Origin of the sequence: Pseudomonas sp. 2995-3 (genome assembly GCF_002742565.1) — a bacterium.
Taxonomy (GTDB): domain Bacteria; phylum Pseudomonadota; class Gammaproteobacteria; order Pseudomonadales; family Pseudomonadaceae; genus Aquipseudomonas; species Aquipseudomonas edaphica.
Window position 1 is genome coordinate 1 of record NZ_LJSB01000135.1, and the last position, 99,032, is coordinate 99,032.

Consider the following 99,032-nt stretch of genomic DNA (forward strand, 5'->3'; position numbering starts at 1 on the left):
CACCGCGGACTCACAGCTTGCCATCCACCCCTCTCACCTCAGAGTTTATTCCCAGATCAAGACACAAGCGGGCCTGCCCGCGATGGCGGGGTGTCAGCAGAAGATGTACTAGCTGGCGCACCGCCATCGCAGGCAAGCCAGCTCCCACATTTTTATTTGTGTTTAGTCAGTCAGCAATGCGTCGACTTCGGCACTGCCAGGCGACGTCGCCGGTCCCCAGCGTGTAACCGCCAGCGCCGCCGCCGCATTGGCTCGACGCGCCGCCACTGAAGGGGTTAAACCCTTGGCCAACCCGGCCAGAAACACACCGGCATGGGCATCGCCCGCGCCGTTGCTGTCCACCGCCTGCACCTTGAAACCCGGCACATGCTCGGCCTTGCCGTGGCGACTCACCCAGCAGCCATTCGGCCCGTCGCGCACCACCAGCAGCGCTTCGGCGGGCAAGTGACGGTTGAGTTCGCGCAGCGCTTCGGCCAGCGTACTGGCGCCGCTAAACGCTAGGGCTTCCGGGCCATTGCTGGTCCAGATATCGATGCGCGGCAGCAAGGCAACCATCAAGGCCGAGTCCGGCGCCTTGACCAACGGCCCCGGGTCGAACACCACGGTGATCTCCCGCGGCAGCGCCAGCAGCCAATCGAGCAATGCCTGGGCCTTGCCTTCGAGCAACAGGCTGTAGCCGCTGACGTACACATAGTCGTCCGCGCGCGGCACCACGCCCGCCAGGTCCTCTGCGCTCAAATCCCCTTCAGCGCCGATATGCGAAATAAAGGTGCGTTCGGTGCTGGCCTCGGTCAGCGACACACACAAACCGGTGTCCTTGCCCTCGCTGGCCGGCTGGGCCATTTCCACGCCCTCGGCCTGCATCGCGGCGCGCGCCAGGTCACCGAAGCGCCCGTGGCCATGGCGGCCGAGGTAAACCACCGGCAAACCATTGCGCCGGGCGGCAGCCATCACGTTGAAGCCGCCGCCGGCTTCGAAACTGGCCGATTGCGCCAGCACATCGCCGCCGGTTGCAGGCAGTGTGTCGAGGGCCATGACCAGGTCGACGATGACCTGGCCGGTGTGCAGCAATCTAGACATTAGCGCGCTCTACCAAAGCCGGGCGACGGTCAGCTGCGCCGCCCAGTACTGCATAAATCCCACCAGCCACCAGGAAGGTGACGATCCAGCCCAGGCCGTTGTGGCCCAGCCAGGAGTCGGACAAAGGCCCGGCGAACCAGATATTTTCGGCGGTGGTGCCGATGGTGGTGAAGCTGAAACCCAGCACAATCGCCACAGCCCAGGCGCCGAATGCACGCCATTCCACGCCGCCGCGATACCAGTAGGCGCTGCTTGGGCTTACGTCCAGCAGGTCTTTGGGGCTGTAGTAGTGACGGTGAATCAGGTCGACCACAAAGATCCCGACCCAGGCGGTGATGGGCACGGCCAGCAGCGAGATGAAGGTGATGAACGGGCCATAGAAACTGTCGGCGATCAGCATGAAGTAAATGGAGCCGGCGAAGATCGCCACGATATCGACGATCACCGCGTGCACGCGCTTGACCTTAAGACCCAAGGTCAAGGTGGTGAGACCGGCCGAGTACACCGAGAGGTTATTGGAGAGCAACAGCCCGCCGAACGCGGTGATCAAGTACGGCACGGCCATCCAGGTCGGCAGCATGTCGCGGATCGCGATGATCGGGTCGGTAGCCGACGCCAGGTCGTTGTTGCCCACCGACAGCAGGCCGCCGAGGGTGATCAACAGCACCAGCGGAATGCCCGCACCAAATGCGGCAGACGCCACCAGACGCACGGCCTTGACGCTGCGGTGCTGGTAGCGCGACATGTCGGCACCGGCGTTGGCCCAGCCGATACCGGTGCCGGCGGCCATAGTGCCGACGCCAATGATCATGGCGCTCAGCGGCGCCGGGGTGGCGTTGAACACCGCGCTCCAGTCGATGGTGGCGCAGAGGAAGCCGCCCACCAGGATATTCAACGCGCCGAACACGTAGGTGGCCCACTTCTGGATCACCAGCAAGGTGGCGTGGCCGAGGCCGGATACCGACAGGGTCAGCAGCACGAAAATCGCGATGAAGATCAGTGTGAGTACCGGCGCACTTTTGGCTTCGACCGGCGAGCCGAACAGGATCGAACACAACGACAGCAGCACAAAGGCGGCCGTGGTGGTGTTGACGGTTTCCCAACCCAGGCGCGACATCAGCGAGACCAGCGTGGGACCGATATTGCCGCGCACACCGAAGATGGCGCGCGACAGCGTCAGGCTCGGCGCGCGGCCGCGACGGCCGGCAATCGAGATGATGCCGACCACTGCGAAAGAGCCGGCGGCGCCGAGGATCGCCACAATGATCGCCTGCCAGATCGCCAGGCCACGAAACGCCACCAGGGTCGCGCCGAGCGGCAAGCCGAGGATGCTGATGTTAGCCGCGAACCACACCCAGAACAGTTGCAGCGGATGGCCATTGCACTCGCCTTCGGGGACCGGTTCGATGCCGCGTGTTTCCAATTGCCCGACACTTTGGCCGGAAGAAGTGCTGCTCATGAGGGGTGCTCCTGGTGCCTGTATTGTTGTGGTTGTGGCAGATAGTCAAAGCTTTAAGCGGTCGTCCTGACTCAAACACGATTTAAGGTGGGGGCTGGCTTGCCTGCGATAGCGGTCTTTCAGTGAGTGCATCAGTGGCTGGCACACCGTTATCGCAGGCAAGCCAGCTCCCACATTTTTTGATCGGTGATGATCAGCGCAATTGCAGCAGCCCCTGCACCAGTGGCTGCAAATCCAAACCATTGACCTGCTTGACCTGCTCAATCATCGCCTCAGGCCAGCACTGCATCCCAAGACACGCGCCCAACATCGCGCCCAACATGGCGGCAATGGTGTCGGTATCGCCGCCAAGGCTGGCCGCCAGGCACAGCGCTTCGACGGCATTCATGTCGCCCACCGCCACTTGCTGGGCGAGGGCAAACGACACCACCACCGATTCCTGGGAAGCGACCGAGGTGCCGATCAGTTCGTAAAGCAGATCGGCAAACAGGGCTTTGTCGCCGCTGCCGACGCTCAAGGTGCGTGCCCAACTGATGCGCGTGGAAATCCGCCCACCGGCGATCCAGTGGCCATGGCCTTCGGCCTGCTGCGCGAGCTGGGTGCCAATGTTCAGGGCTTCACCCAAATCCACACCGTTGATACCTGCCGAAACCACTGCCGCCACCGCCGCCGCGCTGGAAATGCCCAGGTTGGTGTTATGGGTGACCTGGCAGGCCTGGATCACCGCCTGGATAAACTGCGCCGGGTCGCTGACGTCGGCGGCAATGCCGACCGGCGTGATGCGCATCGCGGCGCCATTGGTGGTGCCGTAGCGCCCGGATTCTTCCGGGGTGTGCCCGGCGAGGATCATGTCGATGGCGCGTTTGGTCGATGGCCCCAGCAAGTCCTGGGAGCCTTTGGCGCGCATCGCCGCTTCCCACTCGATCAGGCGCTGGGCGAGTACCGTGGGTTCGATTTTGCCCTGCCCTTGCACCAGCAACTCACCGACCAGGATCGCCTGCTCGGTGTCGTCGGTGATGGAGCCTGCCGGCATGTTCGGCGCGATGGGTTGGTCGGCACCAGCATCTTGCAGAGCGGTGATGGCCCCGAAGCGCTGCTGCACCTGCTCGCGGCTCAACGACTGGGTGGGCATGCCCAATGCATCGCCCAGGGCCAGGCCGTAGAAGGCACCGAGGGCGCGATTTTGCGCGGTCATTTCGAAGCTCCAAACTGCAGGTGCAGGCGAAAGTGCAAAGGGTCGAGCAAGCTTTCGACATACTCCATGAGACGCTCGCGGCGGTCGTAGGTAGTGCGCGAGGCTTTGAGAAACACCGTACCGGCTGGGCGGCCGAGCAACTCAGCGTCTTCATCGCTCAAGGGCTCGGCACCGATCCACTGGTCCCCTTCGGCGCCCACGTAGCCGTAAGCGGCCAGCGTGATGGTGAGGGAGTTGTCGATCAGGCCGACACGGGGCAGGCTTTCCAGGCCACCGGTAGCAGGCATCAACGAACGCTCCAGAGAAACGGCGGTGCCATCGGTGGTGCGCCGACGGCGGTCGAGGGCGATAAATTGGTCGCTGCCAAAACGGCTGAGCAGGTCCGGTCGAGTCACGGCTTCCAGCCGCAGGATGTCGGTGGTGACCAGTGCGCCGGTATCGGCCAGCGCCTGTGCCCAGCCACTGCGTTGGTCGAGCACCATGCCATCAAAGGTGACGATGGAGCCGACGCCGCTTTGCGTGGCGATGTAGTTGCGCCGTTTGAGCTCAGCCAGGGCTTCGCGCAAGGTGCCACGGCTGACCGCAAACTCCTCGGCCAGTTGATGCTCGCCCGGCAGCAGGAAACCGTCGGCCATCACTCCACCTTCGATACGGCGGATGAGTTCGTCGACGACGCGTTTTTTCTTATCAAATCGGACATGTCTAATCATGTACAAATTGATAACCGAAAGCGCCCGACAACAGCAAGCGAATTATTTCAGGGTGATGAAAAAGCCAGTCTCAGGGTTCGAGGCCAATGCGGAAAAATTCCCCGCCGCTCCAGACACCAAGCCAGTTCTGACCGTTGATCGGACGGCTGACCGCCAGTTCGACCAACTGGTAAAACACGTTGCGATGCACAAGGGCTTCAAGGTTGGTGCGCACTCGCAGGTAGGGCGCGGGTTCTTGGGTGATCGGGTCGATTACCACGCGCAAGGGGTGTTCAAGGCCCGCTTCAATGTCCTCGTCGACATTGGTGGTGAAGCGCAGCACCTGGCTTTCGCCCTGCCCTTCGACTTCCAGCGTTACCGCGACAAAGGGCGCATCATCGACGCTGATACCGACCTTTTCCACGGGAGTGACCAGGAAATACTCATCGCCATCGCGGCGAATGATGTTGGAGAACAACTTGACCATCGGCTTACGCCCGATCGGCGTGCCTTGGTAAAACCAAGTGCCGTCACGGGCGATGCGCATGTCGATGTTGCCGCAAAAATCCGGGTTCCACAGGTGTACCGGCGCCGGCCCCTTGCCCTTGGGCAGTTGGGCCAATAGATCATTGGCCTTGGCGGAATCGGTCATAGGGTTCTCCTCTGGATTTTTATTGATCACCCATCCCCAACAGGCCACGGGCGTATTGGGCCAGCGGGCGGGCAATCAAGTCTTCTGGCTTGTTGTCGTGGAACGTCAGTAAACCGCCACGACTGCGAATGCGTGCAGTATCAATCAAATACTGGGTGCTGGTCTCGATCAACATGATCTGGATCACGCCGCTGTCCAGGCCGACACGGTCCAACGCTTGCTGGTCGGTCCACTCATCGGCATTGCCAATACGGTCATCGGCTGCCGCAAAGCGGCAATAGAGCAGGTAGTGAGCGCCTGCCGCACGGGCTTCGGCCATGGCTTGTTCGAGGCCTTCCGGCTTGCGGGCGCGGCGCACCATCGGGAAATATTCGACGAAGCCGTTGAAGGCTTCTTCGGCCACCACGTTAGGTCGCGGATAGGCACTGCCCGGCGGTACAAAAGCGCCTTGGGCAATAAACACAAAGGAGTCCGGCTGTATGCGCACCGACGCGGTACGGCGGGTATCACTGTGGTCCAGCAGCCCGGCGTCGCTCATTTGATAGCGGGTGCCTTCGGCCATATCGCTGACGGTCATGCAGCCACTCAGCGCCACTGACGCCAGCAACAAAACCAGACTACGCATCCTAATCCTCCAGAAGCCGGTGACGGAAAACCGGCGAATGGGCACTTAATGCAGAATCCGCGCCATTCAAGAACGATGCATAACCAAATGTGGGAGCTGGCTTGCCTGCGATGCAGACACCCAGGTACATCAAGTACACCGAGGTGATGCAATCGCAGGCAAGCCAGCTCCCACAAAAAGCCTGCTCCTACATTCGATTGTGTGCGGTGTTAGCCGCCGATGATCTTCATGACCGTCGCGCCGCCAGAGAAGGCCACTTCCTGCTTGTCGCCCAGCGCTTTCATCAGCAACCCTTGCAATGCCGGCAGCGCCTGATGACGTGGCTGGTCCAGCAGGTCGCCCACGTAATGGCGGTTACTCGACGACAAACAGCCATGCAACCAACCGGTAGACGACAAGCGCAAGCGCGAGCAGGTGCGGCAGAACGGCACGCTTTCATTTGCGATCACGCCAAAGAAGCCCTTGCCCGGCACTTCATAGCGCACCGCCGTGGCATCAATCGGCGCGTTGGCTTGCAGGTATTCGTGATGTTCGCCGATCAGGCTGAGCAGTTGCTGCAAGCTGACGAACTGCTGCAGGAACGCATTGGAATCCTTGGCCAGGTGGCCCATGCGCATCAATTCGATAAAGCGCAGCTCGTAGCCGCGCTCCAGGCAGTAGTCGAGCAGCGGCATCACCTGGTCCAGGTTCTGCCCGCGCAACGGCACCATATTGACCTTGATCTTGATGCCGGCGGCGCGGGCCTGGTCCATGCCATCGAGCACGGTGGCCAGGTCGCCGCCACGGGCGATACTGCGGAAAGCGTCCGCATCCAGGGTATCAAGGGACACGTTGATGCGCCGAATACCGGCGTCGACCAGCAGTGGCAACTTGCGCGCCAGCAGTTGGCCGTTAGTGGTCAGGCTGATATCACTGAGGCCCATGCCGCCCACGGCGCCCATGAAGGCTTCCAGCTTGGGGCTGACCAGCGGTTCACCGCCGGTGATGCGCAAACGCTCGATGCCGGCAGCTTCGATCAGATAGGCAACGCCACGCGCCATGGCCTCCGCCGAGAGTTCGTCCTGGGCAGCCACCAGCCGCTTGCCGTTTGGCACGCAGTAGGTACACGCGTAATTGCAGGCTGAGGTCAGGCTGATCCGCAAATTGCGAAATCGCCTGCCTTGACGATCAACGATCATGGAACACTCCGGCAGAGGATGGTTCAGGCGCGCTAAAAGCTGACTGAAAAATCAGCTTTTAGCAAGCGTCCTTGCCTGAGTATATTCCTGGGGTACTGCAAGCGGCAGCAAATCATTGCGCCATCACTGTCGGGAATAGCTTAAACAGCGGGAGCGTCGCCGCTCTTGGGCTCAGCGCTCGGCAGCTCAGTGCTGTGCTTGCGCTTGTTGCCCATGCGTACGCCAATGTCCATCAGGAACTGGAAGAAACCTTCCTGATCTTCCAGCACATTGCTCCAGAACGGCGAGTGGTACAGCGCAACGGCGCCATGTACCAATGCCCAGGCGGCGCAGTAGTGGAAATACGGCGGTACGTCTTCCAGCTTGCCTTCGCTGATGCGGCCCTTGATCAGCAGGGTGAGGCGCTCGAAGTTCGAGGCGCGGATCTTGTGCAGCTCCTCGACCATTTCCGGCACCTGATGCCCCTTGACCACCTTTTCTTCCAGGCGGTCAAACAGGCGGTAGCGCTGCGGGTCACGCATGCGGAACTCGAAATAGGCGCGTGACAGCGCCTCCTTGTCCTTGTCCACATCAGCCGAATGCAACAGCTCGTTCAAATCGCGCTCGTAGTCGAGCATCAGCCGCAGGTAGATCTCGGCCTTGGATTTGAAGTGTTTGTAGATCGTGCCTTTGCCGATACCCACGGCATCCGCAATCATCTCGACGGTGACGCTGTCTTCACCTTGTTCGAGGAACAACTTGAGCGCGGTGTCGAGAATTTCCTGCTCACGGCGGCGAAACTCACGGACCTTACGGGGTTCTTTGTGCATGAGGAAGAGGTCTGCAGAGGTCGGAATTAGGGAGGGTTACGCAGGGCCACGGATACGTGGCGATACGATTTACCCGATGCGAGGGATTATCCCGACTGAACGGTCGTTGGGCAACGCCTATGTGAACCCACCGCGCACTTTAGTTTCAGCGCGCCAACGAATGGCCGGGTATCAGTCAGAAATAATACGCAACAACTGCAGCCGTGCATCCGTTCAATGAGAACTCAAGCGAAGCGCGCGTATTCCAAATCTGTTTAAAAAACGACCAATCGCGACTGGACTGAATCGGATACTGATCAATACTTGAACTGTCGGCGTGACATCTCCCCCAAGTGACGCGTCGACCTGGGTACCGACGGACTGTGTGCCCTTGTTTTACTCCTAATGGTCTTAGCCCGGATTCACCCCCCAGAACCCGGGTTTTTTTTGCCTGCGATTTGGTCGCCTCAACCGGCCACGTGCGCCAGCGGAAACAGACGCTTGAAGTTCTCGGTGGTCTGCTCGGCAAAGCGCTCAACGGATTCGCCGCGCAGCATCGCCAGGTAATCGGCTACATCACGCACGTATTCCGGCAGGTTTGGCTTGCCGCGATGGGGAATCGGCGCAAGATAAGGCGAATCCGTTTCCACCAGCAGGCGGTCGGCCGGCACCTGACGCGCCACGTCACGCAAGGCGTCGGCGTTGCGGAAGGTGACGATGCCCGACAGGGAGATATAGAAACCCAGGTCCAGCGCGGCCTTGGCCATGTCCCAGTCTTCGGTAAAGCAATGCAGCACGCCGGCCTGGGGCAAGGCAGCTTCGCGCAACAGCGTGAGGGTGTCAGCGCGAGCGCCTCGGGTGTGGACGATCACGGGTTTGCCAGTCTGCCGGGCCGCTTGCAGGTGCAGGCGGAAGGAGGCTTGCTGCAGCTCGGCGGCTTCAGGCTCGTAGTGGTAATCCAGGCCGGTTTCGCCAATCGCCACCACGCGTGGGTGGTTGAGCTCGTTCAAGAGCCAACCCAGGGCCGGCGCTTCACCCGGCTTGAGGTCCAGCGGGTGGATACCGACCGAACAATCGACATCAGCATATCGATCAGCCAAGGCTTTGACGTCGGCGGCATTCTCCGCGCTCACGCCGATGCACAGGAAGTGCCCTACCCCACGCTGGCGTGCCGCTTCCAGGGCAGCGTCGAGGGAGCCGCCGTGTTGGGCGAGGTCGAGGCGATCAAGGTGGCAGTGGGAATCTACGAGCATAGGAAAGTACGACTTAATTCATGGAAAGTGTCTGGCCAACGATACACCCGTCGGCCACGGAAATTAACGCCGGCCGAGCAAACCCACCCACTGCACCAGCAGTGCTTCGAGCAACAGCACGCGGTTGAGGTTGGCCTTGCCGAGGACTTTCTGGCGTTGGGCCAAAATCCAGTCCTGGATGTTCAGCACCTTGTCCTGGGCGCTTTTTTGCGCCAGATACTGCACCACTTTGCGCATGTCTGGCAGGCCGAGGCCATTTTCGTCCTGGGTTAACTGGTAGCGCAGGATCAGACTCGACCAGTCACAGAACCAGTCGAACAGCAACAGCAACGGGATATCCTTCCAGGCGCCTTCGGCCAGTTGCGTGGCGGACTGTTCCTGCTTGAGCAGCTTCTTGACGCCATCCACCACGAGTGCGCGTTGCTCACGCACGCCTTGGGCCTGCAGCTTAACCGCCGCCAAGGGTGAACCGGCAGCCAGGGTCAGCAACTCGACACGCTCGTCGGCAGAGCATTCCGGCAGCGCCTGCGCCAGCCATTGCAAGCTCATGGCCTCGCTCGGCAGCGGGCAGGCCTGCTGCACGCAACGGCTGCGGATGGTTGGCAACAGGCGGCTGGACTGGTGGCTCACCAGCAGCAGCACAGTGTCGCCCGACGGTTCTTCCAGGCTCTTGAGCAAAGCGTTGGCGGCGTTGATGTTCATCGCCTCCACCGGTTCGATCAGTACTACTTTGCGCCCGCCCATTTGTGCGGTCTGCACCACAAAGCTGACAAGGTCACGCACCTGGTCGACCTTGATCGCCTTATCGGCCTCTTCAGGTTCGAGCAGGTAGTTGTCGGGGTGGCTACCGGCCTTGAGCAACAGACAGGATTTGCACTCGCCGCAGGCTTCCAGGTTGATCGGTTGCTTGCACAGCAGGCTGGCCATCAGGCGCTCGGCCAGGGCGCGCTTGCCGATGCCGATGGGGCCGTGCAGCAAATAGGCATGGGCATGCTGGGCGCGCCCGGCCAATTGCTGCCAGAGGCTGTCCTGCCACGGGTAGGCTTCAGCCACGGGCGCGCTCCAGAAGTTCGGGCAGCAGAGCATCGATGGCCTGCTGTACCTGCGCCAGTGGCTGGGCTGCGTCCAGTAAGGAGTAACGCGCAGGCTCAGCCTTGGCGCGCTGCAGGAACGCGCTACGGACCGCATTGAAGAATGTCGAACCTTCCAGCTCGAACCGATCCAAGCGCCCACGGGCACTGGCGCGAGCCATGCCGACTTCGATCGGCAGGTCGAACAGCAGGGTCAGGTCGGGGCGCAAGTCGCCTTGGACGAAAGCCTCCAGACTGGCGATGCGCTCAAGGGACAAGCCGCGCCCGCCGCCCTGGTAAGCATAAGTGGAATCGGTAAAACGGTCGCAAATCACCACAGCACCCCGTGCCAGGGCCGGGCGAATCACTTCGGCCAAATGCTGGGCGCGGGCGGCAAACACCAACAGCAGCTCAGTGTCCGGGTTCATCTGTTCTTCACCCGTTGCCAGCAACACTTCACGAATGCGCTCGGCCAGCGGCGTACCGCCGGGCTCACGGGTCAACAGCACCTCGATGCCTTCAGCGCGCAAACGCTCGGCCAGGTAATCGCGGTTGGTGCTTTTGCCGGCGCCTTCCGGGCCTTCCAGGGTAATAAACAAGCCAGTCACAGGCAGTCCTTAGTCAGAGTCATTGCGGGCTTTGCGGCGCAGCGGCGTCCGGCGCTGGCTCGGCGGTTTTTTCAACCGGCGCGGCATCGGCCGGTGGTGTCGCGTCTTCCGGCGGTTTTACCGCCGGTGCCGGGCTGGAGCGATAATCGGCGCGGCGCTTGAGCTGGAACTCACGCACGGCGGCATTATGCGCATCCAGGTCATCGGAGAAAATATGGCTGCCATCGCCCCGGGCCACGAAGTACAGGCTGCTGCCGGCCACCGGGTTCAAGGCGGCATGGATCGCCTCGCGGCCGACCATGGCGATCGGCGTCGGCGGCAGGCCGGCAATCATGTAGGTGTTATAGGGATTGGCTTCCTTGAGGTGCGCGCGGGTCAGCTTGCCGGTGTAGCGCTCGCCCAGGCCGTAGATCACCGTAGGGTCGGTCTGCAGCAGCATGCCGATTTTCAGGCGGCGCACGAACACCCCGGCGATCTGGCCGCGCTCTTGCGGCACACCGGTTTCCTTTTCTACCAGGGAGGCCATGATCAGCGCCTGGTAAGGGTCGGTATACGGTGCATCGGCGGCGCGTTGGCTCCATTCCTGGGCCAGTACATCATCCAGGCGGTTGTAGGCTTTTTTCAGGAATTCGACATCGGTCATGCCGCGCACGAAGCGGTAGGTGTCAGGAAAGAATCGCCCTTCGGGAAACACGCCAGGGTGGCCGAGCTTGTCCATCACTTCGTTGTCGCTAAGCCCCGACAGGGTCTGCACGATCTTTTCGTGTTTGGCCAACGCTGAACGCACCTGGCGGAAGTTCCAGCCTTCCACCAATGTCAGGCTGTATTGCACCACTTCACCACGCTGCCACAAGCCGATCAGGCCTTCGGCCGTCAGGCCTGGGGTCATGCGGTATTCGCCGCTGTGCAGCGGCTGGCCTTCGAGGTTGAAGCGCCAGTACAGGCGCAACCAGAAGGCGCCATCCAGCACGCCTTCGGTTTCAAGGCGATTGAAGGTGCCCGTCGGGGTTGCCCCGGCGGGTACATCCAGCAATTGTTCCTGGGTCAGATTCAGGGGCTGCTTCAGCGCAGAGTCGAGCTTCCAGGCCGAGAAGCCCAGCAGCAAGCCTGCCGAGACCAGGCTGATCTGCAGCAGTAAAACCAGTTTTCGTATCAACTCAAATTTCCAATAGCGCGCGAACAATGCCCTGCAGTTTACGGGTGAGCGGCCCAACCGACCAGCTCATCCCGGCGCAACCACGTACGGGCCAAATGCCATAAACGCTGTTGCACACGAAAACTTCGTCGGCCTGTTGCAACTGGTCCATGCTGATGTCGGCCACGGCCACCGGGATGCCCAGGGTTTGCGCCTGGGCCAGAATCTCGGCACGCATGACGCCGGCAACCCCGCAACGATTCAGATCAGCGGTTAGTAACAAGCCATTGCGCACCAGGAACAGGTTGCTGAACACGCCTTCGATGACGCGGCCGGACATATCCAGCATCAAACCCTCGGCATGTTCGGCGTCCTGCCATTCGGCGCGGGCGATCACCTGTTCAAGACGATTAAGGTGCTTGAGACCGGCCAGCAACGGCTGCTCGGCCAAGCGAGTGGCGCACGCAAACAGGCGGATGCCATCGGCTGCATGGGCCAGAGGATAAGCAGCGGGCGGATTGCCCTGCAAGATACGGCGCACGGGGACGCCAGGGTTGATGCCATAGCCGCGCAGGCTATCGCCACGGGTGAGGATCAATTTGAGTACACCATTGCCCAAGGCTGCAGCATAGGCCAGCACTTCGCTGCGGATCAGCGTGTGGTCCGCAACCAGGGCCAGGCGCCTGCAACCCGCCTCCAGGCGTTGCAGGTGGCGGTCGAGCAGCACCGGCTGCCCGGCCTTGACGGCGATGGTCTCGAACAGGCCATCGCCGTACGCCAGGCCACGATCTTTCAGGGGCACGCTGTCCGCTGGCTGACCGTCGACCCAGCTGTGCATCACTCGGCGAACCGGCGGAACACCAGGGAACCGTTGGTGCCACCGAAACCGAACGAGTTGGAGATCACCACATCGATCGGCATCGGTTGCGCTTCGTGAGGCACGAAGTTGAGGTCGCAGCCTTCGTCCGGCTCATCAAGGTTGATGGTCGGCGGAGCGACCTGATCCTTGATGGCCATGACGCTGAAGATCGCCTCGACCGCGCCCGCCGCACCCAACAGGTGGCCGGTCATGGACTTGGTGGAGCTGACCGCCAGCTTGTAGGCGTGCTCACCGAACACCGACTTGATGGCTTCGGCTTCCGCCAGGTCGCCCGTCGGGGTCGAAGTGCCGTGGGCATTGATGTACTGCACCTGGTTGGCGTTGACCTTCGCATCGCGCAAGGCGTTGGTGATGCAACGTGCAGCACCGGCACCGTCGGACGGCGGCGAGGTCATGTGGTAGGCGTCACCGCTCATGCCGAAGCCAATCAACTCGGCGTAAATGGTGGCACCGCGCGCCTTGGCGTGCTCCAGCTCTTCGAGTACCAGCGCACCGGCACCGTCGGACAGTACGAAGCCATCACGGCCCTTGTCCCACGGACGGCTGGCGCGAGTAGGCTCGTCATTGCGCGTCGACAGCGCACGGGACGCGCCGAAGCCACCCATGCCGAGGCCGCAGGCAGCCATTTCGGCGCCACCGGCGATCATCACGTCGGCTTCGTCATAGGCAATGTTACGCGCCGCCATGCCGATGCAGTGCGTGCCGGTGGTGCACGCCGTGGCAATGGCGTAGTTAGGTCCCTGGGCACCCAAGTGGATGGACAGGAAACCGGAAATCATATTAATGATCGAGCCCGGCACGAAGAACGGTGAAATTCGACGGGGGCCGGAATCGTGCAGCGTGCGGCTGGTTTCTTCGATATTGGTCAAACCGCCAATACCCGAACCCATGGCCACGCCGATGCGCTCACGGTTGGCGTCGGTGACTTCCAGGCCGGCATTACGCACCGCCTGAAAACCGGCTGCCAGGCCGTATTGAATGAACAGGTCGAGCTTGCGGGATTCTTTGATCGAGAGATATTCCTCGACATTGAAGCCCTTTACCGAGCCGCCAAAACGGGTGGAATAGGCTGAAAGGTCCGTGTGTTCGATCAGACCGATACCACTGTGGCCAGCCAGAATGCCCTGCCAACTGCTCGGCACATCCGTACCCAGTGGCGACAACATACCCATACCGGTGACTACGACGCGTCTACGCGACACAGCACTCTCCTTTTTCTAATGACGACACTTTGCTTCGCAGCTTACTTTTCATCACCGCTTAAAGAAAAAACCGCACGCCGTTACAGCAGTGCGGTTTTTCCCTGACAGCAAGCGACGACTACAAACTATTACGCCTGGTGGGCAGTAACGTAGTCGATAGCAGCTTGAACAGTAGTGATTTTTTCAGCTTCTTCGTCCGGGATTTCGGTCTCGAATTCCTCTTCCAGAGCCATCACCAGCTCAACGGTGTCAAGGGAATCGGCACCCAGGTCTTCAACGAAGGAAGCGGAGTTGGTCACTTCTTCTTCTTTAACGCCCAGTTGCTCGGCAACGATTTTCTTGACGCGCTCTTCGATGGTGCTCATACCTTGTTTAACTCCTAATGGACAAATTCAGGCAGCTGGCCAGTGGGTAAGTGTATAGAAAGCCTTTTCAGCTTTTCAACTGAAAGCTTCACCCTCGTACCCGACCGACCACCTGCCTATAAATTAAGTTGCAGCTTTATAACGGATTTTAGACAGCTCGTATGACATTTTTTTGAAGCGATCCGTCACAATTTAACTCATGTACATCCCGCCGTTCACCGGGATTGTAGCCCCAGTCACGTATGCCGCACCGTCGGATGCCAGGAAAGTGACCACATTTGCGATCTCTTGAGCCTGGCCCAGACGGCCCAGCGGAATCTGGGTCAGCAAAGCTTCACGCTGAGCTTCCGGCAGTTCGCGGGTCATATCGGTGTCGATGAACCCTGGGGCCACCGAGTTGACCGTAATCGAACGCGAACCGACTTCACGGGCCAATGCACGGCTGAAACCTTCCAGACCGGCCTTGGCCGCGGCATAGTTTACTTGGCCTGCGTTGCCCATGGCACCCACTACGGAGCCAATATTGATAATTCGGCCCCAACGCGCCTTGGTCATGCCGCGCAAAACGCCCTTGGACAGGCGAAACAGACTGTTCAAGTTGGTATCGACCACGTCGTACCACTCGTCGTCTTTCATGCGCATCATCAGGTTGTCACGGGTGATACCGGCGTTGTTCACCAGAATAGCTGGTGCGCCGAACTGTGCAGTGATTTCAGCCAGCACAGCAGCAACAGACTCGTCGCTGGTCACATTCAGCTCAAGACCGGTGCCCTGTACGCCGTTTTCCTTCAAGGTGGCAGCAATACGCTCAGCGCCCGAAGCGGAAGTGGCGGTGCCGATCACAACGGCGCCTTGACGGCCCAGTTCCAGGGCGATCGCCTGGCCAATGCCACGGCTTGCGCCAGTAACCAGTGCAACTTTACCTTGCAGACTCATGCAGGCTTCTCCTAAAGGGTTTCAGGCCAGTGCCGCGCGCGCGGCAGCGAAGGCATCCGGGGTATTGAGGTTGGCAGTCGACACGCCATCGGCGCAGCGCTTGTTCAGGCCGGCCAGGACTTTGCCCGGGCCGCACTCGACCAACTCAGTGGCACCATTGGCAGCCAGGGTCTGTACCGACTCAACCCAGCGTACCGGCTTGTAAAGCTGCTCCAGCAGGTCGCGCTTGAGGGTGTCGAGGTCGGCGGCAACGGCCGCACTGACGTTCTGCACCAGCGGGATCTGCGGCGCTTGCCAATTGATGGCGGCGATGGACTCGGCAAAACGCTCGGCAGCCGGGCGCATCAGCTCGCAGTGGGACGGCACGCTCACCGGCAACGGCAAGGCGCGCTTGGCACCACGGGCCTTGCAGCCTTCAATGGCGCGCTCGACAGCGGCCTTGGCGCCAGCGATGACCACCTGGCCAGGGGAGTTGAAGTTCACCGCGCTGACCACTTCGCCCTGGGCCGCTTCGGCACAGGCTTCGATCACCACAGCGTCGTCCAGGCCGAGGATAGCGGCCATGCCGCCCTGCCCGGCCGGAACAGCTTCTTGCATCAGCTGACCACGACGCTCGACCAGCTTGACCGCTTCAGAGAGGGTCAGGCTGCCGGCGGCCACCAAGGCGCTGTACTCGCCCAGGCTGTGACCGGCGACGTAGGCCGGGCGCGCGCCGCCTTCGGCCAGCCACAAGCGCCACAGGGCGATCGAGGCGGTCAGGATCGCAGGCTGGGTTTTATCGGTTTGATTGAGTTGCTCTTCCGGCCCTTGCTGGGTCAGTGCCCACAGGTCGTAACCCAGGGCATCGGAAGCTTCCTTGAAAGTTTCCAGGATCAGTGGATGTTGCGCGCCCAGCTCGGCCAACATACCGAGGGACTGCGAACCCTGCCCTGGAAAGACGAATGCGAGGGATGTAGACATGTAACAAGCCCCTAATGATCTGGTCGTCAAAAATGCTCGCACCGAAGGTGGGCGCGAACGAAACTGACAGATTGGATGGTCAATTGAACTGGCCGGTCACATTTAAGCACTCCCGGGCCGATTCGCCTAAGGCAACAGATCCTCAAGACGCCCGTGCAAGCGTTGCGGCAGGTTTTCCTGGATCTCGATCAATGCCCGCGCAATCGCACTTTGAAAGCCCTGCACACCTGCAGAGCCGTGGCTTTTTACCACAATGCCCTGCAGCCCCAGAAAACTCGCGCCATTATGCCGTGCCGGTGCCAGATCGGCCTGCAGGCGGCGCATCAACGGTAACGCCAGCGCGCCGACCATGCGTGAGGCCAGGTTCTGCTTGAACAAGGCCTCGATACGCGTGGCAATCATGGTCGCCAGGCCTTCGCTGGACTTAAGCAGGATATTGCCGACAAAACCGTCACACACCACTACATCCGCCTCGCCTCGGTACAAGCCGTCACCTTCGACAAAACCGATATAGTTCAAGCCCCGTGCGCCCTGCAACAAAGTCGCAGCCAGCTTGACCTGCTGATTACCCTTGATGTCCTCGGTGCCGATATTGAGTAACGCCACACGTGGCCGGACCACACCCAACGCCTCAGCGGCCACCGAGCCCATCACCGCGAACTGGAGCAGGTGCTCGGCACTGCAATCGACGTTTGCACCCAGGTCCAGCAGCTGGCAATAGCCTTTCTGCGTCGGAATCGCCGCCACCATCGCTGGCCGATCAATCCCCGGCAGCGTCTTGAGCACATGCCGCGACAACGCCATCAACGCCCCGGTATTGCCGGCACTGACACAGGCTTGCACCTTGCCATCACGCAACAACTCAAGGGCCACCCGCATTGAAGAGTCGGGCTTGCCACGCAAGGCCGCCGCGGGCTTTTCATCCATGCTGATGGTTTCGCTGGCCGCAGTAACTGTCAGGCGCGCGCGATCCACCGCCGGATGGCTGGCAATCAGTTCTTCAAGTAGGGAATGTTGACCGACGAGGGTCAGGTGCAGCGAGGGCGTAGCGGACAGGCTGGCAATGCAGGCCTGAACAATGCTGCGGGGACCGAAGTCCCCGCCCATTGCGTCAATCGCGATGACTTGAGCAGACAAGTGATTACTCGTCAGCGCCCTTGTCGATCACTTTACGGCCACGGTATACGCCTTCTGGCGATACGTGGTGACGCAGGTGAACTTCACCGGTGGTTTTTTCTACGGACAGAGTGCTTGCCGTCAGGGCATCGTGCGAACGACGCATGTCACGGGCAGAGCGGGATTTTTTGTTCTGCTGAACAGCCATAATTGATTAACTCCTAAACGTTTGGGTCACGCTTTAACTGCGCCAATACACTGAACGGGTTGGACCGCGTTACCTCGTCCTCGCTCGGCTCGGCCTCGTCATCAAGGCCCTCCGGCTGCTGGCATTCTTCCGGATGATGAGCAGGCACAATGGGCAAGGCGAGCAAAAGCTCCTCCTCGATCAGTGCATGCAGATCCAAAGGATCTTCGCCCAGTTCCAGCACGTCATAACCTTTCGGCAACGACTGGGTATTCGCACCCTCTTTCACCACAGCATAACTGCATTCGCTGTGGATCGGCAGGGTGACCAGCTCAAGACAACGCTGGCAAACCATTTTGACTTCGGTGTCGATAAAGCTGTGGATTACCACAGACTTACGTTCATCTCGTTCAAAAACGAATTTAGCCTGCACCGTACCGACAGTGTCGGAAAGCGGGTCGCAGAGTCTCTCCAAATCGGCCAGCAGCACTTCACCTTGAAGGGTGGTGCCACGATCAGCCAATTTGCGCGGGTCAACGTGAGGTGGAATCGGGTCATTCAACATAGGCGCAGCATTATAGGGATGCACCCAGCCATGTCAAAGGAAATTCAGCCCTGTGCGTCAGCTGGTCGCCCCGCTAGAATCGGCGGATGCCTCGAGGAGACACCCATGCTGCCTTTATTACTCGCTTCCAGCTCGGTTTATCGCCGGGAATTGCTAGCCCGCCTGCACCTACCGTTCATCTGCAGCTCGCCGGATATCGACGAAAGCCATCGCGCAAATGAATCGGCCATTGAGCTGGTCAAGCGCCTGGCGCAAGAGAAAGCCCGCGCCCTCGCCGCCAGTCATCCAGGGCACCTGATTATCGGCTCGGATCAGGTGGCCGCGCTCGATGGCCGCATTATCGGCAAACCTCATACCTTTGAAAACGCCCGCGAGCAATTGCTGGCAGCCAGCGGCAAACGCGTGAGTTTTTTAACTGGCCTGGCGCTGCTCAACAGTGAGACGGGCCACTGCCAGGTAGATTGCGTGCCGTTTACCGTGCAGATGCGCGAACTGGATGTAGAACGCATCGAGCGTTATTTGCGTGTGGAACAGCCTTATGACTGCGCAGGCAGCTTCAAGGCCGAAGGGCTGGGTGTGAGCCTGTTTCAGAGTACCGAAGGGCCGGACGCGACCAGCCTGATCGGCCTGCCGCTGATTCGACTGGTGGACATGCTCCTGGCTGAAGGCGTGCAAATCCCCTAGGCCCACCCCAAAACCACTGTGGGAGCTGGCTTGCCTGCGATAGCGGTGGGCCAGTCACTTTCAATGTCGACTGACCCGGCGCTATCGCGGGCAAGCCCACACATTTTGAACTACGACGAAGCTGATATTTCAGCGCAGCGTCGGGCCCTGGAAGCCCATGTAGTAGGCCAGCTTCTGCGCCACACTGGCGCCGAGTTTCTTGGAGAAGCGATCAAACGGCGACTCCTGAACAGTGAAGTCCACCAGCTCCTTCTCACCAATCACATCGCGCGCCACCGAACTGGCACTGCCCAAGCCATCGATCAAACCCAATGGCAACGCTTGCTCACCGGACCACACCAGGCCGGAGAACAGCTCCGGATGGTCTTTGTCTTTCAGACGATCGCCGCGCCCCCGCTTCACGCTGGCAATGAACTGACGATGAGTGGTGTCGAGCACGCCCTGCCAGAACTGGGTTTCATCGGCCTTTTGTGGCTGGAACGGATCCAGGAAAGACTTGTGCTCACCCGAGGTGTAGGTGCGACGCTCCACCCCCAACTTCTCCATGGTGCCGACAAAGCCGTAACCGGCCGCTGTCACACCAATGGAACCGACGAGGCTGGCCTTGTCGGCATAGATCTGGTCAGCGGCGCTGGCGATGTAATAGGCACCCGAGGCGCCCAGATCGGAAATCACCGCGTACAGCTTGATATCCGGGTGCAGCCCGCGCAGGCGGCGAATCTCGTCATACACATAGCCAGACTGCACAGGGCTGCCGCCTGGGCTGTTGATGCGCAGGATCACGCCCTTGACCTTGGGATCTTCGAAGGCTGCACGCAGGCCGCCGACGATATTATCGGCGCTGGCGGACTCCTTATCGGCAATCACCCCGTTCACGTCGATTAAGGCGGTGTAGTTGTTGCCACGGGTGGCGCTTTTTTCCATGTCCATCAGCGGGCTGAACAACGCCAGCATGGCGATAAGCCAGATAAACGTCAGCAGCTTAAAGAAAATCCCCCAACGCCGTGCACGGCGCTGTTCCTGAACACTGGCCAGCAGGGTCTTCTCCAACAACTTCCAGCTTTTATCATCACCGCTTTCGGCCTTTTCGGGCGCTTTCCACTCGTCACTCATGCCATTCACCCCAGCAAAGACTTATCAGGCCCGGCTGAGCCAGGCTTGCAGTTCAGAAAAATGATCAATCGTCAGCCTGGGCTCGTATGCCTGCAAGGCTTCGGCTGCCTGAGCACCGTAGCTGACCGCCACGCTGTCCATGCCAGCATTGCGTGCCATCATCAGGTCGAAGGAAGCGTCACCCACCATCAACGCCTGACGCGGCGCTACGCCGCAATGCGCCAGGATCTGCTCCAGCATCAGAGGGTGAGGTTTGCTGGCGGTTTCATCCGCTGCACGGGTGATACTGAAATAATCTTCAAACCCGTGGGCCTTGAGCACCCGATCCAACCCGCGACGGGCCTTGCCGGTGGCCACGGCCAAGTGATAACCCTCGGCGCGAAACGCTTCCAGGGATTGCCTTACGCCGTCAAACAGCGGCGAAGGCGTGGCCTCCAGCGCGATGTAGTGATCAGCGTAATGATCACGAAAGGTCACCAGTTGCGCATCGCTGATCCGGGGGTACAAGGTACGGATCGCCTCGGGCAGGCCCAGGCCGATAATGCCTTTTACCGCCAGATCAGTGCATAACTCGAAACCCGAACGGGTCGACGCCGCGTGCATTGAGTCGACGATGCGCCCAATGGAATTGCACAGCGTGCCGTCCCAATCAAAAATCAGCAGCTTGTAGTCAGGGTGCGACACTCAAACGCTCCACGGTCTTGGCCCACATCTCATCGACCGGCGCCTGCAACTTCAGCTCGCCGCCATCGGGCAGCGGTACGGTGAGCATGTAGGCGTGCAGGAACAGGCGCTTGCCGCCCAGGTCACGAATTTCCCTGGAGAAATCCTCATCGCCGTACTTGGTGTCACCGGCGATGCAGTGGCCCGCGTGCAGGGTGTGCACGCGAATCTGGTGGGTACGCCCGGTCACCGGCTTGGCCTCGACCATAGTGGCGAAGTCACCGAAGCGGCGCAGTACCTTGAACAGGGTCAGGGCTTCTTTGCCCTCCTCGTCCACTTCGACCATGCGCTCGCCGGAGCGCAGGTTGCTCTTCTGCAGCGGCGCACGCACGCTCTTGATGGAGCTGGCCCAGTTACCACGCACCAATGCCATGTAGCGCTTGTCCACGCCATCGCCACGCAAGGCGGTGTGCAGGTGACGCAACATGCTGCGTTTTTTGGCGATCATCAGCAGGCCGGAGGTGTCGCGGTCCAGGCGGTGGACCAGTTCCAGCTCCTTGGCATCGGGTCGCAACTGACGAAAGGCTTCGATCACCCCGAACGTCAGGCCACTGCCGCCGTGAACCGCAATGCCGCAAGGCTTGTTGATCACGATCAGCTTGTTGTCTTCGAAGACAATCGACGCTTCCAGGCGCTGCAACAGGCCCTGGGCCAATGGCACCGGTTCGTCACGCTCAGGCACGCGCACCGGCGGCACACGGACGATATCGCCCGCCTGCAGCTTGTACTCGGGCTTGATCCGGCCTTTGTTCACGCGCACTTCACCTTTACGCAAGATGCGGTAAATCAAGGTCTTGGGCACGCCTTTGAGCCTGGCCAGGAGGAAATTGTCGATGCGTTGGCCGGCATATTCCGGCGAGACCTCGAGCAGCTGGACGCTGGGGGTCTGGGGGGCGGTAGTCGTCATGGCGGCGATGATAACAATTTTTTATGGAATTGAAGCACTTAATCATTGCTGCTATAGTCGCGAACGCCGCCAAAAGCGGCCTGGACAGAGGACTTGCGGCAAACTGCCGGCCCTGACCATCGCAATTCATCAGGACGCGAGGCCGTCCTACGGGGCTTTTGCCACCCTGGAAGGCTCAGGATTGTAACAAGCGCAGGTGACATGAGGCCTGAAGCGAGTGCAGAAAGCAGAGTGAATACTCGCGTTCTGCGCCGATATTTACGGCCAGTTCACAAAGTGCAGTCAGTCTTGAGCCAGACCACGGCGAATGCTTCGGAAACAACGCCTGTTAAGAGCTGAGTGAGAGCGCAGTCGCCCACACCTAGTCTTGTTTAGCCATGAGCGTGGACTCCCCATTGGAGTACACGGTAAATGCCAACCCGCTGCGGATTCTGCGCGCGGCAGCACCCGAATTATCAGGGATACGTGTAGGGTGGAGATGCACAACCGTCGGACCGTGTAGCATTAGGCTTATAAGACGCTTCATCTCGTCCACAGTCGCCGGTTGATTCCTCCTCCTGACCTTAGCTTTTGTTGAAGTGGTGCCTTTGTCACCACCGCTAACAAGCAGGACGCGTCCGTCGCGATACCGGCCCAATTGGCTCGTTATTGCTGGACACTGGAGTGGCCAACCACTCTTGACGCACCTGACACCGACCGTGAGAAGTCGTGTGTGCCGAACGCCGTTTCCGGCAGCCCGGAAACCGACGGTACAACATGAAAAGAATGCTGATTAACGCAACTCAACCCGAAGAGTTGCGTGTTGCACTGGTAGATGGCCAACGCCTCTATGACCTGGACATCGAATCCGGTGCACGCGAGCAAAAGAAGGCCAACATCTATAAAGGCCGTATTACTCGCATCGAACCAAGCCTTGAGGCTGCCTTTGTCGATTTCGGCTCCGAGCGCCACGGCTTCCTGCCCCTCAAAGAAATCTCCCGCGAATACTTCAAGAAAGCCCCCGAAGGCCGCGTGAACATCAAGGACGTCCTGAGCGAAGGCCAGGAAGTCATCGTTCAGGTCGAAAAAGAAGAACGTGGCAACAAGGGCGCTGCCCTGACCACCTTCATCTCCCTGGCCGGCCGTTACCTGGTGCTGATGCCGAACAACCCACGTGCCGGCGGCATTTCCCGTCGCATCGAAGGCGAAGAACGCAACGAACTGCGTGAAGCGCTGAACGGCTTGATTGCTCCTGCCGACATGGGCCTGATCGTGCGCACTGCAGGCCTGGGCCGCAGCAGCGAAGAAATGCAGTGGGACCTCGACTACCTGCTGCAACTCTGGACCGCCATCAAAGAAGCCTCCCTGGATCGTTCCGCGCCGTTCCTGATCTACCAGGAAAGCAACGTGATCATCCGCGCCATCCGCGATTACCTGCGCCAGGACATCGGCGAAGTGCTGATCGACAGCGTTGAAGCCCAGGACGAAGCCCTGACCTTCATTCGCCAGGTGATGCCGCAGTACGCCAGCAAGATCAAGCTGTACGAAGACAGCGTTCCGCTGTTCAACCGTTTCCAGATCGAAAGCCAGATCGAGACCGCCTTCCAGCGCGTGGTCGAACTGCCTTCCGGCGGCTCCATCGTGATCGACCCGACCGAAGCCCTGGTGTCCATCGACATCAACTCGGCGCGCGCCACCAAAGGCAGCGACATCGAAGAAACCGCCCTGCAGACCAACCTGGAAGCGGCTGAAGAAATCGCCCGCCAGTTGCGCCTGCGTGACATCGGCGGCCTGATCGTGATCGACTTCATCGACATGACCCCAGCCAAGAACCAGCGCGCCGTGGAAGAAAAAGTCCGCGAATGCCTGGAAGCTGACCGTGCCCGCGTACAGGTCGGCCGTATCTCGCGCTTCGGCCTGCTGGAAATGTCCCGTCAGCGCCTGCGTCCCTCCCTGGGCGAGAGCAGCGGCATCGTCTGCCCGCGTTGCAACGGCACCGGCATCATCCGTGACGTTGAATCGCTGTCGCTGGCGATCCTGCGCCTGATCGAAGAAGAAGCCCTGAAAGACCGCACCGCCGAAGTTCGCGCGCAAGTGCCGATCCCGGTGGCCGCTTTCCTGCTTAACGAAAAACGCAACTCGATCACCAAGATCGAACTGCGCACCCGTGCCCGCATCGTCATCCTGCCGAACGATCACCTCGAGACGCCGCACTTCGAAGTGCAACGCCTGCGTGATGACAGCCCGGAAGCCCACAGCGGCCAGTCCAGCTACGAAATCGCTGCTGCCGCTGCCGAAGTGGAAGAAGTCCAGCCAGCCGCCGCGACCCGCACCCTGGTTCGCCAGGAAGCGGCCGTTAAGACAGCACCGGCACGTGCCAACGCTCCGGTACCGACCGAAGTGGCTGCACCGGTTGCCGCGCCGGCCGCCATGCCTGAGCCAAGCCTGTTCAAAGGCCTGGTGAAGTCACTGGTCAGCCTGTTCGCCAGTAAAGAAGAGCCTGCTGCGCCGGTTGTGGTTGAAAAACCGGCCACCGAGCGCCCGGCCCGCAACGAAGAACGTCGCAACGGCCGTCAACAGAGCCGTAACCGCAACGGTCGCCGTGACGAAGAGCGCAAGCCCCGCGAAGAACGTGCACCGCGTGAAGAACGCGCACCACGTGAAGAGCGTGCACCTCGCGAAGCCCGTGAAGAGACCCCGACTGTAGCCCGTGAAGAACGTGCACCGCGCGAAGAGCGCGCGCCACGTACTCCGCGCGCCCCACGTGAAGACCGCAAGCCACGTGGCGAGCGTGAAGAACGTGTGCGTGAACTGCGCGAGCCGCTGGACGCCGCACCAGCGGTAGCTGCCGTCGCTGCCGAAGCCGCCAGCGAAGAACGCCCGGCTCGCCAGCCGCGTGAAGAACGCGCCCCACGTGAAGAGCGCCAGCCGCGCCCACCGCGTGAAGAGCGTCAACCACGTGCCGAGCAAGCCGCTGCCACCAGCGAAGAAGAAGTGCTGACCGGTGAAGAGCAACTGCAGGAAGACGGTCAGGACAACGCCGAAGGCGATCGTCCACGCCGCCGCTCCCGTGGCCAGCGTCGCCGCAGCAACCGTCGTGAGCGTCAGCGTGATGCCAACGGCAATGTGATCGAAGGCTCGGAAGAGACCGGCGAGAACGGCGAAGCTGCAACCGCAGAACCGACGGGCGCCGAACTGGCTGCCGGCCTGGCTGTGACCGCCGCAGTTGCCAGCACCGTGATCAGCGCACCGGCTGAAGCCCAGGCGCATGAGCAAGCTGAACGCGCTACCGCTGCTGTTGAAGAAACGGCTGCTGCAGAAGCACCGGTTGCCGAGACCCCAGTGGTTGAAGCGCCGGTTGTTGAAGCGCCAGTCGTCGAAGCCACCGCCCCGATCGAGGCCCCAGTGGTTCCGGAAGTGGAAGTTGCCTCGCCAGTGCGCGACGCTCAACCAGAAGTCGAAGTGGCGGCTGTCGAGCCTGCACCGGTAGTCGAGCCTCAGCCAGTGGTTGAAGCCGTCGTTGAAGCGCCGGTTGTCGAGGAAGCCGCCCCGGCAGTGCGTGAAGTTCGCGAAGAACAGACCGCCTTCCAGTGGACTGCCGAGCCAGCTGCACCGGTTGAAGCGCCAGCACCTGCCCCTGCGGTGGAAGAAGCGCCTGCACCGGTTGCCGAAGTGGTTGCCGAGCCCGCCCCAGTGGTTGAGCCTGCACCCGTGGTTGAAGCGCCAGTGGTTGCCGAAGTCGCAGCGCCCGTGGTTGAAGCCGCGCCTGCCAGCGCCCTGACCGAAAACGGCCGTGCGCCGAACGACCCACGTGAAGTGCGTCGTCGCCGCAAGGAAGCTGAAGCCGCCGCCGCTGCAGCCGCTGCCGCACCGGCTGCCGAAGCGATCGAGGCTCCAGCCCCGGTTGAGCACAAGGCCTTGGAAACAGAGCACGAGCCTAAACCCCTCGTCTGATTCCATCCGCCACTAAAAAGCCCCGCCTGAGTGATCAGGCGGGGCTTTTTTATGGGCGTTCAACTTTTGCCTTGTGGAGATCAAAGGTGGGAGCTGGCTTGCCTGCGATAGCATCACCGCAGCGTGTCTGACACACCGAGGTGCCTGCATCGCGGGCAAGCCCGCTCCCACAGTTAGTCCGCGCTGAAACTCAATGCTTGCGGCAGGTCCACATCCCACAGCACACCGGGATCTTCCACTCGCACCTCCTGCACACTCGCCTGGGCAAATAACGGCTTTGCGCCACGATCACCGCTCAATGCCATCATTCGCGGCCCAAGCACCCGGCCAAAAGCCACCGGATGCCCGTATTTACCCGCCTGCACCGGCACACTGATGCCATCGTCCTGGACCGCATCAACCACCCGCTCAATGGTCGACGGCTGAATAAACGGCATATCCCCCAACACCACCAACCAGCCATCGGCCTCACCACTGGCTGCGACAGCCGCCGCGATGCTGTCGCCCATACCGGCCGATTCGAGCAGCAAGACTTCACAGCCATACGCCTTGGCCAAGCGAATAACGGCCAGGCGGTCCGGCGAAGTGACCAGCCAACGCCTTACAACGCGCCCTGGCAAATTCATCAACACCTGCTCAATCACTGGCCGCGTTACGCCGTCAAGCCCGATGCAATCAGCCAGCAGCTTGTCTTGATCAGCTCCGGCCGCAGCGCGAAAGCGACTGCCCTGCCCCGCCGCCAGCACAATCGCCGTCACCATTACTCAGCCTCCACCGGCAACGGTTTCTTCTGCATCGGTGCCACGCCATTCTTGATCGCGACAATTTCCGCCATCAATGACAGAGCAATTTCGGCCGGCGTATGACTACCGATATGCAGACCGATCGGCCCATGCAGACGCGCGATCGCCTCCGCCGACAACCCCAGCGCCGCCAGGGTTTCCCGGCGCTTCTGCGTATTGACCCGCGAACCGAGGGCGCCAATGTAGAACGCCGATGAGTTCAGCGCCGTCAGCAGCGCCATATCGTCCAATCGAGGGTCGTGCGTCAGGCAGACGATGGCCGTGCGCTCATCCGTCTGGATATTCAGCACCGCCTCATCCGGCATGCCGGGCACAAAGCGGCCATGCTGCTCTTCCCAGCCGTAGACGAATTCTTCGCGCGGGTCGCAGATCAGCACTTCGAAATCCAGCAGGCGCGCCATTTCAGCCACGTAGCGCGACAGCTGCCCGGCGCCGATCAGCAACAAACGCCAACGCGGGCCGTAGATAGCCCGCAGGCGCTCGCCATCAAAGGTCACGACGTCGGTCTTGGCCGCGCCGCTCAAGGTCACCGTGCCACTGCTCAGGTCCAGTTCACGCGCGACGATCTGATGGTCTTCGCAGCGCGCCAGCAGCTGCGAGACCCAGCCAAATTCATCCACGCGTTCCTCAGTCAGGCGCAACGTGCCGCCGCACGGCAGGCCGAAACGCGCCGCCTCATCGCGGGTGACGCCATAGGTCACCAACTGCACCGGCGGGCCATCCTCCGGCAAGCGGCCATCCTGCAAGCGCGCGATCAAGTCGTCCTCGATGCAACCACCCGACACGGAGCCGATCACCACGCCATCGCCACGCAAGGCCAACATCGCCCCCGGCGGGCGTGGGGCGCTGCCCCAGGTCTGGACCACGCTGTACAAAACTACTCGGTGCCCGGCACGGCGCCATTCGAGCACGCTGCGCAGGACATTCAGATCCACACTGTCCATCAGGTCTCCTACGGCGAATGAAGTATTCACTTACTGTAAAGCAAGCAAAACCCAAAGCGCCACGCCAGAAACGCAAACGCCCCGAACCAGTCGGGGCGTTTGCAGGCTTTGGATGTTGTTCACACCTTGGGCAATTTTTTACTTGATAGCAGGAGCAGGGCCTTCAGCCACGCCCAGGTCATCTTCCGGGCGGGTGTCGGAGATACCGGTGCCGCCGGACGCCAGCTCGCTGTGCAGCTTGTCGGTGTCCAGCTCTTTAACCCACTTGGCCACAACGATGGTGGCAACGGCGTTACCGACCAGGTTGGTCAGTGCGCGGGCTTCGGACATGAAGCGGTCGATACCCAGGATCAGCGCCAGGCCGGCAACCGGCAGGTGGCCTACGGCCGACAGGGTCGCAGCCAGCACGATGAAGCCCGAACCGGTCACGCCTGCAGCGCCTTTGGAGGACAGCAGCAGCACCAGCAGCAAGGTGATCTGATGGGTGATGTCCATGTGGGTGTCAGTCGCCTGGGCGATGAACACGGCAGCCATGGTCAGGTAGATCGAAGTACCGTCGAGGTTGAAGGAGTAGCCGGTCGGGATCACCAGGCCTACTACGGATTTCTTCGCGCCCAGACGCTCCATCTTGATCAGCATGCGTGGCAGTGCGGATTCGGAGGAGGAAGTACCCAGAACGATCAGCAGCTCTTCACGGATGTAGCGAACCAGCTTCAACACGCTGAAACCGTGCGCACGGCAGATGGCGCCCAGCACCACCACCACGAACAGGATGCAGGTGATGTAGAAGCAGATCATCAGTTGGCCCAACTGCACCAGGGAACCTACGCCGTAGGCACCGATGGTGAACGCCATGGCGCCCAGGGCACCGATTGGCGCGAGCTTCATGATCATGTTGATGATGTTGAACATCACGTGGGCGAAGCGATCGATAAAGTCCAGCACCGGCTTGCCGTAGGCACCCAGGCGATGCAGGGCAAAACCAAAGATCACCGAGAACATCAGCACTTGCAGGATGTCGCCGTTGGCGAAGGCACCGACGATGGTGTTCGGGATCACATTGAGGATAAAGCCAACCACGCTCTGGCCTGCACCAGCGGTCACGTAGGCCGCGACTTTAGAGGCGTCCAGGGTCGCCACGTCGATGTGCATGCCGGCGCCCGGTTGCACAACGTTAACGACGATCAGGCCAATCAGCAGGGCAATGGTGGAAACAACTTCGAAGTACAGCAGCGCGTAGCCGCCGGTTTTGCCCACCGATTTCATGCTTTGCATGCCAGCGATGCCGCTGACAACGGTGCAGAAGATGATCGGGGCAATGACCATTTTGATCAGCTTGATAAAGCCGTCACCCAGTGGCTTGAGGGCCACACCGGTCTGCGGGTAGAAGTGACCGAGCAAAATACCGATAACGATTGCGACGATCACCTGGAAATACAGGGATTTGTAGATTGGCTGACGAGTCGTCATTGCAAAGTTCCTCAATCGCACCGTGTGACAAAGATCCGCCATTGCCCACGACACTTGAATTGCGAACCCTCCTGCACTGGAGGGATTTGTTGTTTGCGAGGTCTGTAGGAATAAACCTGCGCTGTAATCCTTATCGCAAACGCCGTGCCACTTTGCTCAAACTGTCTGAAGGCCTTTAGACATCAGGGCCGAGGTCCATGGCCACGCCATCGACGCCGTCGGTGAGGTGGCGGAATTCCGCCCACTCATCCCCTCTCGTCCTACAATTTGGCGGATATCCGCCTTGTCGCCCCACCCGGTGATGGCTAACATCCGCCACTCCATGGACGAGGCCCTCACATGCGTGAACGTACCATCGCCAGTCACTATGCCCGCGCCGCCCTGGGCGGTGCGCGCCGCGCGGGTTACGACTATTCGGGCCTGCTGCTGCAAGTGGGCATCACCCCGGAACTGCTGAGCGAACCCCGCGCCCGCATCGCCCCCGAGCAATTTACCCGGCTGTTGCAAATGCTGTGGCTGGGGCTGGACGACGAATACCTGGGGTTTGCCGAAGGCCCGAGCAAGCGCGGCACCTTCGCCATGATGTGCCACGCGCTGATTCACTGCCGCACCCTGGAGAAGGCTCTGGAACGCGGCTTATTATTTTATAGCCTATTCCCGCAGGGTCCGCGCTGGCAGCTGACCAGAGAAGGCGATTTGGCCCGCTTGAGCCTGGACGATTCGCAGCTGTGGGACCCGGACCACTTTCTCAGCGAGTGCCTGCTGGTGATCTGGCATCGCCTGGGCAGTTGGCTGATCGGCCAGCGCATCCGGCTACAGCAAGCCACGTTCAGCTATCCGATGCCGGCCCATGCGGGCGAATATGACCTGCTGTTCCCCTGCCCTCAGGTATTTGGCGCGCCGAACAGCAGCCTGGTGTTTCCCGCCCGTTACCTGAGCCTGCCGTTGTTGCAGGACGAGCGCACCCTCAAGCACTTTCTCGAGCGCTCGCCCGCTGACCTGTTGTCGCGACCGGATGAGGGCGACAGTTTAAGCAGCCAGCTGCGCCGCTTGCTCAGCCGCGACCGCACGCCCTGGCCGGACCTGGAGGCCGTCGCCCAGCACCTGCACATCAGCCCACAAACCCTGCGCCGGCATTTGCGTGAGGAAGGCACCAGTTTTCAGGCGCTCAAGGATGAGTTGCGGCGGGACATCGCCATTTACCACTTGGGGCGGGCGGATTTGTCGTTACAGGAAATTGCCGAGCAGTTGGGGTTTTCTGAGCCGTCGGCGTTTCATCGGGCGTTCAAGAAGTGGACCGGATTGACGCCGGGGGCTTACCGGGCACAGGAGAGTTAGAGGTGCAGTGCCTGGGCGGGCCTCATCGCGGGCAAGCCCGGCTCCCACAGTTGATCGGATTCACACAATCAAAAAGGTGGGAGCTGGCTTGCCTGCGATGGGGCTTGTAAGGACAATAAAGATCAAGCCGCCGGAAAGTGAATCTTGAACGCCGCGCCACCCAAAGGCGAATCCCCAAGGGTCAACCGCGCGCTGTAGCTTTCAATGATGTCCTTGACCACCGCCAGGCCAATGCCCTGCCCCGGATGCTGGCGGTCCAGCCGCTCGCCCCTTTGCAGAATCCGCGCACGCTGATCGGGCGGTACGCCAGGGCCGTCATCTTCGATGCACAGCTCAGTGCCTTCAAGATTCTCCGTCAGGCTGATGCGCACTTCACTCAGGCACAGGCGATAGGCGTTTTCCAGCAGGTTGCCGAGCATTTCGAGCAGCGCGCCCTTCTCGATCGGCACATCGCACTCGGGCGGTAATTCAAAGGTCACGGTCACGCGCTTGTCGCGGTAAACCTTGTCCAACGTGTCGCACAGGCTTTGCAACACCGGTTCCAGGCGCACCTGGTGCCGCACCAGGCCACTTTTACGCAGGCTGGCGCGCTGCAATTGGTAGCCGATCTGCTGGCTCATGCGTTCGATCTGCGATTGCAGCACCCAGGCCTGGCCGCGTTCTTCCGGGCGCTGGGCCATGTCTTCGCTCACGCCCTGCAACACCGCCAGCGGGGTTTTCAGGCTGTGGGCCAGGTCGTCGAGGGAATCGCGGTAGCGCGCCCGTTGCTCGCGTTCGCTGTGGAGCAAACGGTTGAGCGAGCCGGTCAGGCGCAACAGTTCGCGTGGGTGTTCCTCGGTGAGGCTTTCGCGGGTGCCGCCTTCGATCTGGTCTAGCTCCTGGCTCAAGCGCCGCAAGGCTTGCAGGCCCCAGGTCAGGCCCAGCCACAACAGCGTCAACAATACGAGCAAGGCCGCGCCGAAGCCCAGGTAGAGGTTTTCCTGCAGGCCTTCGAGGGTCAGTTGGTATTCACGCACCGGTTGCAGCGCCACGATACTGAACGCCGCGCTCTTGCCGCCCAGCAACTTGACCTCGACGTCGTACACGAAAAACTCCTGGCCATTGGCTTCGCGAATCCGCGCAAATTCATTACCGCGCCCGTCGTAGCGCGGCTTGTAGTTGATGTTTTCTTCCTGGGTCGCCCGCGAGCGCCACACCAGATGCCCCTCACGGTCGTAGATGTAACCGAGCAGGCGACTGTCAGTGAGGTTGAAGCGTTCGTCCGGCAACTGCGCCGGCATCAGCAGGCGGTTGTTTTCGACCCGCGCGGCGGAAATCAGCGTGGTGACATCCGAGGCCAGGCGCTGCTCGATGGAATCCTGCAGCGCCAGGCTGAACGCGCCTTGCATGGCGGGCAACAAGCCCAGCATAAACAGCACGGCCAGGGTGGTGGCCGCGAGCATCAAGCGCACACGTAGCGAGCGAATCAACGGCAGCGCTCATTGAACAGGTAGCCCAGGCCACGCACGGTGTCGATCGGTTTGAACCCGGCCGGGCCTTCCAGCTTGCGGCGCAGGCGACCCACCAACACTTCGATCACGTTCGGATCCCGCTCGTCGTCATCAGGGTAGAGCTGTTCCATCAAGCGGTCTTTGGCGACCACCTGCTGATGGTGACGCATCAGGTATTCGAGAATCCGGTACTCGTAGGCCGTCAGCGCCAACGGTTGCTCATCCAGCGACGCCTGCTTGCGATTGAGGTCGAGCAGCAAAGGCCCGGCGACGATGGTCGACTGGGTGAACCCGCTGGAGCGGCGTAGCAAGGCGTTCATGCGCGCCTCCAGCTCTTCGAACTGGAACGGCTTGACCACGTAATCGTCGGCACCGGCAGCCAGGCCTTCGACCTTGTCTTGCCAGTTGCCGCGCGCGGTGAGGATCAGGATCGGGAAAGTCTTGGCCTGGCTGCGCAGTTGGCGGATCAGGTCCAGGCCGCCCATGCCGGGCAGGCCCAGGTCGATAATCGCCAGGTCATGGTTGAATTGGCCGGTCTGGTAAAGGGCTTCCTCGGCATTGGCCACGGCTTCGACCACGTGGCCGCTGTCGGTCAGGCGGGTGAACAGGTGATGACGCAGCAGCGCCTCATCTTCCACGACCAGCAATTTCATAAGGCTCTCCAAGGCGATTCAACTGTCCGACAGGGGGATATCATAGCGGCCCTGCAAGTCTTGCGGGCGCAGTTTAATGCCATTGTATTGGCCCGTCAGGTGTTCGTAGCCGGTGCGGTAGGCCGGTTGCGGCGTGGTCATGCCCAAAGACTGGCCCCACGGCGCCGCCTGGCCAGCCACCTCTTCGAAGCTCACACGCTGGATCAGGTTGCTGGATTTCCTGGTTTTCTCGCTGCCGAAAGCGGCAAACGCACCGTCCGAAGCCTGAACCCCGGCAGTGGCGCCGAGCATGCTTAAGGCCAGAATCAGCTTTTTGATCGCAGTCATGGGGCTTACCTCTACGCGTTTTGGCTGTTGAAGCCAGACTACGCAGGCGCCCCTGAACTCCCCCTGAACGGGCTCTGAACCAGGCCTGAACCGTTACGGACTATCCACCGGCGCGCCAACTGACGCAAAATACCGCGCATGACGCCTCTACCCGCTTGTTGCACCCCGCTCGATGCCCATTGGCCACTGCCCATCCCGCTGCCGGGCACGGTGTTCTTGAGCACGCGATTCGACCCGGCCTTGTTGCTCGCCGATGACTTCCAGCGCAGCGCCGTGCCGCCTCCGGCCAGCATCCAGCGCTCGGTGGCCAAACGCCAGGCGGAGTTCCTTGCCGGTCGCCTGTGCGCACGGGCGGCGTTGCAACAGCTTGACCAGCTCGATTGCGTACCGGCCATCGGTGACGACCGTGCGCCGGTATGGCCTGGGCATATCAGCGGTTCCATTACCCACAGCACCGGGCACGCGGCGGCCATTGTCGGGCACAAGGCGCAATGGCGCGGGCTGGGGATGGACCTCGAAAATCTGCTGTCACGGGAGCGAGCGGAACGTTTGGCTGGAGAGATTCTGACCGCCGACGAATTGCAGCGCATGTCACTGGGGCCGCGCGAGCAGAATGCCCTGCTGGTGACGCTGACGTTTTCGGTCAAGGAGAGCCTGTTCAAAGCGCTGTATCCGATTGTGCACAAGCGTTTCTACTTTGAGCACGCCGAGGTGCTTGAGTGGTCGCAGGCAGGCCATGTGCGGTTGCGGTTGCTGACGGAGCTGTCTGCTGAGTGGTGTTATGGCACTGAGTTGGAGGGGCAGTTTGCGGTGGAGGGGGAGCAGTTGTTGAGTCTGGTGGCTGTCGGCGCCTGATAGATCGCTATCGCGGGCAAGCCCGGCTCCCACCTTTGATGTGCGCATACATTCAAAATGTGGGAGCTGGCTTGCCTGCGATAGCGGTCTTAAGTCTTGTCCTGATCCCTGGGCCAACTCAAGCTGAAACACGCCCCACCCAGGTTGTTGCTCTTGCTGATCAACGCCCGCCCGCCGTGCCAATAGATAATCCGCCGCACAATCGACAAACCCAGGCCATGCCCGCCTGAAGCTCGCGTGCGGCTATCGTCCAGACGCAAAAATGGCGTGAAAATCCGCTCCCAGGCGCTTTCCGGCACCCCCGGCCCGTCATCTTCCACATCGATGCGGCAACGCACCTGCCCCACTTGATAGCTGATCAGCACCCGGCCCTGGGCATGGCGCATGGCATTGCCCACCAGATTTTGCAGGGCGCGGTGCAAGTAGCGCGGCTCGGCGTCGACCCAGGCATCGTCCCAGTGTGCCGAAGACAGGCAGATGCCACGGGCAACACTGACCTGCGGGCGCAGTGGCGATAATTCGCCGATCACCTGATCGAGCAAGGCGCTGAGGTCTACCCGCTGGAAATTCAGCTCCGGCGCGCCCTGCTCCAGGCGGGCGTAGGTGAGCATTTCGTCGACCAGGCCGTCGAGGTCCTGGATATCGCTGTCCATGCCGTCCATATATTTACGCCGCGCCTCTGGGGTGGCAGCGTCGCCGATCATCTCCAGGCCGAAACGCAGGCGCGCCACCGGCGTGCGCAATTCGTGGGAGACGGCGCGCACCAGCTCGCGCTGGATCGCCAGCAATTGCTGCAAGTGCTCGGCCATGCCATTAAAGGCGGCGGCCAAACGCCCCACCGAATCGGCGCCCCGGGCCGGTACGCGCACTTCCAGGTTGCCTTTGGCAATGCGCGTGGCCGCCGCCTCCAGGCCTTTGAGGCGGCGCTCAAGCTGGCGCACCAATAAATAGACGATCAAACCGATCAGCGTGAGGCTGATCAACGCGATCAGGATCAGCCACTGCGGCGGGTACGGGTTCATTTGATACAAGGGGCCGATTTCCAGCACCCACGGCGTGCCGACCATGCCGGCGAATACGCGGATGGAGTCGCCGCCCTTGCCCAGGGCCATCACCGTGTCGCCTTCCGCAACCCGGCGGCGCTGGTCATCATCCATATCCGCCTGATCCAGCGTCATCAAGTGCATCTCAAAACCAAAGCCCTTGGCCTCTTTTATGTCCGCCAGGCGTTGCGGCTGCTCAGCCACCGGGAAACGCACTAGTTCGTCAGCCAACAGGTAGATCGTCGCACGCGCCAGCTGCTCGCTGATCTGCTGCACTTCACCGGTGAGCACAAGCTGCGACTGTTCACTGACCAGGCGCAGCACGCGCGCGGCATGCGGGCCGGTCTGCTCCACCAGCACCTGGCCGCGTTGCAGGCGGTTGCGCTGGGTCAGGTCCAACTGCGCGTCCGCCAACGGACGCAGTTCCAGGGGAATGCCGAGCAAGCGCTCCCACACCGCCAGGGCGCGCTGGCGCTCGATCGCGCTCATCGGTTGCAGGTTGTCGCCCATCAGCGCAAAGGTGCCGTGGGCCAGGCGCTCACGGTACTGGCCGCTGCGCACTTCATTGAGCAGGTGCAGGGCCAGCACGCCAAGCAACGCCACCAGGATCAGCGCCGCGCACATGCCGCCGTAGATGCGCAGGAAGATCGAGTTCACAGCGGCATGTCGGCGGCAGCTTCGGGGACGAACAAGTAGCCTTTGCTGCGAATGGTTTTGATCAGGCGCGGGTGAATCGGGTCGTCGCCGATCTTGGGTCGAATACGCGAGATGCGCACATCAATGGAGCGGTCCTGGCCGTCGTAGCCAATCCCGCGCAAGGCAATAAAGATTTCTTCGCGGGACAGGATACGCCCGGCATTCGCCACCAGCAGCCACAGCAGGTCGAACTCGGCACTGGTCAGCTCGATGCCGCCCTCATGCAGCCAGGCTTCGCGCAGGGCGTTGTCCACCACCAGCGGGCCGAATTGCAGGCGCCGCTGGCTTTCCACGGCGGCGGGTAGTACCGGCTCGCTGCGCCGCAACAATGCCTGAATACGCGCCAGCAACAAGCGCGGGCGCACGGGTTTGCACACGTAGTCGTCGGCGCCCATGTCCAGGCCCTGCACCTGGTCCATGTCATCGGTGCGGGCGGTGAGCATCAGGATCACGCCGTCATAGCGCTCGCGGACTTTGCGGCAGATGCTCAGGCCGTCTTCGCCGGGCAGCATCAGGTCGAGGATCACGAGGTCCGGTTGTTCGGCGACAATGCGCGCCGCCGCCTGGGCGCCGTCGCTCTCCACCGACACCTGCAAGCCGTTGCTCTCCAGGTAATCACGGGTCAACTCGGCCAGTCGCTCGTCGTCCTCGACGATCAATATCTGCCAGGCTTCTTGCTCCATGCGCTACCTCGGTTCTCATTATTGTCATGTGCAGCAAACACACTGCTGCCTCTATATGAAGGCCGATTGTAGCCATGGGCCAACCCTTAAACACAAGCCGGGAAATCCATTCGGTGATCGCGTTTTTTTGTGATAGGGTTCGCGCCCTCAAAAAACCAACAGACGGTTTTTGCCTTGGAATATTCGGTGACAAACGGCGTAATCCAGCAGTACTGCGGCCTACACGGGTGTTCCACGTTTCATACACATTTTACCCACAGCGTTATCCACAGGTAGTGCGTTGCTAAGCCCCCCAAAACGCATTATCTTGTACCTCGGCGCTAAAAAAACCCTACATGTAGGGTTTTAAGCAAAAAACCAAACACAAATCAGACAAGAAACTCAAGCGCTTTCTTGCTCCTGTTTGGTTGAACCAAAGCATTTTTTAAAAGCCCAAACCGCGCACGCGGATGGCAACCGTTTTCCAGCCCGATTGGCAGAAAACGGTACGGGTGTTGCAGTGCTTGCAGCGAGCAACTGTCACCCGGCAGGAATACGGCCAAGGGCTCTTTCAAGCCCCGAACCGAAGACTTCGGCATGGAAGCGGCGCGAATAGCTCCCTTCCTCCTGTCCCGAAGTTGTTATGCCAGGCCCAGGCCTGTTGTAAGTGCTTCAGGACGGAACGGTGGGCACCGTGATGGTGCCCAAATAAATATAGAATGTGGAGACAACCCCCCATGCAAACCGACACAACTCGCGAGAACCCGCAAGGCTCCGTGCCGCAGGCCGCTGATTCGAACCTGGATCTGTCCGCCACTGCACCTGGCCAACTGCGTGTGATCAAGCGTAACGGCACTGTCGTTCCTTATACCGATGACAAAATCACCGTCGCCATCACCAAAGCGTTTCTTGCAGTTGAAGGCGGCACCGCTGCTGCCTCGTCGCGCATCCACGACACCGTTGCCCGCCTGACCGAACAGGTTACCGCGACCTTCAAACGTCGCATGCCGTCGGGCGGTACCATCCACATCGAAGAAATCCAGGACCAGGTCGAACTGGCCCTGATGCGTGCCGGCGAGCAGAAAGTGGCACGCGACTACGTGATCTACCGTGACGCCCGTTCCAAGGAACGTGCCGTGCGCTCCCCGGCTGAAGAATCGGCCGTGCAAGCTCACCCATCGATCCGCATCACCCTGGCCGACGGCAGCTTTGCTCCGCTGGACCTGGGCCGCCTGAACACCATCATCACCGAGGCCTGCGAAGGCCTGGAAGAAGTCGACGGTGACCTGATCCAGCGCGAAACCCTGAAGAACCTGTACGACGGCGTGGCCCTGACCGACGTCAACACCGCCCTGGTGATGACCGCCCGTACCCTGGTTGAGCGTGAGCCAAACTACTCGTTCGTGACCGCGCGCCTGCTGATGGACACCCTGCGTGCCGAAGGCCTGGGCTTCCTGGGCGTGGCCGACAGCGCCACCCACCACGAAATGGCTGACCTGTACGCCAAGGCCCTGCCGGCCTACATCGCCAAGGGTATCGAATTCGAATTGCTGAACCCGATCCTGGCCACCTTCGACCTGGAAAAACTCGGCAAGGCGATCAACCACGAGCGCGACCAGCAGTTCACCTACCTGGGCCTGCAAACCCTGTACGACCGTTACTTCATCCACAAGGACGGTATCCGCTTCGAATTGCCGCAAGTGTTCTTCATGCGTGTGGCCATGGGCCTGGCGATTGAAGAGAAGCAAAAAGAAGACCGCGCGATCGAGTTCTACAACCTGTTGTCGTCCTTCGACTACATGTCGTCGACCCCAACCCTGTTCAACGCAGGCACCCTGCGTCCACAGCTGTCGAGCTGCTACCTGACCACCGTGCCGGATGACCTGTCGGGCATCTACCACGCGATCCACGACAACGCCATGTTGTCCAAATTCGCCGGCGGCCTGGGTAACGACTGGACGCCGGTGCGTGCACTGGGTTCTTACATCAAGGGCACCAACGGCAAGTCCCAAGGCGTTGTACCGTTCCTCAAAGTAGTGAACGACACCGCTGTAGCCGTGAACCAGGGTGGCAAGCGCAAAGGCGCTGTATGTGCCTACCTGGAAACCTGGCACATGGACATTGAAGAGTTCATCGAGCTGCGCAAGAACACCGGTGATGACCGTCGTCGTACCCACGACATGAACACCGCCAACTGGATCCCTGACCTGTTCATGAAGCGCGTCTTCGATGACGGCCCGTGGACCCTGTTCTCACCGTCCGAAGTGCCGGACCTGCACGACCTGACCGGCAAGGCCTTCGAAGAGCGTTACGAGTACTACGAAGCCCTGTCCCAGTACCCAGGCAAGATCAAGCTGTTCAAGACCATCCAGGCCAAAGACCTGTGGCGCAAAATGCTGTCCATGCTGTTTGAAACCGGTCACCCATGGCTGACCTTCAAAGACCCGTGCAACCTGCGCAGCCCGCAGCAGCACGTGGGTGTGGTCCACAGCTCGAACCTGTGCACCGAGATCACCTTGAACACCAACAAGGACGAGATCGCCGTTTGCAACCTGGGCTCGATCAACCTGCCGAACCACATCGTCAACGGCAAGCTGGACACCGCCAAGCTGGAACGCACCGTCAACACCGCCGTTCGCATGCTCGATAACGTTATCGACATCAACTACTACTCGGTGCCACAGGCGCAGAACTCCAACTTCAAGCACCGTCCGGTCGGCCTGGGCATCATGGGCTTCCAGGACGCGCTGTACCTGCAGCACATTCCTTACGGTTCGGACGCTGCCGTCGAGTTCGCCGACAAGTCCATGGAAGCGGTCAGCTACTACGCGATCCAGGCTTCCTGCGACCTGGCCGACGAGCGCGGCGCCTACGAGACGTTCCAGGGCTCGCTGTGGTCCAAAGGCATCCTGCCGCTGGACTCGCAACAGATCCTGATTGAGCAGCGTGGCCAGAAGTACATCGACGTTGACCTGAACGAAACCCTGGACTGGGCGCCGGTACGTGCCCGTGTGCAGAAAGGTATTCGTAACTCCAACATCATGGCCATCGCACCGACCGCAACCATCGCCAACATCACTGGCGTGTCGCAGTCGATCGAACCGACCTACCAGAACCTGTATGTGAAATCGAACCTGTCGGGCGAATTCACCGTGATCAACCCGTACCTGGTTCGTGACCTCAAGGCCCGCGGCCTGTGGGACTCGGTCATGATCAACGACCTGAAGTACTACGACGGTTCGGTGCAGCAGATCGAGCGCATCCCGCAAGAACTCAAAGAGCTCTACGCGACTGCCTTCGAAGTGGACACCAAGTGGATCGTCGACGCCGCCAGTCGTCGCCAGAAGTGGATTGACCAGGCTCAGTCGCTGAACCTGTACATCGCCGGTGCATCGGGCAAGAAGCTCGACGTGACCTACCGCATGGCCTGGTACCGTGGCCTGAAAACCACTTACTACCTCCGTGCCCTGGCCGCGACCAGCACCGAGAAGTCGACCATCAACACCGGTAAGCTCAACGCTGTTTCCAGCGGCAACCACGGTGATGATTCGGTGCTGGCTGCTCCAGCCGGCCCGGCACCCGTGCCAAAGGCTTGCGCGATTGATGAGCCGGATTGCGAAGCTTGCCAATAAGCTGAGTGAGTCCCGGGCTTGAACGCCCGGGATGTAAAAAACCGATAAACCTGAATGCATTTGGGTTTATCGGTTTTTTTTGCGCTACACGAATGCGTAGGCGTTGCCTTCCTGAGGCCCTTCACCGCGCCCACCCCACAATTCAATGCGCCCGCCAATCACCGCCATTGAATGGTGGCCATAATCCACAACACCCAGCTTGCCACTTGCCAGCTCGGAACTCGAAGACCGCCTATAGAGGTCTTTCAGGCCAAGCCGGTCCAGCGCTTCCCAACCCATTTCGCCATTGTTCAAACTTTGCATCGCATGAGCGAAACTCTGTTTTGCAGCATTGGGGTTGTCATCGTAGCCATTGCCCTCCATTTGAGCCCGCTTGGCGCTCGCGGCATACATGAAGTTTGCGTCGGTAATCATGCCCGGATTATCGCCCTTGAACTGCGCGTAAGCGGCTGCATGCCTTAACTCACCCTTAGATAAAGTAAGCTCGAAACCGTCTCGCATTTTTACGTAGTAACCCCCTCCCGTCTCCTTCACATCCTTGAAGACGTCGGTAGGTTTTTGACCAAACTTCATCATCGCTCCCTTTATCGCGGAAACGGTGACGCAATTGCCGTCAGGGCCTTGGCTGAAACCACTCCAGATATTGTCCGGCTTTTTACCTGGGTTGCTTGCATCTGGCTTGTAGTTGAAATGCTTGGAACCGTCGGTAATCGGTAGATTACTCATGGGTTCGCTACCGCCGAAATTCTTCGGATTTACCCTGCCACCACCACCACCACCACCACCACCACCACCACCTGGTGACGGTCCAGGAGCTGGCGCTGGAGACGGCTCATCCGCAAATAAATCCGGAAACAGCCTCTTCAACAACGCGAGCAAATCGGTGGACGCGTCCTTCTTCAACTGCTCAAGGATCTCCTTGAACTTCTCCTCCCCCAGCGCTTTGCGCTTTTCATTGAGCTTGTCCCGCAAGTCCTGGGCGGTTTGGTTTTTGTTGCCCTTTTCGGCGTCATCCAGCTGTTTGAGCATTTGGGCGACGGTTTTTTTATCGGCCTCTATGTCATCCTTTTTTTCCTCTGTAGGGTTAGCGCCCCACAGGTTTTGCCCCGCGCCACTGACGTCATAACGCACACTTCCAGCCCCAGGGCCAGACACCGACAAATTCCACATACCCCGCCCCCTAAGATCCAGCACCTTTAAGTCCGATAAGTGGAAAGAACGGCGAGGTCGGTTCCACAAAGGCCTGTCAGCTCGCAACTGAGCAAAGGGTGGGAATGGTTGCTGATCCAAATAGCAGGCAAAAAAAAGCCCCTCGCTAGAGGGGCTTTCATTCACAGCAGTGTCAGGCCAACCGCATCAGGTCATCTGAATAATGGTCTGCATGATGGTGCTCTGGGTGGAGATGGTCTTGGCGTTCGCCTGGTAGTTGCTCTGGGCCTTGATCAGGTCCACCAGCTCATTGGTCAGGTTGACGTTGGAGTTTTCCAGGGACTTGGACACGATCGAACCCAAGGTGCCGGATTGCGGGGCGTCATAACCCGGCTGGCCCGAGGCGAAGGTCTCTTTCCAAGTGGTGCCACCCGACGGCTGCAGCCCCTGTTCGTTGTTGAAGCTGGCCAGGGAGAGCTGACCGATGGCCTTGCTCTGCTGGTTGCTGAAGGTGGCGAACAGCACGCCGTTACCGTCGATATTCAGACCGGTGATCTGGCCGGTGGCATAGCCATCGGTGACCGGTGGGTTACGGTAGGTGGCCGAGTTGTACTGGGTGATGTTGCCCATGTTGATGGCAATACCGCCAGGGTTGGCATTCGCGCCGTTTTTGGTCCACACGCCATTGGTCACTGTACCCGGCACCCAGCCAGTCAGCTGCAAGGTAGTACTGGAGGTGCCCCCGGTGACAATCCCGGTGAGTTTGCCAGCACCGTCAAAGCTCAACGTCGATGCCACCGGTGGCGTCGAGCCTGTGCCGGTAGGTGCCGAACCGTCTGGGTTACGGCCGTCGATCAGGGTGTAGGACTTCCAGGTATTGGAATCCGTTTTGACCAGGTACTGCACCATCGGGTGCGCGTTACCCTGAGTGTCGTACAGCGTAGTGTTGTACTGGGTACTGAACGAGCTGGACTCGGTTGGATCGAACGGGTGCGCCGCCTGATCAATCACCGGCGAGGAAGAGTTCAGGTTACTGGTGGAGTCCACTTTGGTGGACGCCTTGGGCGGCAGGTTCGACAGGTTCAATTGCAGGTCGGTCAGCGCGCCCTTGATGATGTTGCCATCGGCGTCCGCGGCGTAGCCTTGCAGGCGCGAGGTGCCGGTGTTGTTGGTGATGTAGCCGTCTTTGTCCGAACGGAAGGTGCCGCTACGGGTGTATTCCAGCGAACCGTCACTGCCCTTCTGCACGAAGAAGCCACCGCCCTGGATCGCCATGTCCAGCAAGCCGCCGGTGTTGTTGACGTCACCTTGGGTGAATTGCTGGGACACCGCCGCCAGGTTCACGCCGCTGCCGACACTGTTCTGGCCAGTGCCCAGTTTGGACGCCGCGTAGATGTCGGAAAACTCCGCACGGGACGATTTGAAACCGGTGGTCGCAACGTTGGCAATGTTGTTGCCCGTCACGTCCAGTTGTTTGTTGGCCGCATAGAGGCCGCTAAGGCCGATGTTAAAAGACATGTTTCTCTCCTTCTGCCGTATTTAGCCGGCTCTATGTACCGATAGTCTGAATTTGCGACAGCTTGACGCTGCCCATGCCGCCTGCAAGGTTGAGCAGCATTTCGCCGCCGGTCTTGCTCAACGTCACGCTGGTGACCGTTGCCGGCAGCGACGTCAACAGGGCAACCGAGTCGCCTTTGTCATTCTTGGTGCTGGCCGCGAAGGTATAAGTGCCGGCGGGGGCGACTTCACCTTTGTCGTTCTTGCCATCCCATATAAAGCTTGAATTGCCGGCGCTTTGGGCGCCCATGTCGATAGTGCGCACCACGTTGCCGTCTTTGTCGGTGATTTTTACCGAGACGTTACCTGTCGCTGCCGTCACCGCCACCGAGCCGGTCATGCTCTTGCTGGTATCAACCATGGCCTTGTCGGTCTGGGTGATGATCGAACGCCCGACCAGTGACGAGGCCTGCAACGCTTGCGAAGAGCTGAAGTTGCTGGAGATCGCATTCACCGAGTCGTTCAGGGTGTTGATGCCTTCCAGGCTGCTGAACTGCGCCAGCTGCGCCACGAACGCGCCGTTGTCCTGAGGCGACAGCGGATTCTGGTTTTTCAGCTGGGTCACCAGCAGTTGCAGGAACGCATCCTTGCCCAGCGCCTGGTTGCCCGTGGCCGCCTTGGCGGCACCATCAAGGCCGCTGTTGTCTGTGGCAGTCTTGACCTTGGAGTTGAACAGGTCCTGAACCGCCGTGTTGGGTGTAGAAGTGGTATCAACAATGGCCATTATTTGGCGCCCCTTATCACTGACCCAGGGTCAGGACCTTCTGCATCATGGTTTTGGCGGTGTTCATCATTTCCGCGTTGGTCTGGAACGAGCGGCTGGCGGAAATCATGTCGGCCATTTCCTCGACCACGTTGACGTTGGGGTAGTACACGTAACCCTTTTCGTTCGCGGCCGGATGGTTAGGCTCGTAGCGGGCTTCCAGGTTGCTCTGGTCTTCGACCACGCCGAGCACCTGCACGCCTTGGCCCGCCGCATCCTGGTTCTGGAACAGCGAATCACCGCTGCCGCTCTGGCCGGCCTGGCCACCCTGGAACATGGTGGCGAACACCGGGTGACGGGCGCGGTAGGTCTGGTCAATGCTCGAAGACACGGTCTCGGCGTTGGCGATGTTACTGGCGACGGTGTTCAAACGCGTGGTCTGCGCGCTCATGCCACTGCCGGCAATATTGAAAACACTGGCGAGGGACATGGCTTACTCTCCGCGCAGGGCTGACATCAGCCCTTTGAATTTGCTGTTAAGCAGGGTGAAGCTGGCCTGAAAATTCACCGAGTTCTCGGCGTAGGCCGATTGCTCCAGCTGGGCGTCGACGGTGTTCTGATCGATCGACGGCTGCATCGGCGTGCGATACAGCAGCGACTCGTCACCATTGCCCAGGCCTTGCGCTTCGATATGACGGCTGTTGGTCATGTTCAAGGCAAAGGTGCCGTTCTTGGTCTTGTCCTGCTGTGCGGCGAGCACGGCGGAGAAGTCCAAATCCCGAGCCTTGTAGTTCGGGGTGTCGGCGTTGGCAATGTTGTTGGCCAGGACTTCGGCACGTTGGGCGCGAAAGCCCAGGGCTTGTTCGTGGATACCGAGCGCTTTATCGAAGCTGATGCTCATGGCGGAAACCTTTAGGCTGACCTGCTTTTCGTATCTGGGTTATAGCAAGGCCCATGCCAATTCGCCGAAGGCCCGTATTACAAGGGTTTGCGCAAGGTTTGCCGGCGGCAATGCCAGAAAAGCGGCAATGGGCTTCCGCGTGGCGCCAGTAAAGCGGCAATGGCGGTTGCCGCTTTTACACCCGGCGGCAATCCTTCAACAGGCTGCCCCAATGCGCCAGATACCTTGACCGCTCGTCTGCACTGTCATTTCTGACAGTTGTTGCACCTACGTCTTTGCGTGCCTCATCGGGTGACCCCCCACATGCATAAAGCAGAGGCACACCATGCTGACTATTCCCCCCCTCAGATTCGTCCTGCAGGACAACGCGCTACCCATTCCAAACCTCTCGACCAGACTGCTGATCGGCAATGCGGTTGAATTGGTTTGCCCCTTTGCCGTCATGCAGGGTGATTTCGTCAACGCAAATTTGATCGGCGAAAGAGGCAGAACGTACAACCTGAGCTTTGAGGTGGAGAAAGACGAGGCCGAGCTCAACTTTTTGACTCACCGTTCAATCATTGTCGGTAAGTCAGGCACCAATGTTGTTTTAATATTACGCGTTCGACGTGGCAGCGACGTGTACTTTGCGCCGAACGCAACCGTGTCCATCGATGCCGGCGGCATCGTTGTGCCTGTTCCTGGCACAGTGTGGGATTTCGCCGATGGCACCTTCCAAGGCTGGGTACCTCCGACAATTTATGCAGGCGGGAAGCTGCACGTCGTCAACGGCAGCGTGGTCGTTGACCTGCCCAGCAGCCAGGTCACCGCCGCTCACATCATCACTCGACCCATATCGGTCTTCGCTGGGGTCACCTACGATTTCAGCTTTGATGCCCGTGGTGGTTCACCCGCTGGAGATGGCTCGACGCTGCAACTGAGGATTAACGGCAGCCCAATCGGCGCCTATGTACAAAACATAACCAACGCATCAACACAAACCGGAACCGGGACATTTACCGCAGCTAGAACAGAAACTGTGCATTTGGGTATTTTCAACGGGAGCATCCCCGGCAAGGACAATCTTCTCTTCCTGGGCAATATCCGAATGACACCCAGGCCCTAACCACCGCACGTAAAAAACTGACGCTTGGCGCACATAAAAAACGGGAAGCCTTTGCGGGGCTTCCCGTTTTTTATGCTCAAGCCGCCATTACTTGGCCTGATAAATGATCCCAGGGCTGCATTGCACCATCTGGTAATGGTCCGGGAGCCCGTTGAGCGCTTCGGACGCGCCAAGAAAAAGGTAGCCCCCGCGCTTGAGCGTACCGTGAATACGCAACAGGATGTCTTTCTTCACCTCTGCCGAGAAGTAGATCAACACATTGCGGCAGAACACCATGTCGAACTTGCCCAGGCTGGCATAGCTGTCGAGCAGGTTGAACGAGCGAAATTCCACCCGGCTCTTGATCGGCGCCTTGACCGCCCAGCGTCCTGCCCCTTTGGGGTCGAAGAAACGTTGCAAGCGTTCCTGGGACAAACCGCGGCCCAGGGCCAGGCTGTCGTACTCGCCGGTCTTGCAGTTGGTGAGCATGGTGCCGGACAGGTCGGTGGCGACAATTTGCGCACCGGCCTTCAATTGGCCCATGTTCGTACGCTCGAACTCATCGATGGACATCGAGATCGAGTACGGCTCCTGCCCCGACGAACAGGCGGCCGACCAAATACGCAAGCGCTGGCCCGGGCTGGCCTTGATGGCCTCCGGCAGCACTTTGTTCTTGAGCACTTCAAAGGGGTAGGTATCACGAAACCACAAGGTTTCGTTGGTGGTCATGGCATCTACCACCATTTCCTTAAGCCCACTGCGCGGCTGGCCCTGGATGCGCTGGACCAACTCGCCCAGCGACTTGATGCCCTGCTGCTCCATCAGTTTATTGAGACGGCTGGATACCAGGTACTGCTTGTTTTCACCGAGCAATATGCCACAGGCTTTTTCCAGGAAGACCCGGAACTGTTCGAAATCCAAATTACCCGTAGACAATGATACCGCCTCTTAAATCGTGTGACCGCCAGGAGGAAATCCCCCTAGCCGTGATCTGCTGCCTTGATCCGGTCGACTACCCGGGATGCCAGGTCATCAGGGCGGAATTTGGCCAGGAAGTCATCAGCACCGACCTTCTTGACCATCGCCTGATTGAATACGCCCGACAATGAAGTATGCAGGATGATATGCAATTTTTGCATGCGTGGATCGTTACGTATCTCGGCCGTGAGGGTATAGCCGTCCATTTCCGGCATTTCAATGTCGGAGATCATCATCAGGAACTCTTCTTCCGGCTTCTTGCCTTCGTCCACCAGCTTGCGCAGGTAATCCAGGGCTTGGCGACCATCGTTCAAGGCCACCACTTCCACGCCGACCGTTTGCAGGCAGCGGCTGACTTGCTTGCGCGCCACCGAGGAGTCATCCACCGTCAGCACACGCAGCGACACCGCCTTGTGTGCGGTTTCGGCGTCTACCACGCCAACCGAAATGGTTTCCGAGGTGGGTGCGACTTCGGCGAGGATCTTTTCCACGTCGATGATTTCGACCAACTGGTTGTCGACCCGCGTCACTGCCGTGAGGTAGTGATCGCGCCCGGTGCCCTTGGGCGGCGGATGGATCTCCTCCCAGTTCATATTGACGATGCGCTCCACCGAGCGCACCAGGAAACCCTGGGTCTTGGTGTTGTATTCGGTGATGATCACAAAGGGGCTTTCGCGGTCCTGCAACCCCGAGGAACCGGTGGCCATGGCCAGGTCGAGAATCGGGATGGTCGCGCCTCGGATATTCGCTACGCCGCAGACCACCGGGCTGGATTTAGGCAATATGGTCAGCTTGGGGCACTGCAGCACTTCCCGCACTTTAAACACATTGATGCCGTACAGCTGCTTGCCGTCCAGGCGGAAAAGCAACAGTTCCAGGCGATTCTGCCCTACCAGCTGTGTGCGCTGGTTTACTGAGTCCATTACTCCTGCCATGCCTTGACTCCTACGCTAAAACCTTTGGCTATACCTACAAGGGCAACGACGCTCACCCAACACTAAACGGCACGGGCTTTGCTATTTATTGGTCTATGAACCTTAAAACGACAGTTTTCCGACGCATCCCACGGTATCGCAGATTGCTCTGCGCAACGATGGCTTTGCTTGCCTTGGGCTCGGGCACCACGGCTCGCGCAGATAATGTCACCTTGCCTGATCTCCTTATCGGCGTCACCCAAGGCTTTCTTGAGTTCACTGTAGAAGATTATCTGGCGACCACCCAAACGCCGGGGCGTTACGAAATCCAGGTCAACCAACTGGACCCGCGCCTGCGCATGCCCATGTGCGACAAGGAATTGACGGCCAGCCTCGAAAGCCCGGCCCAGCCCATCGGCCGCGTGACGGTAAAAGTGCGCTGCGAGGGCGCCTCACCCTGGACCGTGTTTGTGCCGGCGCAGGTCAAACTGTTCCGCGATGTGGTTGTGGTCACACGCCCGCTCAAACGCACCGGCATCATTGGTTTTGAAGACGTGGCCCTGCGTGAACGCGACATCAGCCTGATCAATCAGGGCTACCTCACCGCTGTGGACCAAGCGATCGGGCAGAAACTGACCCGACCAATGGTCACCGACCAGGTCATTACGCTGGTGCATCTGGAACAGGCTGAGGTGATTCGCAAGGGCGACCAGGTGGTGATTTCCGCCAGTAGCGGCGGGCTGATGGTAAAAATGCCGGGGGAGGCGCTGTCCAACGGCGGGATGAGCGAGCAGATCCGGGTCAAGAACCTCAATTCCAACCGTGTGATCAAGGCGCAGGTGACCGCGCCGGGCCAGGTTGAGGTGGCGCTATAGAAGATCACCGCTGTGAGATCACTGGTGTGAAACGCCAGGTTTTCCTACACTGTGCGTGGGATGTCGACCTGTACAGGTTTATTGTCAATCGGGCCTAAAGTTTGTCCGGGTATGGCCGAAAACATGGCAAGCGTCCAAATACCCAGAGGTTTTTTTAACATGGTCATTGATTTCAGTCGTTTAAATAACACCCAGGCTTTGCCGGGCAATACGCGCACCAGCGGGGCAAAGGACGGCGTAGAAGCCAAGTCCCAGCCAGCACCTGCCGCCAAGGCAGAACAGGCCAGCGCCAGCCAGAGCGGGGAATCGGTACACCTGAGCAATGAGGCTCAACAGTTGCAGAAGGTCACTGACTCGCTGCGCGATCAACCGGTTGTCAATAAAGCCCGCGTGGCCGAATTGAAACAGGCAATCGCTGATGGCAGCTATAAGGTCGACAGCAACCGTGTAGCCAGCAAGCTGCTTAACTTCGAAGCCGAGCGCTAGGCAAAGGCCTGCGCAGGGCTTGTGGACGCTTAAAACCCAAGGCCAGCCATGCACCACGACGAACATTTGCTTGAACTGATCATTGATGATCTGGCGCCGACGCAACTTCTGCTCGAGCTGCTCAAAGAAGAATCCCTGGCCCTCTATGGCCGGGACATGCGCTTGCTGGAGGAAATCCTGGCGCGCAAACAGTCGCTGATCGTGCTGCTGGAGCAGCATGGCAAGAAGCGCAGCGAAATTCTCATCAGCCTGGGCCTGCCGGCTGATCATGATGGCCTGGCACAACTGGCCAGCCACTCCTCGGTAGGCGATCAGTTGCTGGCGCAGAGCACCGCACTCAATCAATTGCTGGCCCAGTGCCAGGAAGCCAACCTGCTCAACGGCCAGTCGATCCAGCTGCAGCAGGCTACGACCGCCAACCAGTTGCGCATACTCCACGGCGGAGAGCCTCCGGCGCTGTACAACGCCCAAGGGTCGACCTCGCGCCTGGTCAAGCCAAGCACCCGCAGCCAAGCCTGACACCGGTTTACAGCGCGCCCTATCCAAGGCGCGCTACATGCTGGCAAAATGCCGGTTCTTGCGTGTAGTCGTATTTTGTCTGGAGATGGAAGAACCGTGTTCAACGCCCTTAATGCGGAAGATGCTCCGCAGCCACCCAAGGTGCTCACCACGCCTCTGGAAATCGCCAGCACGTTGCGAATGCTGCAAGAAAGCCATGACCCGCTGATTATCACTTTCCATGAACGCAGCCAGCGGTTCCAAAGCTATCTGGTGGATATAGATCGGGACAGCAAAACGCTCGCCCTGGACGAAATGATCCCCCGCGACGGTGAACGCTACCTTGAGAATGGCGAACCGTTCCGCATTGAAGGCTTCCATGACGGTGTGCGTGTCGCCTGGGAAAGCAACGGCACACTGACCATCAGTGAAAAAGGCGGCCACCGCATCTACACCGGCAGCATGCCCGACGAGGTGGTCTACCATCAGCGTCGCAATGCCTTTCGGGCAGCGTTGAAGCTGGCCCAACTGGTAAGCATCGAGCTGGGTGGCGAAAAGCTCAAGGCACCGATCAGCGGCAAACTGCTGGACATCTCCGCCACCGGCTGCAAGCTGCGTTTTGAAGGCGACATTTCCGATCGCCTGCAGCTGGGCCAGGTCTATGACCGCTTTATCGCCGCCCTGCCCTTTGGCAGCATGACCACCTCGGTGGAGCTGCGTTACCTGCACGTCGAAGACAAGATCAACACCACCTTCGCCGGCGTGCGCTTCCATAACATGAGCGGCTTGGTTCAGCGCCAGGTTGAACGTTTTGTGTATCAGTTGCAGCGTGAAGCGCGGCGCTTTGACAAAGACGACGACCTTTAAGCCTTAAAGGCCGTTTTTGCTTTCAGGGGCGTGCCCTGCTCAAGTCGTGGGGATGCTCGTCCGGCCCCAGAGGCTCCGGCGGCCCTTCAAAAGCCGGTTCATCCGTGGGTTGTTGCGGGTCAGTTTCGATTTCAGGTTCCGGGTCGGGCACCACGCTCTGCATTTGCTCCTGCACCACCGCTTCATCCACCCGCGGGTCAAGGCAGGCCACCAGCGGCGAGCTGGACATGCTGTCGGGCATCGCCACGTGATGCAGCGGCGCATCGTCCACCTGATGCAGGTTAGTCACCGCCTTCGGCCGGATCCGCCACACCAGGACCAATGCACACAGGCTGAAAAAGGCGTACAGCATGTGGCTGCCGAACAGCTTCATCACCACACCCGCCAACAGCGGCCCGACACTCGCGCCGATGCCGTAGGTCACCAGCAACATGGCCGTCAGCGACACGCGGCGATCACCTTCCACATGGTCATTGGAGAACGCCACAGCCAACGGATACAGGCAGAACTGCACCAGCGAACACAGGAAGCCAGCCACAAACAGCACTTCCAGCGGCACTTGGGTCATCACGGCCAATGGCAACGCCGCCACCGCCAGGCACAAGGCAAAGCAGCGAATCAGCAAGGCACGATCATAGCGGTCCGACAACCAACCCAATGGCCACTGCACCAACAGACCGGCAAAGATGCAGCTACCCATGAACAGGCCGACCTGCTCGGTGCTCAAGCCTTGCTGCGAGGCATACAACGGCGCCAGGCCGTAGAACGAGCCAACGATCAGCCCCGCGCCCAGCACCGTACTCAGCGACTGCGGCACACGCTTGATAAAGAAGCGCGGCTCCATAGGCGCAGGGTGCAGAGGCGCCGGGTGAATGCGTCGGGTCATGGCCACCGGCACCAGGCACAAGGCAAAGCACAGCGCCACGAGCATGAGCAATTCGAGGCCAAGCTGCGGGTGCATGACCAGAATCAACTGACCCAATACCAGCCCAAGGTAGGAGGCGATCATATAGCCGCTGAATACCACGCCACGCTGCTTGGCGTCCGCCTGCTCATTGAGCCAGCTTTCGATAACCATGTACTGGCACATCATCCCCAGGCCCACGATCATCCGCAGCACAATCCAGGCCGGCAGCCAGTTGATGAGGCCGTGGCCCAACACCGCCGCGCCGACAATCCCGGCACAGGTGGCATACGCGCGAATATGCCCGACGCGGGCAATCAGGCGATGCCCGATCTTGCCGCCCAGCACCAGGCCGAAGTAGTTGGCCGCCATCAGCGCACCCACCCACAGGCTGTCGACGTGGTCGGCTGCCAGACGCAAGGCAAGGTAAGTGCTGAGCAGGCCGGACCCGATCAACATCATCAAGGAGGCGAAATAAAGGGCTCGAAAAGATTTCCAGATCTGGCGCATCGGCGTTCCGAGCGGCTCCTTGCAGTGAGGGACAGGGCTATCAGCATGATAGTCCGGGGTTGCCGGGAGCGGACAGACGCAGCGGGCCGTTTTCCGGGGAATATTTTGCTTAATCGTTCAGACGCTGCCTGGCCGCATGCAAGGTACATATGCAGCGTACAAAAGCGACGAGAAACACACTGCGCACCTGCTGTGAACCCTGACAGGCGGCAAGGTTCGACCGGTGTTGCAGGCACGCACAAAAAAGCCCTGCCAGGACAACCTGTGCAGGGCTTTTGAAGATGGTGTCCCAGGGCCGGTTCGAACGGCCAACCTTCCCCTTAGGAGGGTCAATTTAGACCCAACAGGCACAGCCACAATCCCAGAATTACTGGGCCTTTTAGTCCCATTGAGTCCGTGAACATCGAGCGGTATAGTGCTTTTTGCTGCCACCATGCTGTCACGGTCGAACCCTTGAAAACCAAAATCACTCAGAAGCTAATTGGCAGCCTAGCCGCCGAGGCGAAAGCATACCGCGTGCATGACACCGTGCAACCCGGTTTCTTCATTCGCGTACTGCCCAGCGGTCACAAGTCCTACATGGTCACTTGGGGCCGAAACAAGAACGCCACCCTCGGGCGTGTCGGCGTGCTTACTCTTGACCAAGCCCGAACCGAGGCCGCCCAGTACTTAGCCGATGCGCACGCCCATGGCGAGCCTCTGGCCATCGCCCAGGGCCGCAAGGGGTCAGCCCTGCCCTCGCTGCGCGACTTTATCGACGACACCTACATGCCGTGGTTCAAAGCCCATCACAAAGGCCATGAGAAGACGCAGCACACCCTCAGCAATAACTTCGACCCAATCATGGCCCAGCGCTTGGACGCGATCACCGGGCGAGACCTGGAGCTGATCCGCACAGGATGGATGCAGGCCGGCAACAAGCCCTCCACAGTCAACCGGAAAATGGGCTCTATCAGCGGAGTATTCAGCCGGGCGGTCGAGTGGGATTACATCGACGAGCATCCTCTGGCCAAGCTGAAACAGCTCAAAGTCGACTCAAAGGGGGTGATTCGCTACCTGGCTGCTGACGAGACCAAGCGTCTACGCGATGCCCTGGACGCTCGACAGGATGAAATGAGGGTCGAGCGCGAGAGTGCAAACACCTGGCGGACGGACCGCCACAGAGAGCCACTGCCAAGCCTCCTGCAACTGCCCTTCACCGATCACCTGAAGCCAATGGTGTTGATATCGTTGAATACCGGCATGAGGCGCGGAGAGCTGTTCGACCTGGAATGGTCAGCGGTGAACTTCAACACGAAGACAATCACAGTCGCCGGGGCCACCACCAAGACAAGCGATACGCGCCACATCCCGATGAACAAGGAAACCGTTGGTGTACTGGAAGCCTGGAAGAAGCAGGTGAGCAAGTCGGCGTATGTGTTCCCAGGTCAGGGCGGCGGTCGCTTTGAGGACGTCAAAAGCGCTTGGCTCAAGTTGCTTGAGCGGGCGCAGATCGACGGATTCCGCTGGCACGATATGCGGCACGACTTCGCTTCACGCCTGGTAATGGCTGGCGTACCGCTCAACACGGTACGGGATCTGCTGGGGCACGCCGATATCAAGATGACACTTCGATATGCCCACCTAGCCCCTGGAACAAAGGCGGCTGCAGTTGAGCTGATCTAACTGACGACTAGAACGGAATGTCATCGAACTCCACTACGGAGGGCGAATTTTTGTGTTCTTCGACGTGATTTTTTAACAGATCCCAATTAATCCGCAGCTTCCATTCGTTCAGGTGCTCCCGGTAATCAGTGGCATATCCAACCGTCCAAAAAAGCTTGGACAGTTTGATCGTGTCCCAGAGTCTCAGCTCGTCGTAGGTGAGCATCGTCGGGACTTCGTAGCACATATTGATGAACCTGGTCGCTTCATCTGTCGACCAGATCGAGTCGATAGCCTCAGTGATTTTTGTGGGGCCTTTTGAGCTATCGATAGCTTGCTGGCTCATCGCGTTAGAGATCGCCCACTCGATTACCGCGGTCAATGACCGCTTCTGCAATCGCCCCATCATGTCCAGAGCGAATTTGATTTTTGGGTCAATTCTGATCCCCACACTCACAGTGGTGCTCGTTTCGCCAACGCGCTTGCTCGTCTTAGTCGCCATACCCTTCCATCTGCTCTGATGAGGTCAGCCTAACTGACCTGATCACCACAGCTTGCGCGACGCGCAAAGTGCTGTCAATCCATGCGAGTACGAGACTGTTTAGCAATTGCTTGCAATGATAGTTTTATGCGTTGTAACCTAGCAAAACACGACGCCTTCTCTGGCTTCGTTTTTTGGGAGACAACCATGGAACAAGCACAACAAATGGCGCCGCTGTCTGTGAGCGTCGAAGAGTCTGCCCGCATTTTGGGTATCTCTCGCTCGGCGACCTACGAGCTTATCGCTCAAGGGGAAATCAAGACTTTCAAGATCGGCCGCCGGCGGCTGGCTTTGGCGTCCGAGCTGAAGGCTTTCATCGAGCGCGCGGCAAAGGTCGGCGCACGGTGAAGTACGAAAAGAATAGGGAGTGGAGATTGCGCAGGGTTGCGCGAGAGGTTGCTAAGGCGGTGCTCGAACACCGCCTTAGCGAAAACACACTGGATAGCACCAACGTGAAGGGCAAACTATGACACGTCATTCTTCCACTGAGCAAGACCGCAAGATGATGGAGGCCCTGCGACACGGGCCAGTATCGACCATCGAGGCCGCAAAGGAACTGGATATTGTCCAGCCGCCAAACACCATTCGGCGACTCAGGAAAAAGGGTCACGAAATCCGCACCTACTGGACGCATCAGTCCACTGAGCCAGGCCGGCCGCCACACCGCGTGGCCAAGTACATCCTGATGCGCGAAGCGTCGTAATCCGGAGACCGCAGGGGACGCCACGAAATTGCGGCGTCCCTTGCGCCTGCCTGCGAGCTGCTGGCGGGCTTCAGCCCGTCGTTTATCCAGCCGAACTACGCTGAGGTCGATTCAGTGGAATGCCTAGCCACAAAACTACTTAGCCGCGGCGACACGGTGAGCATTGAGCGTGGGCAGCTCGTCATTCAACCGGCGAGCGGCAAGCCCGTGCCGCCTGAGTGGATCAACACCAACCGGGCCAGGCTTTGCAGTAAAGCGCTTATTTCATTAGGCCTGGATGCTTTCGAGTACACGGATTATTCAACTGGTCACTATGGCAAAACCCGGAGCGCCGGTATCACGTTGCGGTTCGTCTCGCTAGTGAATGGGGAGTCTGTATACGCCGTTTTCAATGCAGACCTGACCCGTCAGCGGAACACGGCCGCAGCTAAGGCTGGCGCGCTGCTTCCCAAGGGACAATTCCGCATCGGCAAGCGGAGCCACTTCTACAAATTCTGGATGGGCACGGGCTTGCCGTTCCCTCGGCGCCTTTCAGCTATGCACGATTACATGGGGAAACTGCGTGGCGTCATGCTGACCGGATTGCTGACTGACGACCGTATTAACGCTGGCAGTTTGGCGCCTATCAGCCTGACTCCCGAGCAATTCAGAAAGGCAATTTTGCCGGACAAATTCCGGACAATATCCGGACAACTGCCGGACAACTTCCGGACAAGAGCCCCGGACAAGGAAAACGCTCCAGCACATGCAGTGCGCGGGTTACAGCCGATTTCAACTACGTGCGTTTCAAACCACGAAAACAAGTTAATAAGAAAGGACGAATACAAGACAGCTTCCATAACTGATTTACCTATTCCTAAGCCTCCTCAGGATCAGAGTGTTGACGAGTGGTTGGAGGCATACAGTTCGACCTGATCTGCTTTGCCGAGAAGGCACCAACCGCCAGCAAATGAAAAAAGGGCACCACCCTGTTTCGGGGTAGCGCCCTTGATGCTGCAAAGGTGTCGTTGTTTACCAGCCCTACTCCAACATCACCGCGCGGTATTGTTGATCGCCGCCTAGGTCATCTGAGCCGAACAGGGCTTGATTGACGGCCTTCCGACTCTCCAGCATCAGGTCGTGCTCATCATGTGTGCCGACGGCCGCCCCCACCCACTCTGGCAGCTCCTTGCGGCGACGCATCTCGTTCAAGTGCGTCCACCACCGGGTAGCGTGTGTGCGTTCGGCAGAAATCGCCTCGGCCACATCGTTGCTTCGCTGGTCCAGCAGGTAGTGAGGCAATGGCGGTGCCTTTTGCGCCTCCGCGTTCGCGTCATCCATCTCGTTTTCCATGCACTCGCACCACTGATAAATTTTCGTGGACCAGTCATTCGCCTCAAGAGTGCCGAGTTGGGCGAACGCGTTGCCGGTACTGTCTTCGGGGAAGTGCTGGAGCATCAGCGTGAAGATCGCGTGCATGTTGTCGAGCGCTGCCTGCGCCTCGTACAGGTCACTAATGGCAGTCTCGGCGATTGCCTTGTAGGAGCGGCTCATTGGTCACCCCCGGCGTCCAGCGCAGCACACCCAGCCAGCGCGGCCGTGATTTCCTCGCGGTTGCAGTCGGCGGTGTTGGCGCCCTCAGCGGCCAGGCTCCATGCAACGTCTAGCAAGTTACGAACGTGCTGGCTGGTGCCCTTATCCGCCAATGCGGCCCAGAGCACGGCCTCTACCTGGCGCAGTGCTATTTGGGCGCTTCCGAGATCCTCAAGCGTGTCATGGGCGACTTCTTGGATGGTGCGGGCCTGAGCGCTCACAGGACACCCCCTAAGCAGATCCCACGAAATGGGGCGGCGCCTGGCAAAACCTTGAAGCTGATGTCGCCCAGGATCTTCAACGGGGCCAGCTCAGTGAGCTTGATATTGGCCGGCAGCGCCATGGTGGCGATAATCTGGCCGCGCGCATCCAGAATTTGGATGGTATTCTGTTTAAATTGCATGACGTGTACCTTCAAGTGGCGTCGTGTGATCGCCAGGCCGCTGTTAGCGCAGCGGCTTGGCACCTCTTTTGAGATGGCCCAAATCTGGACCATCGATTCAATCGGCTACGGTTTAAGCCGATCGACATACGGGAGTTTCCCGCATCTACTGCCTACCGGTCTCGCTGATCCAGCCTGCCGCCCAGCTCAAGGGGTCTTTCGACTCCATCGGCTTGAGTGGCTTACCGTCGCGCGCTGCTTGCTTGCCTTCCTCCTCCGTTTCAGTGTGAACCCAGACCGTGGTTTGCCTGAAGCCCAATTCGCGTTGCCGCTCCTTGTAGATCCTTTGGCGCTCAGCCGCCGATAGCGGCCGCTTCGATTCGTCGTCCCTCATTGCTGTCTCCGTTAGCAGTCACGATAGATCAATAATGCGCCATCGTTAGCAGTCACGCAATAGAGGGACGCAAAATATTTGCTGCCCCCAAATCTGGGGGATCTGCCTGGCCGAGATATCACGGGTTTGCGTGGCGACTACCGACGAATTATCGGTGGTTTCGCGAGAGGGTCGTAAAAGGATTTGGTCTACCACCGCCGGTGGAATACCTCACAACTCCCTGCACCGGAGGAAGTTACAAGCGCATCTGCCTGATCACCTGGCGCGGATCGGCACCGGCGGATATTGCCGATATGGCGTCCTTGGTCAGTTGATCCAGGGCCTGCTGTTCGAACCCCTCGGCCATTGAGGCAGCCTTGCGCACGATCAGCAGCGCCAGTTCTGGCGGGAATGTGGTCTTGGATGGGTCGGGCAGGTAATCGCAATCGATGACTGACATAGGGGCTCCGGGAGATGTCCTGAGTTTTGAGGATATCTCCCGAAAGCAGGCAAAACACCTGAAAAGTCCCGCTCCCCCAGTGAAATATCGCGATGTGTGACGTTTTGGTCTCGGTGAGACGTTTTGGTCTCACTGATCGCTAAGTTTTTAATTTATTGGATTATGAAGCCTACATAGCAAGGCTGATACTCAGCTCAGAGCTTCACCCTACTTGTCAGGGCCCTCCGCCACGCTTTTGAGGTACCCGTCGACTACATCCCAGGTTGATATGAATAGTTGCGCTCGAGTTGCATCTGAAGCGTTTGCCACTTCACCGTGCCTCAATGGGTCAGCTGCATCCTTGATCATATAAAGCGTTGCCTCATCGCAGGATGAAGCCTCTCGGAACTTCGCCCACCTCACAGACTTGCTTGATTGACTTATACCGTGCACGGAGGCGCAATGATGAAACAACGACTCGATCGCTCGATAGCAGTAAAACCCGGTATCGTCAGCATGCTTCATCGCGAAACATAAGTCCGTGAAACACCGATGGAGGAACATCCCATTAGGGCCATAGGACTTTCTTTCCAAGGCTGCCAATGCCGTCTGCAAGTCAAAGTCGTGTTTCCGACCTGCTAAACAGGGAATGTCGATCCCAAAAACATGATCGATTCCCCTCCCAGGGTGCAGGACACGAGTGATCTCGACGTCATATGCGTAGCCGAGCAAGTAGCCAACCATTGAAATCTGGTTCTGCACACCCGTCTTAACCATGTTTCGTAGATCAAAAATATCCCAATCGTAACCCTCACTCGTCACCCATACAGCGAGCTGATTGCATAAAACGCTAATGTGAATGGATCCTGTGACTCCAGAACTCATGTGCGAAAACGTGTGGGAATTTTGCAGCGTCAACTGGGCTCGCTCGGGTAAAATCACTCCAGAAAAAAGGTAAGTATCCATTACTCTCGATCCGCAATCGTGACTGAATCTTTCAATCTATCACCACTTGATCGCGATAACTCTCACACTGTTATCTAACGTTAGACGGCGCCTGACAGCAGGCTGAAGCAGGCGCGATCCAATTGTGAACATCGCTCACCTTTGAGCCATGGGGTGGTAAAGCGCCACCTCATGCAATTCTGTCCTGGGGCCAGAGTTGAGCCTGGCTAATCCACTCCCCCCCCCCAAGGCAGGAAATCCTGCTTTCACAAATACCCGTAATCAGGGGTATTACCCCGCCGGGGGAAGATCGGTCCAAATGTGGACGCATCAAATCCGCGCCACGTTTTCACATCTCGCAAAACGTGGCGCGGAAACCTGACATACCGAAACGGTAGGTCAGCCCTCCTCGCTTCATCCTCAATCTGAGATCGGACTGAGCCGAAAACTCGGCTATGTATCACTTTGCCTACCTCCGACTTACTGCAACAAAAATACCCTCTTCGATCCCCTGTAAATCAACTATTTCAGTCCCGTTTAATCCGGTTGCGTGTAGCACATAGAGTGCACCTAAAAAGCACTGGATAAATGATCAGATCATGCCTAATGTGAGTTTTTGAGCCACTCAAAACCCCATTCGAGGCAGCATCTATGAACACAGCTAAGCCCGCCCGAGGACGCCAGCACAAACCAACTCGTTCCGAAGTTGCTGCCGCCTGGGGCCGCCTTCGCGAAGCCGCTGCCGACGGAAGCGTTCAAGCATCCGCCCTGCTGATAGCACTCGCTGAAAACAAACCGGTCATCGCCATGGAATCGCCCACCGCATGACTGATCGCGATAAAGCCGGCAAATGGAAGCCGGGGCAGTCAGGTAATCCCGGTGGTCGTTCCGGCCAGACGCAAGAGCTGCGCGCCCGACTCGCGGAAGGTGCAGACGCCGTGACAAAGAAAGTTCTGACAGCGGCCAAGAAGGGCGATATGCAGGCTTGCCGACTGATCCTTGAACGCCTGGTACCGCCAATCAAGCCAACTGCCGAGACAGTGTGCTTCGAACTCGACGACACCGACCTACCCAGCGCAGCCAAATCAATTCTTCGCGCAGTTGCCGCCGGCGAGCTACCGCCCGACCAGGGCAAGGCATTGATCGAAGGGCTAGGCGCTGTTGCCCGGGTCATCGAAGTTGCCGAGTTACAGAAGGCCGTCGAAGAGCTCCGCGAACAGATGGAGGGAATGCGGCAATGAGCATTAAGTGGATGCGCGCCGAGCTCAAGCGAATTGCAGAAAAGATCGGCGCCGAAGACGAAGAAACAGTGCTCGTTATGTTGACGGTGGTGGACTGCAGGCTTGACGCGGTTGAGGAGGAGATGGACTACCCCAGGACAGTGGGCCACTCCTTCAACTATCCCGTCCTCGGCGTACAGACGGTCATGCACTTCCCACTGTGCACCATGAACAGCTATGACGCGGCCAATCTGGCAGAGGCGTTCATTCTCCACGTCCGCGCAATTGAAAGCCTCTGCCGTCCCGCTCCGGTAGGTGTGATGGATATGCGGCCATTCCCAAGTTCGGGTGCCTGGATCTTCCCACCGCTGGCTGATGGGCAAGACATCAAAGACCACGTCGCAGAACAGTACCAACTGATCATCGAGGCCCGCCATGAACATCCGTAGCCAGGTGGCCAAGCTGCGTCAGCAATCCGGGCTCACTCAATTCAATCGTGACGTGCGAGAGATCAGCGCCCTTATGGACGAGTTGCACGAAGCAGCAGCCGGCGGTGGCGCCCGAGAAAACGTGTCCCTACTCCAAATCCTGAGCGAATCCTCAGACCAAAAACCGGCCGCCCCACGGCCAGACAATCAAAAGGCAAATCCATGAAAATCGGAAAACGATCCGTCCTCAAAGTTGGCTTGGCCAACCTCCATTACTCCGAATACGAGCACTCCCAGGTAGAGGCAAGAACATTCAATATTCAGCGACCAGATGGCACCAAGGGCACTTGGCAGGCAGGTGGCTTGCTGAAGTCTGTTCGCCATTTGCAGGGTTTGTCGCTAGAGGCGTTCAAGGACCTCGGCGAAGAAATTCTCTCGATTCGCGAGAACAAGGACCTCAACGCCGCAGCCATTGAGCGCAAGGGCAAGGAGCAGATTGATGGAATCATCCCCGCCCTGATGCCTGCAATGGAGAAGGCGGCAAAAGATATGCTCACGTTGGCCCAAACAGTGGCCAGCGGATTTGCAGCGGTCACGCCTCGCGCTAGCTCGGACGTTGTTGGTTTCCTGGCTGATCAGGAGCTACGAGCCATCGTGCGAGGCCTCAAGCCGGAAGAGCGTCAGCGATTAGTCGCTGAGGCGCGCGCAGGCAGTCACCCTGACGTTGTAGAGGCGGTGCTCAGGGCAAACCCAATGCTCTCCGGGCTATCGTCAGAGGCGGCTGACAGCCTTTCGCGCGCAGGAATTGCCGCGTCGCGCGCCGAAGACATTGATGGACTCAAGCAGATGCTAGCGATCTACGATGACGTGCTAGCCACCGCCTCCAATGCCGGTGTTGCACTGAGCGGTATGGTCGCCAATTCGAATGGGTACACCGGTCGCTTTGAGAAGTGGCGATCGGGCTGCGAAGGCTCCGAAGCACTTCGCGAATGGCTTGCGAAAATGCCCACTCGCACCACCGCAAAAGCGTCTCCTGATCAATCCGAAGCGGCCTAACCGCTAACCATGGCGCTACGCGGGTTTGGTAGCGCCATACGAGGTAACTAAATGTCCACAACCTTCCGCTCCTTGGGCATCGAGGTAGATACATCGCAAGCCGTCAATGCGGCTGGCGACTTGGATAAATTGGTTGAGTCGGCAGAGGGCGCCCAGAAAGCGATAGTCGATCTGGGTAAAGCCAGCGACGGCCTGGCCAACACTGGCAAGCAGATCACTCAAGCTGAAAGTGAGGTAGCACAGGGCGTCGACAAGTCCGCTGCCGCGATAGATCGCAGATCCGGTGCAAGCCGCAAAGCAGCCGACAGCGCGGTCGCTGAAATCAACGTGATCGCCCAGCTTGATCGAGCCATGACGGGCAATATCGCCAGTATGGAATCGCTGATGCAGGCTGAGGGCTTGCTTGAGCGCGCCAAGAAAGGCGGACTGGTCACGTCTGAGGAGCAGGTCAAGTATCAGGAGCAGTTGGGCAAAGCGTTCGACAAAATCGAGAAGGCGGAAGCCAAGGAAACAGCCCAAAAGCAGCGCCTGATTGATGCAGAAAACCGACAGATTGAGGCGCTAAAGCGCACAGTTAACGGCATAGACCCGGTCACCGCGAAGCTGGCAAAGCTGGAAGCCCAAGAAAATGCTGCACACGAAGCGTTCCGCGTTGGGGCGATCGATATTAACGCCTACAACGCCGCCCTGGCCAAGGTCGGAAAAGATCGAGCGGGCGTTACCGAAGTAGGTGGCGTCTTCGACAAGCTGAAGCTGGGTACTCGCCAGGCCCAGGAAAACGTAATGCAGCTCGGTAACGCGCTTCAGTCTGGAGACTGGGGTAGCGGTGCGCGGGCCATCGCACAGATTGGCGTGGGTGCGGGCGCATCCATGAGCAGTATGCTAGCCCTCGCCGCGCCGATCGGCATTGTCACCGCCGCTATAGGCGGGATGGCATACGCTTACTACCAGGGCAGCGAAGAAACGGATGCCTTTAACAAGGCGCTTATCCTCACCGGTAACTACGCAGGTACAAGCGCCGGACAATTGAGCGATATGTCGCGCCAGGTGGCGGCCACAGTAGGCACTACCGGGCAGGCGGCGGACGTGCTGGCCACCCTCGCCGGTACCGGCAAGCTCGCCAGCGGCAGTTTCGTGGAGATCGCCGAGGCTGCCCTATCCATGGAAAAGGCCACCGGCAAATCGATAGAGACGACGGTAGCTGAGTTCGTGAAGATCGCCGATGACCCGGTGGCCGCTGCTAAATCGCTGAATGAGCAATATCATTTTTTGACAGCATCCACGTACGCGCAAATCGTCTCCCTGAAAGAGCAAGGCAATGAGATCGGCGCGACAAAGCTGCTGACCGATACCTACGCCGACACCGTGCAAACCAGATCGCGCCAGGTGATCGAAAACCTCAACCTTTGGGAGCGGGCCTGGCTTGGCATCAAGAATGCCGCTAGTGGTGCGCTGAGCGGAATCAGCGAGGCGGGCCGCACGAAGAGCTTTGATGACCAGATCAAGGAACTGCGCGCCACCCTCACCGGCTCAGAGGCGTTTGATGTTGGTGGCGTGAGAATGAACGCCAAGGAAGTTAGCCCGAAGGTGCGTGCGGAAACAGAGGCGCAAATTCGCTTCCTTGAGCTGCAGCGCGATGCAGATAATCAGCGCATCAAGTTCCTGGATGATCGGGGCAAGGCTGAGCAAGCGGCAATTGTCGCCGGAGAAAAGGTTGACTCGCTCACCAAGTCCGCGTGGACGAACGAGCAGAAACGGACGAACGAGCTAAAAGAGTACAAAAAGCAACTCGACGATATTCGCGCGGTCGCGCCGAACGATCCTCGCCTGGCTCAGGCAGTGGTCGACAAAAACATCACCAACATCAACGACAAGTACAAAGACCCCAAGGCCGCCAGCTCTCAAGTCGACCTGACCAGCTTCAACAATGCCAAAAACAACCTTTCCGATATCGTCAATGAATACCGAAACGCCCAGAAGGAGCTGGAAGCCCAGCAGAAGGCTGGTGTGGTTTCGCTGTCGGACTATGCTAAGCAAAGGTCGGCCCTGATCAACCAGGAAAAGGATGATGTTACCGCGGCGTACCAGGCCGAGATTGATGCCCTCGAGGCAGCGAAAGGTAAGAAGTCCACAACGGCGGCGCAGAGCATCCAGATCGACCAAAAGATCGCCGACGCACGGCAGGGGATGGTCAAGGCGCAAAAGGATGCAGACAGCCAGCTGACTGTCATTGCAACGAACGAGAAAGGCCGCCTGGAGCAGCTGACGGCCGCCTCGGAGGCGTACGTCTACCAGCTGGAACGCCAGCGAGCCGCACTGGAAGCCGCTGGCTCCCGCGCAGCAAACGGGCTGGGGCTGGGCGACCGGCAAGCGGCACTGCAATCAAGCCTCGACGCAACCACGGACAAGTTCAACGACGAGCGCGCCAAGCTGCTGGATCGCCGCAAGACCGCGCCTGACAAGTACAGCAAGGACGATTACGAGCGGGACCTGGCCAGCCTGGAAGATGCGGAAAGGAAGTACCGCGACACGGTGGTTGGTAACTACGACGAGATGTCGAAGGCCCAAGGTGATTGGCGTAGCGGAGCGACCTCGGCCTTTGAAAACTACCTTGAGTCTGCCAGGGATATGTCCGGGCAAGCAAAGTCGCTTGTGACGGGCGCGTTTGGCGAGATGGAAGACTCTCTGGTCGATTTTGCCCTGACTGGCAAACTTTCTTTTGCCGACCTCACCAAGTCGATCATTGCAGATATGGCGCGCATCGCCGCTCGCCAGGCAGCATCCAGCATTTTCTCGAGCATAGCGGGCGCGTGGGGCGGCGGCGGCACCAGTTTCGGCTCAAGCATCGGGAGCGCCATCACGGCCAACGCCAAGGGCGGCGTTTATGATTCGCCGAGCCTGTCGAGTTTCAGCAACCAGGTGCACGACAAGCCGCAGATGTTCGCGTTCGCCAAGGGCGCGGGCATCTTCGCCGAGGCGGGGCCGGAGGCGATCATGCCGCTGACCAGATCGACAGATGGGAGTCTCGGCGTACGCGCCCTGGGCGCTCCACCAGTGGCGGCCGGCGGCAATACCGAGTCAAAGATGGAGATCACCATCAACATCAATCGTAACGGTCAAGCCGACGCGACAGCAGATACCGCGATGGGCCAAAAGCTGGCTCCGCAGTTCCTCAATCTGATCCGGGCAGAGATCGCAGCAAATGAACGCAGAACGTTGAGCCCCAGCGGTGGCGCGACGTGGCGAGTAATCAACGGGAGATAATCATGGGTATTGAATATGATAAACCGCGGCTCGCTGGCATCATCAGCGACGCCATAACCAATCACTTCCTGGAGATGATTCCACAGAGCCCCAATGCCGAGGAAGTCAGAAAGATTCTTGAAGAGGCTATAGAGGTTGTAGTGCGGACCACGGCAGTTCTACACGACGACTTCGAATCGAGGCCGGCTGAGTTGCTGGCAGAAGGCCGTCAGCACTCTAAAGGGAATGCTGACCGTTATCTCAAGATCATCCTAAGCCCGGGAAGCAAGGCGTGGAGCCCGAGCTCGCCCTGACCCGCCACCGTGTCGAAAACAACACAGTGTGTTGAAACCTACACACTGTGGCGTTTCCACCACTCGCCGGCGATGGCTCTGATCTGAGCCATCCAAGATGCGCTCAGTTTTGAGCACATCTAATGCGAGAAAAGTTGCTCACATCGACCTTGCAGGGCTAGATGCCCAGCTTTCTTGAGATGTTATTCAGCATCGCTGTAGTGTTAGCAAACTCTGTCACGCCAACCACGCCGCCGCATTTTGCGCATTGGACGAAATTCATTCTGAAGTTCGACCCAGCTATTTTTGCTTCCTTAATCTCAAATGCAGTGCCGTCGCATTTAATGCATCTCGACTGTGCCATTGAGCTATCTCCTTGTTGTAGCGCCTATGTGAAATAGGAAGGTATCAGATAGCCATCTTTATGGGTATGCCTATCCAGATACAGGCTTATTTTGCCTTTCTCGGGCTTTTCTCTTGATAAGTAACACCCAAAGTGCAACAGTATTAGTAGAACGCCCTAACTGATACAGGCACCCACCATGTTCATCCGCGCATACCTCCGAGCCTCCACCGAAGAGCAAGACGCCGGCCGCGCCCGCGCCTCGCTTGAGCAGTTCGCCAGCGACCATAACAAGGTCATCGCCAGCGTGTACCTAGAGAACGCCAGCGGCGCCACCGCCGACCGGCCGGAGCTGCTGCGCCTGCTGAAAGATGCGCGCAAGGGTGACGTCCTGCTGGTGGAATCGATAGACCGTCTATCCCGTCTCCCGGTGGAGGACTGGCAAAAGCTCAAGGCCGCGATCGACTCCAAGGGCCTGCGCATCGTCGCGCTCGACCTGCCGACCAGCCACCAGGGAATGCAGGACACCAAGGGCGACGAGTTCACCGGGCGGATGCTTGGGGCCATCAACTCGATGCTGGTGGAAATGATGGCGGCGATCGCGCGCAAGGATTACGAGCAGCGCCGCGACCGGCAGGCCCAGGGCATCGAAAAGGCCAAGGCCGCCGGCAAGTACCAGGGGCGCCCGGTGGACGCCGATCTGCACAAGCGCGTGACCGAGCTGCTCGGTGCTGGCCTGGGCATACGCGCGACGGCCCGGCACGCCAACTGCTCGACCACCACCGTGCTGAGGATCAGGGACCTGGCATCAACCTGAGATTCCTTGCAACACTTCCTCGATGGGCACTGATCTGGGTCTATTGAAGGCTGAGCCATCAAAGTGCTAGCGTCAGATCGACTGCGTCGGAGTGATGACGCGGTAGGCGATGTCTAGGGCGGTTGATTGACTACCGGCCTACACCTCAAGAGGGCAAGGTCTTGCCTGCGATGGATAACGAAGGAAAGTAATCATGGGTCTTGAGTACAGGGACATGGATGTGGATGTCCGCGCAAATATGGTCCAAGAAGTAGCATTCGATCTAGATAAAGGGACTATCTACACGAGCCCACGGCTGAACGAAGAAGGTAGCCGGCTATGGCCAGACACCCTCAAAGAAGCAGCGGGAAACCACTCCGATGTGTGGTTAGCGGGTCAAATCCGAGAGCAAAGATTGCTCAAAAGCCATGAAAATCGAGCTAAGCCGAGCGGCGGATTTACCCAAGCACAAATCCCAGTTACAGCTCCAGATACCCTTGCAGAAGGTGAGTTCAACCGATTCTATATTAGGGGGTTGTGCCTGAAGGCGCTGGCTGAAGACATCCCTTACCTCATTGCTTACCGAGCGCGCCCGTCTGCAAACCCCCGCGCAGAGTCTGAGGCGATAATCGGCAAAAAATTTGATCCGCAACAGTTACTGGACGATCTGCGTGCAACGACCGGTATCGACACCGTTTTGGGCCTGCCTCCCGGGCCGAACTCTGGACTATCAGTAACCATCCCTTAGTTACCGGTCACAAAAAAAAGCCCCGATCAGGAACAACCGATCGGGGCTTTCTTTTGCCTGTTGCTGCCACCCTGCTGTCACCAAAGTTCTGGTGGAACGCAATAAATGGCTACAGGCCTTGAATTATATGGTGTCCCAGGGCCGGTTCGAACGGCCAACCTTCCCCTTAGGAGGGGGATGCTCTATCCAATTGAGCTACTGGGACAAATGACAGCCATCGGGCACGGGGCACAGCGACGGACGGCGTGCATGTTAACGGCCAAGGTGGGTTTTGTCATGTCGTCCGTGGGCTTTTTGAGTGTAGGCCGATCCTTGTTCGACCGAGGCCCGCGTTGCCCCGCAGCCACGGGGCCTGGATGCTGTCGTGCAAAATGCATTACCCCAAAATGCCATCATTGCAAATTGCAACACGACGCCGCTTTAAAGTAGACTCAAGTCATTGATTTTAATGAAATAATAGATTGGCACGGGACCTGCAATACTTCTCCTACAAACCCATCCAGCCACGGCGTTTAGCGGAGAACATGACCATGAACAGTGCCCTTCTGTTAGCCCTCAACACCATAGCCTTGGCTGCACTGGTGATGTTTCATTTCCAATCCACCGGCAGTAATGATCCTGCGCAACTTAGCCAGGCCGTGCCGCACCATCTGCAACAACGCCCGCAATTGGCGGTGATGACGCCCAACGCGCAATCGCCGGTACGCCTGACCCAAGGCACCCAGACTGCACCGGCATCCGAACATTGGGTTTTCTAAGGACGCCATTCATGAGCAAATCCGCCTGGCTGTTTTTGTGCCTGACTGTCGCCACTGGCCTCCTTGGCCTGGGCGCCACCTCCGAAGATGGACAAACTGCTGCAATGGTCGCAGCCGGCGTGTTCACGAGCCTGCTTGTGCTGACGCTTTTCATGGGCCGCAAAATCAAATTCGACCCCGTTTTGCGGTAATCTCTGCGCCACCTCCCTCCCTCGACCTTATGTCGCCCCACCCTAGCAAATCGGCAAATTGCCACTAGTCTTAAAGATAAGGGCAAAAGGCCACTTTGCTTTAGGATATGCGGCCTCAATCCCTGCGCGAGCCTGGACTTACGGGAAGTTCCCCTGAGGAATGACGCGTTGAAAAGTTTTCCAACCAGTCCGCAAAAATGCAAATGAGTGCTGGCATTAAGCCTTTAGTCAGTTCAATATTTGTCACAGAATTGACGCCAAGGAAATGTCAAATCTGAGGCATGATGCGGCCTCTTTGCAATTCGGGTTGAACTTTGGTCGTGAGCCTTGTCTTAACACTCATCTTGCGGCCAATTCCAAAAACCGCTCCCCTGAACTAACCGGTTAAATATATGCGCCCATTGAAACAGGCAATTTATTCCAGCCGTACGGCTGACAAGTTCGTCGTACGTCTGCCAGACGGAATGCGGGAACGCATTGCCGAGGTGGCTCGCAATCATCACCGCAGCATGAACTCCGAAATCATCGCGCGCCTGGAGCAGAGCCTTATTCAGGAAGGTGCGTTGGGCGAAGAGTTGAGCATGCGCCTGGACAGCCCTGAGCTGTCACTGCACGAACGCGAACTGCTGCAGCGTTTTCGTCAGCTCTCCCACCGCCAGCAAAATGCTCTCGTCTCGCTTATCGCGCACGACGTTGAGGCGGCCGCAGAAGCCAATTGATCTGCAACTGAAAGCCGAAGCCAGCGCTATGCTGGCTTTTTTTTGCGTGAAATTTGAGGGCACCGCAGAGGGCTTGTGTGGGAGCGAGCTTGCATTTGCTAGCAAGCCCGCCCCCACAGGGGATCAGAGCAGAAAGATCGTCGCCAGGCCCAGGAAGATGAAGAAGCCACCGCTGTCGGTCATGGCCGTGATCATCACACTGGCACCCATGGCCGGGTCGCGCCCCAGGCGTGCCAGTGTCATGGGGATCAACACGCCCATCAACGCCGCCAACAGCAGGTTGAGGGTCATGGCAGCCGTCATCACCACGCCCAGCGACCAACTGCCATACAGCAAGTAAGCCACCACGCCGATGACCCCGCCCCACACCAAGCCATTGATCAGGCCCACAGCCAATTCTTTGCGCAACAGGCGCGAGGAGTTGGCCGTACTCACCTGGTCCAGTGCCATGGCACGCACAATCATGGTGATGGTCTGGTTACCGGAGTTACCCCCAATACCTGCCACGATCGGCATCAGCGCCGCGAGGGCGACAAGCTTCTCGATGGAACCTTCGAACAACCCGATCACGCGCGAAGCGATGAACGCCGTGATCAGGTTGATCGCAAGCCACGCCCAACGGTTATGCAGGGAGCGCCAGACTGACGCAAAAATATCTTCCTCTTCACGCAGACCCGCCATGTTGAGGACTTCGGTTTCACTCTCTTCACGAATCAGGTCGACCATTTCATCGATGGTCAAACGGCCAATCAGCTTGCCGTTCTTGTCGACCACAGGCGCCGAGATCAAGTCATAACGCTCAAATGCCTGGGCAGCCTCGTAGGCGTCTTCATCCGGGTGAAAACTCACCGTATCGCTGGCCATCAGATCCGCTACTTTCTTTTCCGGATCATTGACCAGCAGGCGCTTGATCGGCAACACGCCCTTGAGAATGCCTTCGTAGTCGACCACGAACAGTTTGTCAGTATGGCCCGGCAGCTCTTTGAGCCGACGCAGGTAACGCAAGACCACTTCCAGGCTGACGTCTTCGCGGATGGTGACCATCTCGAAGTCCATCAATGCGCCGACCTGATCCTCGTCATAAGACAACGCGGAGCGCACACGCTCACGCTGCTGGCTGTCGAGGGCCTCCATCAACTCATGGACAACATCACGCGGCAGCTCAGGCGCCAGGTCAGCCAGTTCGTCGGCGTCCATCTCCTTGGCAGCGGCAAGGAGCTCGTGATCGTCCATGTCGGCGATCAGGGTTTCACGGACCGAGTCGGATACTTCAAGGAGGATGTCGCCGTCGCGGTCAGCCTTGACCAACTGCCACAGGGTCAGTCGATCATCGAGTGGCAAGGCTTCAAGAATATAAGCGACGTCGGCGGAGTGCAGGTCGTCGAGCTTGCGTTGCAGCTCAACGAGGTTTTGCCGGTGAACCAGGTTTTCGACGCGGTCGTGGTGCGGACCTTCCTGGCGGTGCGTGAGGTCTTCGACCACGCGCTGACGCTGCAGCAGCTCGATGACTTGAGCCAGGCGATCCTGCAGGCTGTCTTGTGTTTTCTTTACTTCTACTTCGGTCATAGGCGAACTCCACTCCCAGCAGCGGGGCACGCCGGAAGGATCAATCAGTCAATTCATGATTGGTAAAACGGGGTACTGAGCAACTACTGGGTAAGTCCATGGAGGTATTCCACAAGCCCCGGCGGGGCTGACGGGCGCAATGATACACGCTGCGCGCGCTTTAAACGTTAAAAAACTGGAAAGAACAAGCGCTTGCGAGCCAAAGCTGAGCATTGGCTGCATCTATGAACTGCGACGACACAGCCCGAAAGGAAAACACATGAGACAGGAGAAAGAGTTGAAATCCTACACAAACCCCAGACGGCAAAAAGCCCGCACTAGGCGGGCTTTTTGTTTGTATGGTGCACTCGACAGGATTCGAACCTGTGACCGCTCGGTTCGTAGCCGAGTACTCTATCCAGCTGAGCTACGAGTGCAGATTGTGTTTTTAGACCAGATCACAACTGGTTGAAGCCAAGTCACCTGCATTGCTGCAACTGACTCTTAAATGGTGCACTCGACAGGATTCGAACCTGTGACCGCTCGGTTCGTAGCCGAGTACTCTATCCAGCTGAGCTACGAGTGCAGATTGTGTTTTTAGACCAGATCACAACTGGTTGAAGCCAAGTCACCTGCATTGCTGCAACTGACTCTTAAATGGTGCACTCGACAGGATTCGAACCTGTGACCGCTCGGTTCGTAGCCGAGTACTCTATCCAGCTGAGCTACGAGTGCATTTGTTGCCGCGCATTATAGGCCGTTCAATCTCTATGTAAAGCTATTTTTTCGTTTAATTTCAACAACTTAGCGAAAAAACCAGATTGCAACGTACTAAGCAAATAATGGCGGAGAACGGGGGATTCGAACCCCCGACACCCTTTTGAGGTGTACTCCCTTAGCAGGGGAGCGCCTTCGGCCACTCGGCCAGCTCTCCGCAACACGGGGCGTATATTAACCACGTTCATCCCCGTTTGCAAACATAAAAAACGATAAAAATTAAAGGCTTGGTTCTTCGTCCTTCTCTTTCTTGATCCGCAGGTAGATTTCCTCGCGGTGGACAGCTACCTCTTTCGGAGCGTTAACCCCGATACGTACTTGATTGCCTTTGACGCCGAGCACGGTCACGGTGATTTCGCCATCACCGATAATCAGGCTTTCTGCGCACCGACGAGTCAGAATCAGCATAGCTTTCACCTCACGCATTTCAGTTCAGGAACAACAGTCTGCAAAAAAAAGGCGTTCGACCTACAACCTGATGGCCATAGCCCTAACGACCTAAGTATTGTCGAGCGCACGCAAAAGACCATGCGCTCCACAAAAAATGAAAGGCGCGGTATACCGCGCCTTCCTGGTATCGCATCACTCGCCCGGTCGGGCCGGAGCGTCCAGCTCAAAAGCGGTGTGCAGTGCGCGCACTGCCAGCTCCAGGTACTTCTCTTCGATCACCACCGAGACTTTGATTTCCGAGGTGGAGATCATCTGGATGTTGATGCTTTCCTTGGCCAACGCCTCGAACATGCGGCTGGCAACGCCGGCATGGGAACGCATGCCCACGCCCACGATCGACACCTTGGCAATCTTGGTATCCCCGACCACTTCACGGGCGCCAATCTCGCTCGCGGTGTTCTGCAGGATACGCTCGGCAGCATCGTACTCGTTGCGGTGCACAGTGAAGGTGAAATCGGTGGTGTTATCGTGCGAAACGTTCTGCACGATCATGTCGACTTCAATGTTCGCGCCACTGATAGGGCCGAGGATCTTGAACGCCACGCCCGGGGTGTCTGGCACGCCACGGATCGTCAGCTTGGCTTCATCGCGGTTGAAAGCGATGCCGGAAATGATCGGCTGTTCCATGGATTCCTCTTCATCAATAGTAATGAGGGTGCCCGGACCCTCTTTGAAGCTGTGCAATACGCGCAGCGGAACGTTGTACTTGCCGGCGAACTCCACCGCGCGGATCTGCAACACCTTGGAACCGAGACTGGCCATTTCCAGCATCTCTTCAAAGGTGATCTTGTCCAGGCGCTGGGCCACGGACACCACACGTGGGTCGGTGGTGTACACACCGTCCACGTCAGTATAGATCTGGCATTCATCGGCCTTGAGCGCCGCTGCCAGCGCCACGCCGGTGGTATCCGAACCACCACGCCCGAGGGTGGTGATGTTGCCCTGCTCGTCCACACCCTGGAAGCCTGCTACAACTACCACGCGGCCGGCTTTCAGATCTGTGCGGATTTTCTGATCGTCAATCTGCAGGATGCGTGCCTTGGTATGCGCGCTGTCGGTGAGGATGCGCACCTGGCTGCCCGTGTAGGACACAGCCGGCACACCACGCTTGTTCAGTGCCATGGCCAGCAAGGCAATGGTTACCTGCTCACCGGTGGACACGATCACATCCAGCTCACGCGGCAGCGGCTGTTGGTCACCACTGATTGCCTTGGCCAGATCGATCAGGCGATTGGTTTCGCCGCTCATGGCCGACAGCACCACCACCAGGTCATCGCCGGCGTCGCGGAATTTCTTAACCTTGTCGGCGACCTGCTCGATTCTTTCGACAGAGCCGACCGAGGTGCCTCCAAATTTCTGTACGATCAAAGCCATTTCTAAGCCGCCTCAGCCCGTAAAGGGGCGCCCAATAAACAAATCGTCCAGCACCCAAACGAGCCCATGACTAGACCATGGGCTCATTAACAGTGCCTTAAATGCCGGCCTCGACAAACGGCACGGTCAGGGCCAGGGCCGCGTCCAGGGAGCCTGCGTCTACACCACCGCCTTGCGCCATGTCCGGACGACCACCGCCCTTCCCGCCCACTGCCGCAGCGGCTTGCTTCATCAAATCACCGGCCTTGAGTTGGCCAGTCAGGTCTTTGGTTACACCGGCAACCAGAACGACCTTTTCCTCATGGACACCGCCGAGCAGGATCACTGCGCGGCCGAGCTTGTTCTTCAACTGATCGACCAAGGCCAACAGCGCCTTGCCGTCCTGGCCGTCCAGGCGCACAGCCAGTACTTTCACACCCTTGACGTCCAGCGCGGAGGCCGACAGATCGTCGCCCGCTGCGCTCGCCGCCTTGGCTTGCAACTGCTCCAGCTGTTTTTCCAGTGCGCGGTTGCGCTCCAGCACGGCCGACAGCTTGTCGATCAGGTTGTCGCGGCTGCCCTTGACCAAGCCGGCCGCTTCCTTGAGTTGTTCTTCAGCCGCATTGAGGTAAGCCAGGGCCGCAGCACCGGTGACCGCTTCAATACGCCGTACACCAGAGGCCACGCCGCCTTCGCTGATGATTTTCAACAGGCCGATATCGCCCGTACGGTTAGCGTGGATACCGCCACACAGTTCCACCGAGAAGCTGCCGCCCATGCTCAGTACGCGCACTTCGTCGCCGTACTTCTCACCAAACAGCGCCATGGCGCCTTTCTTCTTGGCGGTTTCAATGTCGGTTTCTTCGGTTTCAACCGGGGTATTCTTGCGAATCTCGGCGTTGACGATGTCTTCCAGCGCCTTGATCTGCTCAGGCTTGATCGCTTCAAAGTGGCTGAAGTCGAAACGCAGGCGCTGGCTATCGACCAACGAACCCTTCTGCTGCACATGCTCACCCAGCACTTGGCGCAACGCAGCGTGCAGCAAGTGAGTGGCAGAATGGTTCAAAGCAGTTGCATGCCGCACGTCGGCATCGACTTGAGTGTCGACCGGCGCACCGACCGTCAGGTTGCCCAACACCAGCACACCGTGGTGCAGGAACGCGCCGCCGGTCTTGGTGGTGTCACGCACTTCAAAACGCCCGGAGGTCAAGCTCAGGAAACCACAGTCACCCACCTGGCCACCGGATTCGGCGTAGAACGGCGTCTGGTCGAGGACCACCACCGCTTCGTCGCCTTCGCTCAATACGTCGACCGACTTGCCATCTTTGTAGATGGCCACGATCTTGGCCGCGCCAACGGTCGCCGCGTAACCGGTGAACTCGGTGGGCACGTCAACCTTGACCAGGGTGTTGTAGTCCAGGCCAAAGGAGCTGGCGGAACGGGCACGCACGCGCTGGGCTTCCATCTCACGCTCAAAACCCGCCTCATCGATGGTCAGCTCGCGCTCACGGGCGATGTCGGCGGTCAGGTCCATCGGGAAACCGTAGGTGTCATACAACTTGAACACTACATCGCCCGGCACCACGGTGCCTTTGAGTTCAGCCAGGTCCTGCTCGAGGATCTTCAGGCCGTGCTCCAGGGTCTTGGAGAACTGCTCTTCTTCAGCCTTGAGCACGCGCTCGATGTTGGCCTGCTGCTGCTTGAGTTCCGGGAAGGCATCGCCCATCTCGGCGACCAGCGCGGCTACGATCTTGTAGAAGAAGCTGCCGGTGGCGCCCAGCTTGTTACCGTGACGGCAAGCGCGTCGAATGATGCGGCGCAGCACATAGCCGCGGCCTTCGTTGGACGGCAGCACACCGTCGGCGATCAGGAAGCCGCACGAACGGATGTGGTCCGACACCACCTTGAGCGAAGACTGGTTGTCATTGGCGCAGCCAATGGCGGCCGCCGACGCGCTCAGCAGGTTGGTGAACAGGTCGATTTCGTAGTTGGAATGCACGTGCTGCATCACCGCACTGATCCGCTCCAGGCCCATGCCGGTGTCCACCGACGGCGCCGGCAGCGGATGCAACACGCCATCGGCGGTGCGGGTGAACTGCATGAAGACGTTGTTCCAGATCTCGATGTAACGGTCGCCGTCTTCTTCCGGCGAGCCCGGTGGGCCGCCCCAGATGTCGGCGCCGTGATCATAGAAAATCTCGGTGCACGGGCCGCACGGGCCGGTATCGCCCATGGTCCAGAAGTTGTCGGAAGCGTAAGGCGCGCCCTTGTTGTCGCCGATGCGAATCATGCGCTCGACGGGCACACCGATTTGCTGGGTCCAGATGTCATAGGCTTCGTCGTCGGTCGCGTAGACCGTGACCCAGAGCTTTTCCTTGGGCAGCTTCAACACGCCGGTCAGGAAGGTCCAGGCGAAGGTAATCGCATCTTTCTTGAAATAGTCGCCGAAGCTGAAGTTACCCAGCATCTCGAAGAAGGTGTGGTGGCGAGCGGTATAGCCAACGTTTTCCAGGTCGCTGTTCTTGCCGCCGGCGCGTACGCACTTCTGGCTGCTGGTGGCGCGGGTGTAAGCGCGCTTTTCCTGGCCCAGGAAGCAGTCCTTGAACTGGTTCATCCCCGCGTTGGTGAACAGCAGGGTTGGGTCATTGCCTGGGATCAAGGAGCTGGAGGCTACACGGGTGTGGCCTTGCTCTTCGAAGAAGCGAAGGAAGGCTTCACGGATTTCTGCGCTTTTCATTAGGTTCTTCCACGGAGTCTGCGGCCAAAGGCCAGTGCGCAACATCATCAGACGGAGCGACGGCAAAGGGCCGCATTATATCGGCCCTTTGCCGGTGGTACAGCGTGTTTATGCGATAGAAACAGTCAATTAGACGGTCTGCACGATCATTTTCGGGAAAACTCGACAAATGTCTGCACCACCTGCTCCATCTGCACCCGGCTGACATCCAGGTGAGTGACCATGCGCAGACGCGGCGCGGCGCTCAACTTGATCCCGCGTTCGGCGGCAAAGGCCTTCAGCGCCTGGGCCTGATCGCCAATCTGCACGTACACCATGTTGGTTTGCACCGGCTCCACTTCAAAGCCTGCGTCGCGCAGTGCATCGCCCAGCCATTGGGCGTTGGCGTGGTCATCCGCCAGACGTTGCACCTGATGATCCAGGGCATACAAGCCCGCCGCCGCCAGCGAGCCGGCCTGGCGCATGCCGCCACCGACCATCTTGCGCAGGCGCCGCGCCTTGGCGATCAGCGCGGTGGAGCCGCACAGCACCGAGCCGATCGGCGCGCCGAGGCCTTTGGACAGGCACACCGACACCGAGTCGAAATGCTGGGCAATCTCCCGCGCATCCACACCGAGCTTCACCGCCGCGTTGTAGAGTCGCGCGCCGTCCAAGTGCAAGGCCAGGCCATGTTCACGGGTAAACGCCCGCGCTTTCGCCAGGTACGCCAGCGGCAGCACTTTGCCCTGCATGGTGTTTTCCAACGCCACCAGGCGGGTGCGGGCGAAGTGGAAATCATCGGGCTTGATCGCCGCCAGTACGTGGTCCAGGTCCAGCGAACCGTCGGCTTGCACCTCCAGCGGCTGCGGCTGGATCGAGCCGAGCACCGCCGCGCCACCGCCTTCGTATTTGTAGGTGTGGGCCTGCTGGCCGACGATGTATTCCTCGCCACGCTCACAGTGGGCCATCAAGGCAAGCAGGTTGCTCATGGTGCCCGTCGGCACAAACAACGCAGCGGCAAAGCCCAGGCGCTTGGCCAGTTCGGCTTCCAGATGGTTGACGCTCGGGTCTTCGCCGTAGACGTCATCACCGCTGACGGCAGTGGCCATCGCGTCGAGCATGCCGGCGGTGGGTTGGGTCACGGTGTCGCTGCGCAGGTCTATGACGGTCATCCGGGGGCCTCTGAATAGGGTTGTCGTATTGACGATTACTGCGGGCAAAGCCACGCAATATCAAGCCCCACGTGCATTCAATCGAATACCAACCAAACAAACCGATATAGGTTATCGATACGGCGATCGTGCAGTTTCTGAAAAAGCATGTTAAAAACTCTCCGCCGCCAGGGTTCTGGCGGCAACGTTCTCAGGGCGGGGTGCAATTCCCCACCGGCGGTAATTGCACGCAATGTGCATAGCCCGCGAGCGCTTGGCGCCTCGAACTGCTCACGCAGGACGGCGACAAGGTCAGCAGACCCGGTGTGATCCCGGGGCCGACGGTCATAGTCCGGATGAAGAGAGAACGGGATTGGCACCCAAGGGCCGCGCGCTGAACTCATGCCTGCATGATGCCGCTGTTCGTACCCTTGAAATCCCATTCGATTCATAACGCCCTGTTTTTTTCTTAAACAGGAGTCAGAACATGCAACCCACCGCAATCGACAGCAAAAGCAAAAACCACCACGGCGAGCGCGTCGCGTTTATCCAGGCCTGCTGGCACAAGGATATTGTCGACCAATCGCGCAAAGGCTTCCTCGCCGAAATGATCGCCCAGGGCTACCAGGAATCGGACATCGATTTCTTCGAAGTCGGCGGCGCCTTCGAAATGCCCCTGCACGCCAAGCTGCTGGCCAAGACCGGCCGTTACGCCGGCATCGTCGCCGCGGCATTGGTGGTGGACGGTGGCATCTACCGCCACGAATTCGTCGCCCAATCGGTGGTCAGTGGCCTGATGCAGGTGCAGCTGGAAACCGAAGTGCCGGTGTTCTCCGTATCCCTGACCCCGCATCACTTCCACGCGGGCAGCGAGCACCACACCTTCTTCTACGAGCACTTCGTACACAAGGGCCAGGAAGCCGCGCGCACGTGCGCCGACACGCTGCACAAGGTGCGTGCGATCCGCCGCAGCGAGCCGCGTGCTGTAGCGGTCTAAGCAACACCAAAAAACCCGGCCTCAGAGCCGGGTTTTTTGTGGGCGCTTGCTTGTGTGGGAGCTGGCTTGCCTGCGATAGCGGCAGGTCAGTCAACATCACTGTTGCCTGTGCCGCCGCCATCGCAGGCGAGCCAGCTCCCACATTTGATCGCGGCTGTCTTGGGACCTATATCAGGCCAGCATCCGTGGTCGGCACGATCAATATCCCCGCCCGCAAACCATTCTTGACCTTCGGGTTCGGGAAGATGATGCGCGCGCCCTCCTCCTCGATCACCCAGCGGGTCTTGGCCACGTCTTCGGCCAACAGGTAGCCCTTGGCCAATGGCGAAAAGTTTTCTACATCCGCCGGCAGGTGCAGCAGGAAGGCATCACTGTGCTTGATCACTTCGCGAGAGACGGCAAACAATTGCAGGCCATCGAGGCTCTCGGTTTCGGGCTCATCACCTTCGATGATCTGCTTCAACCGTGTCTCCAGGCGTGACACATCCACGCCCTGGTTCTGCCCGAACGGTCGGGCCTTGCCCAATTCCAGGGTGAAGGCTTCGGCGTCGAGTTGCTCGTAGGTGAACGCGGTGAACGTGATCGAGGTTTTGTTCTGCAACAACACCGCCTGCATACCGGCAGCGTTCAGGCGCGCCAGCTCGTGGCGCGAATGTTGGCGCCCGTCCTTGAACGGGTACAGCGCGAACTGCTCGATCTTCGAGCCGCGAATGGCCGTGTGCAGGTCGTAATGCAGGCGCGAACGGCCCGGCAGGCTGAAGAAGCTGCGAGCCAGTTGCTCAAGCTCGGCGGCGCGCATGGCCTCCGGGCCGATGTTTTGTTCGTGACGGCCGTTGAACAGCCGGTTGACGTCCAGCTCAAGGTAACGCTCGCCGCGGCGCATGGCCTCGGGGTTGCCGAACAGGAACAGAATACGATTGCGGGGTTTGATCTCCCCACGGGCAATGCCATGCAACAGGCGGTCGAGCAATTCGATCGGCGCGGTTTCGTTGCCATGGATGCCGGACGACAGCAGCAGGTCGCCGCCGTTGTCCAATGCCTGCGGAGGGCGCACTTCAAGCGCGCCTTCGCTGAGCCAGCGCATCTGCACGCCGTCGACAGTCAGTTGAATTTTTTGCGCCGGTTCGCGACCGGCGAGGGTCAGTTCAAGCAGTTTGCCGAGGGCGAGCATAAGCAGCTTCCTTAGTGGTTGCAGCCAGGGCCGTGAACGTGATCGTCGTCATCACCTTCAACGTCGGCCGGTTCCATTTCCAATTGCAGGCTCATCAGGTTGGTGGCCAGCGGGCGCATCAGCAGGTTGGCGTATTCAGCGTCACCTTCTTCCACGTCCACGCCGATCAGCAGTTGGCCACGGCCGTCGTGCTGGATCCAGATTTCCTTGCCCTGCCACACCACGGCGACGCGGGTGCAGGAGGTTTCCAGCTGGGTGCCGTCGGTGTCTTCAAGGATCAGTTTGAGGGTGTCGGTGGTCATAAATTGTTCTCAGCATAGGGTGTAAAAAGAGGCAGATTTAATTGATCTGGAAAGGATAAACCGAGCCCAGTTTAAGGATTTGCGTCAGTTCATCCAGTGCCGTCCGGCACTCAAGCAGCAATTGCGGGTCAGCCAGGTCGCTTTCACGCAGGCTGTCGCGGTAGTGCTTGTCGACCCATTGGGTCAGCGTTTCGTACAACGGCGCGGTCATGATAACGCCTGGGTTCACCGCTGCCAGTTCCGATTCATTCAAGGCCACGCGCAAGCGCAGGCACGCCGGGCCACCGCCGTTCTGCATGCTTTGCTTGAGGTCGAAGACCTTGACTTCGCGGATCAGCCCACCGGAGGCCGTCAGGCCTTGCAGGTACTGCCAGACGCGCTCGTTGGCGCGGCATTCTTCCGGCACGATCAGCAGCATCGAGCCGTCGGCGCGGGTCAGCAACTGGCTGTTGAACAGGTAGGAACGCACCGCGTCTTCGACGCTGACCTCGGCGCGTGGCACACACACCGACTGGAAGTTGCCACCCCGCTTGCCCAACTTGCCTTGCAGTTCGGCGAGCATCTGCTCGGTATTGAGAAACGCGTCCTCGTGGTAGAACAACACCTCGCCGTTGCCTACCGCGATCACGTCATTGTGGAACACACCGGCATCGATTACCGCCGGGTTCTGCTGGCCGTACACCACGCCGTCATCTTTCAAGCCGTGCAGGCGTGCAACCGCCTGGGAGGCTTCAAGGGTCTGGCGCGCCGGGTATTTTTGCGGCGCCGGGTAACGGGTGTCGAACGCACTGCGCCCGAACACGAAAAACTCAACCCCGGCCTCGCCGTAGTCACGGCAAAAACGCGTGTGGTTGGCGGCGCCCTCATCGCCGAACTGCGCCACCGCCGGCAACGCGGCGTGATGGGCGAAGTGCTTCTGGTCGGCAAACATCGCCCCCAGCACACGGCTGGTGGTCGGGTGCTCGATGCTGCGGTGGTATTTGCAGTTGAGGTTGGCGGCGGTGAAGTGCACGCGGCCATCCGCCGTATCGGCGCTCGGGCTGACCGTGGCGGCGTTGGCCACCCACATGCTCGACGCCGAGCAGCTGGCCACCAGCAATGGCATCGCCTGCTTGGCGGCCTGCTGGATCACTTGGGCGTCAGTGCCGCTGAAACCGAGGCTGCGCAAGGCGGCCACATCCGGGCGCTCTTGCGGCGCCAGCACGCCTTGCACAAAGCCCATGTCCATCAGGGCTTTCATTTTCTGCAGGCCCTGCAACGCCGCAACCTTGGGGTTCGAAGACTGCTGGCTGTTGCTCTGGGACGCGACGTTGCCATAGGACAAACCGCCGTAGTTATGGGTCGGCCCCACTAGACCGTCAAAATTGACTTCACAGGATTTCATCGGCGAGGCTCCACGAACATCTGTTTTTATAGGCATCAAGTTACTTGAACACACCACTGACCTTGTGTGGGAGCTGGCTTGCCTGCGATGGCATCACCTCGGTTTTACTGAAAAACCGGGGCGCCTGCATCGCAGGCAAGCCAGCTCCCACATTTAGATCAGCGTTACCCCTGGCGTCAGTGTCGCTGGCAATACCAAACTCGGGGTCTCCAGCGACGCCACCGGGTACGCGCAATAATCCGCCGCGTAATACGCACTGGCGCGATGGTTGCCCGAAGCACCCACACCACCGAACGGTGCGGTACTGGCAGCGCCGGTCAGCTGTTTGTTCCAGTTGACGATACCGGCGCGGCTTTCCAGCCAGAACTGCTGGTAGCGCGCTTCGGAGTCCGACAACAGACCCGCAGCCAAGCCATATTGAGTGTTGTTTGCCTCGGCAATCGCCCCGGCAAAATCAGCGTAGCGGATCACTTGCAGCAATGGGCCGAACAGCTCTTCATCCTCACGCTCGGTCACGCCGGTTACATCAATGATGCCTGGGGTCAGCAAGGCGGCCTGAGCCTGCGGCTGAGTCATTTCCAACAGCGCCACCGCGCCATTGGCCAGCATCCACTCCTGGGCGTCCATCAAGGCTTTGGCCGCGCCGAGGGAAATCACCGACCCCATGAACGGTGGCGGCTGCTGGTCGAATGCACCGACTTCAATCGTCGCACTGACCGCCACCAGACGCGCCAGCAAGGCATCGCCCCAGGCGCCTTCGGGCACCAGCAAACGCCGGGCGCACGTGCAGCGCTGGCCAGCCGAAATGAATGCCGACTGAATAATGGTGTAGACCGCCGCATCCACATCGGCCACTTCATCGACCACCAATGGGTTGTTGCCACCCATTTCCAGGGCCAGGATCTTGTCCGGGCGCCCGGAGAACTGCTGGTGCAGATGGTTGCCGGTGCGGCTGGAGCCAGTGAAGAACAACCCGTCAATGCCAGGGTTGGCCGCCAGGGCGATACCGGTTTCCCGCGCACCTTGCAGCAGGTTCAACACGCCCGCCGGCAAACCGGCTTCGACCCAGCATTGCACGGTCAGCTCGGCGACTTTGGGGGTCAGTTCGCTCGGCTTGAACAACACCGTGTTACCCGCCAGCAAGGCCGGGACGATATGCCCGTTCGGCAAATGGCCCGGGAAGTTGTAAGGGCCGAACACCGCCACCACACCGTGGGGCTTGTGGCGCAATACGGCCGTGGCGTCGCCCAACGGGCCGCTCTTTTCGCCGGTACGTTCGCGGTAGCTTTGCACCGAGATGGCAATCTTGTTGGCCATGCTGGTGACTTCGGTGGCCGATTCCCACAGCGGCTTGCCGGTTTCCTCGCCGATGCAGCGAGCGATTTCATCGGCGCGCGTTTTCAGCGCGGCGGCAAAGGTTTCCAGCACGCTGATGCGTTCTTCCAGCGGGCGCCTGGCCCACGCTGGAAACGCCTGACGCGCGGCTTGCACGGCCGACTCGACCTGCTCGGCAGTGGCGCCATTACCAGTCCACAGCACCTGCTGGGTCACCGGGTTGCGCGACTCAAACAGCTCACCCTGGCCGGCCAGCCAGCTACCTGCGATATACAGCGAATTCATTATTTCGACTCCCGAGCAGCAGACAACGCAACAGCGCGCACTTGATCACCCACCACCAGTTGCAGGCGTTTGGCGGTTTGCGGATCGACCACCAACGTGCCTGCCGCCAGCCGGGCCGGAGCGGCAGTAATGCGGCACTCCTCGCGCTTGCGGTTATGGATCAGGAACGGCGTAGCGTCGTCCCCCGGCGTGCCGATGGCCAACACCAGCGACTGGCTGTCGCGCACCGCACGGATTTTGCTGGTTTCACATTCCACCGCCGGGCCGGCGTCGAAGATATCGACATAACCCTGGTAGCTGAAGCCCTCACTCTTGAGCATGCTCAATGCAGGCTCGGTGTCCGGGTGGACCTTGCCGATCACATTACGCGCGTCTTCAGACAAGAAGCAGCTGTACAGCGGAAACTTCGGCATCAGCTCGGCGATAAACGCCTTGTTGCCCACGCCGGTGAGGTAATCGGCCTGGCTGAACTCCATCTTGAAGAAGTGCCGGCCCAGGCTTTCCCAGAACGGTGAGCGCCCGGCGTCGTTGGACACGCCACGCATCTCGGCAATGATCTTGTTGCCGAACAGCTGCGGGAACTCGGCGATAAACAGCAGGCGCGCCTTGGCCAGCATGCGGCCGTTGAGGCCGGTGCGGTAATCCGCGTGCAGGAACAACGAGCACAACTCGGAATTGCCGGTAAGGTCGTTAGCCAGGAACAGCGTCGGAATCTCGCGGTAAATGCTCAGCTCCTGGGAAGCGCTGACCGTGAGGCCGACCCGGAAGTTGTACCAAGGCTCACGCAGGCCGACGGCACCGGCAATGGCAGAAATGCCCACCACACGGCCTTCGTCGTTTTCCAGCACGAACAGGTAGTCGGCATCACCCCGCCCGGCTTCACCGCGAAAGGTTTTTTCCGCCCAGCCAACTCGATGGGTCAGGCGCTCCTCGTTGGCCGGCAAGGTGGTGAGGCCGGTGCCGGTGCTGCGCGCCAGATCAATCAGGGCCGGTAAATCGCTGCTGCGTACGGGACGAACGATCATGCTATCTCCTCAGACGGGCCGCTTTGCAGCCACCCGCGAAACTCTCTTTTTAAACCGCTACCAGACGCACACTTGCGCCTTCGCCAACGCCCAGGGCTTCAGCCGCTTCCAGGTCCAGGGTCACTGGCTTGCCGGGCGCGTAGTCCAGTTCCAGCATCACCGCGCGGTAATCCTGCAACTGCGCGTTGCTCACCAGGTACTGGCGGCCGACACCTTTGACCATCTCGCCGATTTTTACCGGCACCACGCGGCTCTGGGCGATCGAGCGAATGCCCGAAACCCGTGCGTGCAACGTTGGGCCGCCGTCGAAGATGTCGATGTAGTGGTCGGTCTCAAAACCTTCGCGCATGAGGATGTCGAAGGTGATTTGCGCACGCGGGTGCACCTGGCCCATGGCTTCCTGGGCTTCATCCGGCAACAGCGGCACGTAGATCGGGTAATGCGGCATCAGCTCGGCGAGGAAGGTGCGGCTTTTAAGCCCGCACAGGCGCTCGGCGGCGGCATAGTTGAGGTCGAAGAAGTTGCGACCGATGGCGTCCCAGAACGGCGAATCACCGTTCTCGTCGCTGTAGCCGACAATCTCGGTCACCACCGAGTCGGCAAAGCGCTCGGGGTGGCTGGCGACGAACAGCAAGCGGCCACGGGAATTGAGTTCCGACCACGGCGAACCAACCAGCGCAGGCTGCACGTAGAAACTGGTGAGCAGGCTGTTGCCGGTGAGGTCGTGGCACTGGGAAAGCACGTGGATCTTGTTGTGGATCTTCAGCTCGCGGGAAGCGTGCACGAAGGTCTCGTTACGAAAGCTGTAAAACGGTTCGGAGTAACCGGCCGACGCGACGATGGCCGAGCAGCCGGCGAGCTTGCCGGTCTCAGTGTCTTCGAGCACGAAGAAATAGCTTTCTTCACCGTTGAAACTCACCTCGGCCGCGAAAGACGCTTCGCTGGCAGCGATTTTATCGCTCAGGCGTTCCACATCGTCCGGCAAGGAGGTGACACCAATCGGGCTGTCCGCAGCCAGACGCTGTACCTCGCCCAGATCAGCCATTTGCGCGGGGCGCATCACCAGCATGGTGTCACTCCTTAACTCGAAAAACTCATAGGGGGAAAAATGCCGGACAGGTTTTCAATCAGAGAGGGCTTGTGTGGCGAGGGAGCTTGCTCCCGCTGGGCTGCGTAGCGGCCCCAAGATTTTGGGAGCGCTTCGCACTCCAGCGGGAGCAAGCTCCCTCGCCACACAAGCGGCTCCCACATTTGATCCGGTCCGGCCTTTAGAATTTTTGTTCGACGCCCGGATCACCAGGCGCCAAGCGGTCCATCAAGCTTGCGTCAACGTCTTCACAGCACGCTCGAAGCGGTCCAGGCCTTCGTTGATATCCGCCTCTTCCACCACCAGGCTTGGGGCGAAACGCACCACGTCCGGGCCGGCTTGCAGGATCATCAGGTTTTCTTTTTCGGCCGCGTTGAACACGTCCTTGGCACGGCCTTTGAACGCGTCGCTCAGCACGCAACCAATCAGCAGGCCCATGCCGCGCACTTCGGTGAAGATCCCGTATTGCTTGCCGATCTGCGTAAGACGCGCCTTGAACAGGTCGTGCTTGGCGTTCACACCGGCCAGTACTTCTGGGGTGTTGATCACGTCGATCACCGCCTCGGCGACCGCACAGGCCAGCGGGTTGCCGCCGTAAGTAGTGCCGTGGGTGCCGACCACCAGGTGCTTGGCCAGGTCTTCACGGGTCAGCATGGCTGCGATCGGGAAACCACCGCCCAGGCTCTTGGCGCTGGTGAGGATGTCCGGCGTCACGCCGTAATGCTGGTAGGCGAACAGGTGGCCGCTGCGGCCCATGCCGGTTTGCACTTCGTCGAACACCAGCAGCGCGTTATTGGCGTCGCACAGTTCGCGGGCGCCTTGCAGGTAAGCCAGTTCGGCTGGCAATACGCCGCCTTCGCCCTGGATCGGCTCCAGCACCACGGCGCAAGTTTTATCCGACACGGCCGCTTTGAGCGCGTCCAGGTCGTTATAAGGCACGTGGGTAATGCCGGTGATTTTAGGCCCGAACCCATCGGAGTACTTGGACTGGCCACCGACGTTGACGGTGAACAGAGTACGGCCGTGGAAGCTGTTCAACGCGGCGATGATCTCGTACTTCTCGGTGCCGAAACGGTCGAACGCAACGCGACGGGCCAGCTTGAATGCGGCCTCGTTGGCCTCGGCGCCGGAGTTGCAGAAGAACACGCGTTCGGCAAAGGTGGCGTCGATCAGCTTATGGGCCAGGCGCAGGGCCGGCTCATTGGTGAACACGTTGGAGACGTGCCACAGCTTGTTGGCCTGTTCGGTCAGTGCACCGACCAGCGCCGGGTGGGCATGGCCCAATACGTTAACCGCGATGCCGCCGGCAAAGTCGATCAGCTCGCGACCGGCCTGGTCCCAAACGCGCGAACCTGCGCCACGCACGGGAATGAAGGCGGCAGGTGCGTAGTTGGGCACCATCACCTGGTCGAAATCGGCACGTTGCACCGGGGCTTGCTCAACGGACATCGGAGTCTCCTGAAGAGGAACGCCTGCCTGGAACTGGCGGGCGATGCAGGGATTGTAAGGACAGTTTTCAGCGCGGCCTTGCCGCCAAGCGACAACTTCTTATAGCGCCAACCCGCGTTTTTGGCGGGTTTACGCCAATGCGACAAATAGCGTCGCAATGGCGCAGTTTAAACGTTGCATCGTTTGAGAGGCAGGGGCATCGCCTGCTGATTTCGAAGGTTGTATTAACTATCTGCCCCCTGTACGCCAATCAGACTTGCTGTGATGACGGTGACTCAACCCACTGAAGGATCAGCCACGTGCCTCCCCTGACTCAAACCACGCTCACCCAACACCTGACACTCACCGCCAGCAGGGTGCCCGCCGGGGCTCACACCCGCCTGCCGCAATGGCTGGGCAACGCCTCAAGCGCGCGGCGCGAGACTTTGAAAAACACACGGCTTGAGTTTGCCGATTGGCAGGCCGACACCCGCCGCCAGCAACAAGCCCCCCTCCAGCAAGCCATGGCCGAGAGCTGGGCCACGCAAAACCAGCTCGACACCGCCCTGGCAGCGCTGCAAGCGCCCCAAGCGTTCGCGGCACCCTTGCTGCAACAGGGTCTTACTTCCCGCTTTGGCATTGAGCTGGATGTCACCGCCACTTACCTGCGCCTTTACGCCCCCGTGACGGTTCCGCTGTTCCCTGTGGACTTGGGAGGCGTCAAGGCCTGGACCGTGTCGCTGGTGGACGCAGCGCTGCACAATTTCGACGCCGCCGAAGGCGAAAAAGCCGCTTACACCACCGACTCCACCTTCATCACCCAACCCTCAGCCGCTGGGCAATTCGACACCCTGCCCGCTGTGACCGAAAAAATCAGCATCGCGCAATTCGTCGGACTGTGCCGCGAGCTGGACATCGGCGCGCAGTACCAACGCTACCTCAAAGGCTTTTTCGGCTTCCAGAACGCCACGCTGCAGGCATCGCTGCGCAGCAAGGTGATCGCCAATCTCAAAGCCGAGGCGCAAACCTGCGTGCACATGGCGCGCCTGAAAAAAGACGCGAGCGAATCGACGCTGCGCACACTCCAGGCGCAGCTCGACGGCCTCAGAGGCTTGACACTCCAGGGCAAGGTACTGCTCAACCACGACCTGAGCCTGATGGGCGCACCGCTGACCGGCATAGTGCTGTTCGCCGCCGACCTGGAGCAGCACCGAAGCGCAGTCCCCATAGTGGCGTACATTCCCGGCGACCCACTGGCGCCCCTCAAGTATTACCCCGACGGCACAGCATTCATGCGCGACCTGGCCGACAAGCTGCGCGACGCCGACTACCAGGCGTTTTTTAGCCGCTTCGTCAACCAAGAATACCGTGGCTACTTCTTTGCAGACCTCAACAGCCGGCTATCCAAAGTCGTCTGGCACTCGCCGCAGCCCGGCGACTCACGCCCCGCCTGGCGCGACGAACCGGTGGTCAACCCGAACCTGCAGTTCTATGCAACGAAAATCACCGGTGATCTTTACGAACACCTGTACGAGACCAAGCTCGACAAGCTGCTCAATGACGCTCGGGTAACCGCCATCTCCACCGCAGACGCCGACAGCAAGGCACGCTGGCAACGCTGGGACATTGTGCAGAAGGTTGCTAACGCCATTCTCGAAGTCGCCGCCTTCATCGTGACCCCTTTCCTTCCACCACTGGGCGCGCTGATGCTGGGCTACACCGCTTACCAACTGCTCGACGACGTATTCGAGGGCATCATCGATTGGGCTGAGGGCCTCAAGCGTGAAGCCTTCGGGCACCTGATGTCGATCCTCGAGCAAATGGTGCAACTGGGTATGTTCGCAGTCGGCGCACCGATTGCCGAAGGTTTGCTGCGACAGGCACTGCCCAACGAACTGTGGCGTTTTTTTGAGCGGCTCACCCCGGTCACAACTGACGGCAAGACCCGCCTGTGGAAGCCCGACCTGGCGCCCTACACCCATGACATTCAACTACCGCCCGAGTCACGCCCCAATCACGAAGGGCTATATGCCCATGCGGATAAACAGATCCTGACACTCAATGGACAACACTTCTCCATCAAGAAGAAATTGGGTAACACTTTCCTTGCCCACCCTACCCGCGCGCACGCTTACCGCCCGCAAATCATCAGCAACGGCAAGGGCGCCTGGCTGACAGCAACAGATCGCCCGCTGACCTGGGACCGCAGCACCTTGCTGCGTCGACTCGGCCCACCGGCTGACACACTCAGTGAGACGCGCCTGGAATGGGCGCATCGCATCAGCGGCGCCGACGATGCCGCCCTGCGCAAGCTGCATATGGACCGCCAACCACCGCCTCCACTATTGGCCGACACCCTCAAGCGCGTCGCCATTGATCAGCAACTGCAAGACTTTATCGACCAGATGAACAGTGACGACCCTGCGCAGTATCAAAAAGCCGACCCGCAAACCCAGCTTTGGCTGTTGAGTCAGACCGGCCTGTGGCCCGAGTCCAAGACCTTGCGCTTTCTCAACGCGAAAGGTGAGACCGTCTGGGAGCATAAAGGCCAGGAAAACTCGGCGGTGGCGCAGATACATGAAGCCCAGATGAAAAATGGTGATTTTCTCAAAACGCTGCTGGAAACCCTGGACGAATCAGAACGCAAAATCCTGCTTGAGGAAGAATTCGGCACCCCCGCCACCCAACTGCACGTGCGCGCGGCCAAACTGCGTAAACAGCTGGCACGCCAAGCCCAGGCCAAGCGCGCTTCATTGTTTGACTCCCGCTACCGAGGGCTGGAAACCACCGATGACCCGCGCCTGCAAAAAATCATCGACAGTGCGCCCGGCCTGCCCACCAGTGCGGCGCACGAGGTGCTGTTCGGCGCCAGCGGCCAAGACCTGCTGGCCATGGATCAAGGTAGTCTGCCACCCCACCTGGTGGAGCGCGCACGCTGGGCTGCGCATCAGGTCAGGATCAGTCGAGCGTATGAAGGGTTGTACATGGATGCCCTGGAAAGCAACGACACAGAACAACTCGCGTTGCATTCCCTGGAAAAGCTGCCGGAGTGGTCGCCGCAGGTACGCCTGGAAGTGCGCGACTTCAGCCGCACCGGTACGGTACGGGACACCATCGGCCCGCTGCAGGCACCGATCCAACGCACCTTGGTGCGCGCCATTGATGGCGGTTACGTTCCCGAAGACGGCAAGGGCACCCTGTTCGGCGAAACCGACCTCTATACCGCCGTGCTCCAGGCACTGCCCGACGCGCAACGCGACGCGCTGGGTATCCACATTGGCCAAGGCCCACTGCTGAAACAGACCTTGCGCCAGTACGCGCTGGCCCGTGAGCCGCTGGGGGAGCTGCTGGCAACTGCGCCAGTGCGCAAGCCCTTTTACGACCCCAAGCTGATGCGCTTGCCCGGCGGCATGGAGGGTTACGACGCGAGTGCCCCTGGCAACACAAATAACCTTGAGGCGCTGTTAGTACACGAACTGTATCCCCGCCTCGCCCCAGCAGAAGTGGACTATGTACTGAACGCCATGCGAAGCCACCCTGGCTCTCCCTTACAGACGCTTCATTATTTGAAGGCTGAATTTTCACGACTGGAAACCGACCTCGCGACCTGGCGCTCCAACCTCTCTCAAACCTTCCTCAACACCGAAGTACCGCTTTTCTCCTCAACCGTTGCCGAAGAGAAACTTAATCGCTGGATCTGGACTCACCAATTGCTCCGTGCCTGGCGGCACGAGACCCCGGAGGACAGCGAGTTTTCTCTTGGCCGCCAATTGCACCTCGACGCCCCCTTGCAAAGCGAACTGCCCACCATCAGTGCCAACTTCGACCACATCTGCAACCTGAGATTGAAAGGTTATCCCACCACCCAAGGCGTACCCGCCTTTTTGGCCCACTTCCCCAACCTGCGCACGCTGGATATCAGCGACATAGCACTCAACACACTGCCTCCCGAAGTCATGGCGCGCACCCAGCTCAATCGGCTGACGCTGAGCAATTGCAACCTTAACCTGACCACACAAAGCCGTGCACAGCTTGCCACTTTGAGCCAATTGAGAAGCCTGGACCTTTCCCGCAACTACCAGCTGTCACTTTCTCCCAACCTTGGGCAAATGCCTGAGTTGCAGACGCTGAACCTTAGCCAGACGCATATTTCGCTATTCCCCGAACACCTGATCAATCGCCCTCAGCTCACGAGCGCCGACCTCAGCGGCAACTACCTGAGCAGGCTACCCGACGCGCTGTTCAGCCTGCCCGCCGAACGGGCTAGAGCGTTTGATTTGTCGGGCAACCCCCTTTCACGCGCCACCCTGGAAAAGATCAAACGTTACTGCCAGAGAACCGGCGAACACTTCGGCGCAGACGCCAACCCATTCGAGCGTCGCTTGGTTCATGAGCTTTACCCCACCTTCACTGACGACGAGGCGAATAACTTTATCTTCAGGTTGCCCGGTGAGCTGAATGACTCAATGCCCGCACTCCTGCGCTTGAAAACCGACTACGAGCGACTGCAAACAGACTTGCAGGAGTGGGCATTGGATATACCTGAACGGTACCCGTTCATAGACACGCCCATGGACGAAGGCGTACGAGCGCAACAGCAACTGCTTCGCCACCAGCTCAAGGCCTTGCTGGAGGAAAGCTGGCGACGGGAGACCGGTCTGGATTCAAGCCAGGAGCCGCCGACCACCGATCATGAAATGGCGCTGAAACTGCCTTTACTCGGCGATTTACCGGTGCTGAATATGGACTTTAAACATGTGTCGAAACTGGAGTTGAGCGCAGAGCAAGCCACCTCAATTCCCGAAGGCTTTCTTGTGCGTTTTCCCAACCTGGAAACCCTGCATATTCATCGTTATGCCCTGCCGGACATTCCTGCCGATGTGTTCAAGCTGACCAAACTCAAGACACTGATCATGTCCCATAGCCGTATGCGGTTGACCGCAACCAGCGCCGACGCCTTGAGCGACCTGCAAAACCTTGAGTACCTGGACCTCAGTGGTAACCCCCTGGGAATCACGCCCGACGTCAGCAAGATGTCCGGGTTATCCACCCTGATCATCGAAAATGCTGGCCTTACCGAGGTACCCAACGGGACGTTCAACCTGCCATCCCTCGATCAACTGGACCTGAGAAACAACCGGATAACCGAACTTCCCACTGACCTGCTTGAGGTGGCGCCGGACAGGGCCGATGGTTTCGTTCTTGGCGGCAACACGTTCTCGCCTGAAACGATCGCCCTGCTGGTGCCGTATTACAACCGCACCGGAGTGGACTTTGGCATCCCGGAGGTCAGGCAGCGCGCGCAACTAAGCCCAACGTCGTCAACCGACGTATCAGAAGAAGAAACCGAACAATAAAGGCCACTCAACCGCGCTCGGACGGCACCGACGACAATTCAAACGGGCTGCTGCTACGCCGCTGGTTACGGTCTTCACGCGGGGTGGCGCCAAAGAAGTTGCGGTAAGCGCTGGAGAAGTGCGGCCCCGAGGAGAAGCCGCACGACAGGCCGATCTGGATGATCGACTTGCTGGTTTGCATCAGCATCTGGCGGGCCTTGTTCAGGCGCAGTTCCAGGTAATACTGGCTGGGAACACGGTTGAGGTATTGCTTGAAGATGCGCTCGAGTTGTCGTCGCGACACGCACACATGCTGGGCGATCTCGTCGGTGGTCAACGGTTCTTCAATGTTGGCCTCCATCAACAACACCGCTTGGGTCAGCTTCGGATGGCTGGAACCCAGGCGGTTTTGCAGGGGGATGCGCTGGCGCTCGCCGCCTTCGCGGATGCGCTCCACCACCAGTTCTTCGGAGACCGCACCGGCCAGCTCCGCGCCGTGATCACGGGCCAGCACCGCCAGCAACAGGTCGAGTACCGACATGCCGCCGCAGGCGGTCAGGCGGTCGCGGTCCCAGTCAAACAGATGGCTGGTGGCGATCACCTTGGGGAAGCGCTCGGCGAAGTCGTCCTGCCAGCGCCAGTGCACGGCGGCGCGGTAGCCGTCGAGCAGACCCAACTGAGCCAAGGGATACACACCGGCCGACAACCCGCCGATCACGCACCCGGCGCGCACCAACTGCTTGAGTGCAGTACTGAGTTGGGACGCAATGACGGTAGGTGGCTCGTCCGCCAGCAGGAACAGCTTCTGGAAACCTTCGAGTTTGCCGGCCCAGGGCTCGCCCGGCAATTGCCAGTCGCCCTCGGTGCGCGGTTCGGCCTGCAAAAACGACAGTTCGTACACCACGTCCGGATGCACCCGCTGAGCAACGCGCAAAGCCTCCTCAGCCAGCGCAAGCGTGAGTGCTTTTGTGCTGGGCCAAATCAGGAAACCAATTTTATGGGCGGTCATTTAGGGGCTATCCGAAGCGAGTAACAGTAATGAAGACAAGGGCCAATGCTAGCCGGTAAACGAACACAAATCTCAAAACATATGGAGAACCAATGTGGGAGCTGGCTTGCCTGCGATGGCGGTGGGTCAGTTGCCACACTGGTTACTGATATATCGCTATCGCAGGCGAGCCAGCTCCCACAGGGAACGAGGCGACCTCAAGGCTGCGAAATATGCACTATTTGAGTGCACAAAAGCAGTCTTGATTATTTCAAGCTACCGGAAAGAAACTGCTGCAACCGCTCGGACTGCGGGTTCACCAGCACTTCACGCGGGTTGCCACGTTCTTCGACGATGCCTTTGTGCAAAAACACCAACTGGTTCGAGACTTCACGGGCAAAGCCCATTTCGTGGGTCACCACCACCATGGTGCGGCCTTCCTGGGCCAGGTCCTGCATCACCTTGAGCACTTCGCCGACCAGCTCCGGGTCGAGGGCCGAGGTCGGTTCGTCGAACAGCATCACCTCCGGCTCCATTGCCAGGGCGCGGGCGATGGCCACGCGCTGCTGCTCGCCGCCGGACATGTGGCCGGGGAACGCATCCTTACGATGGCCCACACCAACTTTGGCCAGGTAGTGCTCGGCCTTTTCACGCGCGTCTTTTTTCGACATGCCCAGCACGTGCACCGGCGCCTCCATCACGTTTTCAAGCGCAGTCATGTGCGACCACAGGTTGAAATGCTGGAACACCATGGACAGGCGCGAACGCATGCGCTGCAGCTGTTTCGGGTCGGCGGCCTTCATGGCGCCGTCCTTGTTGGTCACCAGTTTCAGCTCTTCGTTATTGAGCAGAATCTTGCCGGCGTGGGGTTGCTCCAGCAGGTTGATGCAGCGCAAAAAGGTACTTTTGCCCGAACCACTGGAACCGATGATGCTGATCACATCACCGGCCGCGGCGGCCAGGGACACGCCTTTGAGCACTTCATGACTGCCATAGCGTTTATGCAGGTCTTGGACTTCAAGTTTGTACATGCGGTCGGTTCTCACAAAAACAGGTGGTCAGTCGTTGAGCAAGCGCCCGTGGCGCAGCGCTTCGCGCCCCGCCACCTTGGCCAGCCAGAAACCCGCTTGGGCATAACGTAGCCGTTCAACGGCAAACAACACCCCGGACGTCCCCGCGCAAACAATGCTGACGCGGTCGGTCAGAGGGTCAATCACTTCAAAAATCTCATCGCCCGCTTCTACCCGGTCACCGGCTTTACGCAGGTAACTGATCACCCCGGCATGGGGCGCAAACAGCAACTCGGTGCCTTCGAAGGGCAGGCCTTCGCACGCGTCGTATTGCGGCGCCGGCCATTGGCCGGTGATCAAGCCTTGCTCGGCGAGGAACGCGAGGATGCCTTCGGCGTGGAAAATCGCTTCATCACGGCCGGTGTCGGCCTGGCCGCCCAATTCCAGGGTAGTCGCCAGGCACGCCAGCGGAACCTGTGCCTCGGGGAACGCCTGTGACAGACGCAACCACGGCAGCGAGCAGGCTTCATCAAACGAACTGCCGCCCGAGTCTTCCGCCAGCAGGCCGACTTTCACACCCAGGTGCGCCGACAACGAGCGCCACTGCGGCCAGTGCTGGGGCAACGCATACATGTGCAACGCGGCTTCGGCGTCGCAATGCAGGTCCAGGACGATATCGGCGGTGCAGGCGTGGCTCAGCAAGATGCGCTGCATGCCTTGCAGCTGGCTGCTCGGCGCGGGCAATGCATTGAGTGCGTCGGTCATCGCCTGGCGGATCATGCGCACATTCGCGTGCGGGTCATCGCCCAGCTTGCCCTTGAGCAACTCGGCAACCGGCGCGCTCAGCTCGACGAAATCACGGTTGAAATTCTTGCCGCTGCCGACTTCGAAACGCCCTTGGTGGCTGCCTTGCAGCAGTTGGCCCAAGCCCATCGGGTTGGCCACCGGCACCAGCTCGATCACCCCGTTGAGGGCGCCTTGCTGTTCCAGTTCAGTGAGGCGCTTTTTCAGCTCCCACGCGGCGCGCATCCCCGGCAATTCGTCGGCGTGCAGGCTGGCCTGGATATAGGCCTTGCGCTCGCCACTGCCAAAACGAAACACGCTCAGTTGGCGCTCGCAGCCCAGGTGGCCCCAGGGCAACAGGTGATCGATACGTTCCATATCAATGCTTCCGTGGAGCCAGGTAGCTCAGCCAGCGGCGCTCGGCCAACTTGAACAGGCGCACCAGGATAAAGGTCAGGCACAGGTAGAACACGCCGGCGGTGATATAGGCTTCGAACGGCAAGTAATACTGGGCGTTCACGGTGCGTGCAGCACCGGTGATGTCGATCAAGGTGACGATGGACGCCAGACTGGTGGTCTGCAGCATCATGATCACTTCGTTGCTGTACTGCGGCAGCGCGCGGCGCAAGGCCGACGGCAGCAGGATGCGGCGGTACAGCTTGTAGCGCGACATGCCCATGGCCTTGGCCGCCTCGATCTCCCCGTTCGGCGTGGCCTTGAGGCTACCGGCGATGATTTCGGCGGTGTAGGCGCTGGTGTTGATCGCAAACGCCAGGCATGCGCAGAACGTGGCGCTCGACAGCAGCGGCCACAGGAAGCTTTCGCGCACGGCTTCGAATTGCGCCAGGCCGTAGTAGATCAAAAACAGCTGCACCAGCATCGGCGTGCCGCGGATCACGTAGGTGTAAAGCCAGGCCGCACCGTTGATGACCGGCTGCTTGGACACGCGCATCAAGCCCAGCGGCAAGGCGGCGAGCAGGCCAAAGAACAGCGAGATGGCCAACAGTTTCAGGGTGGTTACCAGGCCGCCAAGGTACAGCGGCATGGCTTCCCAGATGACGTTGTAGTCGAAGATCATAGATCAGCCGCCCTTACGCCTACCGAGTAGCGCTTCTCAAGATAACGCAGGGCCAGCAACGACACGCTGGTGATCACCAGGTACATCGCCGCCACTGCGAGGAAGAAGGTAAAAGGCTCACGGGTGGCGTCTGCCGCCTGCTTGGCCTTGAACATCATGTCTTGCAGGCCCACCACCGAGATCAGCGCGGTGGCCTTGGTGAGTACCAGCCAGTTGTTGGTGAAACCAGGGATCGCCAGCCGGATCATCTGCGGCACCATCACCCGGAAAAACACCTGGAAACTGCTCATGCCATACGCAAGGCCGGCCTCGGCCTGGCCCTTGGGAATGGCCATGAAGGCGCCACGGAAGGTTTCCGAGAGGTAGGCGCCAAAGATGAAACCCAGGGTGCCGATACCGGCGGCCAAGGGGTTCAAGTCGATATAGTCGTCATAGCCGAGCATCGGCGCGACGCGGTTTAACAAGTCCTGGCCGCCGTAGAAAATCAGCAGAATCAGCACCAGGTCGGGGATCCCGCGGATCACCGTGGAGTACAAGTCACCCAGCCAAGCCAACCAGCGCACCGGCGACAGGCGTAACGCGACCCCGATCAGACCCAGAACAATGGCCAAGGCCATGGACGACAAGGCGAGCTGAAGCGTCAACCATGCGCCATCGAGGATGACAGCCCCGTAGCCGTTCAACATGATTCAGGTCCTCGAAAAGGGGGATGAAAAAATGGCGCAAACTTCAGAATCTTCTGTTGCTTGCGCCATTTAGGACAGACAGCTGCGACGAGTTACTTAGGGTCAGCGCCGTAAATATCGAAGTCGAAGTACTTGTCCTGGATTTTCTTGTATTCGCCGTTGGCACGGATCGCGGCAATCGCAGCGTTGATCTTGTCCAGCTCGGTCTTGTCGCCTTTACGCACAGCGATACCGATGCCGTCACCGAAGTACTTGGCGTCGGTGAACTGTGGGCCCACGAACGCGTAGCCTTTACCGGCCGGGGTTTTCAGGAAGCCGTCTTGCAGCAGGGTAGCGTCAGCCACGGTGCCATCGAGGCGACCGGCTTCCACGTCCAGGTAGATTTCGTTCTGCGAGCTGTAAGGCACAACCGTGACGCCTTTAGGGGCCAGGACTTCCTTGGCGAAACGATCATGGATCGAACCGCGTTGCACGCCGATTTTCTTGCCTTTGAGTTCATCCAGGCTGTCGCTGACGGTGGTGCCTTCCTTCATCACCAGTTGCGCTGGGCTCAGGTAGTAGCGGTTGGTGAAGTCCACAGACTTCTTGCGGTCTTCAGTGATGGACATGGACGACAGGATCGCATCGATCTTGCGCACTTTGAGCGCAGGGATCAGGCCGTCGAATTCCTGCTCGACCCATACGCACTTGACCTTCATCTCTGCGCACAGCGCGTTACCGATGTCGTAGTCAAAACCAACGATGCTGCCATCCGGCGCCTTCGAGGCAAACGGAGGGTAAGCCGCTTCGATACCAATCTTCAGGGGCTTTTCATCAGCGAAGGCCTGCATGGACAGCACGGACAGCGCCAGGGCGCCCAACAGCACAAGTTTCTTCATCTTGGGACTCCATCGGTATAGGGCAAAAAGCAGAATGAGCCGTGGCCCACGATGCGACTTAAGTGAAACCGAATAGCGGTGCTGCGTCCTACCCTGAATTGATACAGGAGACGACGAGCGAGTGATCGGCATTCTAACGACAGGCCGGAAGCCGATATTTCCTCAATGCGACAACAATTTACAGAAGCACTGAGAAAGCGGTTCCAGCACATTGACAGCCTCTGGATTTTATGCAGAGACAAAAGATATTAAACCTGTTGATGCTGCAAATTGCGGGCCTATTATTCGCAAACCCTTCTAGCACGGCAAGTCTGGCGTTTAATCTTATTTCTGAGGGTGTCTAAAACGCGGGTTTTCGGGGCGCAGGCGTAGCACATTGCCTCAGGATTGGGCGTGGGGTTACACATTTAGGCTGGACGGTAACATTCAGAAACCTCCTACGAAAGAAACCGATATTTATTGGCCTACACACAGATCGTTCCCACGCTCCGCGTGGGGATGCATCCTGTGACGCTCTGCGTCACGCCTCAAGAGCAGACGCGGAGCGTGGGAACGATCAGACTCCGGCCATGAAACACATTCCAAATGTGGGAGCTGGCTTGCCTGCGATAGCGGCCTGTCAGCTAACCCACCTGTGCCTGATACGCCCTCATCGCGGGCAAGCCAGCTCCCACAGTGATCCGGTTTCGCCAGTGCTATCGAAATCAAACCCCACAAAAAAGCCCCACCCGGCTCACGCCGAATGGGGCTTTATCCTACCCAGCCCGCCTTACGCGACGTTCATGGTCTTGTGCGTCTCAATCAAATGCGCCACCACACCTGGGTCAGCCAGGGTGGAGATATCCCCCAACCCGTCATACTCAGCCGTAGCAATCTTGCGCAGAATCCGGCGCATGATTTTCCCCGAACGCGTCTTCGGCAAGCCCGGCGCCCACTGGATCACATCCGGCGAGGCAATCGGTCCGATCTCTTTGCGCACCCAGTTTTTCAGTTCCAGGCGCAGCGCTTCGTTAGGTTCTTCGCCATTCTTGAGCGTGACATACACATAGATGCCCTGCCCCTTGATGTCATGCGGTACACCCACCACCGCCGCTTCAGCAACTTTCGGGTGCGCAACCATTGCGCTTTCAATCTCGGCGGTGCCCATACGGTGGCCGGAGACGTTCAACACGTCGTCCACCCGCCCGGTGATCCACCAGTAGCCGTCTTCATCGCGGCGCGCACCGTCGCCGGTGAAGTACATGCCACGGAAGGTCTTGAAGTAAGTGTCGACAAAACGGTCATGGTCGCCATACAGCGTGCGCGCCTGGCCCGGCCATGAATCGAGGATCACCAGGTTGCCTTCGGCAGCGCCCTCGATGATGTTACCGAGGTTGTCCACCAGCGCCGGCACCACACCAAAGAACGGGCGCGCCGCCGAACCCGGCTTGAGCGCGTGGGCACCCGGCAGCGGGCTCATCAAGGTGGCGCCGGTTTCGGTCTGCCACCAGGTGTCGACGATCGGGCAACGGGATTGGCCGACATTCTTGTAGTACCAATCCCAGGCTTCCGGGTTGATCGGCTCACCCACCGACCCGAGCAGACGCAGGCTGCTGCCATCCACACCTTCGCAGGCAGCGGTGCCGGACGCCATCATCGCGCGGATCGCGGTGGGCGCGGTGTAGAGGATATTGACCTTGTGCTTGTCAACGATCTTGCCGACCCGCGTGATATCCGGGTAGTTCGGCACGCCCTCAAACAACAGCGTGGTCGCGCCATTGGCCAACGGGCCGTAGACGATATAGGTGTGACCGGTGACCCAACCCACGTCGGCGGTGCACCAATAGATTTCGCCTGGGCGGTAGTCGAACACACGCTCATGGGTCAGGGCGGCGTACAGCAAGTAGCCGCCAGTGGTGTGCTGCACGCCTTTAGGCTTGCCGGTGGAGCCCGAGGTGTAAAGGATGAACAGCGCTTCTTCGGCGCCCATCTCCTTAGGCGCGCACACAGTGCCCGCCACTTTCATCAGGTCTTCGTACCAGATGTCGCGATGCTGGTTCCACTTGATGTTGCCATTGGTGCGCTTGCACACAATGACTTTCTGGATGCTGCTGGTTTCCGGGTTGGTCAGCGCGTCGTCGACGTTAGCCTTCAGCGGAATTTTCTTACCGGCGCGGATGCCTTCGTCGGCGGTGATCACCACCTTCGACTTACAGTCGATAATGCGACCGGCCAGGGCTTCCGGTGAAAAACCGCCAAATACCACGGAGTGAATCGCACCGATGCGGGTACAGGCCAACATGGCGACCACGGCTTCGGGGATCATCGGCATATAGATAGTCACCACGTCGCCGCGGTGTACATCCTGGCCGCGCAGGGCGTTGGCGAACTTGCAGACTTCTTCATGCAGCTCGCGGTAGGTGATGGTGCGGCTTTCGGAAGGGTCATCGCCCTCCCAGATGATCGCAGCCTGATCACCACGCTCGGCGAGGTGGCGGTCCAGGCAGTTGTAGGAAACGTTGAGGGTGCCGTCGGCAAACCATTTGATGTCGACATGGTGGTCGTCGAAAGAAGTCTGCTTGACCGCAGTGAAAGGCTTGACCCAGTCAAGGCGCTTGGCTTGCTCGCGCCAGAAGCCATCGGGGTTGACCACCGACTGCTGGTACATGGCCTTGTAGGTCGCCTCGTCGGTCAGCGTGTTGGCTGCTACTTCGGGGCGAACGGGGTACAGGGAAGCCGCACTCATCTTTCTTACCTCGGTGACAATAGTTGTTTTTGTATGCCCTGTTGTAGCCGGGGCGCCCCCATAGAACCATTCGACGATGGTAGTAACAAGCCCCTACAAAATGCCCTGCTATGCCCTTTCAGGGCTCTGGCCCACGGCCTGCGCGGCTTTGGCGCCTGATGAAAAAACCTTTACCACGGGATTGTTACAAAAACCGCCAATAGTGTTTATCAAAAGCACGGGTATATGAATATAACCCACAGGCCTAAAATCAACTCCGCCAACAAGGCAACGTGATTAACACCGTAACAGCCCCCACGAAGGCAACGTTAATCCGAACTTCCCAACTCTTAAGTTACACACGCGGCCTCATAAGGGCCCCGTGACCCCTTTCGCCCTGAAGAAGGTAAATACAGTAATGAAAGCTCTCGTAGTTATGGCCCTCAGCAGCTTGTGCGCCACCGCCGCCCTGGCCGATGAGGCCCCGACCGAGCTGGCCGGCCAGAACGCCCCGATTGTTGAAGATTACACCTACAGCACACACTTGGATGTGGCCAAAGTATTGTCCATGAGCAACATCCCTGATGTCTGCAACGTTGTACCGGTACAAATGGAATATGAAGACTCGCAAGGTCAGCGTCATATTCTTAATTATCAAGTGATGGGCAATGGTTGCTCTAACGGGTAATAACTTTTTCAGTAAGATTTAAACCCGGATCTTGGTCGCCGCAAGAAATCGTTCTTGCGGCCAAGAACCGCCCTCTGGCCCACCGCCACCCCAATGTGGGAGCTGGCTTGCCTGCGATGGCGATCCCAGCCAAACACACCCCATACAGCCCTCCACCACTCCCCCTCTCTGGCCCTACAAAAACTATCCCACCGCCCGTCAAAAAATTCCTACCCCAGCAAAGCCTTGCAAACACACGCTCTGGCCGAAAACCACAGCATTTTGGCCCTCCATCGTGACCATCGGCCGCAACACAAAGCCGATTTTTTCCCTATAATGCGCGGGTAAATCGGGCCTGCAATATCCCTTTACACCGGGATGAAGAGCCAGACCTGAGGCCTTCGCGCAAGCACGCACCTGTCGCTGCGCACCTCAAGCCTCAAGCAGAACCCGTAACCCTATTCCGTTTAATTGCCTGCGCGAGCTGTTGCAACAAACGATTCCTTAAGATCCACCGCGGCCTCTGGGCCGTGTGAACACCCAACCATCCGGTTTCACACGGGCACCTTTGAGCCCTCACGCAGGAGACGACACGTCATGCTGAGCTGGGACGAATTCGACAAAGAAGAAGAAGGCGAAGTAGCCGCCAAAGGCGCCAACGCCGGCCACGCCACCGAAGCCAACATGGACCGCCTCGACGGTGCCGGCGCTGCCGCCGCCATCGAAGCCCGCGCCGTCACCGCCAATGACTCCGCCGCCATCGTGCGCGCCAAGGCCGCCCTGGACAAACTCGACGTCGCCGAAGGCCTCGCCGAGCTGGAAGGCTCCGCCGCCCGCGTCGCCGTTGACGAAAAGCGCAT

General features: G+C 59.4%; 92 protein-coding genes, 5 tRNA genes, 1 pseudogene and 1 riboswitch. Of the genes and pseudogenes, 29 read left to right on the forward strand and 69 right to left on the reverse strand.

From position 1 onward, the window contains the following. Nucleotides 1-162: 162 nt before the first annotated feature. The 20 genes from AOA62_RS06450 to AOA62_RS06550 all read right to left on the reverse strand — a co-directional run bounded on the left by AOA62_RS06450 (nt 163) and on the right by AOA62_RS06550 (nt 17,943). Complete coding sequence (locus AOA62_RS06450) at nt 163-1,080, reverse strand: PfkB family carbohydrate kinase (protein ID WP_099548158.1); 918 nt, start codon at nt 1,078-1,080, stop codon at nt 163-165. After that, nucleotides 1,073-2,539: a cytosine permease gene (locus AOA62_RS06455; protein WP_099548159.1), complete on the reverse strand. Its 1,467-nt coding sequence runs from the start codon at nt 2,537-2,539 to the stop codon at nt 1,073-1,075. The genes AOA62_RS06450 and AOA62_RS06455 overlap by 8 nt, the downstream gene beginning before the upstream one ends. A 193-nt stretch (nt 2,540-2,732) precedes the next feature. Beyond that, complete coding sequence (locus AOA62_RS06460; RefSeq protein WP_099548160.1) at nt 2,733-3,734, reverse strand: ADP-ribosylglycohydrolase family protein; 1,002 nt, start codon at nt 3,732-3,734, stop codon at nt 2,733-2,735. Continuing rightward, on the reverse strand, nt 3,731-4,444 hold the full coding sequence (locus AOA62_RS06465; RefSeq protein WP_017138356.1) for a GntR family transcriptional regulator: 714 nt from the start codon (nt 4,442-4,444) through the stop codon (nt 3,731-3,733). Before AOA62_RS06465 ends, AOA62_RS06460 begins: the two co-directional genes overlap by 4 nt. 70 nt (nt 4,445-4,514) lie before the next feature. After that, nucleotides 4,515-5,075, reverse strand: coding sequence for a DUF1285 domain-containing protein (locus tag AOA62_RS06470; protein WP_017138357.1), 561 nt, complete (start codon nt 5,073-5,075; stop codon nt 4,515-4,517). A gap of 19 nt (nt 5,076-5,094) precedes the next feature. Continuing rightward, a complete protein-coding gene (locus tag AOA62_RS06475; RefSeq protein ID WP_017138358.1) occupies nt 5,095-5,700 on the reverse strand; it encodes a DUF4823 domain-containing protein in 606 nt (201 codons plus the stop codon). Nucleotides 5,701-5,909: 209 nt separating this feature from the next. Beyond that, nucleotides 5,910-6,878 carry a GTP 3',8-cyclase MoaA gene (locus AOA62_RS06485; protein ID WP_017138359.1) on the reverse strand — a complete coding sequence of 323 codons (969 nt, stop codon included), beginning with the start codon at nt 6,876-6,878 and terminating at the stop codon, nt 5,910-5,912. 140 nt (nt 6,879-7,018) lie between these two features. Continuing rightward, nucleotides 7,019-7,687 (reverse strand): TetR/AcrR family transcriptional regulator, encoded by a 669-nt coding sequence (locus tag AOA62_RS06490; RefSeq protein ID WP_017138360.1) that lies wholly within the window; start codon nt 7,685-7,687, stop codon nt 7,019-7,021. A gap of 446 nt (nt 7,688-8,133) precedes the next feature. Continuing rightward, nucleotides 8,134-8,919, reverse strand: coding sequence for a TatD family hydrolase (locus AOA62_RS06495; RefSeq protein ID WP_099548161.1), 786 nt, complete (start codon nt 8,917-8,919; stop codon nt 8,134-8,136). Between the two features lie 63 nt (nt 8,920-8,982). After that, nucleotides 8,983-9,972 carry a DNA polymerase III subunit delta' gene (locus AOA62_RS06500; protein WP_099548162.1) on the reverse strand — a complete coding sequence of 330 codons (990 nt, stop codon included), beginning with the start codon at nt 9,970-9,972 and terminating at the stop codon, nt 8,983-8,985. After that, entirely contained in the window at nt 9,965-10,597 is a 633-nt protein-coding gene (tmk, locus tag AOA62_RS06505) for a dTMP kinase (protein WP_017138363.1), read from the reverse strand. Before tmk ends, AOA62_RS06500 begins: the two co-directional genes overlap by 8 nt. A gap of 19 nt (nt 10,598-10,616) precedes the next feature. Further along, the gene (gene mltG / locus AOA62_RS06510; protein ID WP_099548163.1) at nt 10,617-11,753 is read right to left on the reverse strand and encodes an endolytic transglycosylase MltG; all 1,137 of its coding nucleotides are present in this window, start codon (nt 11,751-11,753) and stop codon (nt 10,617-10,619) included. Nucleotide 11,754: 1 nt separating this feature from the next. After that, entirely contained in the window at nt 11,755-12,570 is an 816-nt protein-coding gene (gene pabC / locus AOA62_RS06515; RefSeq protein ID WP_099548164.1) for an aminodeoxychorismate lyase, read from the reverse strand. Continuing rightward, entirely contained in the window at nt 12,570-13,814 is a 1,245-nt protein-coding gene (gene fabF / locus AOA62_RS06520; RefSeq protein ID WP_017138365.1) for a beta-ketoacyl-ACP synthase II, read from the reverse strand. The genes pabC and fabF overlap by 1 nt, the downstream gene beginning before the upstream one ends. A 128-nt stretch (nt 13,815-13,942) precedes the next feature. Then, nucleotides 13,943-14,179, reverse strand: coding sequence for an acyl carrier protein (acpP, locus tag AOA62_RS06525; RefSeq protein ID WP_016973676.1), 237 nt, complete (start codon nt 14,177-14,179; stop codon nt 13,943-13,945). Between the two features lie 192 nt (nt 14,180-14,371). After that, nucleotides 14,372-15,115 (reverse strand): 3-oxoacyl-ACP reductase FabG, encoded by a 744-nt coding sequence (gene fabG / locus AOA62_RS06530; RefSeq protein ID WP_015885432.1) that lies wholly within the window; start codon nt 15,113-15,115, stop codon nt 14,372-14,374. Between the two features lie 21 nt (nt 15,116-15,136). Further along, a complete protein-coding gene (gene fabD / locus AOA62_RS06535; RefSeq protein ID WP_099548165.1) occupies nt 15,137-16,075 on the reverse strand; it encodes an ACP S-malonyltransferase in 939 nt (312 codons plus the stop codon). A gap of 126 nt (nt 16,076-16,201) precedes the next feature. Next, on the reverse strand, nt 16,202-17,212 hold the full coding sequence (gene plsX, locus AOA62_RS06540; protein ID WP_017138367.1) for a phosphate acyltransferase PlsX: 1,011 nt from the start codon (nt 17,210-17,212) through the stop codon (nt 16,202-16,204). Between the two features lie 4 nt (nt 17,213-17,216). Further along, a complete protein-coding gene (gene rpmF / locus AOA62_RS06545) occupies nt 17,217-17,399 on the reverse strand; it encodes a 50S ribosomal protein L32 (protein WP_004371305.1) in 183 nt (60 codons plus the stop codon). A 13-nt stretch (nt 17,400-17,412) separates the two neighbouring features. Further along, nucleotides 17,413-17,943 (reverse strand): YceD family protein, encoded by a 531-nt coding sequence (locus AOA62_RS06550; protein ID WP_005790551.1) that lies wholly within the window; start codon nt 17,941-17,943, stop codon nt 17,413-17,415. A gap of 105 nt (nt 17,944-18,048) precedes the next feature. Between AOA62_RS06550 and AOA62_RS06555 the strand changes: the two genes are divergently transcribed. Next, entirely contained in the window at nt 18,049-18,627 is a 579-nt protein-coding gene (locus AOA62_RS06555) for a nucleoside triphosphate pyrophosphatase (protein ID WP_017138368.1), read from the forward strand. Nucleotides 18,628-18,756: 129 nt separating this feature from the next. Here the strand turns inward: AOA62_RS06555 and AOA62_RS06560 are convergent, their stop codons facing one another. The 3 genes from AOA62_RS06560 to rluC are packed head-to-tail and all read right to left on the reverse strand — an operon-like array spanning nt 18,757 to nt 21,370. Further along, nucleotides 18,757-19,740 carry a S49 family peptidase gene (locus AOA62_RS06560; protein ID WP_099548166.1) on the reverse strand — a complete coding sequence of 328 codons (984 nt, stop codon included), beginning with the start codon at nt 19,738-19,740 and terminating at the stop codon, nt 18,757-18,759. Nucleotides 19,741-19,764: 24 nt separating this feature from the next. Continuing rightward, nucleotides 19,765-20,424 carry an HAD-IA family hydrolase gene (locus AOA62_RS06565; protein ID WP_017138370.1) on the reverse strand — a complete coding sequence of 220 codons (660 nt, stop codon included), beginning with the start codon at nt 20,422-20,424 and terminating at the stop codon, nt 19,765-19,767. Beyond that, nucleotides 20,411-21,370 (reverse strand): 23S rRNA pseudouridine(955/2504/2580) synthase RluC, encoded by a 960-nt coding sequence (gene rluC, locus AOA62_RS06570; protein ID WP_056861649.1) that lies wholly within the window; start codon nt 21,368-21,370, stop codon nt 20,411-20,413. The genes AOA62_RS06565 and rluC overlap by 14 nt, the downstream gene beginning before the upstream one ends. Before the next feature lie 756 nt (nt 21,371-22,126). Here rluC and rne point away from each other — a divergent pair. Continuing rightward, nucleotides 22,127-25,303, forward strand: a complete 3,177-nt coding sequence (gene rne, locus AOA62_RS06580; RefSeq protein WP_099548167.1) for a ribonuclease E — start codon at nt 22,127-22,129, stop codon at nt 25,301-25,303. 173 nt (nt 25,304-25,476) lie between these two features. Here the strand turns inward: rne and AOA62_RS06585 are convergent, their stop codons facing one another. From AOA62_RS06585 to AOA62_RS06595, 3 genes are all read right to left on the reverse strand, one after another. Next, the gene (locus AOA62_RS06585; protein WP_017138372.1) at nt 25,477-26,064 is read right to left on the reverse strand and encodes an NTP transferase domain-containing protein; all 588 of its coding nucleotides are present in this window, start codon (nt 26,062-26,064) and stop codon (nt 25,477-25,479) included. Further along, nucleotides 26,064-27,050 (reverse strand): XdhC family protein, encoded by a 987-nt coding sequence (locus tag AOA62_RS06590; RefSeq protein ID WP_017138373.1) that lies wholly within the window; start codon nt 27,048-27,050, stop codon nt 26,064-26,066. The genes AOA62_RS06585 and AOA62_RS06590 overlap by 1 nt, the downstream gene beginning before the upstream one ends. A gap of 138 nt (nt 27,051-27,188) precedes the next feature. Then, nucleotides 27,189-28,520, reverse strand: a complete 1,332-nt coding sequence (locus tag AOA62_RS06595) for a dicarboxylate/amino acid:cation symporter (RefSeq protein ID WP_099548168.1) — start codon at nt 28,518-28,520, stop codon at nt 27,189-27,191. A gap of 339 nt (nt 28,521-28,859) precedes the next feature. On the opposite strand from AOA62_RS06595, the gene AOA62_RS06600 reads away from it, so the two are divergent. After that, nucleotides 28,860-29,858, forward strand: coding sequence for an AraC family transcriptional regulator (locus AOA62_RS06600; protein ID WP_017138375.1), 999 nt, complete (start codon nt 28,860-28,862; stop codon nt 29,856-29,858). 122 nt (nt 29,859-29,980) lie between these two features. Here AOA62_RS06600 and AOA62_RS06605 read toward each other — a convergent pair whose 3' ends face one another. The 3 genes from AOA62_RS06605 to AOA62_RS06615 are packed head-to-tail and all read right to left on the reverse strand — an operon-like array spanning nt 29,981 to nt 32,328. Beyond that, entirely contained in the window at nt 29,981-31,327 is a 1,347-nt protein-coding gene (locus AOA62_RS06605) for an ATP-binding protein (protein ID WP_058420767.1), read from the reverse strand. Continuing rightward, nucleotides 31,324-32,001: a response regulator gene (locus AOA62_RS06610; protein ID WP_017138377.1), complete on the reverse strand. Its 678-nt coding sequence runs from the start codon at nt 31,999-32,001 to the stop codon at nt 31,324-31,326. Before AOA62_RS06610 ends, AOA62_RS06605 begins: the two co-directional genes overlap by 4 nt. A gap of 18 nt (nt 32,002-32,019) precedes the next feature. Beyond that, the gene (locus AOA62_RS06615; protein ID WP_017138378.1) at nt 32,020-32,328 is read right to left on the reverse strand and encodes a hypothetical protein; all 309 of its coding nucleotides are present in this window, start codon (nt 32,326-32,328) and stop codon (nt 32,020-32,022) included. A 138-nt stretch (nt 32,329-32,466) separates the two neighbouring features. Here AOA62_RS06615 and AOA62_RS06620 point away from each other — a divergent pair, with 138 nt between their 5' ends. Continuing rightward, nucleotides 32,467-33,183, forward strand: a complete 717-nt coding sequence (locus AOA62_RS06620) for a 4'-phosphopantetheinyl transferase (RefSeq protein ID WP_099548169.1) — start codon at nt 32,467-32,469, stop codon at nt 33,181-33,183. 89 nt (nt 33,184-33,272) lie between these two features. Here AOA62_RS06620 and AOA62_RS06625 read toward each other — a convergent pair whose 3' ends face one another. Then, a complete protein-coding gene (locus AOA62_RS06625) occupies nt 33,273-34,883 on the reverse strand; it encodes an ATP-binding protein (protein WP_017138380.1) in 1,611 nt (536 codons plus the stop codon). Next, nucleotides 34,880-35,605, reverse strand: a complete 726-nt coding sequence (locus tag AOA62_RS06630) for a response regulator (protein ID WP_099548170.1) — start codon at nt 35,603-35,605, stop codon at nt 34,880-34,882. Before AOA62_RS06630 ends, AOA62_RS06625 begins: the two co-directional genes overlap by 4 nt. A 716-nt stretch (nt 35,606-36,321) precedes the next feature. Between AOA62_RS06630 and AOA62_RS06635 the strand changes: the two genes are divergently transcribed. Beyond that, nucleotides 36,322-39,216, forward strand: coding sequence for a ribonucleoside-diphosphate reductase subunit alpha (locus AOA62_RS06635; RefSeq protein WP_099548171.1), 2,895 nt, complete (start codon nt 36,322-36,324; stop codon nt 39,214-39,216). An 84-nt stretch (nt 39,217-39,300) separates the two neighbouring features. Here AOA62_RS06635 and AOA62_RS06640 read toward each other — a convergent pair whose 3' ends face one another. The 5 genes from AOA62_RS06640 to flgB all read right to left on the reverse strand — a co-directional run bounded on the left by AOA62_RS06640 (nt 39,301) and on the right by flgB (nt 43,526). Beyond that, the gene (locus AOA62_RS06640) at nt 39,301-40,245 is read right to left on the reverse strand and encodes a hypothetical protein (RefSeq protein ID WP_099548202.1); all 945 of its coding nucleotides are present in this window, start codon (nt 40,243-40,245) and stop codon (nt 39,301-39,303) included. 327 nt (nt 40,246-40,572) lie between these two features. Beyond that, nucleotides 40,573-41,883 carry a flagellar hook protein FlgE gene (flgE, locus tag AOA62_RS06645; RefSeq protein ID WP_017138383.1) on the reverse strand — a complete coding sequence of 437 codons (1,311 nt, stop codon included), beginning with the start codon at nt 41,881-41,883 and terminating at the stop codon, nt 40,573-40,575. A 31-nt stretch (nt 41,884-41,914) separates the two neighbouring features. Beyond that, nucleotides 41,915-42,646: a flagellar hook assembly protein FlgD gene (gene flgD / locus AOA62_RS06650; protein WP_017138384.1), complete on the reverse strand. Its 732-nt coding sequence runs from the start codon at nt 42,644-42,646 to the stop codon at nt 41,915-41,917. Nucleotides 42,647-42,662: 16 nt separating this feature from the next. Next, a complete protein-coding gene (flgC, locus tag AOA62_RS06655; RefSeq protein ID WP_017138385.1) occupies nt 42,663-43,115 on the reverse strand; it encodes a flagellar basal body rod protein FlgC in 453 nt (150 codons plus the stop codon). Nucleotides 43,116-43,118: 3 nt separating this feature from the next. Continuing rightward, nucleotides 43,119-43,526 (reverse strand): flagellar basal body rod protein FlgB, encoded by a 408-nt coding sequence (gene flgB / locus AOA62_RS06660; protein WP_003214246.1) that lies wholly within the window; start codon nt 43,524-43,526, stop codon nt 43,119-43,121. A gap of 325 nt (nt 43,527-43,851) precedes the next feature. On the opposite strand from flgB, the gene AOA62_RS06665 reads away from it, so the two are divergent. Further along, entirely contained in the window at nt 43,852-44,631 is a 780-nt protein-coding gene (locus AOA62_RS06665; protein ID WP_099548172.1) for a hypothetical protein, read from the forward strand. Between the two features lie 87 nt (nt 44,632-44,718). Here AOA62_RS06665 and cheR read toward each other — a convergent pair whose 3' ends face one another. Next, nucleotides 44,719-45,546, reverse strand: coding sequence for a protein-glutamate O-methyltransferase CheR (gene cheR / locus AOA62_RS06670; protein WP_017138387.1), 828 nt, complete (start codon nt 45,544-45,546; stop codon nt 44,719-44,721). Nucleotides 45,547-45,590: 44 nt separating this feature from the next. Beyond that, on the reverse strand, nt 45,591-46,523 hold the full coding sequence (locus AOA62_RS06675; RefSeq protein WP_017138388.1) for a chemotaxis protein CheV: 933 nt from the start codon (nt 46,521-46,523) through the stop codon (nt 45,591-45,593). A gap of 95 nt (nt 46,524-46,618) precedes the next feature. Here AOA62_RS06675 and flgA point away from each other — a divergent pair, with 95 nt between their 5' ends. The 4 genes from flgA to AOA62_RS06695 all read left to right on the forward strand — a co-directional run bounded on the left by flgA (nt 46,619) and on the right by AOA62_RS06695 (nt 49,228). Then, the gene (gene flgA, locus AOA62_RS06680; protein WP_026013793.1) at nt 46,619-47,377 is read left to right on the forward strand and encodes a flagellar basal body P-ring formation chaperone FlgA; all 759 of its coding nucleotides are present in this window, start codon (nt 46,619-46,621) and stop codon (nt 47,375-47,377) included. Between the two features lie 159 nt (nt 47,378-47,536). Next, complete coding sequence (gene flgM / locus AOA62_RS06685) at nt 47,537-47,863, forward strand: flagellar biosynthesis anti-sigma factor FlgM (protein WP_017138390.1); 327 nt, start codon at nt 47,537-47,539, stop codon at nt 47,861-47,863. Between the two features lie 48 nt (nt 47,864-47,911). Continuing rightward, nucleotides 47,912-48,382 carry a flagella synthesis protein FlgN gene (locus AOA62_RS06690; RefSeq protein ID WP_017138391.1) on the forward strand — a complete coding sequence of 157 codons (471 nt, stop codon included), beginning with the start codon at nt 47,912-47,914 and terminating at the stop codon, nt 48,380-48,382. A 96-nt stretch (nt 48,383-48,478) separates the two neighbouring features. After that, nucleotides 48,479-49,228, forward strand: coding sequence for a flagellar brake protein (locus AOA62_RS06695; RefSeq protein WP_017138392.1), 750 nt, complete (start codon nt 48,479-48,481; stop codon nt 49,226-49,228). Between the two features lie 22 nt (nt 49,229-49,250). Here AOA62_RS06695 and AOA62_RS06700 read toward each other — a convergent pair whose 3' ends face one another. After that, nucleotides 49,251-50,642, reverse strand: a complete 1,392-nt coding sequence (locus tag AOA62_RS06700) for an MFS transporter (RefSeq protein WP_099548173.1) — start codon at nt 50,640-50,642, stop codon at nt 49,251-49,253. Between the two features lie 453 nt (nt 50,643-51,095). Between AOA62_RS06700 and AOA62_RS06705 the strand changes: the two genes are divergently transcribed. Continuing rightward, nucleotides 51,096-52,307 (forward strand): site-specific integrase, encoded by a 1,212-nt coding sequence (locus tag AOA62_RS06705; RefSeq protein ID WP_026067397.1) that lies wholly within the window; start codon nt 51,096-51,098, stop codon nt 52,305-52,307. Between the two features lie 7 nt (nt 52,308-52,314). Here AOA62_RS06705 and AOA62_RS06710 read toward each other — a convergent pair whose 3' ends face one another. Then, nucleotides 52,315-52,788: a hypothetical protein gene (locus AOA62_RS06710; protein ID WP_099548175.1), complete on the reverse strand. Its 474-nt coding sequence runs from the start codon at nt 52,786-52,788 to the stop codon at nt 52,315-52,317. Nucleotides 52,789-52,974: 186 nt separating this feature from the next. On the opposite strand from AOA62_RS06710, the gene AOA62_RS06715 reads away from it, so the two are divergent. From AOA62_RS06715 to AOA62_RS06725, 3 genes are all read left to right on the forward strand, one after another. Next, the gene (locus AOA62_RS06715; protein ID WP_099548203.1) at nt 52,975-53,175 is read left to right on the forward strand and encodes a helix-turn-helix domain-containing protein; all 201 of its coding nucleotides are present in this window, start codon (nt 52,975-52,977) and stop codon (nt 53,173-53,175) included. Nucleotides 53,176-53,293: 118 nt separating this feature from the next. Next, the gene (locus tag AOA62_RS06720; protein WP_099548176.1) at nt 53,294-53,530 is read left to right on the forward strand and encodes a helix-turn-helix domain-containing protein; all 237 of its coding nucleotides are present in this window, start codon (nt 53,294-53,296) and stop codon (nt 53,528-53,530) included. Between the two features lie 156 nt (nt 53,531-53,686). Further along, the gene (locus AOA62_RS06725; RefSeq protein ID WP_256592304.1) at nt 53,687-54,445 is read left to right on the forward strand and encodes a hypothetical protein; all 759 of its coding nucleotides are present in this window, start codon (nt 53,687-53,689) and stop codon (nt 54,443-54,445) included. A gap of 105 nt (nt 54,446-54,550) precedes the next feature. Here AOA62_RS06725 and AOA62_RS06730 read toward each other — a convergent pair whose 3' ends face one another. From AOA62_RS06730 to AOA62_RS06750, 5 genes are all read right to left on the reverse strand, one after another. After that, nucleotides 54,551-55,063, reverse strand: a complete 513-nt coding sequence (locus tag AOA62_RS06730) for a hypothetical protein (RefSeq protein WP_099548178.1) — start codon at nt 55,061-55,063, stop codon at nt 54,551-54,553. Then, nucleotides 55,060-55,323, reverse strand: a complete 264-nt coding sequence (locus tag AOA62_RS06735; RefSeq protein ID WP_099548179.1) for a hypothetical protein — start codon at nt 55,321-55,323, stop codon at nt 55,060-55,062. The genes AOA62_RS06730 and AOA62_RS06735 overlap by 4 nt, the downstream gene beginning before the upstream one ends. Further along, nucleotides 55,320-55,505, reverse strand: coding sequence for a hypothetical protein (locus AOA62_RS06740; protein WP_099548204.1), 186 nt, complete (start codon nt 55,503-55,505; stop codon nt 55,320-55,322). The genes AOA62_RS06735 and AOA62_RS06740 overlap by 4 nt, the downstream gene beginning before the upstream one ends. Nucleotides 55,506-55,650: 145 nt before the next feature. Then, the gene (locus tag AOA62_RS06745; RefSeq protein ID WP_099548180.1) at nt 55,651-55,878 is read right to left on the reverse strand and encodes a hypothetical protein; all 228 of its coding nucleotides are present in this window, start codon (nt 55,876-55,878) and stop codon (nt 55,651-55,653) included. 235 nt (nt 55,879-56,113) lie between these two features. Beyond that, on the reverse strand, nt 56,114-56,317 hold the full coding sequence (locus AOA62_RS06750) for a hypothetical protein (RefSeq protein WP_099548181.1): 204 nt from the start codon (nt 56,315-56,317) through the stop codon (nt 56,114-56,116). Between the two features lie 1,748 nt (nt 56,318-58,065). On the opposite strand from AOA62_RS06750, the gene AOA62_RS06760 reads away from it, so the two are divergent. From AOA62_RS06760 to AOA62_RS06800, 8 genes are all read left to right on the forward strand, one after another. Continuing rightward, nucleotides 58,066-58,482 (forward strand): DUF5681 domain-containing protein, encoded by a 417-nt coding sequence (locus AOA62_RS06760; RefSeq protein ID WP_017138405.1) that lies wholly within the window; start codon nt 58,066-58,068, stop codon nt 58,480-58,482. Then, nucleotides 58,479-58,910 carry a hypothetical protein gene (locus tag AOA62_RS06765; RefSeq protein ID WP_099548183.1) on the forward strand — a complete coding sequence of 144 codons (432 nt, stop codon included), beginning with the start codon at nt 58,479-58,481 and terminating at the stop codon, nt 58,908-58,910. Before AOA62_RS06760 ends, AOA62_RS06765 begins: the two co-directional genes overlap by 4 nt. After that, complete coding sequence (locus AOA62_RS06770) at nt 58,897-59,115, forward strand: hypothetical protein (RefSeq protein ID WP_099548184.1); 219 nt, start codon at nt 58,897-58,899, stop codon at nt 59,113-59,115. Before AOA62_RS06765 ends, AOA62_RS06770 begins: the two co-directional genes overlap by 14 nt. Next, on the forward strand, nt 59,112-59,945 hold the full coding sequence (locus tag AOA62_RS06775; protein WP_099548185.1) for a hypothetical protein: 834 nt from the start codon (nt 59,112-59,114) through the stop codon (nt 59,943-59,945). The genes AOA62_RS06770 and AOA62_RS06775 overlap by 4 nt, the downstream gene beginning before the upstream one ends. A gap of 51 nt (nt 59,946-59,996) precedes the next feature. Further along, nucleotides 59,997-63,209, forward strand: coding sequence for a phage tail tape measure protein (locus tag AOA62_RS06780; protein WP_099548186.1), 3,213 nt, complete (start codon nt 59,997-59,999; stop codon nt 63,207-63,209). A 2-nt stretch (nt 63,210-63,211) separates the two neighbouring features. After that, nucleotides 63,212-63,502, forward strand: coding sequence for a hypothetical protein (locus AOA62_RS06785; protein WP_099548187.1), 291 nt, complete (start codon nt 63,212-63,214; stop codon nt 63,500-63,502). A gap of 521 nt (nt 63,503-64,023) precedes the next feature. After that, nucleotides 64,024-64,641, forward strand: coding sequence for a recombinase family protein (locus AOA62_RS06795; protein WP_099548189.1), 618 nt, complete (start codon nt 64,024-64,026; stop codon nt 64,639-64,641). A 193-nt stretch (nt 64,642-64,834) separates the two neighbouring features. Continuing rightward, nucleotides 64,835-65,368: a hypothetical protein gene (locus AOA62_RS06800; RefSeq protein WP_099548190.1), complete on the forward strand. Its 534-nt coding sequence runs from the start codon at nt 64,835-64,837 to the stop codon at nt 65,366-65,368. 128 nt (nt 65,369-65,496) lie between these two features. On the opposite strand, the gene AOA62_RS06805 is transcribed toward AOA62_RS06800, so the two are convergent. Next, nucleotides 65,497-65,573: transfer RNA gene (locus tag AOA62_RS06805), tRNA-Arg, on the reverse strand. Between the two features lie 325 nt (nt 65,574-65,898). Between AOA62_RS06805 and AOA62_RS06810 the strand changes: the two genes are divergently transcribed. The 3 genes from AOA62_RS06810 (at nt 65,899) to AOA62_RS06820 (ending at nt 67,036) form a co-directional block, all read left to right on the forward strand. Then, a complete protein-coding gene (locus AOA62_RS06810; RefSeq protein ID WP_099548206.1) occupies nt 65,899-66,126 on the forward strand; it encodes a hypothetical protein in 228 nt (75 codons plus the stop codon). Between the two features lie 11 nt (nt 66,127-66,137). Continuing rightward, nucleotides 66,138-66,317 (forward strand): PA3371 family protein, encoded by a 180-nt coding sequence (locus tag AOA62_RS06815; RefSeq protein ID WP_017138414.1) that lies wholly within the window; start codon nt 66,138-66,140, stop codon nt 66,315-66,317. A 392-nt stretch (nt 66,318-66,709) separates the two neighbouring features. Further along, nucleotides 66,710-67,036, forward strand: coding sequence for an Arc family DNA-binding protein (locus AOA62_RS06820; RefSeq protein ID WP_003193592.1), 327 nt, complete (start codon nt 66,710-66,712; stop codon nt 67,034-67,036). A gap of 123 nt (nt 67,037-67,159) precedes the next feature. On the opposite strand, the gene mgtE is transcribed toward AOA62_RS06820, so the two are convergent. From mgtE to ltaE, 9 genes are all read right to left on the reverse strand, one after another. Further along, entirely contained in the window at nt 67,160-68,602 is a 1,443-nt protein-coding gene (mgtE, locus tag AOA62_RS06825; RefSeq protein WP_017138415.1) for a magnesium transporter, read from the reverse strand. A gap of 339 nt (nt 68,603-68,941) precedes the next feature. After that, nucleotides 68,942-69,018: transfer RNA gene (locus AOA62_RS06830), tRNA-Arg, on the reverse strand. Nucleotides 69,019-69,090: 72 nt separating this feature from the next. Beyond that, nucleotides 69,091-69,167: transfer RNA gene (locus tag AOA62_RS06835), tRNA-Arg, on the reverse strand. A gap of 72 nt (nt 69,168-69,239) precedes the next feature. Then, nucleotides 69,240-69,316: transfer RNA gene (locus AOA62_RS06840), tRNA-Arg, on the reverse strand. 108 nt (nt 69,317-69,424) lie between these two features. Then, nucleotides 69,425-69,515 (reverse strand) — tRNA-Ser (locus tag AOA62_RS06845). Between the two features lie 62 nt (nt 69,516-69,577). After that, nucleotides 69,578-69,766 carry a carbon storage regulator CsrA gene (gene csrA, locus AOA62_RS06850; protein WP_003175645.1) on the reverse strand — a complete coding sequence of 63 codons (189 nt, stop codon included), beginning with the start codon at nt 69,764-69,766 and terminating at the stop codon, nt 69,578-69,580. A gap of 174 nt (nt 69,767-69,940) precedes the next feature. Further along, nucleotides 69,941-71,182, reverse strand: coding sequence for an aspartate kinase (locus tag AOA62_RS06855; protein WP_017138417.1), 1,242 nt, complete (start codon nt 71,180-71,182; stop codon nt 69,941-69,943). A gap of 97 nt (nt 71,183-71,279) precedes the next feature. Beyond that, complete coding sequence (alaS, locus tag AOA62_RS06860) at nt 71,280-73,898, reverse strand: alanine--tRNA ligase (RefSeq protein WP_099548191.1); 2,619 nt, start codon at nt 73,896-73,898, stop codon at nt 71,280-71,282. Nucleotides 73,899-74,044: 146 nt separating this feature from the next. Next, nucleotides 74,045-75,049: a low-specificity L-threonine aldolase gene (gene ltaE, locus AOA62_RS06865; protein ID WP_099548192.1), complete on the reverse strand. Its 1,005-nt coding sequence runs from the start codon at nt 75,047-75,049 to the stop codon at nt 74,045-74,047. 182 nt (nt 75,050-75,231) lie between these two features. Further along, nucleotides 75,232-75,401, forward strand: a riboswitch (FMN riboswitch). A gap of 114 nt (nt 75,402-75,515) precedes the next feature. On the opposite strand from ltaE, the gene AOA62_RS06870 reads away from it, so the two are divergent. Continuing rightward, nucleotides 75,516-76,025: a 6,7-dimethyl-8-ribityllumazine synthase gene (locus AOA62_RS06870; RefSeq protein ID WP_003233516.1), complete on the forward strand. Its 510-nt coding sequence runs from the start codon at nt 75,516-75,518 to the stop codon at nt 76,023-76,025. 166 nt (nt 76,026-76,191) lie between these two features. Here AOA62_RS06870 and astE read toward each other — a convergent pair whose 3' ends face one another. From astE to AOA62_RS06905, 7 genes are all read right to left on the reverse strand, one after another. Beyond that, on the reverse strand, nt 76,192-77,196 hold the full coding sequence (gene astE / locus AOA62_RS06875) for a succinylglutamate desuccinylase (protein ID WP_099548193.1): 1,005 nt from the start codon (nt 77,194-77,196) through the stop codon (nt 76,192-76,194). Between the two features lie 11 nt (nt 77,197-77,207). Beyond that, nucleotides 77,208-77,498: a hypothetical protein gene (locus AOA62_RS06880; protein ID WP_003214319.1), complete on the reverse strand. Its 291-nt coding sequence runs from the start codon at nt 77,496-77,498 to the stop codon at nt 77,208-77,210. A gap of 37 nt (nt 77,499-77,535) precedes the next feature. Further along, nucleotides 77,536-78,882, reverse strand: coding sequence for an N-succinylarginine dihydrolase (gene astB, locus AOA62_RS06885; RefSeq protein WP_099548194.1), 1,347 nt, complete (start codon nt 78,880-78,882; stop codon nt 77,536-77,538). 153 nt (nt 78,883-79,035) lie between these two features. Further along, on the reverse strand, nt 79,036-80,505 hold the full coding sequence (gene astD / locus AOA62_RS06890) for a succinylglutamate-semialdehyde dehydrogenase (protein ID WP_178075626.1): 1,470 nt from the start codon (nt 80,503-80,505) through the stop codon (nt 79,036-79,038). Then, nucleotides 80,502-81,527 carry an arginine N-succinyltransferase gene (gene astA, locus AOA62_RS06895; RefSeq protein WP_099548196.1) on the reverse strand — a complete coding sequence of 342 codons (1,026 nt, stop codon included), beginning with the start codon at nt 81,525-81,527 and terminating at the stop codon, nt 80,502-80,504. The genes astD and astA overlap by 4 nt, the downstream gene beginning before the upstream one ends. A 49-nt stretch (nt 81,528-81,576) precedes the next feature. After that, the gene (aruF, locus tag AOA62_RS06900) at nt 81,577-82,596 is read right to left on the reverse strand and encodes an arginine/ornithine succinyltransferase subunit alpha (RefSeq protein WP_017138424.1); all 1,020 of its coding nucleotides are present in this window, start codon (nt 82,594-82,596) and stop codon (nt 81,577-81,579) included. Between the two features lie 246 nt (nt 82,597-82,842). Continuing rightward, a complete protein-coding gene (locus AOA62_RS06905) occupies nt 82,843-84,063 on the reverse strand; it encodes an aspartate aminotransferase family protein (RefSeq protein ID WP_017138425.1) in 1,221 nt (406 codons plus the stop codon). Between the two features lie 299 nt (nt 84,064-84,362). Here AOA62_RS06905 and AOA62_RS06910 point away from each other — a divergent pair, with 299 nt between their 5' ends. Then, nucleotides 84,363-89,399 (forward strand): leucine-rich repeat domain-containing protein, encoded by a 5,037-nt coding sequence (locus AOA62_RS06910; RefSeq protein WP_099548197.1) that lies wholly within the window; start codon nt 84,363-84,365, stop codon nt 89,397-89,399. 7 nt (nt 89,400-89,406) lie between these two features. On the opposite strand, the gene AOA62_RS06915 is transcribed toward AOA62_RS06910, so the two are convergent. The 7 genes from AOA62_RS06915 to acs all read right to left on the reverse strand — a co-directional run bounded on the left by AOA62_RS06915 (nt 89,407) and on the right by acs (nt 97,526). Continuing rightward, the gene (locus AOA62_RS06915; protein ID WP_099548198.1) at nt 89,407-90,387 is read right to left on the reverse strand and encodes a GlxA family transcriptional regulator; all 981 of its coding nucleotides are present in this window, start codon (nt 90,385-90,387) and stop codon (nt 89,407-89,409) included. Nucleotides 90,388-90,632: 245 nt separating this feature from the next. After that, nucleotides 90,633-91,397: an ABC transporter ATP-binding protein gene (locus AOA62_RS06920; RefSeq protein ID WP_017138428.1), complete on the reverse strand. Its 765-nt coding sequence runs from the start codon at nt 91,395-91,397 to the stop codon at nt 90,633-90,635. Between the two features lie 27 nt (nt 91,398-91,424). Continuing rightward, nucleotides 91,425-92,537 carry a succinylglutamate desuccinylase/aspartoacylase family protein gene (locus AOA62_RS06925; RefSeq protein ID WP_099548199.1) on the reverse strand — a complete coding sequence of 371 codons (1,113 nt, stop codon included), beginning with the start codon at nt 92,535-92,537 and terminating at the stop codon, nt 91,425-91,427. Between the two features lies 1 nt (nt 92,538). After that, nucleotides 92,539-93,237, reverse strand: coding sequence for an ABC transporter permease (locus tag AOA62_RS06930; protein WP_099548200.1), 699 nt, complete (start codon nt 93,235-93,237; stop codon nt 92,539-92,541). Next, complete coding sequence (locus tag AOA62_RS06935; RefSeq protein WP_017138431.1) at nt 93,234-93,923, reverse strand: ABC transporter permease; 690 nt, start codon at nt 93,921-93,923, stop codon at nt 93,234-93,236. The genes AOA62_RS06930 and AOA62_RS06935 overlap by 4 nt, the downstream gene beginning before the upstream one ends. Before the next feature lie 92 nt (nt 93,924-94,015). Continuing rightward, nucleotides 94,016-94,801 (reverse strand): ABC transporter substrate-binding protein, encoded by a 786-nt coding sequence (locus tag AOA62_RS06940; RefSeq protein ID WP_099548201.1) that lies wholly within the window; start codon nt 94,799-94,801, stop codon nt 94,016-94,018. A gap of 769 nt (nt 94,802-95,570) precedes the next feature. Next, on the reverse strand, nt 95,571-97,526 hold the full coding sequence (acs, locus tag AOA62_RS06945; RefSeq protein WP_056861684.1) for an acetate--CoA ligase: 1,956 nt from the start codon (nt 97,524-97,526) through the stop codon (nt 95,571-95,573). A 397-nt stretch (nt 97,527-97,923) separates the two neighbouring features. Between acs and AOA62_RS06950 the strand changes: the two genes are divergently transcribed. Both AOA62_RS06950 and AOA62_RS06955 read left to right on the forward strand, forming a co-directional pair. Beyond that, nucleotides 97,924-98,193, forward strand: coding sequence for a DUF2790 domain-containing protein (locus AOA62_RS06950; protein ID WP_017138434.1), 270 nt, complete (start codon nt 97,924-97,926; stop codon nt 98,191-98,193). 576 nt (nt 98,194-98,769) lie between these two features. Continuing rightward, a pseudogene (locus AOA62_RS06955) lies at nt 98,770-99,032 on the forward strand (ribonucleotide-diphosphate reductase subunit beta); the annotation flags it as partial.

Coding starts and splice junctions, on each gene's coding strand:
- astE (WP_099548193.1), bottom strand. CDS start 77,196: ATGCTCGCCCTCGGCAAACTGCTTGAACTGACCCTCGCCGGTCGCGAA.
- AOA62_RS06820 (WP_003193592.1), top strand. CDS start 66,710: ATGCGCCCATTGAAACAGGCAATTTATTCCAGCCGTACGGCTGACAAG.
- astB (WP_099548194.1), bottom strand. CDS start 78,882: ATGAAATCCTGTGAAGTCAATTTTGACGGTCTAGTGGGGCCGACCCAT.
- alaS (WP_099548191.1), bottom strand. CDS start 73,898: ATGAAAAGCGCAGAAATCCGTGAAGCCTTCCTTCGCTTCTTCGAAGAG.
- AOA62_RS06610 (WP_017138377.1), bottom strand. CDS start 32,001: ATGAAATTGCTGGTCGTGGAAGATGAGGCGCTGCTGCGTCATCACCTG.
- AOA62_RS06730 (WP_099548178.1), bottom strand. CDS start 55,063: ATGAGCCGCTCCTACAAGGCAATCGCCGAGACTGCCATTAGTGACCTG.
- AOA62_RS06935 (WP_017138431.1), bottom strand. CDS start 93,923: ATGTTGAACGGCTACGGGGCTGTCATCCTCGATGGCGCATGGTTGACG.
- AOA62_RS06740 (WP_099548204.1), bottom strand. CDS start 55,505: ATGCAATTTAAACAGAATACCATCCAAATTCTGGATGCGCGCGGCCAG.
- AOA62_RS06870 (WP_003233516.1), top strand. CDS start 75,516: ATGCAACCCACCGCAATCGACAGCAAAAGCAAAAACCACCACGGCGAG.
- AOA62_RS06745 (WP_099548180.1), bottom strand. CDS start 55,878: ATGAGGGACGACGAATCGAAGCGGCCGCTATCGGCGGCTGAGCGCCAA.
- astA (WP_099548196.1), bottom strand. CDS start 81,527: ATGATCGTTCGTCCCGTACGCAGCAGCGATTTACCGGCCCTGATTGAT.
- csrA (WP_003175645.1), bottom strand. CDS start 69,766: ATGCTGATTCTGACTCGTCGGTGCGCAGAAAGCCTGATTATCGGTGAT.
- AOA62_RS06920 (WP_017138428.1), bottom strand. CDS start 91,397: ATGTACAAACTTGAAGTCCAAGACCTGCATAAACGCTATGGCAGTCAT.
- AOA62_RS06630 (WP_099548170.1), bottom strand. CDS start 35,605: ATGGAGCAAGAAGCCTGGCAGATATTGATCGTCGAGGACGACGAGCGA.
- rpmF (WP_004371305.1), bottom strand. CDS start 17,399: ATGGCTGTTCAGCAGAACAAAAAATCCCGCTCTGCCCGTGACATGCGT.
- AOA62_RS06465 (WP_017138356.1), bottom strand. CDS start 4,444: ATGATTAGACATGTCCGATTTGATAAGAAAAAACGCGTCGTCGACGAA.
- mgtE (WP_017138415.1), bottom strand. CDS start 68,602: ATGACCGAAGTAGAAGTAAAGAAAACACAAGACAGCCTGCAGGATCGC.
- AOA62_RS06930 (WP_099548200.1), bottom strand. CDS start 93,237: ATGATCTTCGACTACAACGTCATCTGGGAAGCCATGCCGCTGTACCTT.
- AOA62_RS06785 (WP_099548187.1), top strand. CDS start 63,212: ATGGGTATTGAATATGATAAACCGCGGCTCGCTGGCATCATCAGCGAC.
- flgM (WP_017138390.1), top strand. CDS start 47,537: ATGGTCATTGATTTCAGTCGTTTAAATAACACCCAGGCTTTGCCGGGC.
- ltaE (WP_099548192.1), bottom strand. CDS start 75,049: ATGACCGTCATAGACCTGCGCAGCGACACCGTGACCCAACCCACCGCC.
- acpP (WP_016973676.1), bottom strand. CDS start 14,179: ATGAGCACCATCGAAGAGCGCGTCAAGAAAATCGTTGCCGAGCAACTG.
- AOA62_RS06475 (WP_017138358.1), bottom strand. CDS start 5,700: ATGCGTAGTCTGGTTTTGTTGCTGGCGTCAGTGGCGCTGAGTGGCTGC.
- flgE (WP_017138383.1), bottom strand. CDS start 41,883: ATGTCTTTTAACATCGGCCTTAGCGGCCTCTATGCGGCCAACAAACAA.
- AOA62_RS06720 (WP_099548176.1), top strand. CDS start 53,294: ATGACACGTCATTCTTCCACTGAGCAAGACCGCAAGATGATGGAGGCC.
- AOA62_RS06750 (WP_099548181.1), bottom strand. CDS start 56,317: ATGTCAGTCATCGATTGCGATTACCTGCCCGACCCATCCAAGACCACA.
- AOA62_RS06470 (WP_017138357.1), bottom strand. CDS start 5,075: ATGACCGATTCCGCCAAGGCCAATGATCTATTGGCCCAACTGCCCAAG.
- acs (WP_056861684.1), bottom strand. CDS start 97,526: ATGAGTGCGGCTTCCCTGTACCCCGTTCGCCCCGAAGTAGCAGCCAAC.
- AOA62_RS06710 (WP_099548175.1), bottom strand. CDS start 52,788: ATGGCGACTAAGACGAGCAAGCGCGTTGGCGAAACGAGCACCACTGTG.
- AOA62_RS06815 (WP_017138414.1), top strand. CDS start 66,138: ATGAGCAAATCCGCCTGGCTGTTTTTGTGCCTGACTGTCGCCACTGGC.
- AOA62_RS06940 (WP_099548201.1), bottom strand. CDS start 94,801: ATGAAGAAACTTGTGCTGTTGGGCGCCCTGGCGCTGTCCGTGCTGTCC.
- AOA62_RS06925 (WP_099548199.1), bottom strand. CDS start 92,537: ATGGAACGTATCGATCACCTGTTGCCCTGGGGCCACCTGGGCTGCGAG.
- AOA62_RS06810 (WP_099548206.1), top strand. CDS start 65,899: ATGAACAGTGCCCTTCTGTTAGCCCTCAACACCATAGCCTTGGCTGCA.
- AOA62_RS06560 (WP_099548166.1), bottom strand. CDS start 19,740: ATGAGTGACGAGTGGAAAGCGCCCGAAAAGGCCGAAAGCGGTGATGAT.
- AOA62_RS06765 (WP_099548183.1), top strand. CDS start 58,479: ATGAGCATTAAGTGGATGCGCGCCGAGCTCAAGCGAATTGCAGAAAAG.
- fabG (WP_015885432.1), bottom strand. CDS start 15,115: ATGAGTCTGCAAGGTAAAGTTGCACTGGTTACTGGCGCAAGCCGTGGC.
- AOA62_RS06495 (WP_099548161.1), bottom strand. CDS start 8,919: ATGCTCGTAGATTCCCACTGCCACCTTGATCGCCTCGACCTCGCCCAA.
- AOA62_RS06795 (WP_099548189.1), top strand. CDS start 64,024: ATGTTCATCCGCGCATACCTCCGAGCCTCCACCGAAGAGCAAGACGCC.
- AOA62_RS06595 (WP_099548168.1), bottom strand. CDS start 28,520: ATGACGACTCGTCAGCCAATCTACAAATCCCTGTATTTCCAGGTGATC.
- AOA62_RS06455 (WP_099548159.1), bottom strand. CDS start 2,539: ATGAGCAGCACTTCTTCCGGCCAAAGTGTCGGGCAATTGGAAACACGC.
- AOA62_RS06700 (WP_099548173.1), bottom strand. CDS start 50,642: ATGCGCCAGATCTGGAAATCTTTTCGAGCCCTTTATTTCGCCTCCTTG.
- AOA62_RS06905 (WP_017138425.1), bottom strand. CDS start 84,063: ATGTCCGTTGAGCAAGCCCCGGTGCAACGTGCCGATTTCGACCAGGTG.
- AOA62_RS06485 (WP_017138359.1), bottom strand. CDS start 6,878: ATGATCGTTGATCGTCAAGGCAGGCGATTTCGCAATTTGCGGATCAGC.
- AOA62_RS06460 (WP_099548160.1), bottom strand. CDS start 3,734: ATGACCGCGCAAAATCGCGCCCTCGGTGCCTTCTACGGCCTGGCCCTG.
- AOA62_RS06715 (WP_099548203.1), top strand. CDS start 52,975: ATGGAACAAGCACAACAAATGGCGCCGCTGTCTGTGAGCGTCGAAGAG.
- AOA62_RS06950 (WP_017138434.1), top strand. CDS start 97,924: ATGAAAGCTCTCGTAGTTATGGCCCTCAGCAGCTTGTGCGCCACCGCC.
- AOA62_RS06555 (WP_017138368.1), top strand. CDS start 18,049: ATGCTGCCTTTATTACTCGCTTCCAGCTCGGTTTATCGCCGGGAATTG.
- AOA62_RS06635 (WP_099548171.1), top strand. CDS start 36,322: ATGCAAACCGACACAACTCGCGAGAACCCGCAAGGCTCCGTGCCGCAG.
- AOA62_RS06550 (WP_005790551.1), bottom strand. CDS start 17,943: ATGTTGAATGACCCGATTCCACCTCACGTTGACCCGCGCAAATTGGCT.
- AOA62_RS06855 (WP_017138417.1), bottom strand. CDS start 71,182: ATGGCTTTGATCGTACAGAAATTTGGAGGCACCTCGGTCGGCTCTGTC.
- AOA62_RS06880 (WP_003214319.1), bottom strand. CDS start 77,498: ATGACCACCGACACCCTCAAACTGATCCTTGAAGACACCGACGGCACC.
- aruF (WP_017138424.1), bottom strand. CDS start 82,596: ATGCTGGTGATGCGCCCCGCGCAAATGGCTGATCTGGGCGAGGTACAG.
- AOA62_RS06590 (WP_017138373.1), bottom strand. CDS start 27,050: ATGGACAGTGTGGATCTGAATGTCCTGCGCAGCGTGCTCGAATGGCGC.
- AOA62_RS06450 (WP_099548158.1), bottom strand. CDS start 1,080: ATGTCTAGATTGCTGCACACCGGCCAGGTCATCGTCGACCTGGTCATG.
- rne (WP_099548167.1), top strand. CDS start 22,127: ATGAAAAGAATGCTGATTAACGCAACTCAACCCGAAGAGTTGCGTGTT.
- flgA (WP_026013793.1), top strand. CDS start 46,619: ATGAACCTTAAAACGACAGTTTTCCGACGCATCCCACGGTATCGCAGA.
- AOA62_RS06640 (WP_099548202.1), bottom strand. CDS start 40,245: ATGCTCAAACAGCTGGATGACGCCGAAAAGGGCAACAAAAACCAAACC.
- AOA62_RS06615 (WP_017138378.1), bottom strand. CDS start 32,328: ATGACTGCGATCAAAAAGCTGATTCTGGCCTTAAGCATGCTCGGCGCC.
- AOA62_RS06690 (WP_017138391.1), top strand. CDS start 47,912: ATGCACCACGACGAACATTTGCTTGAACTGATCATTGATGATCTGGCG.
- AOA62_RS06800 (WP_099548190.1), top strand. CDS start 64,835: ATGGGTCTTGAGTACAGGGACATGGATGTGGATGTCCGCGCAAATATG.
- AOA62_RS06760 (WP_017138405.1), top strand. CDS start 58,066: ATGACTGATCGCGATAAAGCCGGCAAATGGAAGCCGGGGCAGTCAGGT.
- AOA62_RS06770 (WP_099548184.1), top strand. CDS start 58,897: ATGAACATCCGTAGCCAGGTGGCCAAGCTGCGTCAGCAATCCGGGCTC.
- AOA62_RS06600 (WP_017138375.1), top strand. CDS start 28,860: ATGCGTGAACGTACCATCGCCAGTCACTATGCCCGCGCCGCCCTGGGC.
- AOA62_RS06775 (WP_099548185.1), top strand. CDS start 59,112: ATGAAAATCGGAAAACGATCCGTCCTCAAAGTTGGCTTGGCCAACCTC.
- flgD (WP_017138384.1), bottom strand. CDS start 42,646: ATGGCCATTGTTGATACCACTTCTACACCCAACACGGCGGTTCAGGAC.
- flgC (WP_017138385.1), bottom strand. CDS start 43,115: ATGTCCCTCGCCAGTGTTTTCAATATTGCCGGCAGTGGCATGAGCGCG.
- fabD (WP_099548165.1), bottom strand. CDS start 16,075: ATGTCTACATCCCTCGCATTCGTCTTTCCAGGGCAGGGTTCGCAGTCC.
- flgB (WP_003214246.1), bottom strand. CDS start 43,526: ATGAGCATCAGCTTCGATAAAGCGCTCGGTATCCACGAACAAGCCCTG.
- AOA62_RS06675 (WP_017138388.1), bottom strand. CDS start 46,523: ATGGCAGGAGTAATGGACTCAGTAAACCAGCGCACACAGCTGGTAGGG.
- pabC (WP_099548164.1), bottom strand. CDS start 12,570: ATGCACAGCTGGGTCGACGGTCAGCCAGCGGACAGCGTGCCCCTGAAA.
- AOA62_RS06665 (WP_099548172.1), top strand. CDS start 43,852: ATGCTGACTATTCCCCCCCTCAGATTCGTCCTGCAGGACAACGCGCTA.
- AOA62_RS06490 (WP_017138360.1), bottom strand. CDS start 7,687: ATGCACAAAGAACCCCGTAAGGTCCGTGAGTTTCGCCGCCGTGAGCAG.
- AOA62_RS06620 (WP_099548169.1), top strand. CDS start 32,467: ATGACGCCTCTACCCGCTTGTTGCACCCCGCTCGATGCCCATTGGCCA.
- rluC (WP_056861649.1), bottom strand. CDS start 21,370: ATGACGACTACCGCCCCCCAGACCCCCAGCGTCCAGCTGCTCGAGGTC.
- AOA62_RS06780 (WP_099548186.1), top strand. CDS start 59,997: ATGTCCACAACCTTCCGCTCCTTGGGCATCGAGGTAGATACATCGCAA.
- AOA62_RS06915 (WP_099548198.1), bottom strand. CDS start 90,387: ATGACCGCCCATAAAATTGGTTTCCTGATTTGGCCCAGCACAAAAGCA.
- AOA62_RS06585 (WP_017138372.1), bottom strand. CDS start 26,064: ATGGTGACGGCGATTGTGCTGGCGGCGGGGCAGGGCAGTCGCTTTCGC.